The following is a 94,115-nucleotide window of genomic DNA, read 5'->3' on the forward strand; positions in this document are numbered from 1 at the left end:
AATCCCGTTTGAGCATCTCAGGCGTCCAATCCTTGTCGCCCGTCAGGCTTTCCACGCTGTAGCCCCAATACCACTCGCCCTGTTCAGAAGCAATGGCATGTATGCGGCTGATCGTGTCCCGAGGAATAAAGACGCGTTTATTAAGCCTGCCCGGTCCCTCCCAAACTTCTGCGCCATTGAGCAGCACCATGGGGGAATCGAGCCCAAGCTCATCCCAGAAGCCCTTGGCAGTTTGCAAGCCTCTCCCGGTGGAAAACATTACTTTAACACCGTGATCTACTGCATATTGAAGCCACTTTTTGGTCTCTTCCGTAATGTGCTTTTCATCCGTCAGAAGCGTCCCGTCCAGATCCAATGCAATCAGCTTATATTTCGCCTTCACTTGCTCTGCAGTATTCATCCCTTCACCGCCCCCATGGTCGCGCCTTCCATAAGAAGTTTTTGGAATAGGATATAAATAATAATGGACGGTACCATCGCAATGGTTACACCGGCAAACAAAGTCACCCAATCCGCAGTAAACTCCATTTGCTTATTTGCAGAATACATTTGCACCGCAATAGGATATTTTTTGGGATCGCTCAAATAGATGAACGGCGCTAAGAAATTGTTATAGTACCCTAGGAACTTGAATACGCCAACGGTTACAATTCCCGGTGTAGACAACGGAACGATAACACGCCAAAACTTTTGGAATAATGTAGCGCCATCCATCGTTGCGCTCTCCTCAAGCTCCATCGGCAAAGAGCTCATAAACCCTCCGAGCAGCATAAGATAGAACACGCTTTCACCCAGACTGGACAGAAGAATTAATCCGGTCAAGCTATTGGTCAAACTCAGTTCCCGCATAATGACATACTGGGGTACAAGCGCATTGATGCCCGGCAGGAACAGGGACAACATAATCAAGCCCCAAATCAATTTTCTTCCTTTGAACTGCATTCGAGTAAGCGCATAGGCGTTAATTGTCGTGAAGAACAGTCCAAGCACCAGACTTCCGCCAACATAATAAAGGGTATTTAAGAGTGATTGCCCAAAACCGTATTGATTCCAAGCCTTCGAATAATTCTGCCATCTTAGTTCCGCAGGCAGCGCCCATATATCTTTAAAAAACTCAGGATTGCTTTTTAACGATTCATAAATAACCCAGATTAAAGGAAATAATATAGTCAGCGACCAGGCATACAGCACCACACGCCACACAATGTCCATTAACGTTCGTTTTTCCTTCAACTATATCCCTCCGAACCTTCCTATGGAAACTAATACTCGTAGCCTTTGTTCGGCACGAATTTATCGATTAACAGCTTGGCTGTTACTAGAATGACGAACAGAATCATACCGACTGCGGAAGCGTAGCCGTAATTCCGATACTCTACGCCAAAAGCTAAGTTAAACATGTAGAGGCCGATAACATCCGTCGACCCGAATGGCCCCCCATTCGTCATAATGAGGATGATTTCGAAGCCCTTCATCGTGCCGACGACGAGGAACAAAGCGCTGACGCGGATAATGGGCGTAACGAGCGGCATTGTAATTTTAAACAAGCGTGTCATATGTCCGGCCCCTTCAAGAATCGCCGCCTCGTACAATGACTTCGGAATTCCCAGCATCGCATTGGCAAAGATAATGGCGTACAAGCCGACACCGCCCCAAACCCATGCCGGGATAATGGAGGCAAGCGCCGTGCTTTCATTGCCCAGCCAATAGAAATTCCCCATATCAATTCCGACGAACTTTAGAATCCCATTCAGCAAACCGTACGATCCGTCATAAATGAAGGCCCAGAGGAGAGCGACTACGACCGTAGATAACACGTTCGGAAAGAAAAACAATACCTTCAAAAATTTATTTTCTTTATACGTTTTATTGGTAATTAAATAGGCAAGGAGCAGGGAGATGACAATAACAAAGAAAGGCACGGTTATCATAAAAATCAAGTTGTGGGTAAGCGCACGCCACACATATTTATCTTGGAATGCGGTGACGAAATTGGACAGCCCGACAAACGTTGCATCCGTAAACCCATCCCAATTGAGCATCGCATAATAAACGGATAAAATGTTCGGAAACAACGTAAAGAGCAAATAGCCGCCAAAGGGAGGCACGATGGCTATGAACAGAAATATCCACTTCTGCGTATTCGCTTTGTCTAGACCCAAGCGCTTGCGCATAGGGGTCTTTAGTGTCGTCACAACGGTTGAATCAGACACAAGAGGTCAACTCCTATCTTACTGGACGTTTATAAGTCGCTTTCAGTGTGAAGCCTATAGGATCTCAGAAGTTAAAACGGAAGAGCGGAGATGAGTCCTCCCCGCTCCAACACGTCTTATTATTTCTTCTCAGCCTCTAGAGCTTTCTTCAGCAGCTCTTCGGCTTGCTCCAGAATCGGTTTCGGATCCTGCATACCCATAGCAAATTTCACAATATTCTCATTCATTAATTTTTCGGCTTGAGCAAGATTCGGATCGGAAATGTTGATAGACCGGCTTGCTTTAAAAGTCTGAGCATTATTGTCTGCAATGTACTTCAGAACAGATTGAGCAGAGCTGGAAAGGTTAGCCGCCCTGGAGGGATCCTCCATCAAATCCTTGCGCATTGGCAAAGCACCTGCTTTTTCGGCTGCAAATTGTTGATTTTCCAGCGTAACCAGCCATGCGATCAATTCTTTGGCCCACTTTTTGTTCAGTTCCGGCTTAGCTGCCCAGATATAATTGAAGTTTGAAGTTCCGCTTCGAATCCAAAGCGTTTGATCCGTGTTATCTCTGAAAGGAACAGCCATGAAGCCCCAGTCGAAGTCCTCAGGCGTTGCTTCCTTCATCTCATTCTCGACATGCGTCCCTGTCGATACCATCGCAGCTTGCCCCTGAATAACCTGCATTTGCGATTGCGTATGGTTCAGTGCCGGGAGTCCTTCTGCAAAATATCCTAGCTTGCCAAGCTCATAGAAGCGCGTCCAGGTTTCAACCGTCTCTGGATTTGTGTATTGCGGCAGACCATAAGTTCTATAATCCTCGATAAATTCATCGACATGGCCATTGATATCAGCCAGCTCAAAATTTTTGGCCGTTCCGAAAGCCCAGTTATGGTAGCTTGGATGAATGCCCGGAAACGTAATGGGAGCAATGCCGTCCGCTTTAATGTCCGCTAGAAGTGCTGTAAATTCGTCCCATGTGTTCGGGTTTTGGTTCCAGCCATGCTCTTCGAATAGCTTTTTGTTAAAAAACAACCCGCCAAAGCTGCTCGCCGTAGTAAATTCATATCTTTTCCCATTGATCAGCGGTGTTGACTCGTACATGCCTGGCATCATAAGATCCTTGACCTTTTTGTCCGGTACGTCTGGAAGAGGGAATTCCCAAATGTCATCCATGGGTTCAAGCTTTCCGGCTTCAGCGAGCCCTATGATACCTCCAGACGGGTCTGTATTGAATAGATCAAACATGTCATTATCATTGCCTGCAGAGATTTTTGTAGAAAGAATCGTCTTCATATCAGCTGAAGCGGTGATGTCTACTTTGACATTGGGATACTTGGCTGTGAACGATTCAACTGCATAATCGAACCACTCCCGGCCATATCCTCCTACAAAGAAGCCTACCTTTAGCGTTACTTCCTCATTCTTCGGCAATCCATTCTCATAAACTTCTACTTCTGCAGATACACCCGGCTTATCCGAACCAGCAGGAGTAGTACTTGGACTAGCCCCGTTCTTTCCGCTGTTTCCACCGCAACCAGCCAGCATGGCTAAAGATAATGCCGCTGCAACACCCGTGCTCATGAATCGTTTCATTTTCCCATTAAACATTATTCCGCCCCCGTTAATTAATAAATAAATTGGATTAACTATTTAAGCATAATTGTGATTTGTTAATCAGCAATCAAATCCGGGTAAATAATTTGTAAACAACTTTTGGCTTATAGCCACTTAAGCTTCACCTCCCATATATTCTGTAAACGCTTACATTCTAATCACTTATCGGCCAATTGTCAACCTTTTTGTCAATCGATTTGATCATTGATGACCCTCTTAATAATGGGGAGAGTTAATCGAAATGCCCGAATCTCCAGAAATGTTAATTTAAGCTGGAATCCCACAATGCTTCTAAGACTTCGATTAGCGCAGAATCCGCCCTTTATGCCAAGACGATGCATAATATACTTCGTTCGGCGGACATGAAATAAATTGGTTATGATAACAAAAGATTTTAGGTGGTACTGCTCCATCAATTGCTTGCTAAAGATTAAATTTTGAACGGTGTTGTTTGACTTGTCTTCTTTTAATACTCTTTTTGCTGGGACGCCCTTCTCAACCAGGTACTTCTCCATCAGCTCCGCTTCCGAACGACGTGAACCAACCGCTCCCCCCGATACAATGATATATTCGTGCCCATACTGCCGAAATTGTTTGTAAGCCTCATCCAGTCTTTCTTTAAGCAAAGGGTGTATTCGGCCGTCTTTAGATACATAGCCAAGTACAATAAGTGCATCTGCTTTACCAGGTTGTAACATAACTGCATGCAGCCAGCATATGTAAGTCAGCACCGTCATCGCTGCTATTGCAATTATCCATCCAATCCATACCATTACTTACTCCTCTAGGCGTCAATTTGTTGTATTTAATCAAATCAGTTTACAAATATAATATCTTTTTTTATCACAATGTCAATACAATCCGTTGCGTTTTTTTAGTGTTTTTGAATTAAGAGTTTTCGTATAGACTGCATCATGCTGCATAAACCGCCATCTCTCGTCGTTTTTTAGAAATTTATAATAAATGTTAGTTGAATTAAACGAACTTGCAACTTTTATTCGCCTCGTATTAATGCTACACTTGAAGCAAAGTATGTTCCTAATTTGTCAAATGTTTTGAATCTATATTATATAAAACGTTGTTGGAAAGAGGATGCATATTGTGAGTGATTCGGTTAAACAAACCAGCCATATGTTATTAAAATCAATAAATCAGCAGAAGGTTCTTTTTCTCATTTATTCAGAGGGGCCGATCTCTCGCGTAGAGCTTGCGGAAAAGACTGGACTAAGCAGACAAACGGTAACCAATATCGTGAATCGCCTGTTGAAGGAAAAAATAATCGTGACAGGGGAGCTTATCGACTTGGAGGCAGGCAGCGGAAGGAAAAGAGTCGGCCTTCATATCAACAGCGGCCATTTTTATGCTATCGGGCTTGAGCTCGCCGGCAAATACATTCGCGGAAAAGTGTTCAACCTGCGTCAAGAAGCTGTCGCATCCGCAGAACGCACGAGTAACAAATATGGTTCTATAGATGTGCTGATGCAGCTGTTGCATGAAGTTATCGATGAGCTGCTCACCCAGGTGCCCAACACCTCCAAAGTAAAAGGGATCGGAATCAGTATGCAGGGCCTGGTCGATTCTCAGCATGGCATCGTTCTGCGGACACCCGGCATAGGCGTTCATCGCCTGCCGCTCAAGCAGCTGCTTGAAGACAAATATGACATACCCGTGTATATCGAGAACGATGTCAATCTTCTCTCTGTCAACGAGAATATGAACGGCTGCTTGAAGGATTCCAATAACAATATCACCATCAAGTTTGATTATGGTACAGGCGGCGCGATCGTCCATGATAAACAAATTATTGCAGGATCAAGCTTTGTTGCAGGTGAATTCGGGCATTATAAAGGCTTCTATGGAGAAGATGCCTATCCATGCCATTGCGGCAGATCCGGATGCTTAACGACGCTTGCTTCCAGCAGCGGACTGAGTGTCTCCATCAAATGCACACTAGAGGAGTTCGCAGAAGGCATAAGAACTGGAGATCCTAAGTTCCTCAGTTTATACGAAAAGATTGTCGATGGCATCGCGATCGCCGTTACCAATATCATTACATTTATAAATCCAGACAGTCTGCTTATAACGGGCCGAGTCATTCATACCATCAGTCCCGAAATGTTCAATGAGATTAGAGCCAGGGTGATGCACCAGTTGCCTGTAACAGTTAATAACGTACAATTGATCTATCTTCATAACAAACCGGATGAAACCAAGCTTGCTGCCGGGTTAGTTATTAAACGCGCCTTTGAAATACCGCTGGATACTTTATCTCTTTAAGTGCCCCCGTTTTTGATGTCATGCCTAAAATGGTTAAGTCGATCGTACTCAATAAACAGAACTCTCCAGACTCGGAGAGTTCTTTCTATGTTATCCATATACTTCGCCCATATCGACAGTACGCTGGTATTACCCCTAGTAGACGCTATTGTGCGCTAGTGCGTCGATTCCGTTTGCGTATCAACTCGGCAAGTTAGATTAGCCAATCGCCGTATCTCATCGCTTAACCTTCGATTGACGGGATACACTTCTTCTATGAAATTTAAAATGCGAAGTGCCGATTCGGGAACATGGTCGTATCCCTGTATCATGTCTCCTATGATTTCCGCAAAACGGGGGTATCTCCTCTCTAACCGCCTCTCGTTGCCGAATGGGTCGGGAAAGTAGTCCACCTCTTGCTCCAGCAGATGGAGCACGGATAGAATCCTGTCCACTGCGTATCCTTGAACAAACCTCGTCGCGGATAGACGCTCTCCCCTAGCATAGCGACCGAGCCCCACGTATAGATTGGTTAAGGCCTCATTCAAAGGAAAGTCCAAGGAATCCACTTTTAGGCTGGGGACCGGGTTGGAAGGTTTGGCGATTGCAATATTGGCATACATGGGGTCTTTCCAAATGACCCGGCCTTCCGTGTAGGTGGCGTTCGCCAGCTCCCATTCCTCGAATACAGCATATTCCCCGAAAATACCGTCCTCGAACAGTACTTTGCAGCCAACATCCGAATTCTTAAATGAATAGGCAAGAGGGTGTACGTCCTCGAGCCAATCCAACCGGTCTATATATCTGTTTTTCTCTCCGGGCTTTACAATGACAAAGAAATCTAAATCCGAATATTCATCCAGCCGTTCTGTCTCGACCCCAACGGAACCAACTCCTAATAATAAAAGAGCTCCCCCCTTGCGTTCGAGCGACTTACCGATCTCGCCCAGCCGCTGTAACAGTGATTCTGTTCTCAACATTACAAAACCTCCCCTAGTTTGGGAATGCAAAAAGGGTCCAACCCACTTCTCAGCGAGGTTGAACCCGAAGGTTGCATTGCCTTTATTATCCTACCGTGAAATTATCACGTATACTTGTTGCTGTCAATCGAAAAACTTGCCGTTACTTATGATAAGGTTCAGCTTAACGGGTCTATCGGCGAAAAATAAGAAGAGGAGCTGTCACGCCACGAAAAAAAACTATCTCTGCAGCAACTCGTCCCGCGCTTCGGTCAGCGCGAACCCCAGCAGGTTTTGACCCCGCCATTTCACGGGATTCTCCGCATCTGGATTGGACTGGCCCATGCCGATCCCCCAAATGCGGTCCTGCGGGCTGGCTTCGACGAGGATGCGGTTCTTCGTCGACTTGAGATAATCGCCAAGCTCCCGATTCTGCGAAAACTTAGCCAAGCTGGCTTTTTTGACGATGCCGTAGCATTCCCTGTCCCAAGTATCCTTGTCAAAGTTTCGGACCGCACGCCCATAAGCCTTCATCTCCTTGGGATGCTTAGCCGTAAGGATCGACTCCAGCATTTCGTTGTCGCCGAACAGCCTTGCCTTCTCGGCCATCATAAACTGCTCGGCACAGGAATACTCCGTCCCCTCTATCGTGAACGGGCACATCCACCACTGGCTGAAGCAGCTTTTGTCGACGCTCCCGTCCTTAGGGGGCGTATGGCCCCAAAAGAATACAAACTTGAACGTTTCCCCTTTGTTATAAGCTTTTCTTAGCTCATCAAGATTGTAAATCATCGTTATTCCTCCAGTTTTCTCCGATACAACCGGGATGGCCGATGCCCCGCATTTTCGGTGTAATGATCGGTCTCCGCCACGAGATCGGCCACCTTGCGCCGGAAGGCCGCCTTCAATAGCTCTTTATCCAGAATGACCTCATAAACCTGCTGCAGCTCCGTCAAGGTAAAAAGCTTTGGCATTAAGTGCAGCGCAATATCGGTATAATTCACTTTTCCCCGCAGCCGCTCGATAGCGCATGCTATAATCTTCGCATGGTCGAAGGCCAACCCGTTATTTGATACGATCTTATAATCCGTGCTAGTCGATGTCGTCTTCACGGTCAACGTCCTCGCCACGACCGCCGAAAGCTCCTCTTCACCGCTTAGCTTGAGTTCATACTCCAGCGTCTTGACGTACCCGTCCTCCATCAGCTCTTTCTGCTCCCGCAGCAGCCGGTAGGAGACCTGGAACCAGGCGGCGTTGGCCGCATCGTCTCCCGCCTTAAGCTCCAACTTGTCGCTATTGATCAGAGCCATGTAGCTGCAGCTCATCACCCAGGTTCGGGGATCTCGGCCGATATCGCTGAACGTATACAACTGTTCCAAATAAACGTCGTCCACGCCGGTTTCCTCGCGCAATTCCCTTGCCGCGGCCTGCTCAGTCGTCTCGCTCGGCTGGACAAAGCCGCCCGGCAGCGCCCATTTACCCAGGAAGGGGTGACCCCCCCGGCGGATGAGCAGGATACGGAGCTCTTTTTCCGGTAATTTGCGATAGCTGTCAGCCTCCTCATCCGTAACCGTAAAGATCACCATATCGGCTGCCACCGAAGGCCGCTCGTAATTTCCTGCCCGGTACTGCTCCAAAAATTCGCGTTCCGTAAGTCCGTTCCGATCCAACAAATCCAATGGGGGCGCCTCCTTGTTTTTTGATTCTACATTAGCTCCTTGCCTACATCTTATTCTAACCGTTCAGCTCTCCGAAATAGTTTCGATAGGGCTCAAACTTCGCCAGCACCTCGTCTACCTTGAGCATACGTTCCTCCAAGCTTCCCCGCAGTGTAATGTAGGGAATTCGCCGCTCCTTCAAATCCGCGATGATCTGTTTATGAAAAACATGCCGCTTCTGATCCCCGCTTCGATCCCACGTATCGTCGTAAGGAATATCGTCGTCGCACAAGAAGAACAGATCGTAGCGCTGCGCATTCTGCAGAGCAATCCGGGTCAATAGCTCCGGGGCCCGGCCGTGGTAATCCATGGCGAACATATACGTCGTAATCGCATTGGTATCGACGAAAAGAAATCGGTTCGCCGCAAGCAAAGCCTGCTCTTCGCGCTCGATATGACCCACAGCGATTTCATCAAATGCTTCAAGGCCGATTCTGCGGTCCACCTGATGCTCAGCCCAATAATCGCGTCCGTATTCGCTCGCGTAGGTCGTGTTATACCGCCGTGCCAGCGCTTCGGTGATCGTCGACTTCCCTGTCGACATCGCCCCAACAAATACCACCTTCGTGATTAAGTCCCGGTACACGATATCACTTATGAACTCCCTGTACTTATATGGGTCGGAACGGATCATCGTTGCAGAGATCGGAACCCGCTTGCGGGCTTCATCGACCCGCCGGTCGACCGAGCCCAAAGCGAGACTCATATGCCTGCCGTAAAATTCGCTCGAGTAAAAATGCGTGACTTGCTCGCCGTTCAGTAAACGGAGGATATACCGTTCTTCCCGAATCTCATGCTCTCTGTCATCGGAATACCCGTCCGGTCCGTCCCAAGCTTCGATGACCCGGACTGCCGGGTATAGCCCCCGAATCCAATTCGCCCGAATATGAAGCGGGATCGGAGTGGCCGTCGTCTCATAAATGACCACGATCAACTCATCGACCTCTTGCAGCGCCGTTTCGATCATGAACTGATGCCCTTTATGCAGCGGGGCAAACTTCCCCAGCGTTAATCCGAGCGTTTTCATGCCGCCACCTCCTTGGCCCCTTTGTTCCAATTGTAATAGCCGTATACCGCATTGACCAAATATGCGCTCCACATGACGATCATCAGCATGCCTTCGCTGCTGCCCTCCAGCAATCGAATCGCCCATAGCAGCACCGTAAACAAATTCAACACAATATAGACCAGCCATTGTTCCTTGAATCTGCGGACCATTAAAAAGGTGGCCACAACGGACAGCACTGTAGTTATAGCATCGATGTAAGGCGAGTTCTGTCCCGGGATGAACGAAAGCCCATATCCCAGCAGCAAACAGCCTAATATACAGACCACCCCAACGAGAAACAGGCCTCTAAGCTCCATTTGACGCATGATCAGCTTGCCGTCTTGGCGGTTATTTTTCCACATGTAGAAGCCAATGACGTTCATCGGAACGAAGAATAGCAGATTCAGCATGACCTCTCCAAACAACCCGTTAATGTAGGCAAGATAAGCGTAACCGACGGTATTGTACATGCCAAAAACATAGCTCATCAGGTTGCCCTTCGCCGCAAGCACCACGCATAGCACCCCAGTAATAAAAACGGTAAATCCGAATAAAGAGTCCTTGGAAATCACCGTAAACCCGACAGCGATCGAGGTAAACAGCACCAACCAAGCTATTTCGAACAGGTTCCAGCCACTCGCAACCTTCTTCACATTGCATCCCCTCCGTCTTCTCCACTGAGTTTACAGAACGAAAATGCCCAATCAAACTTAGTACCATTTTGTTAATAACATTTTGTTACTATCAAAATAACAGAAAAGCCCGCGTAGGGCAAGTGAAATCTCCCCATTTATCGGAGGCTTGATCTTTTAGCTTCTGTAGTCCCTTCAACAAATAGCGAAAATCATGGGAGAGGACGAACACCACTTGTTACAACGCGGAATATACAAATGAATAGGCACTTATCCCAATCATGCTTATTCTGTACACTTTGCGAATCGGAATAAGGCACAAAGGAGTGTTTAGGTTGGTAGTAAAATCATCTCACTATTTTGCCCACGGCAACACTGCACGCGGGGCTCATTTCTTGTATAACTCCGCATTTGATGGGCTGAACAAGATATTTGTCCTTACGGGGCCCCAAGGCACGGGGAAATCGACGGTCATTCAAAGCTTGGCGGATAGCTTGCTGGATCAAGGCTTGCATGTGCAATGCTTCCACTCCCCTCTCCGTCCCGACGAACTGGATGGCATCATTTGCACGGAATTGAAGGTTGGTATTGTCGACGGGCGAGTCTGTAAAGGGATTTCGGATAGCGCGGCGGGTGAAATCGTCTTTATCGATTTTCAGGAAGCGTTTGATGACAGCCTTATTTTACCGGAACACTTCATCACGATAGAAGATCTTAAAGGCGAGCTTGAGAGAGCCTATTCAAAAGCGTATGAAACGTTCGAAACGGCATTGCGGATTCATGACGAGTGGGAAAAATTTTATATCGAAAATATGGACTTCTCGAAGGCCGACCAGCTTGCGCAGGATTTGATTCAAGAATTATTCGCCGGTCATGAAAGCGATACGTCAACCGCTTCACGTCACGTATTTTTCGGAGCTGCGACTCCGAGGGGGGCGTTCGATTTTATTCAAAGCTTGACCGCTCAGCTGGAAAGACGGATTTTCATCAAAGGAAGGGCGGGATCCGGCAAATCGACGCTGCTGAAAAAGCTTGCCTCCGCTGCCGAACAGAAAGGAATCGACGTTCAAGTGTTTCATTGCGGCTTTGATCCTAACAGTCTGGATATGCTGATATTCCCGGAGCTTCGAACAGCGATCTTCGACAGTACCGCTCCGCATGAATACTTTCCCGATCGGGACGGGGATGAGATCCTAGATATGTATACACGGACTATAGCTCCTGGAACCGATGAAGCCCATGCTGACGAAATAGCTGGGATCAAAGCACGCTATTCGGCAAAAATGAAAGAGGCCACCTCCCATCTGGCGGAAGCTGAAGCCATCGATTCTCAAATGAAGGGCTACTATGTTGCGGCCACCGACTTTTCGATCGTAGAGAAACTCCATCTGCAATTACAGTCCGAATTAAATGAACGGATCGGCTCCATTCAGCTTTCAAAATAAGATACAACCCAAAAGCGTCAAGGACATTGAAATGTTCCTTGACGCTTCAATGAATGTGATCAAAACCACATACGATATAAAGCAGACATACTTACAGCCTAGTTCCTCCGGTGGCATCAATAAATTGCCCCGTGATCCATCGCGCCTCCTCAGATGCTACAAACGCAACCACATCAGCAACGTCTTTAGTGGTGCCCACTCTCCCGAATGCAGACATTGAAGCTGCTTCAGCATGAGCTTCTGGGTTGGCGAGCCAATCCTTATTCATATCAGTAGCCGTAGTTCCTGGCCTTACTGCGTTAACAGTAATACCTTTTGCTGCAAAAAGTGGAGCTAACGCCAAAGTAAGTGTCTCAATGGCTCCCTTGGAAGCCGAATAAATGGAATGCGTTGGACCGGCAACACGTGTAAAGCCAGTAGAAATGTTAATGATTCGTCCACCGTTCCGTATAAACGGACTAGCTGCTTGAGTAATAAAGTATGGAGCTTTAAGGTTAACATTAATGACATCTTCAAACGTTTCAATTGACGTTTCTTCAAAAGGAATGGCCGGTGCAATACCTGCGTTATTGATTAAGATATCCAATTGCACAGATCCGATTTCCGAGCGAACAGCATCTTCAAATGCGGCCCAAAGCTTTTTTACACCGGTAATACCAGTGGTTAATTCTGCTTCCAGAGCCACAGCCTTTGAGCCCAGCGCCTTAACCTCTTCAACAACTATTAAAGCAGCATCCCTATTACTGGCGTAATGAACGCCTATAAATTCCGCTCCGCCTGCAGCTAATTTTTTGGCTATTTCAGCCCCCATCCCACGACTTGCCCCTGTAATCAAAGCAACCTTACCACTGAATCTTCCTTCATTTGTCGACATATAATTGACTCCTTATAAGAGAATTTAAATGATATTTTGGCTAAAACTTCCTCAGCGCGGGTTTAAAATTATTTAGCTGGTGTACCCCCATATTGTAAATAAACCTTCGCTTAGTCCATCGATGATTTCTACATGAAAAGAACCCCCTTTAACGTTTTCTGTATGATAAAGAATCTCTATGTACGTCGCTGGACGCCCTCGATCCGGTGATCGGCGGATTTTGTAACGACCATTACGTTAAATTATATTATACCCTCATATTACCATTGTCAATATCATAATGAACATTATGTTAAATAATGTTATACATTTTTATTCACACTGTCATTCGTTCCATTACAGGGGCACCAGGCGGCGTCACGTTAGGACGCGCCTGATACGTGACACTAGAACCAGACGGCCGAGATTTTGGCCGATCGTACACTGACGCAGGTCCTTGCCCGGTGGACTGGCAGCATTCTGTAACGTGTGTTATGATAACGTGAAGTATGAAAATGAAGATTGGATAGGAACCGTTTTAATATCGACCGTTATAAAAAAAGTTGAGGTGATCTGACTGATGGGACGTAACCGCGAATTCGATGTGGATCAGGCATTGGACGCAGCGCTTTGCGTGTTTTGGCGCAAAGGCTACGAGGGCGCGTCGTACACTGACCTGACGCAGGCCACGGGTGTTGAACGCCCGGCGCTCTACTCCGCGTTTGGCAACAAGGAGGCATTGTTCCGCCGAGTTCTTGAGCGCTATTACGAGCACTATCATGATTTCTTCCCGGCGGCGCTGGAGCTGCCGACCTCGCGGGAGGTGGTCGCACACATCTTTCGCGGTGCGGCCGAATTGCAAACTCGTTACCCGGATCACAAGGGGTGTCTATATGTCCACGGTGACTTGGCCGGCTCGGACGATGCCGAACCTATTCGGCGTGCACTGATCGATGCGCGTGCGGACGGAGAGGCTTCGCTGCGTGATCGTTTCGAGCGGGCAAAGCAGGAGGGAGATCTGCCAGAAACCGCGAACTGTGCTGCGTTAGCTGCATTCGTGATGGCCGTGCTCCACGGTATGGCCGTTCAAGCCAAGGCCGGCTTCAGTCGCAATATGCTAGAGGCTGTTGCTGAGCAGGCGCTCTCCACCTGGCCTACCGGCAAATCCACACTTGCCACAAAGTCATCCTAAACCTTAGTGCAGAGGAATATCGTTATACAAAAACGCAAGCTTGGCTGTCATGAAACCGAAGTCTCTGCAAACGGACACAGTGCATAGGGTTCCATCAGGCATATGGCTCCGCCGACGAACAGGCGGACTAAAAACCATCCACTAGCTTAGCAAGGAAATACGAAATAGGCTCCCCGATATGTGGGAGCCTATTTGTTTTACTGAATTTCTGATTTCTGAAAATTGGACCACGCGATAATGGCCATCGACTTCCAATAACGCCTTAATGGATGGACTTCAATTCCGCTAGAGATAATTTGCCATCTTCCATCCGGTATACCTTGTCGCAGTAGGTAAGCAGCCGCTCATCGTGTGTGACCATAATCGCCGCTTTGTGGCGTGTTCTCACCTCATGGGCAATCAAGGAGACAACTTCATGGGCGCGCTTGGTATCCAGGCTTGCTGTAGGTTCATCCGCCAATATGACATTGGGATCGTTAATTAACGCGCGGGCAATGGCGGTACGCTGCTTCTCGCCCCCGGACAGCTCCTCCGGGTAGCTCTTCAGCTTAGTGCCTAGACCAAGCTCTTCAAGCAACTTTATAGCCATAGCTTTGTCTGCTGCACGAACCTTCCCTGACATCCGCTTCACGACAAGCAACTGCTCAAGAACGTTCAGGTATGGAACCAAATTCGAGGCCTGCATGATGAAACCAATCTCATGCAATCGGATATCGGATAGTTGTTTGCCTGACAGCTTCGATATGTCCTTGCCATTTAGTATGACCTCTCCCTCGGAAGCTTTAAGCAGTGCACCTGCGACGGATAGGAAGGTACTTTTTCCAGAACCGGACGGACCTACCACTGCGACGAACTCACCTGGCTCCACTTTTATGGACACTCGGTCTATTGCCGCAATACGATTCAATCCTTCGTTGTAATATTTGGAAGCTGCTGATATTTGCAAGCCTTTAGTCATTACTCAACCCTCCCAAGTGCCTTAAGCGGATCAATTTTCGAAATCGTGCGAACGGATACCAACGAACTAAGCAATGAGATCACCAGCAATACAATGGAATACGTGAACACCAGCTTCGTATCCAGCATGAACGGCATGCTTTTGGGCATGATTGCCGCTGTCCCATATGTCAATAAAATGCCAACGATAATGCTTGAGAGCGACAAGACGAACACCTGTGAGACGACGGCTTTACCTAAGAATCCATTCTTGGCCCCGATCGCTTTCATAATCCCGAACTGGTTGGACTTCTGCATCGTGAATACATAGAAGAACACGCCAATGATGAATGCAGAGATCGCAAGCAGGAACGCAAGCATCATCATGATTGTGCCCTTCTCTTCTTTGTATCCAGGCATTCCCTGTACCGCTGCCGCACGAGTAACCGTATCGGTACCCGAAAGCTGTTCATTTATAGTATTCCGATCAATATCTTTACCTTGAAGCATAATCGCATTGACGGGGTCCTTGACTCCCTTGTCCGAGCCTGGTGCCGCAAACGCAAGCTTACGCCACTCTTCAATAGGTGTAAATACAGCTGCTACGTGGTTATACGTCTGATTCTTGACAAAGCCGACAATCGTCAACGATTCCGTCGAGCCATCTAATTGGAAAGTGTCCCCTAGCTTAAATCCTTCGTCTTTCATCGTCTCATTAACGATGACCTTCGTCATCTGATCGGATGTCAGCCCGGTGCCTTCAATAATCGCCGGCTCAAGAAAGCTCCCCGGGGTAATTCCAATAATCGCTATATCTACTTTATCCTCATTCGACCTGCTACTCCCTTTGATTGCCGATGCCATGATGGTTCCCATAGGTGAAACGGCACTTACATTCGGCATCTCTGCTAATTTAGCTGACAGATCATTAGACAGTAAAGACTTACTCATTGAAGCCTTCGACCCTTGTTCGAAAACCACATAATCAGCCCTCATCGTCTTAAACGTCGAAGCCGCAAGCGTAGATAACCCATTCCCCAAACCTGACAATATAAACACCAACCAAGAAATAAGCACAAAAATGATAGCAATCATCAAAAACCTTGTCTTGCTGTGTCTCAATTCCTTCAATGCCAAAAACATATGCTATTCCTCTCCTCAACACAAATAAATGACACGCGTGTCAAATTAATCACATCTCGTCCGGCACGTTTTCATTATAGGTTTTATGTGACACGCGTGTCAAATATATTTGTATTCCTTATCGTCTTCCTGCCCCTCCTAGCCACATTTGGTATAATAGCTTACTCCACTGAGGTGTAGGAATATTCATCATATTGGGCGTTTCAATCAGGTTAAAAAATACACCTATAATGGCAGGAAGTGGGATGCTTGTATTCAAGTGTCCCTCTTCCTGAGCACGAACAAACAATCGCTCCAGTTGATTTTTTAAAGTCACATGCGCTTGCTCAACAAATTCAAGATCATTGGCCGCAGCCGCAGAATTGGCTTTATTTATTTTATGAGCATATCCAAGCAATTGATGGAAACTAGCTTCCTCCAGATATACATCTAGCAGATGTTGAAGGGCATTCATGCAATCCGTTTCATCAATAGCTGACGCCTTCTGTAATACATTTTCCATTGATCGTTTCATACATGCAGCAACTATCTCTTCTTTGTTAGCATAATATTGGTAAATCGTGCTTCTTGCTCCAACCAGGCTCTTGGATAACAACTTAAGTTGAAAACCCTCATAACCGTATTCGAGAAGCACTCTCTTGGTTTGGTCAAGCAACTCCGATTTTGTAAAAGCCTGCTTTCTTCCCATGTTAATCACCGTCCCTAATTGCTAGCCGTAATCTACATTGTATCAAAAATTTCGCCCTATTTGTGGTACGGCTCCCCCCGATTAATTTTCACCGCCCGGTAAATCTGCTCCACCAGCACCAGCCGCATCAGCTGGTGCGGCAGGGTCATCCGCCCGAAGCTGAGCTTCGTCTGGGCGCGCTTCAGGACGTCCTCAGAGAGGCCGTTGGAGCCGCCGATAACAAAGGCAACGTTACTGGACCCGTACGTGCCCAGCTTGTCCATATGGGTCGCCAGGTCCTCGCTGGACCACAGCTGGCCGCCGATCGCCAGGGCGATGACGTGGGTGTCCGGCTTAATGTGACCGAGAATGCCGGCGCCCTCCTTCTCCTGCACTTGGCGCATCTCCGCTTCGCTCATGTTCTCTGGGGCTTTCTCATCCGGCACCTCATGTACGGACAGACGGACATAAGGCGCAAGGCGCTTGCTGTACTCCGCAATGCCCTGCACCAGGTACTTCTCCTTCAACTTGCCTACGCATACCATCTGTATATTCATAGCGTTTTTCGCTCCTTAAACTCGACTGTTATGACGTCCATTCTAACATTGTACCGCTGCCAATTAAAGGACATACCCACCCATTGTCCTTTGCCTTCTCAGAACCCTCGCCCTCCTCCAATTTCAAGGGACTCAGACCCCAACATATAAAAAAGAGCCCTCTCCATCGAGAGCGACTCTTCTTGACTTCCTATCTATTTTAAAATGATCGGCAGCTCTCTCAGCGCGAACATCATCGTGCTATCCATCCGTGCCAGCTCTGCGGAGCGGTCGCGGCGGTATTCGGGGAAACGGTCCAGCAGGGTCTGCAGAGCGATCCGGGACTCCATGCGGGCTAACTGAGAGCCCATGCAGTAATGTATACCGCTTCCCAGGCCCAGATGCGGGTTCGGGTTACGGTGGATGTTGAATACATCCGGCTGATCGAACACATCCTCGTCATGGTTCGCAGAGGCCATCCAGATATAAACGAACTGTCCCTGCTTCATCTCCTGCCCCCGCAGCACCGTGTCCTGCTTAACGCTGCGGAACATTACCTGAACAGGCGAGAAGTATCGGAATACTTCCTCTAATGCCCCTGGAAGCAGCGAGGGATCCTGAAGCACCTCCGCCCGGACTTCTGGCAGGCTGTCAAAGGCAAGCACCGCCGATGAGATCAGATTGGTTGTCGTTTCATTACCCGCTACGAGAAGGAGAATACAGAACCCGATAATCTCCAGTTCGGTGAGGTGTTCATTGTCGATACGCGCCTCCACCAGCTTCGTAATCAGATCCTCCTGCGGATGACGACGGCGATCTTCCGCGATCTCAGAGAAGTATTCACTCATCTCCCGCTGACACTGATAATAAGCCTCTCCATTGTCACCCACCAACGCATCCGACCACGCCTTGAATCGTTCCCGATCCTCCATTGATACGCCGAGCATCTCCGCGATCACCGTGATCGGCAACGGGCTTGCGAGATCGGCAACGATATCCATCTTTCCCTTCTTCTCCGCTTCGTCCAGCAGAGATGACGTGATCTCCTGGATCTTGGGGGCAAGCGATTCGATCATGCGAGGCGTAAAAGCATGGGATACCAGCTTACGCAGTTGACGGTGCTTCGGCGGATCCTGCCGCAGTACACTGGATTCGATGGGATCATCGGTTGAAGAGCCCCCTTGGGAAGAGAACACTTCGTAATTCGTGAAGACGGCTTTGACATCCTCGTATTTAAAAACATTCCAGGCTCCGTTACCATCCATTGCCGTCACCGGAGATTCCGTCCGCATCTGGCGGAACCACTCCAACGGGAGTAAACCGTTCTTATTCCATTCCATGCTTAACACCTTCGCTTTCTATCGCAAAATTTGAACTGACTGGTCAGTTGTATGCATGTAAAAAAAGAAGGCCTTGCTTATTCAAGCGATATAAACAGGCCTTGGGTAATCATCGTGAAGGCAAACCGCTCCAGATCCTCCCGCGAATACCGATCTTGATGATTAAGGTAATAATTGCAGGTACTCTCCAGCGTTCCGACAATGCTGGCAGCGGCAAAATTAGGATCAACGGCACGGCACAGGTTCTCTTCGCACTGTCCTTCCTCGATGATGCTGGCCAGGAAGCTTAAATACTTCCGTTTCAGCTCCTTCAACTCATCCAAAACATCCTGCTCGATGCCGTTCGAAATCTCATTGAATACGATGTGCGAGAAATGTCGGGATTCGAGAAACAGATCCAGATGATGGCGAATTGTCCGCTCAATCTTCTCCTTCATCGGCAGGGAGGAATTCAGATCCGCCTCCGTCCGCTGCATGATATCTTCGAAGCCCTGCTTCACTACCGTCTTGAAGAGCTGGGATTTGCCCGGGAAGTTATAGTACAGCGTCCCCTTGGCAACCTGTGCGCGGGCGGCAATCTCGTCCATGCTTGCGCGGTGATATCCATTCTCGGAGAAGACTTCTATAGCTGCATGGATAATTTTATCTTTGCTCACAATCCGATCGGCCCTTTCATAACAAAATTTCAGTTCACCGTTCTTATTCTGACTGGTCAGTTCAAAAATAAGATACCACGCTGGGAAAAATTAGTCAACCGAAAGACATGCCTATACCGATACCGGGAATTCATGCCCATATATTTCGATTCTTATGCTGATTTCCGTGGTATCCTATACATATGGCCCAATACAGTGTATATTTCAACAGTGCTGGTAAACAATCAGCATATAGGGACAAGAATTTACCGTAACGGAGTGATTGATTGAGTAAATCCAAGGGCAAGGGCGGAACAGGCAGAGGCACGGGCAAGAAGGGCTGGAGCCGCTGGGATGCAAGTGCGAGAAGAGCAAAGAGCAAACCCAAACCTTATACCAGTAAAGGGGCCAAGCAGGCAGACGGTACATCGGAAGCCGAGAAACATAAAGGAACCCCATAATGAACATATGGTACAGATTGACCTGATACATCATTTTGAAGGAGATGAACGGATTGGATAATCAAGAATTGATAACGGATACGCCCGAGAATTATGAGGAGCTTAAAAGCTCCGCCAACCGGAACGCCAATTGGAGAGAACGGTTAGACGCGGTAGAAGCTTTGGGAAATTGGAAAAATCAGAAATCCATTGATATTTTGCTGCATAGACTGAATACGGATGCGGTTTATCAAGTGCGAGAGGCAGCCTATCGTAAACTCCTGGCCTTTGGCGAGGACGTCCAGATGCCGGAAAGACCTAAAGGCGAGCTGATGAAGGATGTTTCGAAGGTACTGCTGCGTATCAAAAAAAGCCTTCCCCGCGACCACACGTATGAAGACTTCAAAGAGAAATTAAAAAAGATGAGAATCGACATCTACGATACGTACGAAGGTGACAAAGGCGCTGACTTTGATCACTGGCTGGAGCAAACTTGGTCTTCGTTATTAAGAAGATAACAGCACGCCAAGCTTTCCGGATGCTGTCATGTATATGAGAAATCCGGTTATGTTATACTGAACACAAATATTAGTTATAGGAGTGGTACTCTGAGAAAGCAAAAGCCCATGTCGTTTGATGATCTGTTGAAGGAATTACAAGGCCAAAAATCGGTACAGGAGGATCCGGATAACATCTCTCTGGAAAAGCTGTTCAATGAATCGTTTATGCGTAAACATTCATCGCACAACAGTTTTGGAGATTTTGTCGTAAAAGGTAACTTCCAAGTGGAAACGCACGAAGATATCGACAACATTCCGGATGAACTGTTTGACCGTCATGTCTCTAGAGAAACCGATTTCCCGGATTGGAAATCGATGCTGGAGCAGGCAAAAGCCGATCACGCTGCTGCCATTAAGTAAATCATGATAATATCGCTGCTATCACGCAGCTATGATCAGGGGCCGATGGCCCCTTTTTCTATTCCATCGGTCATCCATGCTAGTATATGACATTATTCTCATGCTCACTCGGACTTCGATTCCGTACCCGCCTCCGCCTTATCCCTGAACTTCTTGTAGAGTTTCGTAATATTCGCCGTATTGATCTCAATGTTGTGCTCGTAAGCGTATTTCACCGCATAACCAAGCGCCAGGGTGGTGGCACCCGCTACCGTCGCTCCGGCGACCGATCCCGCACCAGGGAAGACTTTCACGATCTGCCTAAATAGGCTCTTGCCGATATTCCCAAATATCGTGGCAATGACCAGTTCCTTCGCCGTCTCCTTGCTGATCGGCTTATTGTACAGCACCGCAAGCCTGGTGAGCAGACTTACCTGAATGCCGGTAATTGGAATGATGTCCGATCCCGGAATGGGTGATGCACCTACCGCTCCTGCCGAGATCGAGGCTCCGACGATCCACCCGTTGGCGGTCGCCGACTTTTCCTTAATGCTTTTGGCAAAAAGGATGTCTTTAGACTTTTTTTTAAGCATCTCCAGAATGCTGCTCCGCAGCCGGTCGATGTTCTCGCCCGTCCGCGAGGATACCGGCGCAACCTCATAGCGCCCTCCGGTCTCCTTCTTGATCCGTTCCACCAGGCGGTCGATTTCATCTGCGGCGTCGATTTTATTCAGCACGATCAAGATGTTCGGGTTCACGCCCTGAATCTTCTCCAAAGACTTTTTCTCCGCCTCGGAGAAGACCGTGCCTGCAGCGTTAAGGAAGAACAGAACGATATCTGCTTGTTTAAAGTATTTCAAGGTTATCTCCGAGTTCGCGGTGTTCACATCATTCAACCCGGGTGTATCTATGAAGTATATATGTTCCTTGTACTTATGCGGTTTAATTTCCGTCGTTTCTCCAGGCTCTGCCCCGACGCCTGCGACCTCTTCACCCACGATCCGGTTCATGGTGGAGGACTTACCTGTGTTCACATCACCAATTAGAGCGATGAGAATTTCCTGCTTCAATTGACGGTTGATTTCATCCATTTCCTTCTCATAGGCCTCATCCGCTGCCCGCTTGATCTCCTCTTCCCATGATCTTCCGTAGTCACCCATTTCTTATCGTCTCCATTCACGATAGGTTATCGCGCCTCGTTCCATCTATATATCCATCATACACTACGAAGGTCTGTACAACGAAGCCGGTTGCTCATTCCAGAGACAACGATCGGCATGTCGGCCGTACTTATTATTTACCTCTTCGCCCACTCCATGAAAAGGCGGTTCATGAAGGATAGGATGAGTTTATTTAAATTTTTTTATAAAGTTTTTCTGATTCGTTTGATGAATAAGGGTCTCGATCTTCTCTTTGCTTTGTCTTCTGAAAATGTACGCAAAAAAAGCGTGAATTCATCACGCTTTCTCATCCGCATTATCTATTTAATTAAAATATTCACGTTACACAATTAAAAATTCAGCATGCTTCTCGCACTCCGCGCACTTCACCGGTGGGTCCCAGTCCGAAAACTCGGTCTCCTTCAGATCAACAATATCCGGGGCATCCTCATATTCATCCACGAAATTTTCGATCGCTAGTTCCACATGTTCCTTGCATACGACGTACATTCTATGCATCCTTTCTATCTTTCGCCTCATGTTGTGTTTATCTTCAAACCAGTATAGCCACTCTTCTGTTCTACCACACTCTACGAGAAAAAGAAATGCTTTTAACCTATTTGCTCATCCCGGCCATATTTCAATCCACAAAAGCTTCCTATCCATCCATGGATTTCACATTAACAGTCCTTACACCCAACCCAATATCATTTCGATGCGAACAGCAAAAAAGAGCGTAATCCACGCTCTTCTTCGCGGCCGCTTCACGGCTCGATCTAACCTTTTTCAAATCTCTCTATATTGGATACTATTCAACGCTAACGGTAATATATACCCATGAACGGCTGCATTAAACAATGGACAAGCACATGAATTTGAAAAAATCCACATTGCCTTGGGCCAATCAAGTCAGCCGATCCAGCCTGTATTACTCTCCAGGCTTCTCTTCCAGCTTTACCTTCAGGGACTGCAGCTTGCCGTCACGGTAGAAGGTCACGTCCAAGTCTTTGCCCACCTTCGTATTGTAATAAAGGTGCTTGCGCAGCTCCAGCGTCGTCGTGATCGGCTTGCCATCCAGCTTCACGATGACGTCGTTCAGCTGCAGGCCGGCATCGAGCGCAGGTCCAAGCGCATCCAGCACGACTACGCCTTCGGTTACCGTCTTCGGCAGCTTGAGGCCCTCCTTCTCCTTCTTACTCAACGGAGCATACGGATTACTCAAGTCTACGGTGTATACGCCAAGATAAGGGCGGGCAATATGCCCCTTCAGCATCAGCTCGGTTACAACCTCCGTAATTTCATTGACCGGAATCGCAAACCCAAGTCCTTCTACGCCGGTGTCTGCAATTTTCATTGTGTTAATGCCGATAACTTTACCGTTCAAATCCACCAAAGCGCCCCCGCTATTCCCCTCATTAATGGCAGCATCGGTCTGAATGACCTCCTGCTCCCAATCGTAGATGCCATCCTGGTTCAGGGATACGGGTATCACACGGTTCGTGTAGCTGACAATTCCGGATGTGAGCGTGTCACCCAGGCCCAGCGGGTTGCCGATGGCGATGACGGTTTCGCCGAGGCGAAGCTTGGAGGAATCTCCAAACTCTGCAACCTCTCCGATGCCTTTACTGTCAATTGACAGAACGGCAATATCGCTGACGTTGTCCGTGCCGACCAAGGTCGCTTTTTTCTTCTCGCCGCCTACCAGCACAACCTCCAGGGAGTCGGCGCCTTCCACCACATGGTTATTCGTAATCACGAAGGCTTTGCCTTCGAGTTTCTTGAAGATAACGCCAGAGCCCAGGGCGTCCTCCTGTGAACCGCCGAAATCTTCGCCGAAATCAAAATCTTCGCCGAAGTCGAACCCTTCCGGAAGCTCGAAGTCCCCTTCATCCTCAGGCAGCGTGCCGGATTCCTCCTCCAGACCTTCACCCTCGATACCTTCCTCTTCAGGCAGCACGGTCTCTTTATGCGTCAGCACGCTAACCACGGCCGGACGCACCTTCTGGGCAGCGCTAATAATCCGTTCATAGGGATCTCCATCGGACGTGGACAGCTGATGGCTGCCATTTATCATGGTAAGCGGTGAAGAGGTCGCTGGATGGCCCGTTATGAAGCTGAACAGCATCACCGCAATCAGAGCACTGCACACAGAACTGATCGCGGAAATCTGGAATGTAGATAAGCCCTTTTTACGGCGGGTCGTCCGCCACTTTGTTCGCTCAGGTCGGTCCTCGCTGGTATTTTTGCTCCGTCTGGAAATTTTAGTTGAATAGAAATCATCGTCAAATAATCCCATTGCGATCCCTCTCTCCCCTTGGTTGCTACGCGTCAAGATACTTTACCAGCTTCAGACTCTCCGCCATTACCGACTGACCTATTAAATCATCTTGTCGTCATAACAACCTGCCCTGCACCGAGTGTATCTAGCTTCCTATGAAATCGGCAGCGTGCCACCTGTTTAATATCTCTCTATTGTAATGACTCTTCAGCGGCTCAAAAAGTTGCATTTTTGAGCATTCTATTTGAACTTTTATCGAAATATCGCTCTACATCGAATATCTCAATCCATCGCCTGAAATCTAGTTCCATAAAAGGTATGTATTGCCACCCGACAGTTCAAAAAAACCCTGTATTCTTCTATTACCACAAACAGGGCGACTTAAGCGCGAAACATCTGTTTTTTCTAAAAAAAGATGGGAAAACCTGGGCCATCCGTATTTTAAAAGTGCAAATGACCTGGTGCCTTGCTCGATGCAAGTGCTTAACAGAAGCATTCAGACCTTCCAGTGCTCCTATTGTACCACACGAAAAGAGGTTCACGTCAGCATTCTTTAATAAAAACAAATGCCAATTTGATGGCAATTTTAAGAGGCTGTACAATGCGAGATTCTTCATTCGATAACAACGTATAGCCCGGATGAACATATTAACCTTGTATACGTGACGGACAACCGAATGGTTCCACTATTTAGGGATTTTCTTCAACGGTCCAACGCTTCTTTTCCGGCGTATCCGCTATTCCTAACCGCCTGCAACCCTCATTCGCGCATTCCCCCTTAAAAAAAGAATACCGGACAATTGTGTAAAGAAAATGGCAATATCGTCAGTCTCTCATGACCAAACGATCCCGTTCGGAACGCAACGTTAAAGGTGGCTCCGGCGACCCACACCTCATTCCTATTTGGCTTCCCCGCAACTTATTCTTCCTTAGCTGCCCATTGGAAAAATACTTTCTGTTCCCTTCCGCTTCGCCCCTTCAGTCAAGGCCAGTCTATCCTGTTTCCTCATTCAATATGCCTCGGTTCCATTCTCTTCAGCCCTCCCCTAGGATTTGATCTGGTTAGGTTATCCATTCATCTGTAGGTGACCTGCAGGGAATGTTATGAAGGGGAAACCATTCTGCAAGGAGGGTTATGGGATGGCAAGAAGATCAAGGCGGCGCCGGAGTCCCGAAATGCAGCAGTTCATGACCGACGTCATGCGGGACGAAGGCTATCAAGTGGACCCGCAGAGACAGCAGGACGTCAAATATGAGGTGGCCAAGTCACTCGGTGTACCCCTTAAACCGGGCGACAACCGAGATCTGACCACCGAGCAGGCCGGTAAAGTCGGCGGTGCGATTGGCGGTTCCATGGTCCGGGAGATGGTGCGTATGGCACAAGAGAGCCTGAGCAAGCGTTAGAACGAGCCTCATCTCTCCGGAACTCGGCATCCCTTAAACAGCAAAACAGCTCCACGTCATAGTTCCCTATGATCGTGGGGCTGTTTTGTTATGCCTATATAATGATAACGAATATATGATGGCTTCTAAAATAAAATCGTCAATGGTATACCTGTCGTTGCCTAAACCTATTCCCCCACCTTATCCCAAGGGGTCGGACGGTCATAATACGTATCGCATAATTTAAACTCGCTATCCTTGAAGAAGCAGCCGCGGTCCTCCATCGTATCGCGTACGGTCATTCTCGCCAGTTCCATCATGTTATGATCCAGGCTGAGATGGGCGAGATACGTTCGTTTGGTATCTCCCGTCAACAGCTCGCTTAAAGCATCGCCTGCCGAATTATTCGACAAATGCCCCATATCGCCGAGAATCCGACGTTTGGTATTCCACGGATAGCGTCCCATCCGGAGCATCTCGATATCGTGATTGGCTTCCAGAACCAGGACATCCGATCCATCCAGCGCTTTCTTCACCTTATCGCTGACATAACCGAGGTCCGTGGCAACGCCCAGCTTCTCGTCACCGTCATAGAAGCAATAACCGACCGGTGCCGCAGCGTCATGGGATATTTCAAATGGCTCCACCCGCAGCGTGCCAAAATCCTTGACCTCATGACTCTCCAGCACAATCCGGTTCTCTTCCGCAATCTTGCCCAGCGACTTGCTCATCGCATCCCACGTCTTCTCATTCGCATAGATCGGGAGATTGTATTTGCGCGCCACCGCGCCAAGCCCCCGGATATGATCCGAATGCTCATGCGTAACCAGGATCCCGTCGATTTCTTCCCCCATCATTTCGCGTTCCTTCAACAGCTCATCGATGCGCTTTGCACTTAAGCCCGCATCAATTAGCAATGTCGCATCCTCATTGCGGACAATGGTTGCATTGCCCGTTGAGCCGCTCGACAGCACGGAAAATGAAATCCCCATAGTCTTGTTACTCCTTTGTCGTATCGCTTTTTGGCGTCAGCACGTCCCCGCTAATGCCTTGTACATAGATCATCTCGCCATGATCCAATGTAAACCGCCAGGTTGGCGCTGCTAACTGATCCTCCGTATTAAACAACTGTCCATAATAGCCAAGCTGAATATCCCTGACCGCTGAATCAGGCGGGATGAAGTTACGTTCAATGAGCGTTTCCAAAGCCTTGGATGCGGGCAGAACCTTTTGTTCCTCCGTATCGTCGGTTGGCATAATCTCAAACACTGGCTCCCGGTACGCATGGATCTTCTGGGATTCGTAAATAAACTCCAGTTCCACATTGAACAGCGGCCATTCCTTCTTCACCAGCGGCCGGAATACGATGATGTTCTCTTTATCCGACTGCGGATCATGGCGATAATTCCCGAGATCCGTGATCTTGCCTTCCAGCGCATTCCGCAGTTCCTTCTCATCGGCATAAATCAGCTCCGTATCAATCGGCTGTTCCAAACCTACCGGCTCTCCCTGCGCTTCCGCGCTGTAGATATAATTAATCTTGGGCAGTTGCGGCGTTTCCGTCGGAATCGGACTCAGCAATTGAATCCGATTCTCCTCAATCACCTGCTGAGTGCTCTCAGAAAGCGAGGTGAAATCCAGATTGGAGCCGACCTGCTCGCGGTAATCCATCCAGAGCTGATAGCCCAGTACCAGATTTAACAGCAAAAACGCGTAAATCAATACATTTTTGGCACGGCCCCAATCCATGATTTTCCCTCCTTGTCATTCAATTGCCATCTTCCTCATTTATTCAAGTGTGATAACCGACCCGTTCTGGAGCTTTAAGGCCCATACAGGCTTCAGCAGCAGCCCTTCTCCCGTCCGCACTGGTAAATAGGCGGGATCCAGACCCATAACCACGTTCTTCTCCTCGACATAAGGCTTCAGCTTCGCTTCCAAGGCCTCGCCCCCTGTCAGCTTCACCATCTGTTTCTTTAAGGCAGCAGACTCAAGATATAACAGCGAGCGCTCATACGAGGTTACCGTTCCCTGCTGTAAATCCAATTCCATGACGCCATACTGGAAGCCTGGCGTATTCAGGATCGGGAATCCGCCATAGTACTGCTGGAATTTTACTAGCGTCCGATCCTCGGATTCACTCGCCTTAGCCAGTCTATACGTGCCATTCCAGCCCCCGTGCTGATTCACGAAATCGATGGCGGACAGCACGTCCTTGCCGGGGCTGCTCTCACCGGATGGCGGCGCAGCCGGATCGGTGTAACTGATCCATTTCTGCCCCTGGTCCACCTGCAGGCTCCGCTTACTGTCCGTATAAATCTCGGAGCCGTCTTTTTCCCGGATGTTACGGGTGATGCTAGGGTCAAAGAACAGGCTTCGCTGCATTTGCTCTACCGTATATTCGCCAATCGGCAGTTCAATGCTGACCATATTCAGTTCCTTCTCCGGGGTATAATACCGGCCATCCACCATCTTATACGGCGTCCAGCTCAGCCCGAAGTCCACCAGTTGATCCACGTCCTGTACGGTCAAATCCGCCTGCGCGGCTTCATAGACGACATCGCCCTCCGTACTGAAAAACATGACATGGATCTTCGCTTCGCCTTCCACGCTGTACAGCCATATTTTATTGATGCTTTCCCCTTCAAACAGGGTGTCCGGGACGATCTGCATCACTCTCTGGAGCAGGGTAACCGGAATGCCGGAATCAAAGCTCAGCTCAATGCCCCGATTCTCGGAGCGAACCTTGGCCCAGTCGATGTTGTTGACCATCCGCCGCTGGAAATTATCAAAGGTCCGTCCTTTAAGCCGGTTATACACAAGATTGTAGAACGTATCGTTCGGATAGAACACCGTATGTTTGTCTTCGCCTTGATGAATGATCATCTTGTCGGGAAAAAGCAGATTTTCGGGCTTTTCCTCCGGCCCCATTTCCTCGGTTCGGATATAGGCGTCCTTGGATTGCACAACCGAATCACTGCCCGGAAAACGGAAAATCAAAACGTAGCTCTGCAGCAAACTGCCAACGACCAACACGACCAGCAGAACGGTCTTCAATCGCTCCTTCACGTTAACGCCCTCCCCTCATTGTCCAGGGGCAAGGTGAAGGTCACCGTGGTGCCTTTCTCCAGCTCGGATTGAAGCGTGATAAAACCTCCATGTGCCCTGACAATTTCCCGGGCAATGGATAGACCGAGGCCCGTTCCGCCCAAATTGCGCGTCCGGGCCTTATCTACCCGGTAGAAGCGCTCGAAGATCCGGTCCAGGTCCTTCTTCGGAATGCCGATCCCGGTATCCTTTACCGATAAGGACAGCATGCCTTCCTCGGTTATGCTTGCATCCATGGTGATAGTGCCTCCGTCTGGCGTATATTTAAGGGCGTTGGAGATCAGGTTATCGAGAACCTGATCAATGCCATCCCGGTCCAGCATAGCTGTCGATACGCCCGGTTTCACCTCAATAATGGTGCGGATATGCTTTTGCTTCATTTGGAAAGAGAAGCGGTCCTCTACGTCTTCCAGCATCTCCACAATGTCCGTCGGCTCCTTATGCAGCGCAGCCTCCTTGGAATCAAGCCGTGACAGATGCAGCAGATCCGTTACCAGCCGGATCATCCGGCCGGTCTCATTCTGGATGACACCGACAAATCGCGGCCCCATCTGTTTATCCTCCAGCGCCCCATCCTCCAGCGCCTCGGTATAACTCTTGATGGTTGTCAGCGGCGTGCGCAGCTCATGAGATACATTCGCCACGAACTCCCGCCGGGATGCTTCCAGCTTCTCCTGCTCCGTAACGTCTTGCAGCACCGCAATCGTACCGGTGATGCCAATCTCCCGCCGGTGAATCGGAGTAAAGGTCACACGCATCATGAACGGATCGCCGTCCTCCCGCGGGATTATTTCCAGCAGCTTGGAGTCATGGCCTTCACTGCGCGCCAGCGCCTCCGATTCGGACTCCTCAAGCCCCAGCAGGGACACGATATCGTGTCCTGCCAGCTCTTCCCCCTCCACGCCCAGCATCTCACTGGCGCGCCGATTCATCAGGATGACACGTCCTGCTTCATCGGTTGCGATGACGCCGTCGCTCATATTGGTCAGAATCGAAGCAAGCTTCTCTTTCTCTTCTTCGTTCTGCGAAAGGGCTTCGCGCAGACGGCTGGTCATATAGTTAAACGCCTGGCTGAGCTGGCCGATCTCATCGCTGCCGAACACCGGCGTTTTCTCGGTAAACCGGCCGTCCGCGACGGCCCGGGCATGCTTGGTCAGCTCCTTGATCGGATGAGTGATCGTATGCGACAGAATGACGCCGAGCACCGCAGTCAAGCCGAGTGCGAGCAGAATGCCCGATATAAAAATATTGTTGATCCGCTGCATCGTGCTGTACAGCTCGCTCATGCTGGCTACAATGTAGATGGCACCAACGATTTTCTCGTTATACATGACGGGCTTGGCCACCACTTTTTTGCGGATATTATCATCATCAATAATGTATTCTTCATTATCCTGTATTCCCTGCAAGGCCCGGCTGACAACCGTCTGTGTATTCTTGGTATTCACGTAGTCCGCATGGGAGGGCAGCGAAGTCGTGAGAACCCGCCCCGTGGAATCCAGCACCTGAATCTCGGCTCCGTTCAGATTGAACAGATTGTTCACCATGACGCGCAGGCTCTCAATCGGGTCCTCCTCCGTATCATTCTCGCCGCCAAGGGTCTTGGCCGCCAGCACCGACATCAGCTCGGCACGCTCCTGCAAGTCCTTCGTGAAATTGCTGGTCAGCGAGTTCTTCATCGCACTCACAAAATACACCCCGATCAGCTGCATCGCGATCAGAATGAGAAGGACATAGATGATGATGACCTTCGCCTGAATGGTGCGGAAGAAGGACAGCCACTTCATTACAGGCCTCCGTTTTTAGCGCTGCGCATCAGGTAGCCCAGACCGCGCCGAGTCAGGATATATTCCGGCTTGCTCGGATTCTCTTCAATCTTCTCACGAAGTCGGCGAATGGTAACATCCACGGTCCGCACATCGCCAAAGTATTCAAACCCCCATACCGCCTGCAGCAAATGTTCACGAGTCATCACTTTGCCGGCATTACGGGCCAAATAATACACCAATTCATATTCGCGGTGCGTCAGGTCGAGCGCTTCCCCGCTTTTGTATACCATGTACATATCGGTATCAATAAACAGCTCAAACAGCCGCAGGCCTTGTCCGCCTGCACTTGTGCCGCCTGTGTTATCCGCTGAGTTGTCCGGCTTTTGCTGACGGCGCAGATGCGCCTTCACGCGTGCCAGTATTTCTCTGGTGCTGAACGGCTTCGTCACGTAATCATCCGCACCAAGCTCAAGTCCCAGCACCTTGTCGATCTCCCCGTCCTTTGCCGTCAGCATGATGATCGGGATCTGCAGGTTCGCGGCACGTACCTCGCGGCACACATCCATTCCGTCTTTTCCGGGCAGCATCAAATCAAGCAGCATTAAATCCGGCCGCTTCGTGAGTGCAATCTCTACCGCGCTAATGCCATCAAAAGCGCAGATGACCTCATAGCCCTCTTTTTCCAAGTTAAACTTTAAAATATCGGCGATGGGTTGTTCGTCATCCACCACCAGAATGGTTCCCTGCATCGTCCTGTTCACCTCATACCTTCACTTAAAGAGGATGTTCAAAAAGTCCCTCTTTGATCACGAAGCAGCACTAGTAGCCCACTCGACATCGAATCTTGAATTCAGCCGGGCTTTCCGGTGCTCACGTACCCAAAACGTACGCTCCGCTCCTCAATCCCTAGCTTCATCCAACCTTCTCGGTGCTGAAAGTTTGACTTTTTGAACTCACACTTAAACGGTCTTCTTTCCATTTTACCACACCTGCCGCCGCTACACACCCAGAGCTCCTAACAGCTCACCTGATTCAGGGGGCGGCTACTTTAATGATAATCTTGAATGAATAACAGATCAGGCGTAAGAGAAGAGGACTCCTTTCGCTTTATGAGTGCGCGGATTAAAATGATGAAGATCGTGCTCTTGTAAAACCGTCTCGATAGTTGAAATTCATAACTTTTCTGGATTATGATGGAATCATCCTTTAAGGGAGTTTCATCCGTTTTATTTAAGTTAAGAATGAGAGCTCAATCTATAAATATAGGAAGGAGTTATATGGATGGAAAGTACAAATATAGTTACTCATTTTAGACCCATATATATTCTGTTTATCCTCATTCTGATCATCTCATTGTTCATCATGATTTTTCGGAATCGCCATAAAATAATCAATGGCTTTACAATCGCAATAATTACCCTTATTAGTTTGGCAGTATCCGCTCATCTGACCTATCAAATAGGTTACCTTGCAGATGAATTAGGAACCAGCGGCGACGCTGTTTCCTTTATGATGTTTATTGCAGTGGTGATACTATCGTTGGTTAATCTCCTAGTCTACGCCTACAAAAGAGAATAATTCTTATCGAGGGACACCACTTGCGCCCCCACTGCAGACACTTTCCCGTTCTGCCCCGCCCACACCGCCTCCCTACGACCGCCCCGATTCAGGGGGCGGCCACCCGCTTCGCAGCTTAGCCGGAATGTACGGGGATGGATTCGACAGATAAGGGAAAATATCTTGGAAGACGCCTTTGGGAGTCCTTTGTCCCCTCATAAACTTCAATTCAGACAAAGGGCGGACAACAGCGGCTGGAAAGATATTTCCCGTTCTGCCCCACCCACACCGCCTCCCTACGGTCGCCCCGATTCAAAGGGCGGCCACCCGCTTCGCAGCCTGGCTGAAATACGGGGATGGATTCGACAGATAAGGGAAAATATCTTGGAAGACGCCTTTGGGAGTCCTTTGTCCCCTCATAAACTTCAATTCAGACAAAGGGCGGACAACAGCGGCTGGAAAGATATTTCCCGTTCTGCCCCACCCACACCGCCTCCCTACGGTCGCCCCGATTCAAAGGGCGGCCACCCGCTTCGCAGCCTGGCTGAAATACGGGGATGGATTCGACAGATAAGGGAAAATATCTTGGAAGACGCCTTTGGGAGTCCTTTGTCCCCTCATAAACTTCAATTCAGACAAAGGGCGGACAACAGCGGTTGGAAAGATATTTCCCGTTCTGCCCCACCCACACCGCCTCCCTACGGTCGCCCCGATTCAGGGGGCGGCCACCTGCTTCGCAGCTTGGCCGAAATACGGGGATGGATTCGACAGATAAGGGAAAATATCTTGGAAGACGCCTTTGGGAGCCCTTTGTTCCCACATAAAATACAATTCAGACAAAGGGCGGACAACAGCGGCTGGAAAGATATTTCCCGTTCTGTCCCACATCCCCAAATCACCGCCTGCAAGACGCAAAAATGGCCGCCCCCGTTAAGGAGCGGCCATCTTCACTATTATGATATATGAACCAATAATGGCTTATGTCGCATTGGTTTACCTAGTATAACACAGAACTACAGATAATTCATCGGATTTTGGGCAACTCCATTTTTTTGCACTTCGAAATGGAGGTGAGTTCCAGTAGAACGGCCCGTATTCCCCATGACGCCCAGCTTGGAGCCTTGTCCAACCGATTGTCCGTTGCTCACGGAAATCTTGTTCATATGCCCATACAGAGTGCGATATCCATTGCCATGATCGACAATGACGACATTGCCGTAACCGCTCTGCTGACCGGCGAAGACCACTCTTCCCGAGGCGGCTGCCATAATCGTGCTGCCGCCAACCAGATCGACGCCCTCATGGCTTCTTCCCCAGCGATGACCGTAGGGGCTCGTAATCCGCGCGCCGCTGACCGGCCATGCGAACATGCTGCCGCCGGATTTCTGGGTCACCGTTACTGCTTTTTTCTTAGGCGTTACCTTGGTGCCTTTGTACACCACTTCCGGCAGTGATTCCTGAACCACCTGTTGGCCCGTCCATTGCTTGGAGATAACCTGCCCGTTCTCTTTGGTTACGATATAATCCACGGTTTTGACGCCATCCCGTCCGGGACGAACGACCTTTCGTTTCCCAAGCGGAAGCTCGCTGCTCTTGCGGACAATCGTTTCCGGCTTGCTTGGCTGCTTCTCCGACACCGTCTCCACCGTTCTTACCGTCAGCGGTGCTTCCGGCTTCGTTACTTGCAGCTCGGCCCCGATCTGAACGTATTTCTCCTCCAGCCCGGGATTCAGCGCCATAACGTCAGCCGACTTCATACCGAAATGCTGTGCGATGGAAGAGATCGTATCCCCCTCTTTCACCGTGTACACCACCGGCTTGTCCTTCGTGCCCGTAAGCACCTTCACCGCTTCCTCCACGTCCAGCACCTTGTTCGGGTCAGCCTTCGTGTTGGCCAGCGAGATGTTCTCTTTAATGTCCACGGACTGGAGCCCGCTTCCGTCACCGCTCTTCTTGCTCGATGCCGATGCCGACGTCTTCGTGAAAGCGACCCTCTGCGTCTTCTCCTTATGGGCAGCCGCCGGAGCGAACTTCAGCTTGGCTGCTTCGACGGCAGCCTTGGCCGTCTGCTGATCTTTCACGATCGCCACCGTCTTGCCGTTCACCTTCAGCTCCACGCCGCGGGCATATGCCTTCAGCAGGTTATCCAGCTTATGGAGTGTCTCCTCGCTGTTCACCTCCGGTTTATAGGAACGGTCAGCTTTAGTTGTAATGCCGTCGGTATTGAGCACCATAAGTACATCTGGGTACTCTTTTTGATATTCCTTCTGCTTCTCTTTAAGCAGCTGATCAAGCTGGGCATCATCTTGAATGGTGCCAATCGCTTTTCCATCTACATACACATGATAGAACGGAATCGTATTTGCGTTTACATACGCTTTTCCGCCCGTATATATTGATCCTGCTATGAGCAATGCCCCTGCCGAAATCCAAATCCACCTGCGCGGCGAAGTCCATCCCCGTTTTTGTGGATTCGACGGCTCCGAGGGCTCACGATTCGAGTTGTTGTTGTGGGCAGAATGGTCGGCTGCTTGCTTACGCAAGATGCTATCCATCCACCGTTTCCCCTTAGAACCTTTCATGTCTCTCTCCTTTAAGCCTTGTTCATATGTAAGAATCTGTTCATTTGAACTTGCTGACTTACATTGAATATGACACAACCTGTCAAAAGGTATCAAAATTTTAACCTTTTCGATCTTCGTATACTTTAACATAGCCTTTACAATCATTTCAAGTTTACGAAAACAGCGAAAAACCCGCGCCCAGCGCGGGTTTCCTCATTTTTCCTAATATATAACCTTAGCAAGACAGTGACAAAACAGTGACAGAACAGGCCTGAACGCCGTCATACCGTTATTCTTTGAGCATAGTGATCAGTTTATCGAATTCCTCTGCATTCAAATATTTGGATATGCCCTGCTCGATGTCCGCAAGTTCCGCTGCGGTCAGTCCGTCCTCCATCGCCTCGGAGATTTTCTGCATTTCCGATTGGGGCAGCTTATTCATCAGCATGGTAAAAATCTCTTCCTTCTCCTGTGTTGGCAAGCTGTCCTTCCGATCGACAATTTCTCCTGGTGTCATGACAATCTCTTGATCTTCCAGGGAGGACTCGTCAGGCAACTCTGTCGTGTTCGTGCCCATCACTGGCAAGGAATTATCCGGCGCCTCCTCATCTGCTGGCGACTCATCCGTCGTTCCCGCCGGGTTCGAATTCGCCTCGTTGTCCTCTTGTGCCCCTCCATTACGATCCGGGCCGGCTCCCGTTGCCGGTTCATCGGACGCAGCATCCTTATCTTCTGCTTGGTTGTTATCCTTTGCGGCGTTCACGCTGTCGATATCCGACTTTGGACCAGAGCCCATACCGAACATCGACTTCACAATACCTCCAACCCCCATCGGCTCCGTCTCCAGCTGAATGTTAAAACTGGACAACACCGATTGAATATAGGCATTGACCACGATGCCTGTTGTCACAATCGTGAGCGTGCTCACCAGGATGGCGGTCAGGCTGATTTTCAGCAGCCATTTCGTCCACTTCATACGAATTTCCTCCTATCTCATGCATGGTGAAATGACATGACAATAATTTCTTTCTTTTTCCAGTATTGACGGTTCGAAATCGCTTCAATCCCTTTTCCCTCTTTTTTTCTACTTCCATCTGATATATTTCATGATTCGGTTGGTTTTAGGCCACACTACTCCCGTGCTATAGAGAGTACAATCGACCGCACACGGGAATTTATGATACATATATAGTCAATCGGAACTGCACATGAAGGAGGTCAATCTAGCAATGATTCATATATTAATCGCGGATGACGACGCGCATATTCGGGAACTTCTGCAATATCATCTTCAAACCGAAGGGTACACGGTGTTTACGGCTGCTGATGGGGAAGAAGCTTCTGCTCGCTTGGCAGAGGAACAAGTTCATCTGGCTGTCGTGGATGTTATGATGCCGAACAAGGACGGTTATCAGCTCTGCGACGAAATCCGGCGTTATTATGATGTTCCCGTCATTCTGCTGACGGCCAAGGATCAGCTCGTGGATAAGGAAAAGGGATATGCCGTTGGCACGGATGACTACTTAACCAAACCATTTGAACCAAGGGAGCTGCTGTTTCGAATCAAAGCCCTGCTGCGGCGGTATCAAATGGTCAGCGCAGACAAAATCCGTCTGAACGAAACAACCATCGACCGCAAAAGCTACGAGGTTCAAGGACACGGAAAGGTACTGATGCTGCCGATGAAGGAGTTTGAGCTGCTCTCCCAGCTTGCGAGCTATCCGGACCGGACGTTCTCGCGCGAGGAGCTGATTCAGCTCATCTGGGGAACGGATTTTGACGGAGATGACCGGACCGTTGACGTACATATCAAACGACTCCGGGAACGCTTCGCGGACCGAAGCGGCGATTTCCGGATACGGACCATCCGGGGCGTAGGGTATAAATTGGAGGCGGCGCCGCAGTGAAAACCCTCTATTCGCGCATCGTCCTCACCACCATCGCCATCATGGTGATCAGCAGCTTGATTGCTTTTGTGCTGTCTAATCTTTACTACCAGTACAATCTCAAGCCCTTTAACGATCAGAAGGTCACCACCATGGCCAAGGATATCGGGGACTTTTATGACAGCCACCCGGAGACGGACATCCATGATTATCTCCATCACATCGGACAGCTCGGGTATCAATTCTATTTGGTGAACGATCAAGGCAAGGAGTGGTTCTATGGCGGCATGTTCCGTGAACAGGACCTTTCGCCCGAAACGGTGCGGCAGGTGCTGAACGGGAAGGTGTACCATGGCATCGCGGAGTTTCCGTCGGAGCTGTTCATCACCGGCTTTTTCGACAATGTCCTAAGCAACTCCATCGGCATCCCCATACAGGTAGAAGGCAGCCCTCACGCACTCTTCATCAGGCCCGATATTACCGTCCAGTTCGGGGAGATGCGTATCTTCTTCTCCATCATCATGGTCATTGCCATCCTGCTGAGCATCCTGCTTGTCGGCATTATTACGCGCTATATCGTGAAACCGATCGTGAAGTTAACCGAGGCCACCCAGAGCGTGGCGCAGGGCCAATATGACATTAAGCTGAACGTTACCCGGCGTGACGAGCTGGGGCAGCTTGCGGACCATTTTTCCCAGATGGCCAAAGGACTAGCGCAGTTGGAGCAGATGCGCCAGGAGTTTGTATCCAATGTCTCGCATGAAATCCAGTCGCCGCTGGCCTCCATTCAGGGCTTCTCGCAAACGCTGCAAACCAAGCGCTTGTCCGAGGAACAACAGCAGCATTACTTATCGATCATTGAGGCGGAAAGCCGCCGGATGTCCCAGCTCAGCAAACAGCTGCTTATGCTGGCGTCCCTGGATAAGGAAGAAAATATTCTCGATAAATCCACCTTCGACGTGGCCGAGCAAATCAAGCAGGTACTGTTCCACACCGAATGGAGCTGGCGCAGCAAAGATTTGACCATCGATATGTCGCTGCCGCCGACCTATGTCTATGGCGATCATCAGCTCCTGCACCAGGTATGGACGAACCTCATCACCAACAGCATTAAATTCACCGCACCTGAAGGCGCCATCTCCCTGCGTGTGATCAAACACAACACACAATGCCGCATCGAGATCTCCGATACGGGCATTGGTATTCCGCCAGAGCACCTGCCCCACATCTTCAACCGGTTCTACCGCGTGGATGAGGCTCGCGACCGCTCCGAGGGCAGCAGCGGATTGGGTTTATCCATTACCCAGAAAATTGTCGAACTGCATGGCGGACGTATTGAAGTCACGAGTCAGCCTGGAAAGGGAACCACCTTCACCGTGATCCTCCCTCACGTATAATGCAGCCTAATCTCAAGTTCATGCTCTGTTCATAATCCATTCCTATACTTGGGGCATATCCCGCAGAGATTAAAAACCGCGGGATGTGCTGCTTAATGATTAGGAATGGAGATGGGAAACATGTTTCTTGCACTGCGTGAACTTCAGCATGCGAAGCTGCGCTATCTGCTGATTGGCTTCATTATGGTTCTGATTGCCTGGCTTGTTCTGTTCGTCACGGGATTGGCCCAGGGGCTATCCTCCGATAACGCCTCTTCCATACAAAATATGAAAGCCGACTACCTGGTGCTTCAGGAGGGATCCGATCATCGGATCAATCGTTCCGTACTAACCGGCGAGATCTGGAACGAAGTGCAGAGCCGCCCGGGTGGAAACCCGGCCACTCCGCTCGGCATACGCATGAACACCTTGACCAAGGAAGGCTCCGCGGCCAAATTCGATGCGGCCTTTTTTGCCATTGATGTGGAGAGCATGCTGGCACCCCGAGTCGTTGAAGGCACCATGATTAGCAATACGGATGCCGGCCTTGTGATGGCCGACCGCTCCTTGAAAGAGGACGGGTACCGGCTGGGCGACCGGATCGTGGATCAGGCTACAGGCGCCACGTTTACGATTGCGGCCTTTACGGAGGGACAATCCTTCAGTCATGCCCCGGTCATTCACATGAACTTTGAGGGATGGAAGACGCTTCAACCAAACCCGGCAAAACTAGCGCCTATCTATAATGCCATCGCTTGGAAAGGAACTCCGGAACAGAAGGAGGCCTTGGCCCGGGACGTATCCGGCATCGAGATTATCACGAAAGAGGAAGCCCTGCAGGGAATTCCCGGTTTTCAGGAGGAGCAGGGTTCACTTATCATGATGATTGTGTTCCTGTTTGTGATCGCAGCCTTCGTGCTGGCCGTGTTCTTCTACGTCATGACGATTCAGAAAATGAATCAGTTCGGCGTCCTGAAAGCCATCGGTGCGGGGACCGGCTATCTGGTGAGGAGTCTGATCTTTCAGGTCCTGACCCTTACCATCGTCAGTCTTGCGATCAGCATCGGCCTGACTTACGGGGTTTCGCTCCTGTTGTCCGGCATCGTGCCCTTTTCGTTAACGCCTTCGGTCGTTCTGCTCTGTTCCTTGCTGTTCCTGGCGGTTTCCCTGATGGGATCGCTATTGTCGCTATATCGGGTCATCAAGATCGATGCAATCGAAGCTATCGGGAGGGCTGCATAATGACATCATCCAAGCTGTTGATGGATCAGGTGAGCAAAGAATTCGGTGACGGGGACACCTCCGTTAAAGTACTGGACAACATTTCGCTGGATATCAAGGGTGGGGAATTCATCGCGGTGGTCGGACCTTCCGGTTCGGGCAAAAGCACCTTTCTCTCCATTGCAGGGGCACTTCTATCCCCTACCCGCGGAAGAATATGGATGGGTGATCAGGAGGTTACAAGGCTATCCGCCAAAAAATTGAATGCGCTGCGGCTGAACCATATCGGATTTGTCTTTCAATCCTCCAATCTGATTCCTTATCTGGCTGTCCGCGATCAGCTCCTCTTGATTGCCAAACTGGCAGGACAGCACGGCCAGGAGCCGCAGCAGCGGGCGGATGATCTGCTTCATCGGCTGGGCTTATCGCACCGCAGGTTTCATTACCCTGAGAGCTTATCAGGCGGTGAACGGCAGCGTGTTGCCATTGCCCGGGCATGGATGAACAATCCGGAGCTCATTCTGGCAGACGAGCCAACCGCAAGTCTGGATTCGGAGCGCGGCCGAACCGTAGTTCAAATGCTCGCCGATGAGGTCAAGCTGCGCCAGAAAGCCGCCGTCATGGTCACGCATGACAAGCGCATGCTCGATTTATGTGATCGGATCATTTATATCGAGGATGGCAAGTTATCCGAACAGCGATCTCCCACTCTGCTATAGAATGAAAAAACCGGATTCATCCTAGCAACCTAGTAGATGAATCCGGTTTTTATTATGCTGGATCGTGTACCTCTCCAGCTCTCAAGAAGGCCATACGCCTCATGGGATTCGTATGGCTTCTGTCCCCCCTACGTTGATCTGACTGCATATACCCGCTGCCTTTAGCCCCAATTCCAAATGTTCAGCGTGCTGTCCTCTATGTCTTTCTCCATTATAGGGTGGATGGACATTCGACTAAGGGATAATATCCTTCAAATGAAGGGACAAATTCTTCCACCTTTAGGGTGTCACTGTTATCTCATGATACGCTCTGGTCTCCACTTTCTTTTTCTTTACCAAAAAGAAAAACCCGCCGATAATATCATCGGCAGGTTTATAGACTTATCTAAACGTTGAACTTCTAGTCTTTCTATTCATGGTCCAACCCTGATTATTTCTCGTAAATCGGAAGCACTTGATTCGTCTGCTCCCGGTTGCGGCCAACAGAGAAGATGGCAATCGGAATGCCGGTCAGCTCGGACACGCGCTCGACATAGCGACGGGTGTTCTCCGGCAGATCCTCCAGCGTTTTTGCTCCGGTAATGTCTTCGTTCCAGCCTGGCAGCTCTTCATAGATTGCTTCGCACTCCGCAAGCATTTTTAAGCTGGCCGGGTAGTGCGTAATCTCCTCACCGCGGAATTTATATGCGGTACAGATCTTAACGGTCTCAAGACCGCTCAGCACATCCAGCGAGTTCAGGGACAAGCCGGTAATTCCGCTCACGCGGCGGGCATGGCGTACAACTACGCTATCGAACCAGCCTACGCGGCGAGCACGTCCGGTTACCGTGCCGTATTCATGTCCTTTTTCACGAATGTACTCACCGATTTCATTGTCCAGCTCCGTCGGGAAAGGTCCATCCCCTACACGCGTCGTGTAGGATTTAGCCACCCCGATCACCTGCTGAATCTTCGATGGTCCTACACCGGAACCGATACATACACCGCCGGCAGAAGGATTCGAGGAGGTTACGAACGGATACGTACCTTGGTCGATGTCCAGCATGACGCCCTGCGCGCCTTCAAACAATACTTTTTGATTTTCATCGATCGCGTCGTTCAGGACGACGGAAGTATCACGCACATATTTACGAATAATTTCGGCATACTCCAGGTATTGCGTCAGAATCTCTTCAACATCGAGCGCTTCCCCGCCATATACCTGGGTAATCACTTGGTTCTTCTCCTTCACCATATGGCGAAGCTTCAGTTCGAACTCTTCCGCATCCATCAGATCTGCGATCCGGATGCCGTTACGTGCCGCTTTATCCATGTAGCAAGGGCCGATTCCCTTGCGGGTCGTACCGATTTTGTTCGGACCTTTACGGTCCTCTTCCAGAGCATCCAATACCATATGATAAGGCATGATAACATGAGCACGATCACTGATTACCAGATTATCCGTGCTGAACCCGTTATCATGAATATAATTAATCTCTTCAATAAGTGCAGCCGGGTTAACGACCATACCGTTTCCGATCACACAGGTTTTATCTTTATAGAATACTCCGGATGGAATCAAGCTAAGCTTGAATTTTTTACCGTCAATCAGAATGGTGTGGCCGGCATTGTTGCCGCCTTGGTAACGGGCTACCACGTCAGCGCTTTCCGCCAAATAATCCGTGATTTTCCCTTTCCCTTCATCTCCCCATTGTGTTCCCACAACGACTACCGTTGACATATTCATTCCTCCGCCCGGGCTGTTACACCCTTAATATTTCGCGAAACACTGATGAAATAACCTCTACATGATGATTAAAATTCAACCCCACTGCACTAAAGCAGCAATACCAGTGTAACAGTCCCCATTTTTAAAGTCAAATACAAAAACGAACAATCGCACATCAGTGTGTACGATTGTTCGGAATTAGGACGAGATTATCGAATGATTGCAGCATTATTCGGGGAATCTCCATAAGAAAACGACTGTCGACGTACTTTCTCAGAAGAGAGACCGCGGTTAGAGGTAGTTTTTCTTGCGATATCAGGAAGGCCCAAGCTTCGAGGTTTATACTTGATATCTTAAGAAATGCCCTTAACTTACAGCCAGCGGCAGGTATCTGCCTAATCTCCGAACTTTGTTAAAGAAGCCTCGTATTTCGTTAAGACACCCTAGAATCGCGGCTAATCTGTATCGTCGTCATCCAGCAGCGAAGGCGTCGGCATGCGTTCGCTCGTAATTGACGAATTTATTAAAGTTCTTCAAGAAGACCAGTTCCACCGTACCTACAGGACCATTACGCTGTTTGGCAATGATGATCTCGATGATGTTCTTCTTCTCGGTTTCCTGATTGTAATAATCATCCCGGTATAAGAACGCAACGATATCGGCATCCTGCTCGATCGAACCGGATTCCCGAAGGTCACTCATCATCGGACGCTTATCCTGACGCTGCTCCACGCCCCGGCTGAGCTGTGACAGCGCAATAACCGGCACTTCGAGCTCACGGGCGATTTGTTTAAGCGTACGCGAGATCTCGGATACCTCCTGCTGCCGGTTCTCCCCGGCCTTGCCGCGTCCATGAATGAGCTGGAGGTAATCGATCAGGATCATGCCGAGCCCCTTCTCCTTCTTCAGACGACGACACTTCGCACGAATATCAGCAACCGTTACGCCCGGTGTATCATCAATGTAAATCTCAGCTTCCGACAGAGCGGCAATGCCCATCGTAAGCTTGGACCAATCCTCATCACCTTTGAAATCCCCGTTACGCATGACGCCGGCATCCAGGTTAGCCTCAGCACAGATCATACGCTGTACGAGCTGCGGCGCCGACATCTCCAGACTGAAGATAGCTACGGTTTCCTTGGCACGAATCGCCACGTTCTGGGCAATATTCAATGCAAATGCGGTTTTACCTACGGAAGGACGGGCAGCTACGATGATCAAGTCGTTGCGCTGGAATCCGCTTGTCATTTTGTCCAAGTCCACGAACCCGGATGGAATTCCCGTTGTGTTCCCCCGGTTCTGATGGAGAACCTCCACCTTCTCGAACACTTCCATCAGCACATCGCGGATCGCAATAAATCCGCTGCCTGTGCGTCGATTGGAAATCTCGAGAATGCGGCGCTCCGCCTCGCTGAGCATACCGGATACATCTTCCCCTCCGGTATATCCTTCACTGACAATTTGTGTTGCGGTTCGAATCAACCGCCGCAGCATCGATTTCTCTTCGATGATCTGGGCGTAATAATCTACGTTCGCAGCCGTCGGGACCGCATGAGCCAGCTTGGCTAAATAGCTGACGCCTCCGACCTCTTCCAGCTGCCCTTTATCTTGCAGGAGAGATGTAAGGGTCACCAGATCGATCGGTTGATTGCCTTCCCCGAGCTGCACCATAACTTCATAGATCATCTGATGCGTTTTGTCGTAGAAGTCCTCGGCCTGCACCCGCTCCATCGCTGTAATCAGCGCTTCACTTTGCAGCAGAATGGCACCCAGCACCGCCTGCTCTGCCTCAAGGTTCTGCGGGGGGACCCGATCGAAATAGAGTTCTCCTCCCATATTACTCCTCCGTAATTTGAACCTTGAGCGTCGCCTTGACGTCAGGGTGCAGCTTCACCGGAATCTGGGTAACACCCAGACTGCGGATCGGATCGCTAAGTTCAATTTTGCGTTTGTCGATTTTGATCTTCTGTCCTGCCAGAGCTTCAGCAATTTGCTTGCTGGTGATGGCCCCGAACAAACGGCCGCCCTCTCCAGCTTTAGCTTTCAGGACAACCGTCATCTCTTCCAGCTTTTTGCCGAGCGCCTGTGCCTCTTCCTTCTCCTGAGCCTTACGCTTCTCCTCGGAAGCCTGCTGCTGCTCCAGCGTCTTCATGTTACCGTCGGTTGCCGGACGAGCGACTCCCCGCGGAATCAGGAAGTTCGTTGCGTATCCTTCCGAAACTTCCTTCACTTCGCCTTTCTTGCCTTGACCCTTCATATCTTTTATGAAAATGACTTTCATTCAAATAACCCCTCTTTCGCTTCGATGTCCTTCAGTACTTCCATCAACTTCTCCTCGGCTTTCTCAGGCGTCGTATCCAGTTGTACTGCGGCGTTCGTTAAATGTCCGCCTCCCCCGAGACGTTCCATAATCATCTGAACATTCATCTTGCCCATGGAGCGGGCGCTAATGCCAATCTTGCCGTCTGTGCGTTCGCTAATAACAAACGATGCCTGCACATCCGTCATATTCAGCAGCATATCCGCTACTTGAGCGATCAATAGCTGCGGCATGGGCTCCCCGCTCTTCGATACCGCAATGGCGATATGGTCATATACCATTTTAGCATGTTTCACGATTTCTGCCTTCGCTATAAATTCTGTCAGATCTTCCTTGAGCACCCGCTGAATCATCATCGTATCGGCTCCGTGACGCCGCAGGAATCCGGCAGCCTCAAACGTTCTCGAACCCGTGTGGAGGGCAAAATGCTTGGTGTCCACCGTGATCCCCGCCAATAAAGCCGTCGCCTCAACCGGCGTAAGGGATACCCGTTCATGAATATACTGCAGCACCTCCGTAACCAGCTCGCAGGTTGAAGAGGCATACGGTTCAAGATAGATCAGCACTGCGTCGTTAATAAACTCTTCCCCGCGTCGGTGATGATCCATCACAACGACCCGGCTTGCACGATGAACCAGCCGCGGCTCCATCGTCATGGAGGCTTTATGCGTATCCACAACAACGAGCAGTGTATGCTCTGTCATCATCTGCATCGCTTGTTCGGTGGAGATGAATCGGTTCATCAAGGCTTCGTCCTTCCGGACCTCTTCCATAAGCCTCGAAATGGACGGATTCATTCCCTCCATCACGATATAAGCCTCCACTTTATACATCTGGGCTGCTTTCAGCACGCCGATTGCAGCGCCGACCACGTCCATATCCGGCAGCTTATGGCCCATAATGATCACTTTGTCGCTCTCCTGCATCAAATCACGCAGCGCATGGGAGATGACGCGTGCTCTTACGCGCGTTCGTTTCTCCACGGCATTGGATTTACCGCCATAGAAAGAGAGCCTCTGACCCGCTTTGACAGCCGCCTGATCTCCGCCGCGGCCCAGCGCCATATCCAAACTGGATTGGGCCAGCTGCCCCAGCTCCGTAATGTCGTCTGAACCGAAAGCAAGACCAACGCTTAGCGTTAACGGTACCTTCAGATCCGCCGTCATCTCCCGGACCTCATCCAAGATGAGAAAACGGCTGTTCTCCAGCGCATCGAGCGACCTGTGGTTCAGCATCATCAAATAGCGGTCTGAGGAAAGTCTCCGCAAATAGACGTTAAATTCACGCGCCCAATCGGTGATCTCACTGGTTACCTTCGCAATCAATGCCGTCCGCTGTTGATCATCCATCCCCTGCGAGGCCTCATCGATGTTATCCATCATGATAATGCCCAAGGCCAATCGCTCATCCTCATACCGCTGCCTCAGCACGGCCAGCTCGGTAATCTCATCCAGATAGATCAGTCGCTCATCCGGAATGACCGTTGCTCCATAGAACTTATCCTCGTGGGAGATCTCCAGACGAATTTCCTTCGGCAGCTTCTCCTTGTTATCCTTCTTCTCTTGGGCTTCCCTTATCGCTACAACCAGTTGGGGAAACAACTCCTGTAAGGAGACGCCGACCAACGACTGATGCGGAAACATATTGACCACGAATTGGTTATGCCACTCCACTGTCTTGTCCTCGCTGTACAGCACAATGCCAAATGGCAGCACGCTGACCGCTTCGCCCTCGACCCGCTGAATTCGAAATGACAGATCTCCAATGTAATCCACCAGCTCGCGGCGGAATTTCATCTCCGTCTTCAGCATCGCATAGCCGCCTACCACCGCAAGCAGCAGCCCGACCAGCCCCAGAATGGTATTGTAGAACGACAGAAAAATAACAAGCAGAAGCACCAGCGCAAACGCCCAGACGGTATGATAGCCGTGCCAGCGCTTCTGCAGAAATTTAGGCATGACTCATCACCCTATCTTTTGGTTTTACTAAACGCCTGACGAAGTGGAAACGCCAAGTCCAGGATTCCGATAATCATAGCCGGCGGGAACAGCACAATCGGTATAGCCGTCAAAAGCGGTACAATCGGATGCCACTTCCGTTCGTGAGCGAGATAGTAGAAGAACCCCAGCGCTTGGATCATGAAGCAGATCTGCAGCAAAGGCGTGGCGTTTGCCACAATCATCTTCATGAAGGTATTGTCCGAATTGACGGTTGCCATGTTGATGAAAAAAATGAGCAAGTAGTACCAGATCAGGGAACGCGGCAGCATCCATTCTCTAGCCGGCTTCAGCCGCGGCACGGACAAGCCCATGCTGCCCAGTGTAGGACGAGCCAAAGCATGGGTTACCACCGTCATAAGGAACGAGCTGATAATCATCGCAAATGGAACCAGGCGCATCGTTTGATCTTTAATGAACTGTGTATCGAGTTCGGTGCCAAGGAACTGTCCTCCCAGACCTCCTTCTACACCCATCTCAGTGAGCGGAGCGGTCGTCATCTTCACAATCTCATCCACATACTCCGACAGATTTAATTGGAAGAAGGCTGTGCTGATCATGAGCAGAAGGAGCATTTCCACCAGCATGACAGCCATGCCGTACTTCAATACCTGCATAGCTGCCTTCCGCTTCCGGTACAAATACCCCATGACAATTCCCGGAACGGCAAAATAGATCGCAAATAACACATAAATGGGATGAATCAGAAGCGCGATCAGCCATACCGGCACCACATGCATGATAAATGATTTTGTATTCAAAGCCGTAAACAGAATCGCAACCGGCAGAATTAACAAGAAAGCCGTTACGATCGAAAAGGGTGTGAGTAGTGATAGCAGCAGAAGCAAATAAATAACGCTCCATACCGCCGTGGTCCAGCGCAGTTTCAATATGTTCACCTCTTACGCAAATGTTCTTCGAGCGCGGAAATATCCTGGTACCAATCTTCCAGCTGATGTCCTTCCTGCTTATGCTTTTTCAATTTCTCTAACAAGAGATCATCCAAATCCCGATAGGTCAAGCCGAGCCTTCGGCCCAGTATGTATGAGCTCATCATCAGGCTTACCAAACTGTCTCCAACCTTTGTAGTGCTGCCTTCCCATAGAGCTTTGAATAACCGGGATACATTGTCAATTACTTCGGTTTTGAGCCATTCAATCACTTTGGCGCGTTTAGCTACATCCAAGTCCTTCGGCATATTTGGCATATCCATCTCTCCCTGAAAACAGCTTTATTCTCCATTATAGCATAAAAAAAAGCCGCCCACACAAAGGCCCAGTGCACCCTGTCCATCCTTAGTCCCAGTAGGCAAACGATAACCCACCTTCTCTTTGTACTCCAATCGGACCCCGCTTATTCCTCCCCGCTCTTGCACTGCTGCCTCTTTTCTACAAAAATAGGGCGTGTTATCCACATTGTGATCGTGGTCCCACGCCCTTGATTATTTTACAAGCCTACTTGATTATGATGCACCGTGGGACTCCACCGTCTCCTTGGAGACAAATCGTTCACAGTACTCAATAATGAGGCTTCTGCGTACAATGCCGATAAAGCGGTTCATATCGTCCACCACAGGCACAAAGTTCTGCACCTTGGCCAGATTAATCAGATCCTCCATCCGGGCGTCAATCGACACCGGCTTGATGTCCATACGAAAAGGAACATCCTTCAACAAAAATTTCGAAGCGTTCTCAAAAGTGATTTTGCCTTCTGAATTCTTCATGTGCCACAACAGATCACCTTCCGTGACAGTCCCTGCATACTGGCCGTTCTTATCCAGTACGGGCACGGCCGTATATCGGTGAAACTCCATCCGTTCCAGCGTCTGCCTGAGCGTAGAATCCAGTGTTAAACAGATCACTTCCTGCTTGGGTAATAGAAAAAAAGCGATATTCATAATGCATTATCCTCCTTATGACTCCAACTTCTGAAGTCATGTTAAGTAACCTTCCTGATTTAAAGCCTAGGTATGCAGGTTACTCCTTCCCCTATCCATACTCATACATACGTTAACTTCGTCGTTCTGATTCCTTGTATAGGGCACAAAATCAGCAGCCATCCGACTGCTGATTGAGATGAAGCAACGTACTATGACATCATCCGGGTGGACCGGTGTTTATTTATTTCAACTTTTGCTTCTCAGCATCTTTGGGCTGCAGCAGCTGGTCAGCCGGTGTATCCGGGTTCATCCAGCTGTCAATCAAATCCCGGGCCTCCTGCACGTCTTCCATGTCAGGCTCATTGTAATAGACGCCGCCAATTTTCATGCCTTCCCCCATGATCGTATAGCTGGTCATATCCACTTTGCCCCCGGTTAGCATCTGCTTTGCCAGGTCAATAATGAACTTAGGCTGCATATCGGTCTGGAAATTATCTCCCATGATCTCAATCAGTTCAGGCACCTTGCCGATCTGATCAAGCTTCATCACCCGCTTGGCCGCAACGTCCAAAAACACTTGCTGTCTCTTCGCACGATTAAAGTCGCTATCCTCCCGATAACGGACATAATTCAAAGCTTCCTCGCCGTTATAAATCGGTTTGTTGGCTTCAATCGTGAATTTCTCATGGTCTCTGCCTTTATTGACGATATCCTTGCCGATCGGCAGCTCCACGCCCCCAATGGCGTCAACAACATCCTTCAAGCCCTGAAAATTAATGGAAGCATAATAATCAAGCTCTTCTTCGAAAAATGCCTCCATCGTATCTTTGGCCATTTGATGACCGCCAAATGCAAACGCGTGGTTAATCTTGTCTTTCTTGTCCTTACCGATAATATCGACATACGTGTCCCTTGGAACCGAAATTAAGAGCACTTTGGACTCCATGGGGCGTACAACCGCATAGATCAGCGTGTCCGAACGCGCAGGTTCATCCTCACGCTGGTCACTCCCGAGCAGCATAACCGAGAACGGCTCGCTCTGGAGCACGACAGGTTCGGGTGTCTTGTCGCTTTGGAGCGGTTTATACGATTTCTGCAATGATTCCTCTACATCCTTTGCCATGAACAGATCAAATGCTACAACCGCTAGCTGCGTTCTGAACAGAACCGCGGTTGAGCCAAGCAGTATGACCAAAGCGAGAGTAATATATATTGATTTCCTCTTCATGAGTTCAATTCCTTCTTTATTATAAAATAAATTAATGGATAAGTCAGATCGTTAAAGGTCCTTGCTTGCACCCCAAGCTACTTGGCTCACCCTCCTTCCTTATTAAACGGGAACTCCTCCCGTTGACTCACTTCATATCAGTAGGCCAGTTTCACACATCATCTATTGTAAACCAGATTATTGTCAAATGTGAACCCTTCACGAGCAGTTCTATAAATCTACCAAATCTTCATCGATCCGCTAAACAGGTCTCTTATCACGCGTAATAGCGGCTGAGATTCCCGAATATTGAAACCAGTCATCCAGCCGCTCTTTCCATGTTAACGTTTTAGCGAATCCGTAGTCAAACAGCTTGCGTGTCTCTTCAAATCTTGCTTCTTTGGACTCGGTACCCATGACTACGGCAACAAGCCGACTGCCTTGTTTCTCCGCGGTACCCGTGAAACAGTATCCTGCATTCACCGTGTACCCTGCCTTTAATCCATCGGTGCCTTCATAGGAATAAGGGCCCCCTAGCGATGGCAGCATCCAATTGGTGTTGCTTAAATATAAATTCCGTCCACTTATCTTCGTTTGAGTCTTGCTGGAGGTGCTTAGAATATCGGGGTGGCTTCGAATCAAATGCGCAGCCAGTTTGGCTGTATCCTCTGCGGTCATCACCGTTTCTTCATCCGTTGTCCAGACTTGATCGTTGGCTGTGTCTCGCTCGACTCCCGACGCGTTTACGAATCGTGTCGCGCTGGATAAACCAATCTCTTTGGCCTTGGCATTCATCTTCCGGACAAACGCTTCCTCGGAGCCCGCAAAATGCTCTGCAAGTGCTACGGCGGCATCATTCGCCGAATACACCGTTATGCTCTGGAACAATTCGCGCACCGTCAAAATTTCGCCCGATTTCAGGGCAATCTTAACCCCTCTGACGTCCGCTGCGAGATCGCTTATTATGACTTCATCGTCCCAGGTTCTCTTCCCGGTTTTGATATCATCCAGAATAACCAACTCGGTCATCAGCTTTGACATGCTTGCAGGCGGTAAGGGGATATCGCCATTTTTGCTAAGCAAAATACGCCCGGTGTTTAAATCCATTAAGACAACCGCTCGCGCGTCCACCTTCGGCTTAAACCCCGCTCGTTCTATATTTCCTATGACAACCGCCCCAATCGGGACGATCATTAACAACATCATGACCAACCAAAGCCACCGTTTTTTCATAGAATTAGCCCTCCATAGTTATAGACGGTTGAAAGGGGCATTTGGTCTGCTTTTTTTTTGAATTTATCGTATAGAAATTTTTGTAAAACAAAACGAATGTGCCCGGAAAACGAAAAAGACCTCCAACCGTCCGCAGACGATAGGAAGTCCTTCTATGAATGTGTAAATCTTCTAATCATCACGCTAATTGCTGTCAGAAAACCTAGATTTGAAGAGTCTTATTAAGCGTAGTGACAAGCAACAAAGTGATTATTGCCTACATCGCGGTATTCCGGCACTTGCTGTTTACACAGGTCTGAAGCCAGCGGACAGCGAGTATGGAACTTGCACCCGGATGGCGGGTTCGCCGGGCTTGGGATGTCGCCTTTCAGTACAATCCGATCGCGCTTCAGCGTTGGGTCCGGTACCGGCACGGCAGACAGCAATGCTTTCGTATAAGGATGCAGCGGGTTACGGAATAGCTCTTCCTTGCTTGCCAATTCTACCATCGATCCCAGATACATTACCCCAATTCGGTTGCACAAATGCTCTACAACACTGAGATCATGAGAAATGAACAAGTAAGTCAGCTGCTTCTCGCGCTGCAAATCACTCAGCAGGTTAATGATTTGCGCTTGAATCGATACGTCCAATGCAGATACCGGCTCATCCGCGACGATAAAGTCGGGGTTCAGAATCAATGCGCGGGCAATCCCGATCCGTTGACGCTGTCCACCGGAAAATTCATGCGGATACCGATCGTAATGATAGGCGGCAAGGCCGCAAATCTCCAGTGTTTCAATCACGCGGTCTTTCAATTCTCTACGATTAACTAACCCATGGTCAATGAGTGCTTCGCCGATGGCTTCGCCCACTTTGATTCTTGGGTTCAGTGAGCTGAATGGATCCTGGAACACGATCTGCATCTTCGGACGCAGGGCACGCATTTTCTCTTTGGATAATGTATGGATATCCTGACCATTAAAGATAACTTTACCTTCCGTTTTCTCCAACAAACGGAGAATGGTACGACCTATAGTACTTTTGCCGCAGCCGGATTCGCCTACAAGCCCAAAGGATTCCCCTTTATTGATGGTAAAGCTGACTCCGTCAACGGCTCTTACATTACCCACCGTCCGCTGTAATATGCCACCGGTGATGGGAAAGTATTTCTTCAAACCATCAATTTCAATCAATGCTTGACTCATTATGCTTTCCCCTCCTCTTCATACAACCAGCAGGCGACCTTGTGGCCGTTAGGATCCGTGCCGAGCGGAGGTGTCTTCTCTCTACAAATCTGCATGCACGATTCACAGCGATCATGGAAATGACAGTTGTCTCCAAGATCTACCGGATTGGGTACCTGTCCCGGAATCGAATACAGACGTTCTTGAGTCTGGTTAATGATGGGCTTAGCTTTCAAAAGTCCTTTGGTATATGGATGCTTCGGCTGCTTGAAGAGCTCAATGACCGGGGCTTCTTCAATGACTTTTCCTGCATACATAACAACAACATAATCCGCCATCTCCGCTACGACCCCCAGGTCATGCGTAATCAGCATAATGGATGTATTCAGCTTCCCCTTGATGTCGCGCATCAAATCCAAAATTTGGGCCTGAATCGTAACATCAAGTGCTGTTGTTGGCTCGTCAGCAATCAGAAGCTTGGGATTACAGCTGAGTGCGATCGCGATCATAATCCGTTGGCGCATACCGCCGCTGAGCTCATGCGGATAGGAGTCGAAAATCTTCTCCGCACGCGGTATTCCTACCAGATTAATGAGGTCGATGGCACGTTTTTTAGCTTCTTTACGGTCTACAAGCTGATGCAGCAGAATCGGCTCTACAATCTGTTCCCCGATCGTTAATACCGGGTTCAGTGAGGTCATGGGCTCCTGGAAGATCATGGCGATATCGTTACCACGGATCAAGCTCATCTCACGCTTGCTCATCTTCAGCAGGTCCTTGCCTTCATACAGAATTTCTCCTCCTACAGGAGGTGTATCAATTAAACGCATAAGTGACATGGCTGTCACGCTTTTACCACAGCCCGATTCACCGACCACGCACAGTGTTTCACCTTCACGGATTTTGAAGCTTACATCGTCGACGGCTTTTACGGTTCCTGCGGAGGTTTGAAAATGCGTTTTTAAATTGCGGAATTCAACTAATTCTTTTGCCATATTCGCATCTCCTACTTCTTCATTTTCGGGTCAAGTGCGTCGCGAAGCCCGTCACCGATCAAGTTGATCGCGACTACGGTAATCAGAATACACATGCCTGGCGGTATCCATAACCATGGTCTCTTCCGGAAATCAATCAAGTTGTTTGCCGCAGAAATCATATTTCCCCAGGATGGTGTTGGTGGAACTACCCCGATTCCTAGGAAACTCAGCGCCGATTCATACAGGATAGCCCCTGCTACACCAAGCGTTGCAGATACAATGATGATTGGAATCGTATTAGGAAGCAGATGGCGGAAGATTTTTCGGCGATCTTTAAGTCCCAAGGCTTCTGTTGCTTGCATAAACTCCTGTTCGCGAAGCGTTAAGATTTGACCACGTACGAGACGTGAAATACCGCTCCAACCCAATATACCGATGATGAGCATCAAGAAATAAATGCGGTCTGAAGGTTCTACCTTCAAGTCAGACAATACCGCACCCAAGATGATCAGAATCGGAAGGCTCGGCAAAGCCATGAATACGTCGGCAATACGCATAATCAATGTATCTACCCATCTGCGATAAAAACCGGCCAATGCGCCAAGCGTCGCTCCAATAATAACGGAAATACCTGTCGCTACTAGTCCTACTGTGAGGGAAATCCTGCCTGCAAGCATCATCCGCAGGAGAATATCGCGCCCCAGTTTATCCGTTCCTAACCAATATTTCGAGCTTGGAGGCAAATTCTTATCAGCCACACTGTAATCAAATAGGGAATAAGGTGAAAAGACCGGGCCAATAAAACATAGCAAAAACATAAATACAATTATGAAAAGTCCGATGACAGCAAGACGGTTTCTGGAAAAACGGCGAATGGCCATTCTCCATGGAGAATCCGGCTGCTTCTTCGATACTGGTAGATTCGTTTTTAATGGTGCAGCCTCTGCGGACAAATGAATCTCCTCCTACTTTAAGCGAATTCTTGGGTCAGCAGCGCCATACAGGACATCAGATAACAAGTTACCGAGCAATGTCAATACGGAGATGAATATCGTGAAGCCGAGCATAAACGGATAATCCCGCATACTGATCGATTCCAGATATACCTGACCAACCCCAGGCCAAATGAATATCTTTTCCAAGATGATGGCTCCACCAAATAAGCTTGGCAATTCGAAGCCCATCAAAGTGATCGCAGGAAGCATTGCATTACGCAAAGCATGTTTGAAAATAACCGTACGTTCTTTTAAGCCCTTTGCACGTGCTGTCCGGATGTAATCCTGGCGGATAACTTCCAGCATGCTTGTACGGAAATACCGCGTCAAGCTGCCCGTGCTGAGCATTGTAAGTACAGTTACTGGCAAGAACATATGCCATGCGATGTCAATCAGTTGCTGCCATGTGTTTCCATTCAAGCCTGATGTTTTCATACTACCAACCGGGAACCATCCTAAATCCAAGGCAAAAATCTTGATGAGAAGGAGTCCGATAAAGAAAGAAGGCAGTGACATACACAAAAAGATAAATAAGGTTACGATCTTATCAAACAATGAATACTGAAATTTAGCCGAGAATACCCCAGCAAAGATAGCGATTATCCAGCTTAATATCAACGAAAAAATAGCAATAAAAAAAGAGTTCCATACATAGTTACCCATAACGGTGGTAACCGGTTGTTTGTGCTGAAGGGAATCTCCGAGATTGCCCTTTAACATATTGCCAGCCCATGTAAAGTAACGCTCTACCGGCGGCTTATCCAAACCATAAATTTCCCGAAGCTGAGCTGCTTTCTCAGCAGTCATCGTCGGGTTATCCATTGCAGTGATATAATCACCTGGCACCATTGCTGATATTGCAAATATGAGAATCGAGATCCCGATCATTGTCGGGATAATCTGCAGCAGCCTCCGGATAATGTACTGCTTCATAATATTCCTCCCGGCTTATAAGTGGATATGCCCAGCTCTTGCGAGCTGAGCATATGTTTCCTGCTGTTATTGTTCAAGTTCGACTTTGTAAAGATCAATTACGAAGTCTTTATATGGAGTAATTTCCATACCATTAACTCGGCTGTTGATACCCCACATATCACGTCTTTGGTAAATCGGGAGATCCGGAACGTCTTGATTCAGCACTTGATATGCTTCTGCATATGCTGCTTTACGCTCTTCAAGATCGAAGGCTTTCAGACCTTTATCCATTGCTGCATCATAAGCAGGATTGGAGTATCCGATATCATTTTGCTGTCCATCCGTACGGTATACCGTGGATTCTGGATCCGGAGTCAAGCCCCATGCAGCAAAGAACATTTCGAAATCGCCTTTATCCTTCTTATCCATGATCGCATTGAAGTCTAATGTTTCTGCAACGATCTTAATGCCAAGCTCTTGGTAGTTCTGATTCATTACCGGAATCAAAGCATCTACAACCGGGTTATCAGCTGTTGCAGAGAAGTGAATCTCAAATTTCTGGCCGTCTTTTTCACGGATGCCATCAGCACCTGGAACCCAGCCTGCTTCATCAAGAAGCTGCTTCGCTTTCTCGATGTCGAATTCATGTGCGTCGATACCTTCAGTAGTGTATGCCCATGATACATTCGACTGTGGAATGTTGATTACGTTAGCATAAGGACCATAGATAATTTCAACGATTTCTGCACGGTTCAAACCGTATAATAATGCTTGACGAACTTTCGCATCTTGGAACTTAGGATTTTTATGGTTCATGGCAACATAACCGTACCCATTGGTTGGGAAGATGTTAATATCCAAGAAGCCCATGGATTTCAACTCTTCTACGGTATCTTCGTTAACGGTAACCATATCCATATCGATTTCACCGGATTGGAACATGGCCAATTTAGTTTCATCAGTAGTTGTTTTGTAAATTACGTTTTTGATTTTCGGAGCCCCCAGGAAGTAGTTCGGGTTAGCTTCCAATACAACCTCTTGACCAGGAGCGAAGCTCTTCAGTACATACTGACCGCTACCGATTGGTTTAGTATGCAGGTTCTTCATGTACTCCAGGTTGCCTTGTTTGTAATCTTTACCGTAGTATGCTTCTGGTACGAAAGAAATGTCTCCCAGAGAATCCTTCGTCATAGCGTTTGCTTCAGTTACTTCAATCTCAATGGTGTGGTCATCGATAACTTTAACACCAGAGATGTCCGTTGCTTTACCATCATGATACTCTTGACCACCTTTTACATGTGTCGAGAAGATATCAGATTGACCGTCATAGCTAGCATCATGAAGAACTTTCATTGCAAATGCATAATCTTTTACTGTTACAGGTGTGCCATCAGAATAAGTTACACCCTGTTTCAATTTAAACGTATACTTTAATTTATCCTCGGAAACTTCAACGCTTTCTGCCAAACGGTTCGAATACGTTCCATCACCGTTCAACGTGAAGAAAGAATCGAAAATTGCTTCTACAACATATTTATCATATGCTGTTTGCCAGAAGAACGGGTTGAAAACACCCTTTGGTGAAGTCATACCAACGATCAGTGTATCTTTACGATTTTTAGCAGCTGTTGGATTCTTAGATGGATCTGCTGCTTCGAAATAACCTTGGCTTTCATCTCCAGTTTCAGCAGGCGGTTCTGTAGTATCTTTGTCGCCTTCAGCTGGTGGTGTTTGTTCCGTTTGCTCCCCTTGACTTGGCTGTTCTGCTGTTTCTCCGCCTCCACATGCTGCCAATACCGTCATGGCCAAAAGCATGATTGCAAGCAGGAGTGACATTCTTTTCTTCATGCGAATCCTCCTCTTAAAAAATGTTGTTGCATTATAAATTATCAGGACGAATATGAAATCATCCTTAAATAATTTCGAACAGAATTCTTGTTCTCTAGGATGTCATTGCATGATGTGAAATAAATTGAAAGTTTTACAGAAAATATACCATTGGTCAATTAGTGCCAAAGTCTCTAGCAAAATCTTCTTGCCTATAAAATTAATGTTATGATACGTGTAAATTTAGGTAACGTCAATTACTTTTTTTCGTTTTTCTCAAAAATCATGTTTTTAACGTCATTTTCGAGGTTAATAATTAAGTTTATCTCCGTTGGATATCCTTAGTTTACTGAAAATGTATGTAATATCAAGATTTATTTACAATTTATAGCTATATTCGTTCATAGTTTTGCAGTGTTTATGTAATATTAAATCACATTTAATTCGGAGTTCAATTTTTTCTGTTAATTTTTTTGTCTGCCAGGTAATGTATATGTTATTTAATTTAACACAACTTGGGTTGGTCTACCCTGAATACAACTAGGAACCATTTTTATGTAATATATTATCCTTGCGATATGCTTCAATTCGTTATTAGATGACGCAGATTTATGGATCTACTTTTTCATAGTTTAGGCTCCTACAGCGTTAAAGCTTAAAAAAAGCAACCCTGGACTGTGATCCGGATTGCTTTTGCGTTAAATTCCATGTCAGATAAATCAACCTTGCTCTTTCATACTTGCGAACTATAGATTCTTTACCCAAGCGAGTTTTAAATCCATCTCTTCAATGCACTGCTGATGATCATGTGTATCATCAGCCACTAACGGCGTGACCGGATACATTCGCATCTCTCCGCGGTACGTATGAAGCAGCGGATGAACCGCATGTCTTCCTTGGATTTCCGGATCCAGCCACTTTGCCATATTTTCCTCAGACAAAATCGCCGGCATTCGGGTCTCGAACTCTCGAATCGCTTCATTGGCCTCTGTCATTAGAACCGTACATGTCCTCATTTCATTTCCTCTTGCATCTCGCCATGTCTCGTATAGACCGGCCATACCAAATATTTCATGATCTCCGATAACGGTCCGTACCGCATAACTCCGTTTGCCAACCGTTCTCCAGTAATATAAACCGTTACATGGGATCACACAACGTCTTGTGTCAATCGCTCTACGGTAAGTAGGATTTTGATCAACCGTAGTAATATCAGCATTGACCGCATCTTTCCCCCAATAGGGCACTAGCCCCCACCGATACTCGTCGAGCACCCGCTCTCCCTGTTCCTGTACAATGACCGGCATGGTTTGAGTAGGGCTAATGTTGTATCGGCTTTTGTAGTAATACATTACCCGATTGATGCCAAAGCGTTGATTCACTTCATCGATCCCTGCGGACAGCGAGAATCGTCTGCACATACAACTACCTCCTTTTTCCTTTATCGTTTGGATAATGGAGGTGGAATATGCATAATAAGACTAACAACATGGAGCTTCCACTACTTGTACGCTTGTATCTCTGGAGTGGACATCATAAAATTGAAAGATTTCTGCAATTTTTATGTAATCACATTATTAAATTTTCTTTAGCGCTCTGACGTAGCCATCTTCTTATATTCTGTTTGTATACGATAGACATCTTCTTCGATCAGGCAAGCTTGAGATCTGCCTATAATCCTCTCTTTGGTAAGGCACCATTTTGATGGTACTTTATTTTCAATTTTGTGATCATCCCAGCTCTCATTTAATGAGCCGATACGTACCTATATATAATAGAAGAAATTTTTTCGGATAGCTTCTTTTCGTCTTCATCATCGTATTTCTATACCTTACAAGAGGAACTCCAATATGTTTAAAATTGTATTGTTTACAATAGACACTGTCCGTTTGAAGCAGACATGATTTCAGGGCTTTAAAACTGGAAAGCTTTACACCAGGCTTGTGTTTGTCGGTAGCTACTTTTCCTTCTCGGTGTACACTCAGGGGAGACATGATTCTTCTGTGGAGACATTATATATCCCAACATTTGGATGATCACAAGTCATCTCGAAATGAATAATTTCCACATCAAGAGTATTGAGCTTTATACCTGTGAGGTACTCTTGGATTGTTACACTGGTAAGACTCTCGTCACTAAGAACTCATCCTAACATCCTACCCTCCCCGTAATCAGGCTAGACTCTTCCATAATAAAAAAGCGGTCCAGCCTACAATTAGGCTGGACCGCTCTGACACAAATGATTACTCAGTTGTGTATGGAAGCAATGCGATTTGACGGGAGCGTTTGATCGCAATCGTCAGGGCACGCTGATATTTAGCGCTAGTACCTGTTACACGACGAGGCAAGATTTTTCCGCGCTCGCTGATGAATTTCTTGAGCAGGTCTGTATCTTTATAGTCAATGTGAGTAATTTTGTTCACAGTGAAGAAACATACTTTACGACGCTTGTTGCGGCCGCCGCGGCGTGCCGGTCTTTTGTCGTTGTCTCCGCCTTCTCTTTGTTTAAAAGCCATGTGTTGTCAGTCCTTTCCGTATTAAAATGGCAAATCATCATCCGAAATATCGATCGGTTTTCCTTCATCGGAAAAAGGATCCTGATTGTTGTTTCGCGAGTAGTTATTGTTCCCACGGTTTCCGCCACTGCTATTGCTGTTGCTTCCTCCGCTAAACGATGATTCCTCACGATTTCCTCCGCCACCGCTTGTTTCACGGTTTGACTCCAAGAAGCGAACATTATCGGCAATGACTTCGGTGACGTATACACGCTTACCTTCGTTATTCTCGTAATTCCGCACTTGAATGCGCCCTTCTACAGCCGTCAGACGGCCTTTACGCAGATAGTTTGCACATGTCTCCGCAAGCTGTCTCCAGGTCACGACCGGAATGAAATCCGCTTCGCGCTCCCCGCCTTGTCCAGTAAACGGACGATCGACAGCAAGTGTAAATTGCGTTACAGCAACACCTGAAGGAGTATAGCGCAGCTCGGGATCCTTAGTCAGTCGGCCAATCAAAATGACACGGTTCAACAATCCAATCCCCTCCTTAGAACGAAATCAATTACAAAGTTTTTTTACGTATTAAGCAACGTCGTTCGTGATGAGATAACGAATAACTTCGTCAGAAATCTTCATGAGACGCTCAAGTTCAGCTACAACTTCAGGTGTTGCGTTGAAGTTTACCAGAACGTAGACGCCATCACGGAATTTCTTGATCTCATACGCAAGACGGCGTTTACCCATTACGTCATGCTTTGTAATTTCTCCGCCGTTGGAGATGATGCCTTGGAATTTATCGACTGCAGCTTGAACAGCTTCTTGTTCAATGTCAGGACGAATAATGTACATCACTTCATATTTGCGCATATGTTTCACCTCCTTATGGACTTCGGCCCTCAATCTCTGTTGAGAGCAAGGAGCGAGTCTAACTCGCACCATAATACTATATCAGAACGGGTGATCGGATGCAAGTTTCTTTTCGATGCTGAATATGCCCTCTTCCCTTTATTACCGCGCTTTTCTCACTTTCCCTGCGATGATTTGGTGTCCAATGGCGCATGATAATACATGCAGTCCATCCATCATAATGAGGAGGAATTCCACAATGGGAGAACAGTCCGAATTTCGTGCAGGTGACAAAGCTCCGAACAACGGCATTTATATGGAAGTTGGCGTCAGAGACCATATCATGGGCATCGAAAACCCGCGTCAAATTAAAATGAGCAAGGGTGATACCTTTCCTGAAACCCAAAATGACGATCGTGTATGGTTAAACAAGCGCCGAGTGCAGCCTAAGTAATCGCCTGAGTGATTAGCCCCAGGAGCTTTGTAGATCGTGACTACTGCATCCTATGCGAACGGTACGTAGTCAGGGTATTGCTTGAATAACCAACGACCAAGCCATGAATACTAAATGTTTAATATTGGGATTTTTTTACAGTTAAATTAGCATGTATACAAATGCACCTTTAGGCGCACATTATAATCAGGCGGTGCATGAGAGAGGTGTGGTTCCGTTGAACGTTGCAGCAGAACGACGCATGAGGTTTCTGATCGTCACACGGATTGCAAGCTGAGGAAATGAGCCGAATGCTTGACCTCTTGGACAAGTGAAGCTATTGACAAGGTTCGCAGAAGTGCTGATAAAATGATTCCAATTCACAAGCACCGCCTACCCAGAAAGAAGGGCCCAATCAGGCCCTTCTTTTTCGTTTAAATGCTCAGGACGAACTAATTTTGTTACAACGAAAAACACCCTCTGCAGGTCGTCTGCATCAGGGTGTTTTATTCAAAGGCGCTATACATCTTAACGCCTAACTTATGTATCTACATCGTTTATATCCATAACAGCGGAACTTTAACGATTGGTGGCGGAAAGGGTGGGATTCGAACCCACGCACGCCTTGCGACGCCTAGCTGATTTCGAGTCAGCCCCCTTGGGCCTCTTGGGTACCTTTCCACAGCAGAATTGATTATATCATGGAAACGTTATCTGGTCAATAGCTTGCCTTCAATCCCGCTATGTCGGGATTATTGGCTCCGTTAGCGCTCGATTTCCCTTCAAGCCTGCAAGATCTCTCCGATGTATCGGTATTCGTTAATAGAACGGATGATTCGTCTTGCATAACTTATAATCTCAAGCAACGTTCAACGACACGAGCCTTCCCGAATGGGGAGTTTTTTAGGGAGGAGATATTACGGTGTATCCCCTGCCCCTTCCGTCTCCTGAGCCGAACGCAATACCTTCTTCATATTCTTCTCAAACTTTACACGGGGGATCAACACGCTATGCTGACACTTGGTACATTTGATCCGAATATCCATCCCCATGCGAATAATCTCCATCTCATTATTTCCACAAGGATGAGGCTTCTTCATCTGAACGATATCCCCTAACTGAAATACCTTGCGCTCCATGGCTATCGCTCCCTTTTACTTCTATCACTTCTTCTATCTATTATATATCATTGGATTACCAATTAGATCAACCCTGAACGCGTTCTTGTCCCATTTCCCGTGCTTCAATAGCCTGTTTGATATCCGTAAAAATCTGGCGCTCCACGTGTTCCCTTGCATTCGGATTACATTCCGCCACAATACGAACAACATATTCGGAAGTACTCAATGACTGGATTCCTAACACATCCGGAGTCCGCTGTACCTCTGGGCAACGGTCCATGATTCCCGTTAGGGCTGCTTGAATTAGCGTTATCGTATCCTTCACCTGCTGATCGTTCTTTACCGGTAGATCTACAATGGCTAATGAGTTGGAAAGGGAATAATTTGTGACGCTGGTTATCATCCCATTCGGAATAATATAGGTCTCCCCATTCAATCCCTTTACACGCGATGTGCGAAGCCCGATCATTTCGACAGTTCCCCGGTACTCACCACTCTTGATTACATCACCTACTGCAAACTGATCCTCAAATATAATGAAGAATCCGGTGATAACGTCCTTCACTAAACTCTGTGCACCAAAACCTATTGCAAGCCCAAGCACCCCGGCACCGGCTAACAGCGGTCCTAACTTGAAGTTGAACTCTGAAAGAATGATCAAAATCATAACAAAGTTGCACACAACGGAGGTTACATTTTTTAATAACTCCCCTACCGTGACAAAACGTCTTGAGTTCACTTGAATTCGGCTCTTCTCCTGCCTAAGAAGAAACTGATCAATCATTTTATACACAACCCGTATCACAATACGCGTCAGAATAAAAATGATGATAACCCGAATGCCGGACGACAGGATATGCATCCACATCTCTTCATTCGTTAACCATCCCCAAACTTTATCTTTCAATCCCTCAGCCTCCTTAGCGAATCCCACTAAATCCACATCATCTGCATCCTCTGATAAGTAACCAAAGCCCCTCATCTTGATGTCCTCCTATTACTCTTCGATGTTGATGTACCTCTCGTTGCTATCCAGTGCAAAGATGCCCCGGATTTCCACATGCTCCTGCCGGATAATCTCTTGAACATCTTTTAACGCATCAGGTGGGAATTGAATCGATAATGCACAGCCAGCCGTAATCTCTTTTGGTGTAGGAAAAAGATCAATTTCGATATCCGCGTACTCCAACAGCATTTCCGCACGCAGCGCCTGCTGGGTGGAATCGAATGCAATCAACATTGCGCCTTCCACTTCCCCGTCCCCCTCCATCGTGCCTATCATTTCTATTTATGCTCTACTCATCATCATTCCCCATGATTGAGAGTTTTATATAAACCTTTTCATAGATCAACCAGCCTAGTCACATATGCTGTTCCAAAGAACAGCCTTCTGTGTTGAGTTGAATATAAATCACATTTTTAGCAAATCCCAAAGTATAAAAACAGTCTTTCATCCATATACTGATACTACCAAATGCAGACGAAAGGAAGATTCTATGAACCGTCTATCTAAAATCACGTCTCGCCCGGAGGCTTCCAGCTTAAAAATACCACACACGGACCCTAATATCCATTCTGCTATTATACATCGTTTGCTCTTCCATCTTTCTGACGCTCGTATTCAGCACCGTCCGCTGGTTATTGTCTGCATCGGTACCGATCGGTCCACCGGTGATTGCTTGGGGCCACTGGTCGGCACTTCACTAGCCCGCTACAACAGTCCGCTGTTCCATCTCTACGGCACGCTGGACGAGCCTGTCCACGCCATGAATCTGAAGGATACGCTGACCGCCATATACGAGAAATTCGATAACCCTTTTGTGATCGGGATTGACGCCTGCCTAGGGCAATCATCAAGTGTAGGTTCTATTCAAATATCCGATGGTCCTCTAAAGCCTGGAGCCGGCGTACACAAAGAATTACCGCCGGTCGGCGATATCCACGTAACGGGTATCGTCAATGTCGGCGGCTTTATGGAATACTTCGTATTGCAGAACACTCGCTTAAGCTTGGTCATGCGGTTGTCTGATATCATTGCAACCTGCCTGTTTGCAGGTATCAAAGAGTGGAACCGTTCTTCCCTTCTTGCAGCGCAAGAGTGACGGCCTCCTTTTCTTCCGGAGACAATGGATATTTGGATTGCCCATCCTTCAATGGTTTGGCGTACACAAAGGAGCTCTCCCGGTTATGCAGACCGGTCAGCACGATCCCTTCCTCCTCTTCACTAAGAATAGCCAGGGAGAAGCTCATTTCATTTCCCCGCTCGCCAAACGCATTATATCGTACGATGCCAACCTTGGATTTCATCCCTTTCAAGCTGCCGCTGATCGTATCCAGCATTTTTTGATGACTGGCATGCCCTTCTTCAATTTCATCCATTTGGATTTTCAGCTGGACCAGCAGCGATTCGAGATCCTCTACCCCGCTGCCTGCCATCATCGCATCGTATCTGCGTTTCATTTTACGCAATTTTGCCCCTTGAACAATTAAGGTTATCCATAAGATCAAGATGATCATGACCATTCCGACGACAAACCAATGAAGCTGCTCCATGATCAATTCATTTAATTCAGACATGCTTTCTTCCTTCCTCTTCTCCATCTTGATCTGTTTATTTAATTGTGAATTTCCTTGATCGCTTTTCGCATGAATTCGATTTCGTCACGGCTCGTAGAAATCCCCACGCTTGCTCTGATTGCACCCGTCTGTTCCGTGCCTGATGCCATATGGGCGAGCGGTGTACAGTGATAACCGGCACGCACGGCAATCCCATATTCCCGGTCCAGTCGAAAAGCCAATTCAGACGCGCTGTATCGCTCCGACACAAAAGCAACAATGCCAGTCCTCGCCTGTCCAAGAGCAGGACCTAGTATACGAAAGCCTCCTACCTCTTGCAGACCCTCCATCATATACTGTGTTAACTCCCATTCATGCCGGTAAATATGCTGCGGTGTCCATTCAAGCACCTTCCTCACACCTGCTTGCAGTCCCGCATACCCAATCGTGTTAGGCGTCCCTGCCTCATATCGATCCGGACGTACCGTTGGCTGTTCAATAGCCTCCGATTGACTCCCTGTGCCTCCGTGCAGTAATGGTTCCAGATCAATATCAGGCGAGATATACAACCCGCCTGTTCCCTGCGGCCCCAGAAGCCCTTTATGCCCCGGAAAAGCCAACATGCCTATATGCATCTCCTCCACGTGAATACCCAGCATACCGGCACTCTGGGCAGCATCTACGAGCAGCACAGCCCCTTTTCTCTTCACCAGCTCTCCTATTTCAATAAGAGGAATAATCGAACCAAGAAGATTGGAACTTTGACTACATACAACAAGCCTAGTATTAGAACGAAAGGCGCCCTCCATTAGTTGCATATCAAGCTGACCTTCTTCATCGACAGGAATATAGTCTACTTGTATCCCTCGGGTGCGTTTCAAATACTCTAACGGTCTTCGCACTGAATTATGCTCAATCATGGTGGCAATGACATGATCGCCTTCACGCAAATACCCTTTGATTGCTAAGTTCAACGCTTCTGTTGTATTCGATGTCAATGCAATATCATTAGGGTTTTTTACCCCAAACAAATCTGCGAGCGTCTTCCGTGTTCCATAGAGTACTCGAGAAGCCTTCACCGCCATCCGATGACTCCCACGCCCCGGATTTGCAGCAGCCTCCTCCATCGCCTTTCTCATTGCTTCAAATACTTCAGGCGGCTTTGGCCACGAAGTGGCTGCATGATCCAGATAAACGATCGGGTCCATGATGTTTCCCCTTCATTTTTGCCGTATTGGTGTCTCTTAACAGAATATGTCCGAACATCTTTAAATTCCATCATCAAGGCTATGGGTTTACGCTTACGTTCACGTTTAGTTAAATAAAGACATATCTCATTCCCTCACAGGAACGTCGACATGTCTTTGGTTTTTAATCGCACACATTTGCTTTCAATCCATCACGCATAAAAAGCATCTTCTTTAACAAACCCAGAACCTTTTATTGAAGAAGTTCCAACAACCGCTCCAGGTCCTGTCTACTATAGTAATTAAGCTCAATCTTCCCTTTATCCTTATTGTGCTTAATTTTGACAGTTGTTTTAAACCGTTCTCTCAGATCCTCTTCCAGATGATCGATATAAGGATCTCTATTCTTAGCCTTAGGCTTCGCTTTGTCAGCTGGTTTACGATCCAGGTTCTTAACAGCTTCCTCCAGTTCACGAACACTCCACTCTTGCTCCACACACTGTTTTGCCAACTGTTTAACTAGAATCGGATCCTTGATTCCAACAATCGCTCGGGCATGTCCCATGGATAATGTTCCACGTGAAACATTGTCCTTCACTTCTTCTGGTAGAGAAAGCAACCGCAAAAAGTTAGCGATGTGGGAACGAGACTTACCCACCTTCAAGGACAGCTCTTCTTGGGTTAAGGAAAATTGTTCCATCAAGCCTTGGTAAGCTACAGCAATCTCCATGGCATTCAGATTCTCCCGCTGCAGGTTCTCAATCAAGGCAATTTCCATCACTTGTTGATCGCTAAAAGATCGAACCACCGCCGGAATGGTAGCTTTGCCGCAATATTGAGATGCCCGGAATCTGCGCTCCCCAGCAATAATCTCATACCCTTTCAGCACACTGCGGACGATAATCGGTTGTATAACTCCATGTTGACGGATCGACTCTGCCAATTCCTGGATTGCCTCATCGTTAAATGTCTTGCGCGGCTGATACGGATTCGCTCGCAATTGACTAAGCGGAATTTCCACTACCTTGTCATCATCATGAATAGACAAAGATGGAATAAGCGCATCCAGCCCTTTTCCCAATCGTTTACTCATACGAGATCACTTCCTTTGCCAGCTCCAAGTATACTTCCGCTCCCTTAGATCGAGGATCATAAGTAATGATCGACTGTCCATGAGATGGTGCCTCACTCAAACGAATATTTCTAGGAATAATCGTTCTGTACACTTTTTCCTGAAAATACTTTTTCACTTCTTCAATCACCTGAATGCCCAGGTTCGTGCGCGCATCCAGCATCGTCAACAATACGCCTTCAATCTTGAGAGATGTATTCAGATGTTTCTGAACAAGGCGAACCGTATTCAGCAGCTGACTCAGACCCTCCAGTGCGTAATATTCGCATTGGATCGGGATGATCACGGAATCGGCCGCGGTCAATGAATTGATCGTTAAAATGCCAAGCGATGGAGGACAATCAATCAAAATATAATCATACTGAGGCTTGATTAATTGGAGTGATTTCTTCAATCGTACTTCACGGGAAATCGTAGGGACAAGCTCAATCTCAGCACCAGCCAATTGAATGGTTGCCGGAATGATGTCCAATCCTTCTATGTTAGTCCCACAGATGGCGTCCTTCGGGTGTACTTCATTGATGATAATATCATATATGCAATTTGCAACATCGGCTTTATTAATGCCAACCCCACTCGTTGTGTTTCCTTGGGGGTCTATATCCACCAAAAGCACCCGTTTGCCTAGCGAAGCCAATCCAGCTCCCAGATTGACGGAAGTCGTCGTTTTGCCGACACCGCCCTTTTGATTTGCTATGGCAATTATCTTTGACACTCATTTCACCTCAATGTAGGAAGACTCTTCTAAGTAGTCGCAATAGATGATATACAGCGATAGGCTGTATATGTATTAAGTGAACGATCCCGGAACTTCGGAACGCCCAGGATAAGCGGCGATGAAAATGAGTAATAATACATTACATGTTTCTCATCTGTAACATCAAACCAAACCTCTTCGTTATATGAAATAGCCTGCTGCAGAGCATTATCTCTTGATCAACAGAAAAAGCGGTACGATGCATACCGCTTCACACCATATCTTAACGTTTAGGTATTTTTATAACGATTTCATAGTGATCTTCATGATCATTCTCTGTTGTTTTGATAGCCATCCCGGAACCGGAGACCATATCGATCGATTGGCGAATCGTGTTCAGAGCCAGGCGAACATCCTTACTATACGATATACGCTTGGACTTCTTCATCGTTGTTACTTCTTTATAAAAGGCGATTCGTGCTTCCGTCTGCTTCACATTCAGTTCCTTGGTAATGATCTCATCCAGCACCTTGAGCTGGGTCTCTTCATTATCCAATGAAAGCAGCGCACGAGCATGGCGTTCCGTCACTTTACGTTCCATCAATGCCACTTTGACTGCTTCCGGTAGCTGCAGCAAGCGAATCTTGTTTGCAATCGTGGACTGGCTTTTTCCTAACCGCTGTGCCAAGCTCTCTTGTGTCAGTTGATGAAGATCAATCAGCTTTTGATAAGCAACAGCCTCTTCAATGGATGTCAGTCCTTCACGCTGCAAATTTTCGATTAACGCAATCGATGCCGCCTGTGAATCGTTGAACTCCCGAACAATGGCCGGAATCGTGTCCAGACCCAGCTTCTTAACCGCACGCCAGCGGCGTTCCCCTGCAATGATCTCATACATGCCATTACGGACACGAACAACGATAGGTTGAATGACTCCATGCGTTTTAATCGTCTGGAGCAGTTCATCAATCTTCTCATCATCAAAAATCGTCCGTGGCTGGTATGGGCTGCTGACAATCTCGTTTACCGGGATTTGTTTCACTTCATCCCCTTGGTTCCGCTCTGCCGCTAAGCCAAACAATCTCGAAAATTGTTCCTTCATTCCGTATATTACCACCTAATTTCATGATAGCACGGATAAGCCTCCGAAGATCCCGGAATCGGTTAAACGATTGGACAACCAACATATGGAGTCATACACGGATACTTCCACCATCCATTGGCGCTAGAATCCATTGTGGTGCCAGGCATTTCCCTGCAAAAACAGATTTCATGCTGATCAGAGAAAAGACGCCTGTGGTGATCATAGCCGTATTACTCTGAATCAAACCGCTGCATGAAGCGGTTGCTTCTTGAGAGATATAACAGGAGGTTTATCATGATGCTTACTATCAATCGATATCTCACAAGTGGTATATATGTCTTCTACTTCGTATAAGGCCATGATTCCCTTCGGATCGCACGGCACTTTCCAAAAAACAGCAGCCACAACGATCAATGTTGTTGACTGCACGAAGCAAGGATGGAAAAGTGACCAAACCAGGATTTATACTCTTTCATCCTATTAAAGAACGGGCAAACCGGCCCTTCTGTCCAAATGGATACTACGATTCTATTCTACCACTTTTTGTCCTATAACTCTATTCTCCAATATCACCTTTTTTCCTTCATTTCTCGCTTGCTTTATACATGATTTGTACACAGTTCCAAAGTTTTTGCGTCGATATCATGTTATGAAGCCACATCACCCATCCTGCAGCCTATCTCGCGATCCTAACATTTAGAATAATTGTGGGATTTGCCAATAAATTAAATCTTTCCAACAACCAATATAATCCAAACGTTCGACACAATCTGAATCTCCAAACACAATAGATGTATCCGAACTATGCACATTGTGCGTCAATGCTCCCTGTGTTCATATTGAATGTCCAGCGCATGATTACGATAGCTCCAGACTTTTTCTCCTTGGGGGAATCTTTCATTATGGAAGTTAGATGGCGTAGTTGATATCAAAATAATCTGGCAAGCCAATATGCTTCCAAAGAGGTGTTTGCTTATATCAGACAGCATGCTTCAAATGTTTCACGTGAAACATTTGAAGTTTATATAGATACATCCACATAGTTGATTCCCTTCTTATTCAAAAATCACATCCCCCTCCCTTTTAGAGATCAGCCTTGGTTCTGTTTAATAAAATCCGCTTAAAAGGTGAGCGCGCGATCTAGTCGTAAAAACACTTCTAATGGGTATCCTCCCACTCGTAAATCCCAGTTAAATCTATTTTCTTCTTCCACCCCACACCCCCAATTTAAAGAATTAGATAAACGTGCGAATGGACTTAACCAATGAAATTTAAAAAACGATTTCTATTTCAATATATATCATATGTAAAAAGAAAAGGGTTGTTAAAGACTACCTTCCCGCTCAAGGAAATCTACACAGCCAATAAAAAAAGAGAAGGACTTCATAGAGTCCCTCTCTTTGAATCGTTTGCATATCTTCCCCGATGCGCAAGAACCTTACACAATCGGCGTTTTGCTGGCCGTACCCGCCTTGCGGGGATACTTGGAAGGCGTGGCTCCCTTTTTATCGATTACCACGATATGCCGGCCAGATTCCTCTACGGGTAGGGAGAACGAATGAACCTTGTTCAAGGCCCCTCTCAGCTCTTTCAGGCTGCGGGCTGCCTCCTTCACCTCTTCCGTAGGATCACTGCCCTTCATCGCGGCGAATCGACCCCCTACCTTGGTGAAAGGTAGGCAGAACTCGTTCAACACAGCCATGCGAGCTACCGCTCTTGCAGTGACCAAGTCGAACCCGTCACGGTATCCTTGCTTACGAGCTACCTCTTCCGCACGCCCGTGAATCAGTTCAACCCCAGTTAGGCCAATCGTATCCACGACATGCTTCAGAAAGTTAATCCGTTTGTTGAGCGAATCTACAATCGTCAACTTCACATGCGGGAAACATATTTTTAGAGGAATACCAGGGAAGCCTGCGCCTGATCCGATATCCGCCAGATTGCCGATTTGGGTCATATCCACGTAAAAGGCGAGCGTAATCGAGTCGTAAAAATGCTTCGTATAGACTTGCTCCCGTTCCGTAATCCCAGTTAAATTCATTTTCTCGTTCCACTCTACCAGTATTTCGTAATACATCTCGAACTGCTGGAGCTGTTTCTCATCAATCGTAATCCCGTGCTCCCCGAGCCGGTCAACAAAAGCCTTCTGAATGTCGTCCATTCCTTATCCTTTCGCTGCGGTTACCCGGTTATAATGCTCCAGGTAAACGAGAAGTATCGAAATATCCGCTGGCGTTACACCTGCAATGCGGGATGCTTGACCGATAGAGATCGGGCGGATCTTGTTCAGCTTCTGACGGGCTTCCATGGCCAGTCCGTTGATCTCGTCATAAACGATATCCTCCGGAATGCGTTTCTTCTCCATCTTCTGCAGCTTTTCCACATGTCCCAGCTGTTTCTCAATATAACCCGCATATTTGATTTGAATTTCGACCTGCTCCTTCATTTCCTCATCCAGCTCGTAAGGAGACGGGGAGAGCGACTCAATCATGGCAAACGTAATTTCAGGACGACGCAGAATCGTCAGCATATTGCTTCCGTCCACAATCGGTGCTGATCCGGCGGCTTCCAGCATCTCATTCACTTCAACCGGCTTCACCTTCGTTTGACGAAGACGTTCGATCTCCTGCTCAACGAGCTGCTTCTTCTGTACGAATTTGGCATAACGTTCTTCCGAGATCAATCCGATGTCATGACCGATTTCAGTAAGACGCAGATCGGCATTATCATGACGAAGCAGCAGTCGGTATTCTGCACGGGAGGTGAGCAAACGATAAGGCTCATTCGTCCCTTTGGTCACCAGGTCATCGATCAGTACTCCAATATAACCCTGGGAGCGATCCAGAATAACCGGCTCTTTACCCTGCACTTTCCGTGCCGCATTGATTCCCGCCATAATGCCTTGACCCGCTGCCTCTTCATATCCCGAGGTTCCATTGATTTGTCCGGCCGTGAACAGACCCGGCAGTTTTTTCGTTTCCAGAGACGGCCATAGCTGCGTTGGCACCATGGCGTCATACTCGATAGCATATCCGTTACGCATCATTTCTACCTTCTCCATTCCCGGAATGGAACGAAGCACCGCAAGCTGGACATCCTCAGGCATGCTGGTGGATAGCCCTTGTACGTAGTATTCTTTTGTATTTTTACCTTCAGGCTCCAGGAAAATCTGATGTTTCGGCTTGTCGGCAAAACGAACGATCTTGTCCTCGATGGACGGGCAATAACGTGGACCCGTACCTTCTATAACGCCAGAGAACATCGGTGCGCGATGAAGGTTGTCATTGATGATCTGATGCGTATCCACCGACGTATACGTCAACCAGCAAGGAAGCTGCTCATTGTCGGAGGATTTCGTTTCGTAAGAGAAGAACTTAGGCTTCTCATCCCCAGGCTGGATTTCGGTCTTGGAGAAATCAATCGTATCCTTATGCACCCGAGGTGGTGTACCTGTCTTGAAGCGAACAAGGTCGAATCCAAGCTCGCGCAGGTTATGCGCAAGTTTTACCGAAGGCTGTTGATTGTTCGGACCGCTCTCATACATCAATTCACCCATAATAACTTTACCACGCAAATACGTACCGGTTGTCAGCACAACGGCTTTCGCACGATATTCCGTGCCCGTCTGCGTCACGATCCCCACGCACACGCCATCTTCTACGATGAGCTGATCCACCATACCCTGACGAAGGGTAAGCTTCTCTTCCTTCTCCATCGTCTCTTTCATGGTATGCTGATAAGAAAACTTATCCGCTTGAGCACGCAACGCGTGAACAGCCGGACCTTTACCTGTATTCAACATTCGCATTTGAATGAAGGTTTTATCGATATTGCGTCCCATTTCTCCGCCCAGTGCGTCGATTTCGCGAACGACATGGCCTTTTGCAGGCCCTCCAATGGACGGGTTACAAGGCATAAAAGCAACCATATCCAAGTTGATGGTAACCATCAACGTTTCAGCACCCATTCGTGCAGATGCAAGTGCAGCTTCACAGCCGGCATGTCCTGCACCGACTACAATCACGTCATAAGTGCCACCTATATAGCTCATAGCTTACCCTCCTGTTCTTATTGTGTTATATACGTAATCAAAGGGCATCCACCTCGAATATCCCTGATATTGCTGAGCTGTTCCTACTATATATAGTAATCGTTGGAGCTTATTTACCCAAGCAAAACTGTGAAAAAATCTGATCAATGAGCGAATCGCCAACCGCTTCGCCCAATATCTCACTTAACTGCTCCCAGGCCATTCTCACATCAATTTGGATCATATCGATCGGAATGAGCTGTTCAGCCGCATCGTAAGCATCCTGCAGCGACTGCTTGGATTTCTTCAGCAAAGCGATATGTCGCACATTGCTCACATAGGTCAGATCTCCGCCTTCAATCCGGCCGCTGAAGAACAAGTTGGATATGGCCTCTTCCAACCGGTCAATCCCCTCTTGTGCCTTCACCGACATCGGAACAATCAATTCATCGGGGTAGTACCGATGCAGAATGTCCAGATCGAGATTAGACGGTAAGTCCATTTTATTCATAATGACAATACATTGTCTACCGCGTATTTGTTCCATCAATTCCAATTCGTCCTGATGCAGCGGTTCGTTGGCATTCAGCACGAGCAGAATGAGATCCGCTTCGTTGACCGCATGCTTGGATCGTTCAACGCCGATCTGCTCGACCACATCCATCGTTTCCCGGATGCCCGCGGTATCGAGCAGCTTCAACGGAATGTTGTTAATGGTGACAAATTCCTCAATCACATCGCGAGTCGTTCCTGGTATATCCGTGACAATCGCGCGATTATCCTGGGCCAGCGTGTTCAGAAGCGAGGATTTGCCCACATTGGGGCGACCGATAATCGCTGTCGTAATCCCTTCACGCAGGATCTTCCCTTCTTGCGCGGTCTTTAGCAGCTTATCAATTTCCCCCATAACAAGCTGGCTTTTCTCTTTAATGAATTCCGAAGTAAGCGACTCCACGTCATGCTCAGGATAATCAATATTCACTTCGATATGGGCCAGCGTTTCGACCAAGGTATGCCGCAGCTCGTTGATCTTACGGGATAACGTTCCTTCAACCTGCTTGAGGGCAACGGAAAAGGCGCGATCGGATTTCGAACGAATCAGGTCCATAACGGCTTCCGCCTGGGACAGATCAATCCGGCCATTTAAGAAAGCACGCTTCGTAAATTCACCGGGTTCCGCCAAACGGATGTTTAATTGAAGCAGCAGATCCATGACCCGCTTGACGGAGATGACGCCACCATGAGCGCTGATCTCGACAACATCCTCGGTCGTGAACGAACGAGGGGCACGCATCACGGTCACGAGCACCTCTTCGAGGTTTTCCCCCGTTTTCGGATCCACAATATGACCGTAATGAACGGTATGGGACTCCACTTGCGTTAACTTGTTTTTGCTTTTGAATATACGCTCCACTTCCTGAACGGAGTCCGGCCCGCTGACGCGAATAATCGCGATGCCGCCTTCACCGACTGCCGTAGAAATGGCTGCAATCGTATCGCTAAACATCGTTTCCTTCACCTCTTTCTATTTAAAAAACCTCGGGATTACACCCATACGGTGTACTACCCGCTGCTTGATCTATTTTCTTAAGAAAAACCTCCTGCCAAAGTCTTTCCGTATAGGTCTCTTTAAAAAACAATGACTCCCTCTTGAAGCTTAAGGAGTCATTGTTTATATATACTCTTCAACTCATTTAGGACGACTTGGGTGTAATGACAACCCGCCGGTTCGGCTCTTCGCCTTTGCTGTACGTCTTCACGGCTCCATGCGACTGGAGTTTGGCGTGAATTACCTTCCGCTCAGCAGCAGGCATAGGCTCAAGCACAATCTCTTTACGGGTCTTCAGAACCCGTCCCGCTAACCGATCCGCCAGATCCTCCAGCGTCTTCTTGCGACGGTCGCGGAAGTTCTCGGCATCCAGTACGATGCGAAGATAGCTGTCGGAGTAACGGTTAGCTACGATATTCGCCAGATATTGAAGGGCATCCAGGGTCTGACCTCTGCGCCCGATCATTAGTCCAAGTCCGGCGCCGGAAATTTGAAGCGTGGTAAAGTCTTTTCCCTTCTCAACCTCAACCGAAATATCTAGCCCCATGGCTTGTCCGGTTTCAATCAGAAAGGTGATGGCTTCCTGGTAAGGATCCTTGCCTTCAAACGAAGCTGTGCCAGGGTTCTCTATCTCTGTCCTGACAGCAGCAGGTTCCTGCGTCATTACCGAGGTATTCGAGACCTGAACCACTTTGGCCGGAACAGCTTGCGCGTTCGTAGGAGGTTCTTCCTTCACAGATGAATCGCCGCCGGCACCGTCAGGCAGGAGCGTTAGTTCGACTTTCGCTTCCTTGACCCCGAACAGGCCCAGGAATCCTCTTGATGGCTGACTCAATACTTGAACCGATACACGGTCTTGACTTACACCCCATCGGGCCAGCCCTTGTGCGACAGCATCTTCAATGGTTTTTCCTGTTGCGACGATTTTACTCATCTCGACTTCTTGGCTCCCTTCGAACCTTTTTTCCCGCCTTTGCTGCCACTCTTTTTCCCGCCCTTGTTACCGCTCTTATTGCTCTTCTGACCGTCGGTTGCGCTGGCAACGCTTGCCACGACAGCAGCCTTGTCATTGTTGCGGTACAAGAAGTAGTTCTGCATGATCGTGTAGAGGTTACTGTAGAACCAGTACAACGGAAGTGCTGAAGGGAACTGGAAGGACATTACAAAGATCAGAATCGGATAAACGAACAGCATGAACTGCATCATCCCCATTTGCGGAGACGGGTTCATCTTCATCATCATTTTTGTTTGGAAATAAGTGGTTGCAGCAGCAAGCACCGGCAAAATAAACAGCTTGTCCGGTTGGCCTAATTGCAGCCACAGGAATTCGTGATCACGAAGGAGATTGTTATAGTAAATCGAATGATAGAGTGCGATAAATATCGGCATTTGTACGATCAGCGGCAAACATCCCGCCATCGGATTAACCTTATTCTCCTGGAAGAGCTTCATCGTTTCCATTTGAACTTTTTCAGGTTGATCTTTATATTTCTCGCGAATTTTCTGAATTTCAGGCTGAATGGCCTGCATTGCCTTCGAGCTTCTGACCTGTTTCAGAGTCAGCGGTAAAATCAAGGTACGGACGATAAGCACCATCACGAGTACGGACAATCCGTATTCACCGTTAAACCATGTAGCAAACGTATCAAGTGCCCATGTAAAGTAATAAACAACGTTGCTCTGCCAAAAGCCTCCATTTTTCAAATCTTCAATGGTACGCGTTTGGTCAGCTCCACCAGGCGCACAACCTGATATAACGGCCACTGCAAGTATTACAGCGGTGAGGAGGAACCATTTTCCTCGTCTTGTCTTCATGAACGACACTTCAAAACCCCTCTCTTCGCCATTCCATTCCACGGTAAATCATAACATATTTATATGGACAAATAAACACATGGTTCAGCCCCTCTTCGCTTTCAAAAGGGACGATTTCCTCAATACATGAAGCACGCTTTTCTCCAGCTCCTGATAAGACTTATCGAGCGCTCCCTTTCGAACGATGAAGATCAGATCAACATGCTCGATAATCTGATGCTGATGGAGCCTGACAATCTCTTTAACCAGCCGTCTCATCCGGTTGCGGACAACCGCATTGCCGATCTTTTTGCTGCATGAAACGCCAACGCGAAACTGCTCTACCTCTTTTTTGCGTGACCAATATACAACAAATTGATGATTGGCGAAGGACTTTCCGTGTCGATATACCCGGCTGAAATCAGCGCGGTTCCGTAAACGAAGTTTTCTATGCACAAGTTCTCCCGCCCTGCCGTTAATCAAGTTCATTACATCCTGCGCTGCATTGGCATATCTTCTATTATAATAGTATAGGCATGCCAAAACCGCGCTAAACACCTCAATTGCAATACGTTACCACTCAATGTAGCTTATATTCTGCCGGTTTCAAAGGAAACTCCTCACACTGCAGGAGATATTACGAAAAAAAGACCACCTCGGTGGTCTTCGTGGCACAATATTACGCGCTCAGTACTTTTCTGCCTTTTTGACGGCGGTTAGCCAATACTTTGCGTCCGTTCTTCGTGCTCATTCTTTTACGGAAGCCATGTACCTTTTTACGTTTGCTTACATTCGGTTTGAACGTCGGTCTCATGAATTAATGCACCCCCTTACAGGAATCTGTCTTACCCATATTTTAAGATCATAACGTCAATCGACGCACTTTCACGGAAGAATAGACCGCGATTTGTTGAACCGACGTCTATGGACGTATCTCTTGTAAACAGACCGCTAAATGGTAGCGGATAATGTTCTCATCTTCACAGAAAATGCCTTTATACATTTAATCACGTTCAGGCCCAAAAGTCAAACCTATCTTAACTTCAGCAAGCACTTAAGTTTTCCACAAGTAGTCATTATTGCTAGTTTTGAATTATCCACATGGGGATAACCTATTTAAATAGGTTGTGGATGTCATTTTTCGATCAATATAATCTCTTTCATCCCTCAAATGCCCCTTATTTACACAAGAGCTATAAAGGAGTAGTATAAATAATTGAATTTAAGTTGTATACAAGTATACACCCAAGAAGGAGCTGCATTGTTTTATGAAAATAGGCATGATCGGTCTGGGGAAAATGGGCCTCAATCTGGTTCAGAATCTGATCCATCATCAGCATCAGGTCGTAGCTTACGACTTAAATACGGAATTGGTCGATCAAGCTGCCCAGTGCGGTGCCGAAGCGGCAGCATCAACTGAATGGCTCGTTGCCAAACTGGAAAAACCCCGCATCGTATGGATGATGGTGCCAGCCGGAAATATCGTGGATTCCGTCATCGATTCCCTCACCCCACTCCTGGAGTCCGGCGACATTCTAATTGACGGCGGCAACTCGCATTATAAAGATTCCAAAGCCCGTGCAGCGCGGCTGGCGGATCAAGGCATTCATTATTTTGATGCCGGCACTTCCGGCGGTATGGAAGGCGCTCATCATGGTGGCTGCTTTATGATTGGGGGCAACCGCGACGTATTCAACAGCATTGAGCCCCTATTTAAGGATATGGCTGTCGAGAACGGTTACTTGTATGCCGGTGAAAGCGGCAGCGGCCATTTTCTGAAGATGGTCCATAACGGAATCGAATACGGCATGATGCAATCCATTGCGGAAGGCTTTGAAGTATTGGAAAAAAGCGCGTTCGATTTCAACTATGAGGATGTCGCGCGGGTATGGTCCAATGGATCCGTCATTCGCAGTTGGCTCATGGAGCTGACGCAAAACGCATTTTCCAAGGATCCGAAGCTGGATGGCATCAAAGGCGTAATGAAATCGTCCGGCGAAGGTAAGTGGACCGTTGAAACGGCACTTGAGGTTCAAGCCAGCGCACCCGTCATCGCCATGTCGCTGTTCATGCGCTATCGCTCCCTTGACCAAGATACGTTCCACGGCAAAGTCGTTGCAGCCCTGCGTAATGAATTCGGCGGTCATGCGGTTGAGAAATCGGAATAACATTCATTTTCTTCTATTACCTGCTGTTTCTTAAGGGCATCGATGTCATGGCCTCATCATGGTCCCTTATCCTTTCGATGTGGTATCATTACCACTAGAGAAAATTAGAATCAGTAACGGATTGGAGAATTAGGCTATGAAATTTCCCTCAACGTGGCTTCAGGGAGCCTCTCTCGGAGAGGCCATCGCCAGTGAACTGAGATTGCAGATTATTAGCGGTACCATCAAGCGCGGAGAAATCCTGTCCGAGAACCGGATTGCAGGTGAATTCGGCACCAGCCGATCTCCTGTGCGGGAAGCAATGAAAACGCTGTCCAGCGAAGGATTGATCCAATTGGAGCGCATGGGCGCCGTTGTCATGGGCTTATCGCTTAAGGAAGTAGAGGAATTATACGATGTCCGTTTTCTTATCGAGAGCTTTGTTCAAGGCCAGGTGTTTGCGAATCCCCAGCCGGAATTAATCCAACATTTAAAACAAATCGTTGATCGGATGGAGCTTGCCGCCAAACATCAGGACCCGGTTGAATTCTCCTATCAGGATTTGGCTTTTCATGAACGGATCATTACGGAAGCGAATCATAAAAGGATTCTTCATCTATGGAAGAGCATTCGCCCTATCGTGATCACGGTCATGTTAATTACGACCCGTCAGGTGTTTGGTGGCGGAGGCACCAAGATTCGGTATGTCATGGACAAGCATCTTCAGCTTATTGCAGAGATGGAATCCCTGGATCCTGCACGGATTCAAACGGCGGTTCAGCATTACTTCGATGATTCCCGTCAGACGCTTCATCTTAGTTTTCCGGAGGGTTAGCTTAATCCTCCCTTCCTCCGCCCCGACATTGAATGTGCACGCTCTAACTTGTCGACAAGTATACAATAGAATTCGCTTTTGTTTTGGGTATACTACCGCAGAACAGCCCGATATTAACCATTTCCCAATTCAAATGGGTAATCTATAGGAGGAAGCAAGATATGAATTCACTATTCGGTCTCAGTCATAATGCTACCTTAATGATCTGGACACTGCTGACGATCGTCTTCCTGATCGTGCTGATTTCCAAATATAAATGGAATCCTTTCGTGACCCTACTGATCTCCGCACTAATCCTTGGTCTATTGACGGGCATGCAGCCTGCGGATGTTATTACTTCAATAACCGGCGGGCTGGGGGGAACGCTTGGAACGATTGCCATCGTAATCGCCCTTGGTACCATGCTCGGAAAAATGATGGCCGAATCCGGAGGCGCCGAGCAAATCGCGACCACACTCGTTGACCGCTTCGGCGAAAAGCGGGTCCATTGGTCCATGATGATTGTCGGTTTTATCGTCGGTATTCCCGTATTTTTCGAGGTGGGCGTCATCCTTTTGATTCCTATTGTCTTCACGGTTGCACGCAAAACGAAAATGTCTCTGCTGCACATCGGCATTCCGATTTTGGCCGGACTGTCCACCGTTCACGGTTTGGTGCCTCCGCATCCCGCTCCGATGATTGCTATTAAAGCATATGATGCGGACCTTGGCATGACAATACTTTACTCGTTCCTGGTTGGGATTCCCGCAGCGATACTGGCTGGCCCGGTGTTCGGTAAATTCATCGGCAAACGAATCCGAACCGAGCCGCCCGAGGAGCTTGCCGAGCAGTTTTCAAGCCAAGCCGATCGCCGATTGCCCGGCTTCGGCATCACGTTGTTTACCATCTTGCTGCCGGTCATTCTGATGCTCATCGGTTCCGCAGCTGATATTATCGATCCGGAATCCACAAGCATGATATCCGTGTTCTGCAAATTTATCGGTCATGAAATCATTGCATTGCTCATAGCTGCAGTCTTCTCCTTCTACTCGCTGGGATTCGCACGCGGCTTTAATAAACATGATCTATCCCGCTTCACCAGCGAATGCCTTGCTCCGATTGCTACGATCATTCTGATCATCGGTGCGGGCGGTGCATTCAAACAGGTTCTGATCAACAGCGGCGTCGGCAATGCCATTGCCGAAATTGCAACCGGTGCAAATATCAATGTCATCCTGTTCGCGTGGCTTGTGGCTGCACTCATTCGGGTTGCAACCGGTTCCGCTACCGTAGCCATGACGACCGCCGCAGGGATTGTCGCTCCTGTGCTTGCCATGACGCCTGGCGCCAACGTAGAGCTTGTCGTACTCGCTACCGGGGCAGGCTCCATCGTACTGTCACATGTAAACGATGCCGGCTTCTGGATGGTAAAAGAATTCTTTAACATGACGGTAGCTCAGACGCTGAAATCCTGGACCGTGATGGAGACGATCCTATCCCTGACCGGACTGGTGTTGGCTCTGGTTCTCAATGTAATTGTATAATGAAGCAATAAGACACATGGGGGCTCCTTGGAATGCTGATATTTTAAACAGCGAACCGGGTGCCCTTACGTAGAAAGAAGGTATGTCTCATGAGTACTCAGAACTATATGATCGGTGTCGATATCGGAACAACCAGCACCAAGGCCGTGCTATTTAAGGAGAATGGTGAGGTTGTTGCTAAAGCCGGTGGTGAATATCCACTGCTCACCCCCACTCCCTCTACGGCGGAGCAAGATCCGGAGCAAATCTTTCAGACCGTCATTTCCTCTGTCCAAGGGGTTATGACGCAGAGCGGGATTGATCCAGCTCAAGTACTATTTGTTTCTTTCAGCGCGGCCATGCACAGCGTCATTGCCGTAGATAGCCAAGGTACCCCTTTGACTCGCTGCATTACTTGGGCCGACAACCGCAGTGCTGCCTGGTCTGCAAAGCTCAAAAAGGAACTCGGCGGCATGGAGCTGTATCTTAGAACCGGAACTCCGATTCATCCGATGTCCCCTGTGACCAAGCTGATGTGGATGCGCCATGAGCTGCCCTCCCTCTTTCATCAAGCAGCCAAATTCATTTCGATTAAAGAATATGTTTATTTCAAACTATTTGGCCAGTATATTGTAGACCACTCCATTGCCTCCAGTACCGGTATGATGAACCTCGAAGCCCTGGCTTGGGACCAGCAGGCACTGGAGCTCGCTGGCATCACGGAGGACCATTTATCTACGATCGTACCAACTACACATATCATGGAAGGCCTAAAAAGTGAGTATGCCGCAGCCATGGGGCTCTCCACTTCCACCCCTTTCGTGCTTGGAGCTGCCGACGGCGTGCTGTCGAACCTCGGCGTGAATGCCATAAAGCCGGGAGTCGTTGCCGCTACCATCGGTACGAGCGGTGCCATCCGTACGGTTGTTGACAAGCCGGTGACCGATCCGAAGGGACGGATTTTCTGCTACGCATTAACGGAGAAGCACTGGGTCATCGGGGGCGCGGTCAACAACGGCGGCATGATTTTCCGCTGGGTTCGCGATGAATTTGCCGCCTCCGAGGTTGAAACGGCCAAGCGGCTCGGCATCAATTCGTATGATGTACTCACCAAAATCGCGGACCGTATTCCGCCAGGCTCGAACGGACTGCTATTCCACCCGTACCTGACAGGAGAACGCGCGCCGTTGTGGGATCCGAATGCCCGTGGATCGTTCTTTGGTTTAACCCTGAATCATAAAAAAGAGCATATGATCCGCTCCGTTCTGGAGGGCGTGATCTTTAATATGTATACCGTTTTGCTAGCGATGGAGGAACAAATCGGCCGGCCGGCCAAAATCCATGCCACCGGCGGTTTCGCCCGTTCACCGATCTGGCGGCAGATGATGGCGGATATTTTTGACCAGCAGGTGATCGTGCCGGAGAGCTACGAGAGCTCTTGCCTTGGCGCAGTAGTCCTTGGTCTGTATGCTACAGGAAGAGCGGATTCACTCGACATTGTAGAGACGATGGTCGGCGGCACCCATGAACACCAGCCTGTGAAGGAAAGTTCGGATGTTTATAAGTCTCTGCTGCCGATCTTTATCCGCATTTCGCGGAAGCTGGAGGAAGATTATGAAGCCATTACCGAATTCCAGCGTCGATTCGAGCAATCGTAAGCTTACTATAGTAAGAAAAACGTCTATCGACGAACATTCCAGAGAAGACAGACCACGTGTAGATGTTGTTTTTCTTGCGATATCAGATAGGCCATGCTTCGAAGTTTATACTTCTGTTACCTTAAGTAAAAGCCCGTTTTCGATGGATCCGATCCATGGCGAAAACGGGCTCTTTTTGTCATAATGCCTGCGCAAAAAATATCCACAACGCGAATCCCATACCGAAAATCCCCCCTGCCTTACACATAAAGAAGTAGAAATCGCTGGGCTCCGGATGATCAATCATCAGATTCGAGGGCGACATATGAAATATAAAGCGTTGAAAGGCTTCATAACGGAATCCGCACCAGGCATAGACCAGCATCACGAGCGCCAATATGAAGAATCCTACGCTGCCATTAGGGTCATGAAACTGCTCGTCGGCAGCCTTTGCAAGCTCTGTCGGAAAATAGTGAGGCTCTTCCGGATTTCATATACCTCGCCCGCAATCTCAACCCGTTTATTTTCTGCACAAGTATGAACATAAATCGGCTCGCCGCGGCCAAATGATGTCCTATATTCGCTGCTCCCGCTTCCCGAATCGGCATATTTGGCGTACTTTAGTCCCTCCATATAAAACACTTTCTTCGAATAATAGTCTTGGGCCCACACGGTAATAAGAACCAATGTAGCGGTCAGAGCGAGTAGTCCCCCTATTCTTCTCCAATTCAAGACCTTCCCTTTCGTCTGCATCCGTGGTTCCCCCGTCCCGATTTTTCTAATCATACGGTCCCAGCGCAAAAAGGTTGCAAAGCGAACGTGTTATCTGTCTATTTCCAACTTGAGTCCCTCAGATTAACCGCCGTTATACGACACCCATCGTGCGAGATAAGGATGCTAAGCCTCGGATGTTCATACTCTCTTATCTCTTCAAAAAAGCCCTCAAATGGAATCGATAGATTCCATTTGAAGACTATCCACAGTCATTTTTCACCTTTGGTCGATTTATTGGCTGCTAGAACATTCAACCATAAGTTATGAACAGATGGTGAGGGAAGAAAATTCTGCTTGCGAATCGGACAACCTGTGAATAATTTTTTGCGTTTTGAGGCCAATGATGTCGAAGGCTAAACAAATTATAAACAATATATAGTGGTGTGAATAAAAATTATGCACAACGTATTGAATTTGTGGATAAATTAGCGACATACATTGAAAATAAGGCCTTCTTTTGCTATGATGATATTACTTTTGGTTGTGAATATGTGAATGAAGATATAATATTATCAACAGGCTGTGGATAAAGTTGTGAACAATTTCAATTTATCCATATTTTTTTGTTTCCACAGGAGTTAGTTCTGGGGATAATTAGACATCATTCATTTTCTTTCGACAATTCCACACATGGCTCTAGCCACATTTGGAAGATTTAAAGGAGTGACAGTTTTGGAAAGCCATACTTCCGAATTATGGCAAGAAATATTATCGATCATACAAACCAAGCTGAGTAAACCGAGTTTTGACACTTGGTTTAAAGCGACCAAGGCATTGACCATTAACGATCACTCCGTCGTCATTTCTGCACCGACAACGTTTGCTGTAGAATGGCTGGAGAGCCGATACACCAAGCTGGTTAGTGCAACCGTATTGGAGGTGGTGGGCAAGCAGGTGGATGTCCGCTTCGTTATTGAAGAGGCTAAAGGACATGAACCTGTTCCGCAGCAGCCCTCGCCGCCGCTTGAAATATCCGGGGAAGAAATTCAGTCCCATATGCTGAATCCGAAGTATACGTTTGATACCTTTGTCATCGGTTCGGGCAACCGGTTCGCGCATGCTGCCTCGCTCGCTGTTGCCGAAGCTCCGGCTAAGGCGTATAACCCATTATTCCTATATGGTGGAGTTGGACTTGGAAAGACGCACTTGATGCATGCCATCGGCCATTATATTTTGGAGCACAATCCCAGCAGTAGAGTCGTGTATATTTCCTCCGAGAAATTCACCAACGAGTTCATCAACTCCATTCGGGACAACCGCGCTGAAAGCTTCCGCAACAAGTACCGTAGCGTCGATATTCTGCTCATTGACGATATTCAGTTCTTGGCAGGCAAAGAATCGACGCAGGAGGAATTTTTCCATACGTTTAACGCCCTGCACGAAGAGCGGAAGCAGATTATCATATCCAGTGACCGTCCGCCCAAGGAGATACCGACGCTGGAAGAACGGCTCCGTTCCCGGTTCGAATGGGGATTGATCACCGATATTCAACCGCCGGATCTGGAGACGCGGATCGCTATCCTTCGCAAAAAAGCGAAGGCCGAGAATCTGGATATTCCGAACGAAGCCATGATGTATATCGCCAATCAGATCGATACGAACATTCGTGAGCTCGAAGGTGCCCTTATCCGTGTCGTTGCCTATTCCTCCCTGACCAATCAGGACGTAACAACGCATCTGGCAGCCGAAGCCCTGAAGGATATTATTCCGTCCAGTCGGCCGAGAATGATTACGATTCAGGACATCCAGCAAAAGGTCGGCGAGTATTACAACCTGAGGCTGGAAGACTTTAAAGCCCGCAAGCGGACCAAAGCCGTCGCGTTTCCGCGGCAAATTGCCATGTACCTATCCCGCGAATTAACCGACTATTCCCTTCCCAAGATTGGAGAAGCATTCGGAGGCCGGGATCATACCACTGTCATCCATGCCCATGAGAAGATTACCCAATCTCTGAAAAATGACCAAGAGCTGTTCAAAGTGGTCAATAATATTACGGAGAAAATCAAAAATCCAACCTGAACAAGTTCAAAGCCTATGCACAATCTATACACATGTGGATAGGCTTAATTTTATGCCTTTTCTGGAGCTTATCCACATATTCAGTGCCCCTATTACTATTACTAATAATAATTAATAAATAATTTAACCATAAAGAGGGGGATCCTCTTGGCCTTCGCCAAGTGAAAAAACCCCTCTCATTTTTCCGTAAGGAGTGAAATTGATGAAAATCAGCATATTAAAAAATGTATTAAACGAATCCATTCAACACGTATCCAAGGCGATTTCCAGCCGAACCACGATTCCGATCCTCAGCGGCATTAAACTGGATGTCACGTATTCGGGTGTCACACTAACGGCTAGCGATACTGATATTTCCATTCAATCGTTTATTCCTGCGGAAGATGAGAAGCATACCATCGTCCAAGTAGAGCAGCCTGGTAGCGTTGTGCTGCCAGCCAAATTTTTTGTTGAAATCATCAAGAAACTCCCTTCCCAAGAAATCCAGATGGAGGTAAAGGAGAACTTCCATACCTTTATTTCTTCGGGAGCTACGGAAATTCAGATGGTCGGTTTGGACCCGGAAGAATTCCCGGTATTGCCTAACATTGAAGACAGCCAAACGGTTTCTTTGCCTGGAGATCTGCTGAAAAATATGATCAAGCAAACGGTATTCTCCATTTCCACCCATGAAACAACGCCTATTCTGACCGGGGTATTATGGAGTCTGAACGACAATGAGCTGAAATTTACCGCTACAGACCGTCACCGATTGGCAACTCGCTCCGCACAGCTGGACAATGCGCAGGACATTTCGTTCAACAATGTCGTCATTGCGGGTAAAACGCTGAATGAGCTGAGCAAAATCATTCCGGATCAAAATACGCTGGTGGATATCGTTGTGGCCGATAATCAGGTATTATTTAAAATTGACCGTGTTCTGTTCTATTCCCGTATACTGGACGGCATTTATCCCGATACTTCTAGAATTATTCCAACATCGCATAAAACAGAACTCGTTTTGGACACAAAAAAATTAAGCGAGTCGATCGACCGCGCCTACCTGCTCTCCAAAGAGGAGAAAACGAACATTGTTCTCCTGCAAACGATGGAACATGGCGGCATCGAGATTTCTTCCAGCTCCTCCGAGCTTGGTAAAGTGCGTGAAGAATTGGATCTGATCGATTTCAAAGGGGATCCGCTGCGCATCTCGTTTAACTCGAAATATATGCTGGACGTGCTAAAGGTGGTTGAAAGCGAACAGCTGATGATCGCTTTCATGGGGGTTATGAGCCCGATCATTCTTAAACCTCTCGACGATAGCAAGAGCCAATATATTATCCTGCCGTACCGTACGGCCAATTAAAGTTATCCCCATGTTGATAGGGATGAAAGGACGAAGTCATGAAACAAATATTTATCCACAGTGAATATATCAAGCTGGATCAGTTCTTGAAGCTTTCAGATTGCGTATCCACAGGTGGGATGGCGAAGGCCCTGCTGCAGGAAGGAGCAGTTCTGGTCAACGACGAAAAGGAAGAGCGGCGCGGACGCAAACTGGTTCCTGGCGACATCGTTAAGGTGGAGGACTGCGGAACGTTTCAGGTGGCAGCACAATAGACAGCCTCCCGCAGCCGCTTTGGCGCTAAGCGCGGAAGACGAGGGAGAGGATAAGCTTGTTTGTCAAAAATGTCAGCCTGCAGCACTATCGAAACTACGAGAAGCTGCAGCTTGAGGCGTTTGGTGACGTTAATTTGATTATCGGACGCAACGCTCAGGGAAAGACGAATTTGATGGAGGCGCTCTTCGTGCTTGCTTTAACGAAGAGCCACCGTACCTCCAAGGATCGCGAATTGATTGGATTTGAGCAATCCAGTGCCCATATCTCGGCCGAGATTGATCGCAAGTACGGGGCTTTGAAGCTGGAGCTGAGCTTGTCCCAGCAGGGGAAGAAAGCAAAAATCAACGGACTTGAGCAGCGGAAGCTTAGCGATTTCATCGGCTCGCTCAATGTCGTGATGTTTGCTCCCGAGGATCTGGAGATTGTCAAAGGCACGCCGGGGGTTCGCCGCCGGTTTCTTGACATGGAGATCGGGCAGGTGGCACCGAGCTACCTGTTTCATCTGCAGCAATACCAGAAGGTGCTTGTGCAGCGCAACAATCTGCTGAAGCAATTATGGGGGAAGGGCAGCGCCGAACAAGCGATGCTCGAAATTTGGAACAGCCAATTGGCAGAACATGGTGTTAAAATCGTCAAGAAGAGGAAACAATTTATAAAAAAGCTGCAAAAGTGGGCTGAAAGCATCCATCAGGGAATCACAAACGGCCTGGAAGAGCTCTCTTTACACTACCTTCCGTCCTTTGCTGACGCGGAGGAAGAAGATGAAGCTGTCTTATTTGAGACATTTATGATAAAATTATCACAAATGAAAGAGCAAGAAATACGGCGTGGTATGACATTGGCAGGTCCTCATCGAGATGATCTGGCTTTTTATATTAATGGCAAAGAAGTCCAAACGTATGGATCTCAAGGTCAGCAGCGGACGACGGCGCTATCTTTGAAACTGGCTGAAATCGAGCTGATACAGGAAGAGATCGGTGAATATCCGGTGCTGCTTCTGGATGATGTGCTTTCTGAATTGGATCCGTACCGGCAGACACAATTGATCGAGACATTCCAGAGCAAAGTGCAGACATTCATCACGGCGACGGGCATTGAGAGTTTGAATACCGACAAATTGAAGGGTGCCAGCATTTTTCATGTCCATGACGGACAGGTGGGCTCTTAAGGAGTGATTCCATATGTATATTCATTTGGGCGGAGAGAAGATCATCCGTTCGTCGGAGCTGGTTGGGATTTTTGATATCTCGATAGAGAAATCTTCAAAAATCTCCAAGCAGTTCGTCACGCATGCCCAGCAGCATAAAGTCGTGGAGATGATTGGCGAAGAAGATCCGAAATCCATTGTGGTGACGAAATCGATCGTCTATTACTCTCCGATCTCCTCTGCAACGCTTAAGAAGAGAGCAAATCATTTTGTAGCTCAGGCATAACAGAATCTGTAGAAGTAGGTGAAGGCATGTCTATGAATCAACCGACATATGATGAGAATCAGATTCAGGTACTGGAAGGATTGGAAGCCGTTCGTAAACGTCCGGGGATGTATATCGGGTCTACCAGTGCTAAGGGTTTGCATCATTTGGTATGGGAAGTTGTGGACAATAGTATTGACGAAGCGATGGCGGGAATATGCGACCATATCGAAATTATTGTCCATGAGGATAACAGTGTTACCGTTGTCGATAACGGGCGCGGAATTCCGGTCGGCGAGAACGCCAAACTGAAGAAGTCGACGCTGGAAGTCGTTATGACCGTCCTTCATGCCGGCGGTAAATTTGGCGGCGGCGGATATAAAGTATCCGGCGGTCTGCATGGTGTTGGTGTCTCGGTTGTGAATGCACTGTCTTCGAAAGTCGTGGTTCAGGTCAAACGTGACGGGCATATCTATCAACAGGAGTATCATCGCGGCGTACCTCAATATGATATCAAGGTCATCGGGGATTCCGACGATACCGGTACAACCGTAACCTTCCTGCCGGATCCGGAGATTTTCACGGAAACAACGGAATATGATTACAACACGCTGCTGACACGGATTCGTGAGCTGGCGTTCCTCAACAAAGGCATTGCGCTTACGCTGACGGACGAACGTACGGGTGCCTCCGACTATTTCAAATACGAGGGCGGAATCATTGAATACGTCAAGTTCCTGAATGAGAAGAAGGAAGCGCTGCACGAAGACCCGATCTATGTTGAGGGTTCACGGGATAATATTCAGGTCGAAGTATCGCTTCAGTATAACGACAGCTATACCGAGAATATTTATTCGTTTGCAAATAATATCAACACGCATGAAGGCGGAACGCATGAATCCGGTTTTAAGAGTGCGCTCACTCGAATCATCAATGACTATGCCCGCAAAACGGGACTGATCAAAGATAACACCAACAACCTGTCGGGTGACGATGTCCGTGAAGGATTGACGGCAATCATCTCGGTCAAAGTGCCGGAGCCGCAGTTTGAAGGGCAAACCAAAACCAAACTCGGCAACAGTGAAGTGCGCGGTATTGTGGAATCCTTGTTCGCTGAGAAGCTGCAGGAGTTCCTCCAGGAGAATCCGTCGGTTTCCCGTCGGATCTTGGAGAAGGCGCTCCAGGCATCACGTGCTCGTGAAGCGGCGCGTAAAGCCCGTGAGATGACACGCCGGAAGAGTGCGCTTGAAGTCAGCGCATTGCCGGGTAAACTGGCAGACTGCTCTTCCAAGGATGCCTCCATCAGTGAGCTGTACATCGTCGAAGGTGACTCTGCCGGCGGATCTGCCAAGCAGGGCCGCGATCGACATTTCCAGGCCATTTTGCCGCTTCGGGGTAAAATTCTCAACGTGGAAAAGGCGCGGCTAGACCGCATCCTCTCCAATGCGGAGATCCGGGCGATCATTACGGCGCTGGGCACGGGGATTGCGGAAGATTTCGATCTGTCCAAGGCCCGTTACCACAAAATCATTATTATGACCGATGCCGATGTCGACGGTGCGCATATTCGTACCTTGCTGCTGACGTTCTTCTACCGTTACATGCGTAAGCTGGTAGAAGCGGGATATATCTATATCGCTCAACCGCCTCTCTTCAAGATCGAGCGCAATAAGGTGATCCGTTATGCCGGCAGTGAGAAAGAACGCGACGAGATCATAAAGGAATTCGGTGAGAACGTCAAAATTAACGTACAGCGCTACAAAGGTCTCGGCGAGATGAACGCCGGACAGCTGTGGGAAACGACAATGGATCCGGAGAGCCGCACCATGCTTCAGGTGACAATCGAAGATGCGATCCTGGCCGATACGTTGTTTGATACCCTGATGGGCGATAACGTGGAGCCCCGACGGGATTTCATTCAAGAGCATGCGAAGTCGGTCCGTAATCTGGACGTGTAAAATTGCAAGCCAAAAAAGGGCATCCCAAGGTCTGTTGAAGGCCTCAGGGTTGCCCTTTTTTAGTATGGCACCATGGAGGGCCGAGGTCGTTCACATAAACGGGTCTCAATGGTTCTGAACTGGCTAACCCGTTTTTTTGGCTTTTTTCTTGCTGGATAAATCACGCCCGTAAGCATTGGCGTATTTTTTCACCTGCTTGTAGATGCTGGGATCCTTGAAGAATTTCTTGAACGGAAACAGGGCAGGTTTGGTGTTAACCTCCAGGATCCAGATGTTCCAGCGTTCGTCAATAGCTACATCCAGTCCGATTTCTTTCAGGTTCGGATAGGATTTTTGCAGCTGCCCAGCGGCGTTCACTCCAAGCGTGTTCAGTTCTTTTCGGATGTTTTCCGCTTCTTGTGCCGTCATATGCTCGAGCATGAGCGGTTTATAGTGATGAACCACACCGCCGCTGTGATGGTTGGTAATGATTTTATTTTTGGCTGCCACTCGTCCGATTATTCCTGTACTCACCCATTGACCGGAAGGACTCTTCTGTGTCAGCACACGAAGATCGAAAGGGCGGTCCTTATGGCGAAGCAGGTGGATGCCTTGCTGAATGAGATACTCCTTCCCCTGAAATAAAGCGCTCAGTGTTTTATCGAGACTCTCTAGGGAGGTAAATATTTCGGTTTTCTGTTCATAACGAAGCTTGTAGGAAGTAGTCGGGGTTTCGTCGGCATCAGCGTTTTGGGAATGGAGCTGCTCGACTGACACGACGCCGATGCCATAGGTCCCCCGGTCAGGCTTGATATACACAAGCGTATGTGTGCCCAGCATGTCGCCAAGCGCCTCCAAAGAATATTGGCGGGTAGCGGGAACATAAGAGGCGAGACCTTTATTTTTCAAGAGTATTTTCGTTTTCGCCCACTTGCTTGCAACGCGTTGAATAGTCAACCATCTTCATCCTTTCCAGCTGTATGATGGGAGTGACAGGATTTGGCCTGTCTCGTAATACAAACTCGTGTCGATCCGGTTGATTTGAAAGAATCGGGTCATCTCCAGCAAGAGAGCTTATACCCGGAAAACATAGGACAAGTATGACAAACAGTGGTATAATATAAAGATGTGATGATACGAAAAGTCCTGTGCAATGCATTGTATGTGAAAAGGGGCACGGAGGACAGGGCGTATATCCCGGTTTCCGGGCAAAAATCATTCTTTCACTTGATCCATCCCGTGTTTAATTGTGCACGGTTTGTGAAAGTAATATAATAAAGGTTAGTGCGTTTTTAGGTTTCTGATCACTATTCTGCTTTTTTCACATAGATCAAGGCATGGTTGATAGGAAAATGAAGGAGGTCCAGCATGGCGGAAGAAAATTTCTCCCAAATCAAAGATCGTGACATTGGTACCGAGATGCGTGAGTCCTTTATGGACTACGCAATGAGCATCATTGTCAGCCGGGCTTTGCCGGATGTACGGGACGGAATGAAGCCAGTACACCGTCGTATTTTATATGCGATGTCTGAACTTGGAATGGCCCCGGATAAACCGCATAAGAAATCGGCAAGAATTGTTGGCGAGGTTATCGGTAAGTACCATCCTCATGGTGATTCCGCAGTTTATGAATCCATGGTTCGGATGGCGCAGGACTTCTCCATGCGTTATATGCTTGTTGATGGACACGGAAACTTCGGTTCCATTGACGGCGATATGGCAGCGGCTATGCGTTATACCGAGGCTCGTTTATCGAAGATTGCGATGGAAATGCTGCGTGATATTAATAAAGAGACTGTAGACTTTGCTCCTAACTATGACGGTGAGGAACAGGAACCGGTCGTTCTTCCTGCGCGTTATCCTAACTTGCTGGTCAACGGCGTATCCGGGATTGCAGTAGGTATGGCTACTAATATTCCGCCTCATAATCTCGGAGAAGTTATAGATGGGGTTCAGGCAATGATTCGAAACCCGGATATCACACCGATGGAGCTGATGGACTATATTCAAGGACCGGATTTCCCGACAGCGGGATATATTCTGGGACGTGAAGGGATTCGTCAAGCCTACCGCACGGGGCGAGGGTCCGTTACGATGCGGGCAAAGGCCACCATTGAAGAGAATAACAACAAGGCGCGCATTGTCGTTCACGAGATTCCGTACCAGGTGAACAAGGCTCGTCTGGTTGAGAAGATCGCGGAACTGGTTCGCGATAAGCGGATTGATGGCATTACGGATCTTCGCGACGAGTCGGACCGTAACGGTATGCGGATTGTTATTGAGCTGCGCCGGGACGTCAATCCGAATGTCGTTCTGAATAACCTGTACAAACATACGGCCATGCAGTCTAATTTCGGTATTAACATGCTGGCCATCGTAAACAATGAGCCGAAAATTTTGAACCTGCGTGACGTGCTGTTCCACTATTTGGAGCATCAGGTCGTCGTTATCCGTCGCCGGACCGAGTTTGAACTGAAGAAGGCGGAAGCTCGTGCCCATATTCTCGAAGGTTTGCGGATTGCGCTGGATCATCTCGATGAGGTTATTGCCCTCATTCGCGCGTCACAAACCACAGAGGCTGCTCGCGAAGGCTTGATGGAGCGTTTCGGTCTTAGTCATGAGCAGGCGCAGGCCATTCTGGATATGCGTTTGCAGCGCCTGACCGGACTCGAACGCGAGAAGATTGAGAACGAGTACCAGGAATTGCTTGCCAGAATCGCGGAACTGCGCGAGATCTTGGCTAATGAGCATCTTGTGCTTCAGATTATCAATGATGAGCTCCAAGAGATTAAGGAGCGCTTCTCTGATGAACGCCGTACCGAAATTACGGTCGGGGAAGACAGCATCCTGGACGAGGATCTGATTCCACGGGAAGAAGTGATCATCACCATTACGCATACCGGTTACATCAAGCGTCTGCCTGCGAACACCTATCGCAGCCAGAAGCGAGGCGGCCGCGGCGTTGTGGGGATGGATACGAAGAGCGAGGACTTTGTCGAGCATCTCTTCGTCACGAATTCCCACCACTACCTGATGTTCTTCACGGACAAAGGGAAGGCGTACCGGTTGAAAGCTTATGAGATTCCAGAGCTTAGCCGTACCGCCCGCGGAACGCCGATCATCAACCTGATTCAGATTGAACAGGGCGAGTCGATCAATGCCGTGATCCCGGTGGAGAGCTTTGACAGCGATAATTTCCTATTCTTTGCAACGCGCCAGGGTGTCGTTAAGAAAACCCCGCTTGAGGATTATGTCAATATCCGCAAGGGCGGTCTGATTGCGATTAACCTGCGCGAGGATGATTCCCTGATCGAGGTTAAGCTGACAGATGGTCAGCAGGAGATCATTATGGGAACGGCACAGGGAATGTCCATCCGCTTCAAGGAGAGCGATGTTCGCTCGATGGGAAGAAGCGCGACGGGGGTTAAAGGGATTACGCTGGATGACCATGATGAAGTCATTGGCATGGATGTAGTGGACCAGGAACTTGATATCCTCATTGTAACGACCAAAGGTTACGGCAAGCGGACGCCTGCAAGCGACTATCGCAGCCAGACCCGTGGCGGTAAAGGGATCAAGACCATCAATATTACGGAGAAAAATGGACCGGTTGTGGCGCTTAAGGTCGTGAAATCGGAAGAGGATCTCATGATCATTACGGCTAGCGGCACCATCATCCGTACGAGCATGGAGGGCATCTCTACCATGGGCCGTTATGCTCAGGGCGTGAAGCTGATCAACATCCGTGAGGATGATTCCGTAGGTACCGTGTGCCGTGCGGATAAGAGCGATGAGCCTGAAGCGGGCGAAGAGGAAGAAGAAGGTCAAGACGGCACGGAGCCGCTTGAGCCGACGGAAGACTAAACGATAATAGCGGGCATGGATGCAGATTTGCATTCATGCTCTTTTTTTGCTTACCGGATTACAAATACAGGGAATTGGTATTGTACAGGCCGCGAAAGACGAACTATAATATGTATAATATAAGGTGAAGTTTGCTGCGATGACGCAGCTTAATAGATGGAGAGGGTTGATCATGACGATCAAAGCCGTGAATGAAGTGGTGGCTGGAGTAAAGCTGGCCAAAGATGTGCATACGCCTCTGGGAGGCCTTTTGCTTCAAAAAGGGAAGGTTTTACTTCCCCGGGATCTAGAGGTACTGAAAGCTTTCATGGTGGACCATGTTACTGTAGAATCCGTTGAAGCAGACAGCACTAGAATACCGACCGTAAAATCTGCCGGACAGAAGCCGTCGCTGATCTTTACGGGGAATCAACAGGGGAGTGGGAACGAAGAGGCACCTGTCCGAAAAGACTTGGCCTTGCATGAGGAATACGACAAGACCATGACCCTGATCAAAAACTGTTACCAATCCGCCATAACGGGCGAGCTGCGAATGTATGAAGTTCGTAATCAAATGGACAACTTATTAAAACACCAACATGAGTATCATATCCTTAAATTTATTCCACGCATGACCAATCGCCATGATTATCGGTATCACAGTGCAGTGCTATGTGCCCTTTCCTCCTATAAGCTGGCACAATGGGTGGGGCTCCCGCAGAAAGATTGGATGCAGGTTGCCTTTGCAGGACTGCTGCATGATATCGGAAATGCCAAGATTGATCCGATTGTGTTGAACAAACCTTCCAAACTTACCGAAGAAGAGAACGAAGAAGTACGTCAGCACACGACCTACGGTTATCAGATTCTCAAGAATGTTGCGGCGGTGAATGAAGGAGTTCGGCTCGCAGCTCTCCAGCATCATGAGAAAGTGGATGGCACGGGGTATCCACTGCGGCTGGAGGGGAACAAGATTCATATCTACGCCAAGATCGTTGCTGTTACAGATATCTTTCATGCGATGACATTGGATAAGTTCTATCGGAATGCCCAATCTCCTTATGTTGTGCTGGAACAAATCCAACTGGAGGCCTTTGGCAAGCTGGATCCAAAGATCGTTCAGACTTTCATCCAAAAGGTAACAGCCTTGCATTCAGGTACTCGAGTGCGGTTGAGTAATGGCACTTCGGGAGAAATCGTATTTACGGACGCCCAGCATCCAACGAGACCGATGGTATCGGTTCAGGGAGAGATCATTAACTTGATGCAACAGCGCCAACTCTATATAGAAGAAGTCATTTATTGATTTTAAAAAAGGGTTGACCTACATAGGAATGCTGTGATATATTATTTCTTGCCGCTTCTGAGCGGATATATATCGCAGCTTTCAATGAAATAAAAGTTTTTCAAAAAAAAGCTTGCTAAGTAATTGAGAGTGTGATATATTATAAGAGTTGCTGGTGCGAACGAGATTCACCGGTAACGAAGAAGTTGATCTTTGAAAACTGAACAACGAGTGAGTAAAACGAACCACTTTGGTGGGACGTTGAAATAGAGAATTGAACAAATTCTCGTCAGTTAAGAAATGAGCAAGTCAAACACTTTATTGGAGAGTTTGATCCTGGCTCAGGACGAACGCTGGCGGCGTGCCTAATACATGCAAGTCGAGCGGACTTGATGGAGTGCTTGCACTCCTGAAGGTTAGCGGCGGACGGGTGAGTAACACG

Annotated in this window: 90 protein-coding genes, 1 tRNA gene and 1 rRNA gene (1 of these 92 running past the window's edge); 28 read left to right on the top strand and 64 right to left on the bottom strand. The window is 48.1% G+C overall.

Annotated features, from left to right (window positions below):
• The 5 genes from PAEVO_RS30835 to PAEVO_RS30855 form a co-directional block, all read right to left on the bottom strand.
• Positions 1 to 400: the 5' portion of a Cof-type HAD-IIB family hydrolase gene (locus tag PAEVO_RS30835; RefSeq protein ID WP_100541278.1), read on the bottom strand. It extends 365 nt beyond the left edge of the window; 400 of the gene's 765 nt are visible here — the first part of the coding sequence; it begins with the start codon at positions 398 to 400; its stop codon lies off the left edge, out of view.
• Positions 397 to 1,233: a carbohydrate ABC transporter permease gene (locus tag PAEVO_RS30840; protein ID WP_009591560.1), complete on the bottom strand. Its 837-nt coding sequence runs from the start codon at positions 1,231 to 1,233 to the stop codon at positions 397 to 399. The genes PAEVO_RS30835 and PAEVO_RS30840 overlap by 4 nt, the downstream gene beginning before the upstream one ends.
• A gap of 29 nt (positions 1,234 to 1,262) precedes the next feature.
• Positions 1,263 to 2,213, bottom strand: a complete 951-nt coding sequence (locus PAEVO_RS30845) for a carbohydrate ABC transporter permease (protein WP_100541279.1) — start codon at positions 2,211 to 2,213, stop codon at positions 1,263 to 1,265.
• Positions 2,214 to 2,332: 119 nt separating this feature from the next.
• Positions 2,333 to 3,805 carry an ABC transporter substrate-binding protein gene (locus PAEVO_RS30850; protein WP_100541280.1) on the bottom strand — a complete coding sequence of 491 codons (1,473 nt, stop codon included), beginning with the start codon at positions 3,803 to 3,805 and terminating at the stop codon, positions 2,333 to 2,335.
• A gap of 194 nt (positions 3,806 to 3,999) precedes the next feature.
• Complete coding sequence (locus PAEVO_RS30855; protein ID WP_100541281.1) at positions 4,000 to 4,584, bottom strand: YdcF family protein; 585 nt, start codon at positions 4,582 to 4,584, stop codon at positions 4,000 to 4,002.
• 319 nt (positions 4,585 to 4,903) lie between these two features.
• Between PAEVO_RS30855 and PAEVO_RS30860 the strand changes: the two genes are divergently transcribed.
• Positions 4,904 to 6,088 (top strand): ROK family transcriptional regulator, encoded by a 1,185-nt coding sequence (locus PAEVO_RS30860; protein ID WP_243390998.1) that lies wholly within the window; start codon positions 4,904 to 4,906, stop codon positions 6,086 to 6,088.
• Between the two features lie 155 nt (positions 6,089 to 6,243).
• Here PAEVO_RS30860 and PAEVO_RS30865 read toward each other — a convergent pair whose 3' ends face one another.
• The 5 genes from PAEVO_RS30865 to pnuC all read right to left on the bottom strand — a co-directional run bounded on the left by PAEVO_RS30865 (position 6,244) and on the right by pnuC (position 10,445).
• Positions 6,244 to 7,047 (bottom strand): hypothetical protein, encoded by an 804-nt coding sequence (locus PAEVO_RS30865; protein WP_100541283.1) that lies wholly within the window; start codon positions 7,045 to 7,047, stop codon positions 6,244 to 6,246.
• Between the two features lie 219 nt (positions 7,048 to 7,266).
• The gene (locus PAEVO_RS30870) at positions 7,267 to 7,818 is read right to left on the bottom strand and encodes an NADAR family protein (protein ID WP_100541284.1); all 552 of its coding nucleotides are present in this window, start codon (positions 7,816 to 7,818) and stop codon (positions 7,267 to 7,269) included.
• A 2-nt stretch (positions 7,819 to 7,820) separates the two neighbouring features.
• Positions 7,821 to 8,705 carry an NUDIX hydrolase gene (locus PAEVO_RS30875; RefSeq protein WP_100541285.1) on the bottom strand — a complete coding sequence of 295 codons (885 nt, stop codon included), beginning with the start codon at positions 8,703 to 8,705 and terminating at the stop codon, positions 7,821 to 7,823.
• 55 nt (positions 8,706 to 8,760) lie between these two features.
• Positions 8,761 to 9,771: an AAA family ATPase gene (locus PAEVO_RS30880; RefSeq protein WP_100541286.1), complete on the bottom strand. Its 1,011-nt coding sequence runs from the start codon at positions 9,769 to 9,771 to the stop codon at positions 8,761 to 8,763.
• Positions 9,768 to 10,445, bottom strand: coding sequence for a nicotinamide riboside transporter PnuC (gene pnuC / locus PAEVO_RS30885; protein WP_100541287.1), 678 nt, complete (start codon positions 10,443 to 10,445; stop codon positions 9,768 to 9,770). The genes PAEVO_RS30880 and pnuC overlap by 4 nt, the downstream gene beginning before the upstream one ends.
• 305 nt (positions 10,446 to 10,750) lie before the next feature.
• Between pnuC and PAEVO_RS30890 the strand changes: the two genes are divergently transcribed.
• Entirely contained in the window at positions 10,751 to 11,869 is a 1,119-nt protein-coding gene (locus PAEVO_RS30890) for a PRK06851 family protein (RefSeq protein ID WP_243390999.1), read from the top strand.
• A gap of 91 nt (positions 11,870 to 11,960) precedes the next feature.
• On the opposite strand, the gene PAEVO_RS30895 is transcribed toward PAEVO_RS30890, so the two are convergent.
• The gene (locus PAEVO_RS30895) at positions 11,961 to 12,743 is read right to left on the bottom strand and encodes an SDR family oxidoreductase (protein ID WP_100541289.1); all 783 of its coding nucleotides are present in this window, start codon (positions 12,741 to 12,743) and stop codon (positions 11,961 to 11,963) included.
• Positions 12,744 to 13,302: 559 nt separating this feature from the next.
• Here PAEVO_RS30895 and PAEVO_RS30900 point away from each other — a divergent pair.
• Positions 13,303 to 13,914, top strand: a complete 612-nt coding sequence (locus tag PAEVO_RS30900) for a TetR/AcrR family transcriptional regulator (protein WP_100541290.1) — start codon at positions 13,303 to 13,305, stop codon at positions 13,912 to 13,914.
• A 262-nt stretch (positions 13,915 to 14,176) separates the two neighbouring features.
• Here the strand turns inward: PAEVO_RS30900 and PAEVO_RS30905 are convergent, their stop codons facing one another.
• The 6 genes from PAEVO_RS30905 to PAEVO_RS30930 form a co-directional block, all read right to left on the bottom strand.
• Positions 14,177 to 14,872 (bottom strand): ABC transporter ATP-binding protein, encoded by a 696-nt coding sequence (locus PAEVO_RS30905; RefSeq protein WP_100541291.1) that lies wholly within the window; start codon positions 14,870 to 14,872, stop codon positions 14,177 to 14,179.
• Positions 14,872 to 15,993, bottom strand: coding sequence for an ABC transporter permease (locus PAEVO_RS30910; RefSeq protein ID WP_100541292.1), 1,122 nt, complete (start codon positions 15,991 to 15,993; stop codon positions 14,872 to 14,874). Before PAEVO_RS30910 ends, PAEVO_RS30905 begins: the two co-directional genes overlap by 1 nt.
• Positions 15,994 to 16,111: 118 nt before the next feature.
• Entirely contained in the window at positions 16,112 to 16,681 is a 570-nt protein-coding gene (locus PAEVO_RS30915) for a TetR/AcrR family transcriptional regulator (RefSeq protein ID WP_100541293.1), read from the bottom strand.
• 56 nt (positions 16,682 to 16,737) lie between these two features.
• Entirely contained in the window at positions 16,738 to 17,217 is a 480-nt protein-coding gene (gene rlmH, locus PAEVO_RS30920; RefSeq protein ID WP_100541294.1) for a 23S rRNA (pseudouridine(1915)-N(3))-methyltransferase RlmH, read from the bottom strand.
• 194 nt (positions 17,218 to 17,411) lie between these two features.
• Complete coding sequence (locus tag PAEVO_RS30925) at positions 17,412 to 18,536, bottom strand: cytochrome P450 (protein ID WP_243391000.1); 1,125 nt, start codon at positions 18,534 to 18,536, stop codon at positions 17,412 to 17,414.
• Positions 18,537 to 18,613: 77 nt separating this feature from the next.
• Positions 18,614 to 19,192: a TetR/AcrR family transcriptional regulator gene (locus PAEVO_RS30930; RefSeq protein ID WP_100541296.1), complete on the bottom strand. Its 579-nt coding sequence runs from the start codon at positions 19,190 to 19,192 to the stop codon at positions 18,614 to 18,616.
• A gap of 266 nt (positions 19,193 to 19,458) precedes the next feature.
• Between PAEVO_RS30930 and PAEVO_RS30940 the strand changes: the two genes are divergently transcribed.
• The 3 genes from PAEVO_RS30940 (at position 19,459) to PAEVO_RS30950 (ending at position 20,531) form a co-directional block, all read left to right on the top strand.
• Positions 19,459 to 19,632 (top strand): DUF3934 family protein, encoded by a 174-nt coding sequence (locus tag PAEVO_RS30940; protein ID WP_100541298.1) that lies wholly within the window; start codon positions 19,459 to 19,461, stop codon positions 19,630 to 19,632.
• 44 nt (positions 19,633 to 19,676) lie between these two features.
• A complete protein-coding gene (locus PAEVO_RS30945) occupies positions 19,677 to 20,129 on the top strand; it encodes a HEAT repeat domain-containing protein (protein ID WP_164817421.1) in 453 nt (150 codons plus the stop codon).
• A 108-nt stretch (positions 20,130 to 20,237) separates the two neighbouring features.
• A complete protein-coding gene (locus tag PAEVO_RS30950; RefSeq protein WP_100541300.1) occupies positions 20,238 to 20,531 on the top strand; it encodes a hypothetical protein in 294 nt (97 codons plus the stop codon).
• A 104-nt stretch (positions 20,532 to 20,635) separates the two neighbouring features.
• On the opposite strand, the gene PAEVO_RS30955 is transcribed toward PAEVO_RS30950, so the two are convergent.
• The 3 genes from PAEVO_RS30955 to PAEVO_RS30970 form a co-directional block, all read right to left on the bottom strand.
• Complete coding sequence (locus PAEVO_RS30955; RefSeq protein ID WP_100541301.1) at positions 20,636 to 21,670, bottom strand: GTPase; 1,035 nt, start codon at positions 21,668 to 21,670, stop codon at positions 20,636 to 20,638.
• A 342-nt stretch (positions 21,671 to 22,012) separates the two neighbouring features.
• Entirely contained in the window at positions 22,013 to 22,180 is a 168-nt protein-coding gene (locus tag PAEVO_RS30965) for a CxxH/CxxC protein (protein WP_007129186.1), read from the bottom strand.
• A 418-nt stretch (positions 22,181 to 22,598) separates the two neighbouring features.
• The gene (locus PAEVO_RS30970; protein WP_100541303.1) at positions 22,599 to 23,966 is read right to left on the bottom strand and encodes a S1C family serine protease; all 1,368 of its coding nucleotides are present in this window, start codon (positions 23,964 to 23,966) and stop codon (positions 22,599 to 22,601) included.
• A gap of 1,122 nt (positions 23,967 to 25,088) precedes the next feature.
• On the opposite strand from PAEVO_RS30970, the gene PAEVO_RS30975 reads away from it, so the two are divergent.
• The gene (locus PAEVO_RS30975; RefSeq protein ID WP_207797551.1) at positions 25,089 to 25,352 is read left to right on the top strand and encodes an alpha/beta-type small acid-soluble spore protein; all 264 of its coding nucleotides are present in this window, start codon (positions 25,089 to 25,091) and stop codon (positions 25,350 to 25,352) included.
• A gap of 167 nt (positions 25,353 to 25,519) precedes the next feature.
• On the opposite strand, the gene PAEVO_RS30980 is transcribed toward PAEVO_RS30975, so the two are convergent.
• Genes PAEVO_RS30980 through yycF form a run of 5 tightly spaced genes read right to left on the bottom strand, consistent with a single transcriptional unit; the run spans position 25,520 to position 30,957 of the window.
• Positions 25,520 to 26,323 (bottom strand): MBL fold metallo-hydrolase, encoded by an 804-nt coding sequence (locus PAEVO_RS30980; RefSeq protein ID WP_100541304.1) that lies wholly within the window; start codon positions 26,321 to 26,323, stop codon positions 25,520 to 25,522.
• Positions 26,324 to 26,330: 7 nt separating this feature from the next.
• Positions 26,331 to 27,080: a two-component system regulatory protein YycI gene (yycI, locus tag PAEVO_RS30985; RefSeq protein WP_100541305.1), complete on the bottom strand. Its 750-nt coding sequence runs from the start codon at positions 27,078 to 27,080 to the stop codon at positions 26,331 to 26,333.
• Between the two features lie 39 nt (positions 27,081 to 27,119).
• Positions 27,120 to 28,400 carry a YycH family regulatory protein gene (locus PAEVO_RS30990; RefSeq protein WP_100541306.1) on the bottom strand — a complete coding sequence of 427 codons (1,281 nt, stop codon included), beginning with the start codon at positions 28,398 to 28,400 and terminating at the stop codon, positions 27,120 to 27,122.
• A complete protein-coding gene (gene walK, locus PAEVO_RS30995; protein WP_100541307.1) occupies positions 28,397 to 30,226 on the bottom strand; it encodes a cell wall metabolism sensor histidine kinase WalK in 1,830 nt (609 codons plus the stop codon). Before walK ends, PAEVO_RS30990 begins: the two co-directional genes overlap by 4 nt.
• Positions 30,226 to 30,957 carry a response regulator YycF gene (gene yycF / locus PAEVO_RS31000; RefSeq protein WP_071219355.1) on the bottom strand — a complete coding sequence of 244 codons (732 nt, stop codon included), beginning with the start codon at positions 30,955 to 30,957 and terminating at the stop codon, positions 30,226 to 30,228. Before yycF ends, walK begins: the two co-directional genes overlap by 1 nt.
• A 532-nt stretch (positions 30,958 to 31,489) precedes the next feature.
• On the opposite strand from yycF, the gene PAEVO_RS31005 reads away from it, so the two are divergent.
• On the top strand, positions 31,490 to 31,786 hold the full coding sequence (locus tag PAEVO_RS31005) for a hypothetical protein (protein WP_076326590.1): 297 nt from the start codon (positions 31,490 to 31,492) through the stop codon (positions 31,784 to 31,786).
• A 992-nt stretch (positions 31,787 to 32,778) separates the two neighbouring features.
• On the opposite strand, the gene PAEVO_RS31015 is transcribed toward PAEVO_RS31005, so the two are convergent.
• Both PAEVO_RS31015 and PAEVO_RS31020 read right to left on the bottom strand, forming a co-directional pair.
• A complete protein-coding gene (locus tag PAEVO_RS31015; RefSeq protein ID WP_100541309.1) occupies positions 32,779 to 34,347 on the bottom strand; it encodes a M23 family metallopeptidase in 1,569 nt (522 codons plus the stop codon).
• A 271-nt stretch (positions 34,348 to 34,618) separates the two neighbouring features.
• Entirely contained in the window at positions 34,619 to 35,305 is a 687-nt protein-coding gene (locus tag PAEVO_RS31020) for an ICP22 family protein (protein WP_100541310.1), read from the bottom strand.
• Between the two features lie 253 nt (positions 35,306 to 35,558).
• On the opposite strand from PAEVO_RS31020, the gene PAEVO_RS31025 reads away from it, so the two are divergent.
• The 4 genes from PAEVO_RS31025 (at position 35,559) to PAEVO_RS31040 (ending at position 39,531) form a co-directional block, all read left to right on the top strand.
• Positions 35,559 to 36,236, top strand: a complete 678-nt coding sequence (locus tag PAEVO_RS31025; RefSeq protein WP_100541311.1) for a response regulator transcription factor — start codon at positions 35,559 to 35,561, stop codon at positions 36,234 to 36,236.
• The gene (locus PAEVO_RS31030) at positions 36,233 to 37,612 is read left to right on the top strand and encodes a sensor histidine kinase (RefSeq protein ID WP_100541312.1); all 1,380 of its coding nucleotides are present in this window, start codon (positions 36,233 to 36,235) and stop codon (positions 37,610 to 37,612) included. The genes PAEVO_RS31025 and PAEVO_RS31030 overlap by 4 nt, the downstream gene beginning before the upstream one ends.
• A 120-nt stretch (positions 37,613 to 37,732) precedes the next feature.
• Entirely contained in the window at positions 37,733 to 38,833 is a 1,101-nt protein-coding gene (locus tag PAEVO_RS31035; RefSeq protein ID WP_100541313.1) for an ABC transporter permease, read from the top strand.
• Positions 38,833 to 39,531 (top strand): ABC transporter ATP-binding protein, encoded by a 699-nt coding sequence (locus PAEVO_RS31040; protein ID WP_100541314.1) that lies wholly within the window; start codon positions 38,833 to 38,835, stop codon positions 39,529 to 39,531. The genes PAEVO_RS31035 and PAEVO_RS31040 overlap by 1 nt, the downstream gene beginning before the upstream one ends.
• 430 nt (positions 39,532 to 39,961) lie before the next feature.
• On the opposite strand, the gene PAEVO_RS31045 is transcribed toward PAEVO_RS31040, so the two are convergent.
• The 18 genes from PAEVO_RS31045 to rpsF all read right to left on the bottom strand — a co-directional run bounded on the left by PAEVO_RS31045 (position 39,962) and on the right by rpsF (position 59,120).
• Positions 39,962 to 41,251, bottom strand: a complete 1,290-nt coding sequence (locus PAEVO_RS31045; RefSeq protein WP_100541315.1) for an adenylosuccinate synthase — start codon at positions 41,249 to 41,251, stop codon at positions 39,962 to 39,964.
• Between the two features lie 459 nt (positions 41,252 to 41,710).
• Positions 41,711 to 43,075, bottom strand: coding sequence for a replicative DNA helicase (gene dnaB, locus PAEVO_RS31050; protein ID WP_071219350.1), 1,365 nt, complete (start codon positions 43,073 to 43,075; stop codon positions 41,711 to 41,713).
• Between the two features lies 1 nt (position 43,076).
• Complete coding sequence (rplI, locus tag PAEVO_RS31055; protein ID WP_071219349.1) at positions 43,077 to 43,520, bottom strand: 50S ribosomal protein L9; 444 nt, start codon at positions 43,518 to 43,520, stop codon at positions 43,077 to 43,079.
• A complete protein-coding gene (locus PAEVO_RS31060; protein WP_100541316.1) occupies positions 43,517 to 45,517 on the bottom strand; it encodes a DHH family phosphoesterase in 2,001 nt (666 codons plus the stop codon). Before PAEVO_RS31060 ends, rplI begins: the two co-directional genes overlap by 4 nt.
• 11 nt (positions 45,518 to 45,528) lie before the next feature.
• Positions 45,529 to 46,446, bottom strand: coding sequence for a DUF2232 domain-containing protein (locus PAEVO_RS31065; RefSeq protein WP_100541317.1), 918 nt, complete (start codon positions 46,444 to 46,446; stop codon positions 45,529 to 45,531).
• Between the two features lie 5 nt (positions 46,447 to 46,451).
• Positions 46,452 to 46,754, bottom strand: a complete 303-nt coding sequence (locus PAEVO_RS31070) for a MazG-like family protein (protein WP_174819218.1) — start codon at positions 46,752 to 46,754, stop codon at positions 46,452 to 46,454.
• 264 nt (positions 46,755 to 47,018) lie between these two features.
• A complete protein-coding gene (locus PAEVO_RS31075; protein ID WP_100541318.1) occupies positions 47,019 to 47,453 on the bottom strand; it encodes a CBS domain-containing protein in 435 nt (144 codons plus the stop codon).
• A 223-nt stretch (positions 47,454 to 47,676) separates the two neighbouring features.
• The gene (locus PAEVO_RS31080; RefSeq protein ID WP_100541319.1) at positions 47,677 to 48,663 is read right to left on the bottom strand and encodes an LCP family protein; all 987 of its coding nucleotides are present in this window, start codon (positions 48,661 to 48,663) and stop codon (positions 47,677 to 47,679) included.
• 240 nt (positions 48,664 to 48,903) lie between these two features.
• Complete coding sequence (locus PAEVO_RS31085) at positions 48,904 to 49,875, bottom strand: D-alanyl-D-alanine carboxypeptidase family protein (RefSeq protein ID WP_100541320.1); 972 nt, start codon at positions 49,873 to 49,875, stop codon at positions 48,904 to 48,906.
• A gap of 221 nt (positions 49,876 to 50,096) precedes the next feature.
• Positions 50,097 to 51,062, bottom strand: coding sequence for an ABC transporter ATP-binding protein (locus tag PAEVO_RS31090; RefSeq protein WP_100541321.1), 966 nt, complete (start codon positions 51,060 to 51,062; stop codon positions 50,097 to 50,099).
• Entirely contained in the window at positions 51,062 to 52,036 is a 975-nt protein-coding gene (locus PAEVO_RS31095) for an ABC transporter ATP-binding protein (protein ID WP_100541322.1), read from the bottom strand. The genes PAEVO_RS31090 and PAEVO_RS31095 overlap by 1 nt, the downstream gene beginning before the upstream one ends.
• A gap of 11 nt (positions 52,037 to 52,047) precedes the next feature.
• Positions 52,048 to 52,971, bottom strand: coding sequence for an oligopeptide ABC transporter permease (gene opp4C, locus PAEVO_RS31100; RefSeq protein WP_100541323.1), 924 nt, complete (start codon positions 52,969 to 52,971; stop codon positions 52,048 to 52,050).
• Positions 52,972 to 52,983: 12 nt separating this feature from the next.
• Positions 52,984 to 53,946: an ABC transporter permease gene (locus PAEVO_RS31105; protein ID WP_100541324.1), complete on the bottom strand. Its 963-nt coding sequence runs from the start codon at positions 53,944 to 53,946 to the stop codon at positions 52,984 to 52,986.
• 66 nt (positions 53,947 to 54,012) lie between these two features.
• Positions 54,013 to 55,776, bottom strand: a complete 1,764-nt coding sequence (locus tag PAEVO_RS31110) for an ABC transporter substrate-binding protein (RefSeq protein ID WP_100541325.1) — start codon at positions 55,774 to 55,776, stop codon at positions 54,013 to 54,015.
• Between the two features lie 725 nt (positions 55,777 to 56,501).
• A complete protein-coding gene (locus tag PAEVO_RS31115) occupies positions 56,502 to 57,176 on the bottom strand; it encodes an SOS response-associated peptidase (protein ID WP_100541326.1) in 675 nt (224 codons plus the stop codon).
• Positions 57,177 to 57,998: 822 nt separating this feature from the next.
• The gene (rpsR, locus tag PAEVO_RS31120) at positions 57,999 to 58,271 is read right to left on the bottom strand and encodes a 30S ribosomal protein S18 (protein WP_006207333.1); all 273 of its coding nucleotides are present in this window, start codon (positions 58,269 to 58,271) and stop codon (positions 57,999 to 58,001) included.
• A gap of 21 nt (positions 58,272 to 58,292) precedes the next feature.
• On the bottom strand, positions 58,293 to 58,787 hold the full coding sequence (gene ssb / locus PAEVO_RS31125) for a single-stranded DNA-binding protein (RefSeq protein ID WP_071219337.1): 495 nt from the start codon (positions 58,785 to 58,787) through the stop codon (positions 58,293 to 58,295).
• A gap of 48 nt (positions 58,788 to 58,835) precedes the next feature.
• The gene (gene rpsF / locus PAEVO_RS31130; protein ID WP_009591503.1) at positions 58,836 to 59,120 is read right to left on the bottom strand and encodes a 30S ribosomal protein S6; all 285 of its coding nucleotides are present in this window, start codon (positions 59,118 to 59,120) and stop codon (positions 58,836 to 58,838) included.
• 238 nt (positions 59,121 to 59,358) lie between these two features.
• Here rpsF and PAEVO_RS31135 point away from each other — a divergent pair, with 238 nt between their 5' ends.
• Positions 59,359 to 59,553 carry a YjzC family protein gene (locus PAEVO_RS31135; protein ID WP_071219336.1) on the top strand — a complete coding sequence of 65 codons (195 nt, stop codon included), beginning with the start codon at positions 59,359 to 59,361 and terminating at the stop codon, positions 59,551 to 59,553.
• Positions 59,554 to 60,122: 569 nt separating this feature from the next.
• Here the strand turns inward: PAEVO_RS31135 and PAEVO_RS31140 are convergent.
• The 4 genes from PAEVO_RS31140 to PAEVO_RS31155 form a co-directional block, all read right to left on the bottom strand.
• Positions 60,123 to 60,213: transfer RNA gene (locus PAEVO_RS31140), tRNA-Ser, on the bottom strand.
• A 236-nt stretch (positions 60,214 to 60,449) separates the two neighbouring features.
• On the bottom strand, positions 60,450 to 60,671 hold the full coding sequence (locus PAEVO_RS31145; RefSeq protein WP_071219319.1) for a DUF951 domain-containing protein: 222 nt from the start codon (positions 60,669 to 60,671) through the stop codon (positions 60,450 to 60,452).
• Positions 60,672 to 60,738: 67 nt separating this feature from the next.
• Positions 60,739 to 61,635 (bottom strand): mechanosensitive ion channel family protein, encoded by an 897-nt coding sequence (locus tag PAEVO_RS31150; RefSeq protein ID WP_100541327.1) that lies wholly within the window; start codon positions 61,633 to 61,635, stop codon positions 60,739 to 60,741.
• Between the two features lie 15 nt (positions 61,636 to 61,650).
• Complete coding sequence (locus tag PAEVO_RS31155) at positions 61,651 to 61,935, bottom strand: putative Se/S carrier protein (protein ID WP_411830374.1); 285 nt, start codon at positions 61,933 to 61,935, stop codon at positions 61,651 to 61,653.
• Between the two features lie 214 nt (positions 61,936 to 62,149).
• On the opposite strand from PAEVO_RS31155, the gene yyaC reads away from it, so the two are divergent.
• Entirely contained in the window at positions 62,150 to 62,755 is a 606-nt protein-coding gene (gene yyaC / locus PAEVO_RS31160) for a spore protease YyaC (protein ID WP_100541329.1), read from the top strand.
• On the opposite strand, the gene PAEVO_RS31165 is transcribed toward yyaC, so the two are convergent.
• The 12 genes from PAEVO_RS31165 to rpmH all read right to left on the bottom strand — a co-directional run bounded on the left by PAEVO_RS31165 (position 62,712) and on the right by rpmH (position 75,496).
• Positions 62,712 to 63,230, bottom strand: coding sequence for a DUF4446 family protein (locus tag PAEVO_RS31165; RefSeq protein ID WP_100541330.1), 519 nt, complete (start codon positions 63,228 to 63,230; stop codon positions 62,712 to 62,714). The two genes, yyaC and PAEVO_RS31165, sit on opposite strands and share 44 nt — an antisense overlap.
• A gap of 38 nt (positions 63,231 to 63,268) precedes the next feature.
• Positions 63,269 to 64,417, bottom strand: coding sequence for an aminotransferase class V-fold PLP-dependent enzyme (locus PAEVO_RS31170; protein WP_100541331.1), 1,149 nt, complete (start codon positions 64,415 to 64,417; stop codon positions 63,269 to 63,271).
• Positions 64,418 to 64,649: 232 nt separating this feature from the next.
• On the bottom strand, positions 64,650 to 65,489 hold the full coding sequence (locus PAEVO_RS31175; protein ID WP_100541332.1) for a ParB/RepB/Spo0J family partition protein: 840 nt from the start codon (positions 65,487 to 65,489) through the stop codon (positions 64,650 to 64,652).
• Positions 65,482 to 66,243 carry a ParA family protein gene (locus tag PAEVO_RS31180; RefSeq protein ID WP_076326292.1) on the bottom strand — a complete coding sequence of 254 codons (762 nt, stop codon included), beginning with the start codon at positions 66,241 to 66,243 and terminating at the stop codon, positions 65,482 to 65,484. Before PAEVO_RS31180 ends, PAEVO_RS31175 begins: the two co-directional genes overlap by 8 nt.
• A 265-nt stretch (positions 66,244 to 66,508) precedes the next feature.
• Positions 66,509 to 67,327: a nucleoid occlusion protein gene (gene noc, locus PAEVO_RS31185; protein ID WP_076326293.1), complete on the bottom strand. Its 819-nt coding sequence runs from the start codon at positions 67,325 to 67,327 to the stop codon at positions 66,509 to 66,511.
• A gap of 1,420 nt (positions 67,328 to 68,747) precedes the next feature.
• A complete protein-coding gene (gene rsmG / locus PAEVO_RS31190) occupies positions 68,748 to 69,470 on the bottom strand; it encodes a 16S rRNA (guanine(527)-N(7))-methyltransferase RsmG (protein ID WP_100541333.1) in 723 nt (240 codons plus the stop codon).
• Between the two features lie 3 nt (positions 69,471 to 69,473).
• The gene (mnmG, locus tag PAEVO_RS31195) at positions 69,474 to 71,360 is read right to left on the bottom strand and encodes a tRNA uridine-5-carboxymethylaminomethyl(34) synthesis enzyme MnmG (RefSeq protein ID WP_100541334.1); all 1,887 of its coding nucleotides are present in this window, start codon (positions 71,358 to 71,360) and stop codon (positions 69,474 to 69,476) included.
• Positions 71,361 to 71,469: 109 nt separating this feature from the next.
• Positions 71,470 to 72,846, bottom strand: a complete 1,377-nt coding sequence (gene mnmE, locus PAEVO_RS31200) for a tRNA uridine-5-carboxymethylaminomethyl(34) synthesis GTPase MnmE (protein WP_100541335.1) — start codon at positions 72,844 to 72,846, stop codon at positions 71,470 to 71,472.
• Between the two features lie 187 nt (positions 72,847 to 73,033).
• Positions 73,034 to 73,822 (bottom strand): RNA-binding cell elongation regulator Jag/EloR, encoded by a 789-nt coding sequence (jag, locus tag PAEVO_RS31205; RefSeq protein ID WP_100541336.1) that lies wholly within the window; start codon positions 73,820 to 73,822, stop codon positions 73,034 to 73,036.
• Positions 73,819 to 74,712 (bottom strand): YidC/Oxa1 family membrane protein insertase, encoded by an 894-nt coding sequence (locus PAEVO_RS31210; protein WP_100541337.1) that lies wholly within the window; start codon positions 74,710 to 74,712, stop codon positions 73,819 to 73,821. The genes jag and PAEVO_RS31210 overlap by 4 nt, the downstream gene beginning before the upstream one ends.
• 75 nt (positions 74,713 to 74,787) lie before the next feature.
• Positions 74,788 to 75,138, bottom strand: a complete 351-nt coding sequence (rnpA, locus tag PAEVO_RS31215) for a ribonuclease P protein component (protein ID WP_100541374.1) — start codon at positions 75,136 to 75,138, stop codon at positions 74,788 to 74,790.
• Between the two features lie 223 nt (positions 75,139 to 75,361).
• Positions 75,362 to 75,496, bottom strand: a complete 135-nt coding sequence (gene rpmH, locus PAEVO_RS31220) for a 50S ribosomal protein L34 (protein WP_006207379.1) — start codon at positions 75,494 to 75,496, stop codon at positions 75,362 to 75,364.
• Positions 75,497 to 75,950: 454 nt separating this feature from the next.
• Between rpmH and gnd the strand changes: the two genes are divergently transcribed.
• From gnd to gntK, 4 genes are all read left to right on the top strand, one after another.
• Positions 75,951 to 76,850, top strand: a complete 900-nt coding sequence (gene gnd, locus PAEVO_RS31225; RefSeq protein WP_100541338.1) for a phosphogluconate dehydrogenase (NAD(+)-dependent, decarboxylating) — start codon at positions 75,951 to 75,953, stop codon at positions 76,848 to 76,850.
• A 136-nt stretch (positions 76,851 to 76,986) separates the two neighbouring features.
• Positions 76,987 to 77,664, top strand: coding sequence for a GntR family transcriptional regulator (locus PAEVO_RS31230; RefSeq protein WP_100541339.1), 678 nt, complete (start codon positions 76,987 to 76,989; stop codon positions 77,662 to 77,664).
• Positions 77,665 to 77,825: 161 nt separating this feature from the next.
• Positions 77,826 to 79,187 (top strand): GntP family permease, encoded by a 1,362-nt coding sequence (locus tag PAEVO_RS31235; protein WP_100541340.1) that lies wholly within the window; start codon positions 77,826 to 77,828, stop codon positions 79,185 to 79,187.
• An 89-nt stretch (positions 79,188 to 79,276) separates the two neighbouring features.
• On the top strand, positions 79,277 to 80,824 hold the full coding sequence (gntK, locus tag PAEVO_RS31240) for a gluconokinase (protein ID WP_100541341.1): 1,548 nt from the start codon (positions 79,277 to 79,279) through the stop codon (positions 80,822 to 80,824).
• 178 nt (positions 80,825 to 81,002) lie between these two features.
• On the opposite strand, the gene PAEVO_RS34965 is transcribed toward gntK, so the two are convergent.
• Entirely contained in the window at positions 81,003 to 81,188 is a 186-nt protein-coding gene (locus PAEVO_RS34965) for a DUF6199 family natural product biosynthesis protein (protein ID WP_481856511.1), read from the bottom strand.
• Between the two features lie 23 nt (positions 81,189 to 81,211).
• On the bottom strand, positions 81,212 to 81,556 hold the full coding sequence (locus PAEVO_RS34550; protein ID WP_243391002.1) for a hypothetical protein: 345 nt from the start codon (positions 81,554 to 81,556) through the stop codon (positions 81,212 to 81,214).
• 404 nt (positions 81,557 to 81,960) lie between these two features.
• Between PAEVO_RS34550 and PAEVO_RS34055 the strand changes: the two genes are divergently transcribed.
• From PAEVO_RS34055 to gyrB, 7 genes are all read left to right on the top strand, one after another.
• Positions 81,961 to 82,107 (top strand): hypothetical protein, encoded by a 147-nt coding sequence (locus PAEVO_RS34055; RefSeq protein ID WP_165789785.1) that lies wholly within the window; start codon positions 81,961 to 81,963, stop codon positions 82,105 to 82,107.
• A 142-nt stretch (positions 82,108 to 82,249) separates the two neighbouring features.
• Positions 82,250 to 83,596, top strand: a complete 1,347-nt coding sequence (dnaA, locus tag PAEVO_RS31250; RefSeq protein ID WP_076326303.1) for a chromosomal replication initiator protein DnaA — start codon at positions 82,250 to 82,252, stop codon at positions 83,594 to 83,596.
• 202 nt (positions 83,597 to 83,798) lie between these two features.
• Entirely contained in the window at positions 83,799 to 84,941 is a 1,143-nt protein-coding gene (gene dnaN / locus PAEVO_RS31255; protein WP_100541342.1) for a DNA polymerase III subunit beta, read from the top strand.
• A 38-nt stretch (positions 84,942 to 84,979) separates the two neighbouring features.
• Positions 84,980 to 85,195, top strand: coding sequence for a S4 domain-containing protein YaaA (gene yaaA / locus PAEVO_RS31260; protein ID WP_076326305.1), 216 nt, complete (start codon positions 84,980 to 84,982; stop codon positions 85,193 to 85,195).
• Between the two features lie 56 nt (positions 85,196 to 85,251).
• Positions 85,252 to 86,364, top strand: coding sequence for a DNA replication/repair protein RecF (gene recF, locus PAEVO_RS31265; RefSeq protein ID WP_100541343.1), 1,113 nt, complete (start codon positions 85,252 to 85,254; stop codon positions 86,362 to 86,364).
• A 13-nt stretch (positions 86,365 to 86,377) separates the two neighbouring features.
• The gene (gene remB / locus PAEVO_RS31270) at positions 86,378 to 86,629 is read left to right on the top strand and encodes an extracellular matrix regulator RemB (protein ID WP_071219299.1); all 252 of its coding nucleotides are present in this window, start codon (positions 86,378 to 86,380) and stop codon (positions 86,627 to 86,629) included.
• Between the two features lie 26 nt (positions 86,630 to 86,655).
• A complete protein-coding gene (gene gyrB, locus PAEVO_RS31275) occupies positions 86,656 to 88,566 on the top strand; it encodes a DNA topoisomerase (ATP-hydrolyzing) subunit B (protein ID WP_100541344.1) in 1,911 nt (636 codons plus the stop codon).
• Positions 88,567 to 88,689: 123 nt separating this feature from the next.
• On the opposite strand, the gene PAEVO_RS31280 is transcribed toward gyrB, so the two are convergent.
• On the bottom strand, positions 88,690 to 89,502 hold the full coding sequence (locus PAEVO_RS31280) for a YheC/YheD family protein (protein ID WP_100541345.1): 813 nt from the start codon (positions 89,500 to 89,502) through the stop codon (positions 88,690 to 88,692).
• A gap of 411 nt (positions 89,503 to 89,913) precedes the next feature.
• Here PAEVO_RS31280 and gyrA point away from each other — a divergent pair, with 411 nt between their 5' ends.
• From gyrA to PAEVO_RS31295, 3 genes are all read left to right on the top strand, one after another.
• Positions 89,914 to 92,409, top strand: coding sequence for a DNA gyrase subunit A (gene gyrA, locus PAEVO_RS31285; RefSeq protein WP_100541346.1), 2,496 nt, complete (start codon positions 89,914 to 89,916; stop codon positions 92,407 to 92,409).
• A 172-nt stretch (positions 92,410 to 92,581) separates the two neighbouring features.
• Entirely contained in the window at positions 92,582 to 93,694 is a 1,113-nt protein-coding gene (locus PAEVO_RS31290; protein WP_100541347.1) for an HD-GYP domain-containing protein, read from the top strand.
• 297 nt (positions 93,695 to 93,991) lie between these two features.
• Positions 93,992 to 94,115 (top strand): 16S ribosomal RNA (locus PAEVO_RS31295); the annotation flags it as partial.

The sequence above is a fragment of the Paenibacillus sp. GM2FR genome (assembly GCF_002803325.1).
Taxonomy (GTDB): Bacteria; Bacillota; Bacilli; order Paenibacillales; family Paenibacillaceae; genus Paenibacillus_AQ; species Paenibacillus_AQ lautus.

What these genes read in the sequence shown, in the direction of transcription:
- rpsF (WP_009591503.1), bottom strand. Translation starts at nt 59,120, where the DNA reads ATGCGCAAATATGAAGTGATGTACATTATTCGTCCTGACATTGAACAA.
- PAEVO_RS31150 (WP_100541327.1), bottom strand. Translation starts at nt 61,635, where the DNA reads ATGAGGGGCTTTGGTTACTTATCAGAGGATGCAGATGATGTGGATTTA.
- noc (WP_076326293.1), bottom strand. Translation starts at nt 67,327, where the DNA reads ATGAAGGAACAATTTTCGAGATTGTTTGGCTTAGCGGCAGAGCGGAAC.
- PAEVO_RS31075 (WP_100541318.1), bottom strand. Translation starts at nt 47,453, where the DNA reads ATGAATATCGCTTTTTTTCTATTACCCAAGCAGGAAGTGATCTGTTTA.
- PAEVO_RS31070 (WP_174819218.1), bottom strand. Translation starts at nt 46,754, where the DNA reads ATGCCGAAGGACTTGGATGTAGCTAAACGCGCCAAAGTGATTGAATGG.
- PAEVO_RS31085 (WP_100541320.1), bottom strand. Translation starts at nt 49,875, where the DNA reads ATGAAAAAACGGTGGCTTTGGTTGGTCATGATGTTGTTAATGATCGTC.
- PAEVO_RS30970 (WP_100541303.1), bottom strand. Translation starts at nt 23,966, where the DNA reads ATGGGATTATTTGACGATGATTTCTATTCAACTAAAATTTCCAGACGG.
- gnd (WP_100541338.1), top strand. Translation starts at nt 75,951, where the DNA reads ATGAAAATAGGCATGATCGGTCTGGGGAAAATGGGCCTCAATCTGGTT.
- PAEVO_RS30910 (WP_100541292.1), bottom strand. Translation starts at nt 15,993, where the DNA reads ATGTTTTTGGCATTGAAGGAATTGAGACACAGCAAGACAAGGTTTTTG.
- PAEVO_RS30945 (WP_164817421.1), top strand. Translation starts at nt 19,677, where the DNA reads ATGAACGGATTGGATAATCAAGAATTGATAACGGATACGCCCGAGAAT.
- PAEVO_RS31015 (WP_100541309.1), bottom strand. Translation starts at nt 34,347, where the DNA reads ATGAAAGGTTCTAAGGGGAAACGGTGGATGGATAGCATCTTGCGTAAG.
- PAEVO_RS31135 (WP_071219336.1), top strand. Translation starts at nt 59,359, where the DNA reads ATGGGAGAACAGTCCGAATTTCGTGCAGGTGACAAAGCTCCGAACAAC.
- remB (WP_071219299.1), top strand. Translation starts at nt 86,378, where the DNA reads ATGTATATTCATTTGGGCGGAGAGAAGATCATCCGTTCGTCGGAGCTG.
- yaaA (WP_076326305.1), top strand. Translation starts at nt 84,980, where the DNA reads ATGAAACAAATATTTATCCACAGTGAATATATCAAGCTGGATCAGTTC.
- yycF (WP_071219355.1), bottom strand. Translation starts at nt 30,957, where the DNA reads ATGCAGGGAACCATTCTGGTGGTGGATGACGAACAACCCATCGCCGAT.
- mnmE (WP_100541335.1), bottom strand. Translation starts at nt 72,846, where the DNA reads ATGTTTAGCGATACGATTGCAGCCATTTCTACGGCAGTCGGTGAAGGC.
- PAEVO_RS31080 (WP_100541319.1), bottom strand. Translation starts at nt 48,663, where the DNA reads ATGAAGAGGAAATCAATATATATTACTCTCGCTTTGGTCATACTGCTT.
- yycI (WP_100541305.1), bottom strand. Translation starts at nt 27,080, where the DNA reads ATGGATTGGGGCCGTGCCAAAAATGTATTGATTTACGCGTTTTTGCTG.
- PAEVO_RS31025 (WP_100541311.1), top strand. Translation starts at nt 35,559, where the DNA reads ATGATTCATATATTAATCGCGGATGACGACGCGCATATTCGGGAACTT.
- PAEVO_RS30975 (WP_207797551.1), top strand. Translation starts at nt 25,089, where the DNA reads ATGGCAAGAAGATCAAGGCGGCGCCGGAGTCCCGAAATGCAGCAGTTC.
- PAEVO_RS31095 (WP_100541322.1), bottom strand. Translation starts at nt 52,036, where the DNA reads ATGGCAAAAGAATTAGTTGAATTCCGCAATTTAAAAACGCATTTTCAA.
- PAEVO_RS30850 (WP_100541280.1), bottom strand. Translation starts at nt 3,805, where the DNA reads ATGTTTAATGGGAAAATGAAACGATTCATGAGCACGGGTGTTGCAGCG.
- PAEVO_RS31155 (WP_411830374.1), bottom strand. Translation starts at nt 61,935, where the DNA reads ATGATAGGCACGATGGAGGGGGACGGGGAAGTGGAAGGCGCAATGTTG.
- rpmH (WP_006207379.1), bottom strand. Translation starts at nt 75,496, where the DNA reads ATGAGACCGACGTTCAAACCGAATGTAAGCAAACGTAAAAAGGTACAT.
- PAEVO_RS34550 (WP_243391002.1), bottom strand. Translation starts at nt 81,556, where the DNA reads ATGCAGACGAAAGGGAAGGTCTTGAATTGGAGAAGAATAGGGGGACTA.
- PAEVO_RS31235 (WP_100541340.1), top strand. Translation starts at nt 77,826, where the DNA reads ATGAATTCACTATTCGGTCTCAGTCATAATGCTACCTTAATGATCTGG.
- PAEVO_RS31060 (WP_100541316.1), bottom strand. Translation starts at nt 45,517, where the DNA reads ATGCCTAAATTTCTGCAGAAGCGCTGGCACGGCTATCATACCGTCTGG.
- PAEVO_RS34965 (WP_481856511.1), bottom strand. Translation starts at nt 81,188, where the DNA reads ATGCTGGTCTATGCCTGGTGCGGATTCCGTTATGAAGCCTTTCAACGC.
- dnaN (WP_100541342.1), top strand. Translation starts at nt 83,799, where the DNA reads ATGAAAATCAGCATATTAAAAAATGTATTAAACGAATCCATTCAACAC.
- PAEVO_RS31175 (WP_100541332.1), bottom strand. Translation starts at nt 65,489, where the DNA reads ATGAGTAAACGATTGGGAAAAGGGCTGGATGCGCTTATTCCATCTTTG.
- PAEVO_RS30860 (WP_243390998.1), top strand. Translation starts at nt 4,904, where the DNA reads ATGCATATTGTGAGTGATTCGGTTAAACAAACCAGCCATATGTTATTA.
- PAEVO_RS31165 (WP_100541330.1), bottom strand. Translation starts at nt 63,230, where the DNA reads ATGTCTGAATTAAATGAATTGATCATGGAGCAGCTTCATTGGTTTGTC.
- PAEVO_RS30955 (WP_100541301.1), bottom strand. Translation starts at nt 21,670, where the DNA reads ATGGGTGACTACGGAAGATCATGGGAAGAGGAGATCAAGCGGGCAGCG.
- gyrB (WP_100541344.1), top strand. Translation starts at nt 86,656, where the DNA reads ATGTCTATGAATCAACCGACATATGATGAGAATCAGATTCAGGTACTG.
- PAEVO_RS31005 (WP_076326590.1), top strand. Translation starts at nt 31,490, where the DNA reads ATGGAAAGTACAAATATAGTTACTCATTTTAGACCCATATATATTCTG.
- PAEVO_RS31040 (WP_100541314.1), top strand. Translation starts at nt 38,833, where the DNA reads ATGACATCATCCAAGCTGTTGATGGATCAGGTGAGCAAAGAATTCGGT.
- PAEVO_RS30915 (WP_100541293.1), bottom strand. Translation starts at nt 16,681, where the DNA reads ATGGGAAGAAAGCAGGCTTTTACAAAATCGGAGTTGCTTGACCAAACC.
- gyrA (WP_100541346.1), top strand. Translation starts at nt 89,914, where the DNA reads ATGGCGGAAGAAAATTTCTCCCAAATCAAAGATCGTGACATTGGTACC.
- walK (WP_100541307.1), bottom strand. Translation starts at nt 30,226, where the DNA reads ATGAAGTGGCTGTCCTTCTTCCGCACCATTCAGGCGAAGGTCATCATC.
- PAEVO_RS30855 (WP_100541281.1), bottom strand. Translation starts at nt 4,584, where the DNA reads ATGGTATGGATTGGATGGATAATTGCAATAGCAGCGATGACGGTGCTG.
- PAEVO_RS31110 (WP_100541325.1), bottom strand. Translation starts at nt 55,776, where the DNA reads ATGAAGAAAAGAATGTCACTCCTGCTTGCAATCATGCTTTTGGCCATG.
- PAEVO_RS31230 (WP_100541339.1), top strand. Translation starts at nt 76,987, where the DNA reads ATGAAATTTCCCTCAACGTGGCTTCAGGGAGCCTCTCTCGGAGAGGCC.
- PAEVO_RS30925 (WP_243391000.1), bottom strand. Translation starts at nt 18,536, where the DNA reads ATGGAATGGAATAAGAACGGTTTACTCCCGTTGGAGTGGTTCCGCCAG.
- PAEVO_RS31115 (WP_100541326.1), bottom strand. Translation starts at nt 57,176, where the DNA reads ATGTGCAGACGATTCTCGCTGTCCGCAGGGATCGATGAAGTGAATCAA.
- PAEVO_RS30870 (WP_100541284.1), bottom strand. Translation starts at nt 7,818, where the DNA reads ATGATTTACAATCTTGATGAGCTAAGAAAAGCTTATAACAAAGGGGAA.
- PAEVO_RS30865 (WP_100541283.1), bottom strand. Translation starts at nt 7,047, where the DNA reads ATGTTGAGAACAGAATCACTGTTACAGCGGCTGGGCGAGATCGGTAAG.
- yyaC (WP_100541329.1), top strand. Translation starts at nt 62,150, where the DNA reads ATGAACCGTCTATCTAAAATCACGTCTCGCCCGGAGGCTTCCAGCTTA.
- rpsR (WP_006207333.1), bottom strand. Translation starts at nt 58,271, where the DNA reads ATGGCTTTTAAACAAAGAGAAGGCGGAGACAACGACAAAAGACCGGCA.
- PAEVO_RS30895 (WP_100541289.1), bottom strand. Translation starts at nt 12,743, where the DNA reads ATGTCGACAAATGAAGGAAGATTCAGTGGTAAGGTTGCTTTGATTACA.
- PAEVO_RS31145 (WP_071219319.1), bottom strand. Translation starts at nt 60,671, where the DNA reads ATGGAGCGCAAGGTATTTCAGTTAGGGGATATCGTTCAGATGAAGAAG.
- PAEVO_RS31045 (WP_100541315.1), bottom strand. Translation starts at nt 41,251, where the DNA reads ATGTCAACGGTAGTCGTTGTGGGAACACAATGGGGAGATGAAGGGAAA.
- PAEVO_RS30880 (WP_100541286.1), bottom strand. Translation starts at nt 9,771, where the DNA reads ATGAAAACGCTCGGATTAACGCTGGGGAAGTTTGCCCCGCTGCATAAA.
- PAEVO_RS30950 (WP_100541300.1), top strand. Translation starts at nt 20,238, where the DNA reads ATGTCGTTTGATGATCTGTTGAAGGAATTACAAGGCCAAAAATCGGTA.
- PAEVO_RS30900 (WP_100541290.1), top strand. Translation starts at nt 13,303, where the DNA reads ATGGGACGTAACCGCGAATTCGATGTGGATCAGGCATTGGACGCAGCG.
- PAEVO_RS31290 (WP_100541347.1), top strand. Translation starts at nt 92,582, where the DNA reads ATGACGATCAAAGCCGTGAATGAAGTGGTGGCTGGAGTAAAGCTGGCC.
- jag (WP_100541336.1), bottom strand. Translation starts at nt 73,822, where the DNA reads ATGAGTAAAATCGTCGCAACAGGAAAAACCATTGAAGATGCTGTCGCA.
- PAEVO_RS30905 (WP_100541291.1), bottom strand. Translation starts at nt 14,872, where the DNA reads ATGACTAAAGGCTTGCAAATATCAGCAGCTTCCAAATATTACAACGAA.
- gntK (WP_100541341.1), top strand. Translation starts at nt 79,277, where the DNA reads ATGAGTACTCAGAACTATATGATCGGTGTCGATATCGGAACAACCAGC.
- rlmH (WP_100541294.1), bottom strand. Translation starts at nt 17,217, where the DNA reads ATGAATATACAGATGGTATGCGTAGGCAAGTTGAAGGAGAAGTACCTG.
- rsmG (WP_100541333.1), bottom strand. Translation starts at nt 69,470, where the DNA reads ATGGACGACATTCAGAAGGCTTTTGTTGACCGGCTCGGGGAGCACGGG.
- dnaB (WP_071219350.1), bottom strand. Translation starts at nt 43,075, where the DNA reads ATGGGAGGAGAACTCTATTTCGATCGGGTCCCCCCGCAGAACCTTGAG.
- PAEVO_RS31090 (WP_100541321.1), bottom strand. Translation starts at nt 51,062, where the DNA reads ATGAGTCAAGCATTGATTGAAATTGATGGTTTGAAGAAATACTTTCCC.
- PAEVO_RS30965 (WP_007129186.1), bottom strand. Translation starts at nt 22,180, where the DNA reads ATGTACGTCGTATGCAAGGAACATGTGGAACTAGCGATCGAAAATTTC.
- mnmG (WP_100541334.1), bottom strand. Translation starts at nt 71,360, where the DNA reads ATGAGCTATATAGGTGGCACTTATGACGTGATTGTAGTCGGTGCAGGA.
- rplI (WP_071219349.1), bottom strand. Translation starts at nt 43,520, where the DNA reads ATGAAAGTCATTTTCATAAAAGATATGAAGGGTCAAGGCAAGAAAGGC.
- PAEVO_RS31035 (WP_100541313.1), top strand. Translation starts at nt 37,733, where the DNA reads ATGTTTCTTGCACTGCGTGAACTTCAGCATGCGAAGCTGCGCTATCTG.
- PAEVO_RS31170 (WP_100541331.1), bottom strand. Translation starts at nt 64,417, where the DNA reads ATGGACCCGATCGTTTATCTGGATCATGCAGCCACTTCGTGGCCAAAG.
- PAEVO_RS31105 (WP_100541324.1), bottom strand. Translation starts at nt 53,946, where the DNA reads ATGAAGCAGTACATTATCCGGAGGCTGCTGCAGATTATCCCGACAATG.
- PAEVO_RS30980 (WP_100541304.1), bottom strand. Translation starts at nt 26,323, where the DNA reads ATGGGGATTTCATTTTCCGTGCTGTCGAGCGGCTCAACGGGCAATGCA.
- PAEVO_RS31020 (WP_100541310.1), bottom strand. Translation starts at nt 35,305, where the DNA reads ATGAAGTGGACGAAATGGCTGCTGAAAATCAGCCTGACCGCCATCCTG.